Source organism: Roseovarius sp. MBR-79 (assembly GCF_053628555.1).
This window is the reverse complement of the sequence record NZ_JBRJGP010000011.1, coordinates 53754-146754: the sequence shown is the minus strand read 5'-3', so window position 1 is coordinate 146754 and position 93001 is coordinate 53754. Positions and strand designations below refer to the sequence as shown.

Annotated in this window: 103 protein-coding genes (1 of these 103 running past the window's edge); 45 read left to right on the top strand and 58 right to left on the bottom strand. The window is 65.4% G+C overall.

The window, feature by feature from the left end; all coding sequences use genetic code 11:
• The 4 genes from ACSSV8_RS13090 to rpsL all read right to left on the bottom strand — a co-directional run.
• A partial coding sequence (locus tag ACSSV8_RS13090) for a GTP-binding protein (protein ID WP_139229758.1) occupies nucleotides 1-95 on the bottom strand: 95 nt, incomplete at its 3' end.
• An 83-nt stretch (nucleotides 96-178) separates the two neighbouring features.
• Nucleotides 179-2302 carry an elongation factor G gene (gene fusA, locus ACSSV8_RS13085; RefSeq protein WP_354537564.1) on the bottom strand — a complete coding sequence of 708 codons (2124 nt, stop codon included), beginning with the start codon at nucleotides 2300-2302 and terminating at the stop codon, nucleotides 179-181.
• A 21-nt stretch (nucleotides 2303-2323) separates the two neighbouring features.
• Nucleotides 2324-2794, bottom strand: a complete 471-nt coding sequence (rpsG, locus tag ACSSV8_RS13080) for a 30S ribosomal protein S7 (protein ID WP_354537565.1) — start codon at nucleotides 2792-2794, stop codon at nucleotides 2324-2326.
• Nucleotides 2795-2886: 92 nt separating this feature from the next.
• Nucleotides 2887-3258 (bottom strand): 30S ribosomal protein S12, encoded by a 372-nt coding sequence (gene rpsL, locus ACSSV8_RS13075; RefSeq protein WP_210879839.1) that lies wholly within the window; start codon nucleotides 3256-3258, stop codon nucleotides 2887-2889.
• 297 nt (nucleotides 3259-3555) lie between these two features.
• Here rpsL and ACSSV8_RS13070 point away from each other — a divergent pair, with 297 nt between their 5' ends.
• Nucleotides 3556-4374 (top strand): glycosyltransferase, encoded by an 819-nt coding sequence (locus ACSSV8_RS13070; RefSeq protein ID WP_454282727.1) that lies wholly within the window; start codon nucleotides 3556-3558, stop codon nucleotides 4372-4374.
• Here ACSSV8_RS13070 and ACSSV8_RS13065 read toward each other — a convergent pair.
• From ACSSV8_RS13065 to ACSSV8_RS13050, 4 genes are all read right to left on the bottom strand, one after another.
• Nucleotides 4313-5233, bottom strand: coding sequence for a DMT family transporter (locus tag ACSSV8_RS13065; protein ID WP_354537567.1), 921 nt, complete (start codon nucleotides 5231-5233; stop codon nucleotides 4313-4315). The two genes, ACSSV8_RS13070 and ACSSV8_RS13065, sit on opposite strands and share 62 nt — an antisense overlap.
• 66 nt (nucleotides 5234-5299) lie before the next feature.
• Complete coding sequence (locus ACSSV8_RS13060; protein WP_454282726.1) at nucleotides 5300-6079, bottom strand: 3'(2'),5'-bisphosphate nucleotidase CysQ; 780 nt, start codon at nucleotides 6077-6079, stop codon at nucleotides 5300-5302.
• Nucleotides 6066-7412 carry a TldD/PmbA family protein gene (locus ACSSV8_RS13055; RefSeq protein WP_454282725.1) on the bottom strand — a complete coding sequence of 449 codons (1347 nt, stop codon included), beginning with the start codon at nucleotides 7410-7412 and terminating at the stop codon, nucleotides 6066-6068. Before ACSSV8_RS13055 ends, ACSSV8_RS13060 begins: the two co-directional genes overlap by 14 nt.
• 57 nt (nucleotides 7413-7469) lie before the next feature.
• Nucleotides 7470-8978 (bottom strand): DUF2125 domain-containing protein, encoded by a 1509-nt coding sequence (locus ACSSV8_RS13050; protein ID WP_454282724.1) that lies wholly within the window; start codon nucleotides 8976-8978, stop codon nucleotides 7470-7472.
• Between the two features lie 128 nt (nucleotides 8979-9106).
• Between ACSSV8_RS13050 and ACSSV8_RS13045 the strand changes: the two genes are divergently transcribed.
• Nucleotides 9107-9856, top strand: a complete 750-nt coding sequence (locus ACSSV8_RS13045) for an SDR family oxidoreductase (protein WP_454282723.1) — start codon at nucleotides 9107-9109, stop codon at nucleotides 9854-9856.
• A gap of 59 nt (nucleotides 9857-9915) precedes the next feature.
• Here the strand turns inward: ACSSV8_RS13045 and purD are convergent, their stop codons facing one another.
• On the bottom strand, nucleotides 9916-11178 hold the full coding sequence (gene purD, locus ACSSV8_RS13040) for a phosphoribosylamine--glycine ligase (RefSeq protein ID WP_454282722.1): 1263 nt from the start codon (nucleotides 11176-11178) through the stop codon (nucleotides 9916-9918).
• A 76-nt stretch (nucleotides 11179-11254) separates the two neighbouring features.
• Here purD and xseA point away from each other — a divergent pair, with 76 nt between their 5' ends.
• Nucleotides 11255-12748 (top strand): exodeoxyribonuclease VII large subunit, encoded by a 1494-nt coding sequence (gene xseA, locus ACSSV8_RS13035; protein WP_454282721.1) that lies wholly within the window; start codon nucleotides 11255-11257, stop codon nucleotides 12746-12748.
• Between the two features lie 80 nt (nucleotides 12749-12828).
• On the opposite strand, the gene ACSSV8_RS13030 is transcribed toward xseA, so the two are convergent.
• The 4 genes from ACSSV8_RS13030 to ilvD all read right to left on the bottom strand — a co-directional run bounded on the left by ACSSV8_RS13030 (nucleotide 12829) and on the right by ilvD (nucleotide 16395).
• On the bottom strand, nucleotides 12829-13197 hold the full coding sequence (locus ACSSV8_RS13030; RefSeq protein WP_354537574.1) for a hypothetical protein: 369 nt from the start codon (nucleotides 13195-13197) through the stop codon (nucleotides 12829-12831).
• A gap of 11 nt (nucleotides 13198-13208) precedes the next feature.
• Entirely contained in the window at nucleotides 13209-13967 is a 759-nt protein-coding gene (locus tag ACSSV8_RS13025) for a DUF6478 family protein (protein ID WP_354537820.1), read from the bottom strand.
• 72 nt (nucleotides 13968-14039) lie between these two features.
• A complete protein-coding gene (locus ACSSV8_RS13020) occupies nucleotides 14040-14657 on the bottom strand; it encodes a hypothetical protein (RefSeq protein WP_454282720.1) in 618 nt (205 codons plus the stop codon).
• Nucleotides 14638-16395, bottom strand: a complete 1758-nt coding sequence (gene ilvD / locus ACSSV8_RS13015; RefSeq protein ID WP_454282719.1) for a dihydroxy-acid dehydratase — start codon at nucleotides 16393-16395, stop codon at nucleotides 14638-14640. The genes ACSSV8_RS13020 and ilvD overlap by 20 nt, the downstream gene beginning before the upstream one ends.
• Before the next feature lie 98 nt (nucleotides 16396-16493).
• On the opposite strand from ilvD, the gene ACSSV8_RS13010 reads away from it, so the two are divergent.
• The 3 genes from ACSSV8_RS13010 to ACSSV8_RS13000 all read left to right on the top strand — a co-directional run bounded on the left by ACSSV8_RS13010 (nucleotide 16494) and on the right by ACSSV8_RS13000 (nucleotide 19631).
• Nucleotides 16494-17381, top strand: coding sequence for a CPBP family intramembrane glutamic endopeptidase (locus ACSSV8_RS13010; RefSeq protein ID WP_354537577.1), 888 nt, complete (start codon nucleotides 16494-16496; stop codon nucleotides 17379-17381).
• A 64-nt stretch (nucleotides 17382-17445) separates the two neighbouring features.
• Nucleotides 17446-18360 carry an acetyl-CoA carboxylase, carboxyltransferase subunit beta gene (gene accD / locus ACSSV8_RS13005; protein WP_354537578.1) on the top strand — a complete coding sequence of 305 codons (915 nt, stop codon included), beginning with the start codon at nucleotides 17446-17448 and terminating at the stop codon, nucleotides 18358-18360.
• The gene (locus tag ACSSV8_RS13000; RefSeq protein ID WP_454282718.1) at nucleotides 18357-19631 is read left to right on the top strand and encodes a bifunctional folylpolyglutamate synthase/dihydrofolate synthase; all 1275 of its coding nucleotides are present in this window, start codon (nucleotides 18357-18359) and stop codon (nucleotides 19629-19631) included. Before accD ends, ACSSV8_RS13000 begins: the two co-directional genes overlap by 4 nt.
• A gap of 279 nt (nucleotides 19632-19910) precedes the next feature.
• Here the strand turns inward: ACSSV8_RS13000 and ACSSV8_RS12995 are convergent, their stop codons facing one another.
• From ACSSV8_RS12995 to ACSSV8_RS12980, 4 genes are read right to left on the bottom strand one after another with little or no spacing between them, the layout of a single operon-like run.
• Nucleotides 19911-21407, bottom strand: a complete 1497-nt coding sequence (locus ACSSV8_RS12995; RefSeq protein WP_454282717.1) for a phosphomannomutase/phosphoglucomutase — start codon at nucleotides 21405-21407, stop codon at nucleotides 19911-19913.
• 15 nt (nucleotides 21408-21422) lie between these two features.
• Complete coding sequence (gene kdsA, locus ACSSV8_RS12990) at nucleotides 21423-22256, bottom strand: 3-deoxy-8-phosphooctulonate synthase (protein WP_454282733.1); 834 nt, start codon at nucleotides 22254-22256, stop codon at nucleotides 21423-21425.
• A 2-nt stretch (nucleotides 22257-22258) separates the two neighbouring features.
• Nucleotides 22259-23833 (bottom strand): capsule biosynthesis protein, encoded by a 1575-nt coding sequence (locus ACSSV8_RS12985; protein ID WP_454282716.1) that lies wholly within the window; start codon nucleotides 23831-23833, stop codon nucleotides 22259-22261.
• Complete coding sequence (locus tag ACSSV8_RS12980; RefSeq protein ID WP_354537582.1) at nucleotides 23811-24470, bottom strand: ABC transporter ATP-binding protein; 660 nt, start codon at nucleotides 24468-24470, stop codon at nucleotides 23811-23813. Before ACSSV8_RS12980 ends, ACSSV8_RS12985 begins: the two co-directional genes overlap by 23 nt.
• A 244-nt stretch (nucleotides 24471-24714) precedes the next feature.
• Between ACSSV8_RS12980 and ACSSV8_RS12975 the strand changes: the two genes are divergently transcribed.
• From ACSSV8_RS12975 to leuB, 11 genes are all read left to right on the top strand, one after another.
• Nucleotides 24715-25194: a UPF0262 family protein gene (locus tag ACSSV8_RS12975; protein ID WP_354537583.1), complete on the top strand. Its 480-nt coding sequence runs from the start codon at nucleotides 24715-24717 to the stop codon at nucleotides 25192-25194.
• 4 nt (nucleotides 25195-25198) lie between these two features.
• Nucleotides 25199-25660, top strand: coding sequence for an arsenate-mycothiol transferase ArsC (locus ACSSV8_RS12970; RefSeq protein ID WP_354537584.1), 462 nt, complete (start codon nucleotides 25199-25201; stop codon nucleotides 25658-25660).
• Nucleotides 25657-26052, top strand: a complete 396-nt coding sequence (locus ACSSV8_RS12965) for a ketosteroid isomerase-related protein (protein ID WP_454282715.1) — start codon at nucleotides 25657-25659, stop codon at nucleotides 26050-26052. The genes ACSSV8_RS12970 and ACSSV8_RS12965 overlap by 4 nt, the downstream gene beginning before the upstream one ends.
• Nucleotides 26049-26633 carry a GNAT family N-acetyltransferase gene (locus ACSSV8_RS12960; RefSeq protein WP_354537586.1) on the top strand — a complete coding sequence of 195 codons (585 nt, stop codon included), beginning with the start codon at nucleotides 26049-26051 and terminating at the stop codon, nucleotides 26631-26633. The genes ACSSV8_RS12965 and ACSSV8_RS12960 overlap by 4 nt, the downstream gene beginning before the upstream one ends.
• 97 nt (nucleotides 26634-26730) lie before the next feature.
• Nucleotides 26731-27645 carry a lipid A-modifier LpxR family protein gene (locus ACSSV8_RS12955; protein WP_354537587.1) on the top strand — a complete coding sequence of 305 codons (915 nt, stop codon included), beginning with the start codon at nucleotides 26731-26733 and terminating at the stop codon, nucleotides 27643-27645.
• An 87-nt stretch (nucleotides 27646-27732) separates the two neighbouring features.
• A complete protein-coding gene (locus ACSSV8_RS12950) occupies nucleotides 27733-28797 on the top strand; it encodes a Hint domain-containing protein (protein WP_354537588.1) in 1065 nt (354 codons plus the stop codon).
• A gap of 275 nt (nucleotides 28798-29072) precedes the next feature.
• Complete coding sequence (leuC, locus tag ACSSV8_RS12945) at nucleotides 29073-30476, top strand: 3-isopropylmalate dehydratase large subunit (RefSeq protein ID WP_354537589.1); 1404 nt, start codon at nucleotides 29073-29075, stop codon at nucleotides 30474-30476.
• A complete protein-coding gene (leuD, locus tag ACSSV8_RS12940; RefSeq protein ID WP_454282714.1) occupies nucleotides 30476-31081 on the top strand; it encodes a 3-isopropylmalate dehydratase small subunit in 606 nt (201 codons plus the stop codon). The genes leuC and leuD overlap by 1 nt, the downstream gene beginning before the upstream one ends.
• A 300-nt stretch (nucleotides 31082-31381) precedes the next feature.
• Nucleotides 31382-32221 (top strand): hypothetical protein, encoded by an 840-nt coding sequence (locus ACSSV8_RS12935; protein WP_354537591.1) that lies wholly within the window; start codon nucleotides 31382-31384, stop codon nucleotides 32219-32221.
• A gap of 62 nt (nucleotides 32222-32283) precedes the next feature.
• Nucleotides 32284-33219 carry an endonuclease/exonuclease/phosphatase family protein gene (locus tag ACSSV8_RS12930; protein ID WP_454282713.1) on the top strand — a complete coding sequence of 312 codons (936 nt, stop codon included), beginning with the start codon at nucleotides 32284-32286 and terminating at the stop codon, nucleotides 33217-33219.
• Nucleotides 33220-33294: 75 nt separating this feature from the next.
• Nucleotides 33295-34401: a 3-isopropylmalate dehydrogenase gene (gene leuB / locus ACSSV8_RS12925; protein ID WP_354537593.1), complete on the top strand. Its 1107-nt coding sequence runs from the start codon at nucleotides 33295-33297 to the stop codon at nucleotides 34399-34401.
• Between the two features lie 33 nt (nucleotides 34402-34434).
• Here leuB and ACSSV8_RS12920 read toward each other — a convergent pair whose 3' ends face one another.
• Together ACSSV8_RS12920 and ACSSV8_RS12915 are read right to left on the bottom strand one after the other, a co-directional pair.
• Nucleotides 34435-34836 (bottom strand): c-type cytochrome, encoded by a 402-nt coding sequence (locus tag ACSSV8_RS12920; protein ID WP_454282712.1) that lies wholly within the window; start codon nucleotides 34834-34836, stop codon nucleotides 34435-34437.
• A gap of 65 nt (nucleotides 34837-34901) precedes the next feature.
• A complete protein-coding gene (locus ACSSV8_RS12915; protein ID WP_454282711.1) occupies nucleotides 34902-36476 on the bottom strand; it encodes a lysine--tRNA ligase in 1575 nt (524 codons plus the stop codon).
• Nucleotides 36477-36593: 117 nt separating this feature from the next.
• On the opposite strand from ACSSV8_RS12915, the gene ACSSV8_RS12910 reads away from it, so the two are divergent.
• The 6 genes from ACSSV8_RS12910 to ACSSV8_RS12885 all read left to right on the top strand — a co-directional run bounded on the left by ACSSV8_RS12910 (nucleotide 36594) and on the right by ACSSV8_RS12885 (nucleotide 40698).
• Nucleotides 36594-37019 (top strand): tellurite resistance TerB family protein, encoded by a 426-nt coding sequence (locus tag ACSSV8_RS12910; RefSeq protein ID WP_454282710.1) that lies wholly within the window; start codon nucleotides 36594-36596, stop codon nucleotides 37017-37019.
• 70 nt (nucleotides 37020-37089) lie between these two features.
• Nucleotides 37090-37878: a ribose-5-phosphate isomerase RpiA gene (gene rpiA, locus ACSSV8_RS12905; protein WP_354537597.1), complete on the top strand. Its 789-nt coding sequence runs from the start codon at nucleotides 37090-37092 to the stop codon at nucleotides 37876-37878.
• A 46-nt stretch (nucleotides 37879-37924) separates the two neighbouring features.
• On the top strand, nucleotides 37925-38320 hold the full coding sequence (gene rbfA, locus ACSSV8_RS12900; RefSeq protein ID WP_354537598.1) for a 30S ribosome-binding factor RbfA: 396 nt from the start codon (nucleotides 37925-37927) through the stop codon (nucleotides 38318-38320).
• A 97-nt stretch (nucleotides 38321-38417) separates the two neighbouring features.
• Nucleotides 38418-39200, top strand: a complete 783-nt coding sequence (locus ACSSV8_RS12895) for a phosphodiester glycosidase family protein (protein ID WP_454282732.1) — start codon at nucleotides 38418-38420, stop codon at nucleotides 39198-39200.
• Between the two features lie 38 nt (nucleotides 39201-39238).
• The gene (truB, locus tag ACSSV8_RS12890; protein WP_454282709.1) at nucleotides 39239-40144 is read left to right on the top strand and encodes a tRNA pseudouridine(55) synthase TruB; all 906 of its coding nucleotides are present in this window, start codon (nucleotides 39239-39241) and stop codon (nucleotides 40142-40144) included.
• Nucleotides 40141-40698, top strand: a complete 558-nt coding sequence (locus ACSSV8_RS12885; RefSeq protein WP_454282708.1) for a DUF1643 domain-containing protein — start codon at nucleotides 40141-40143, stop codon at nucleotides 40696-40698. Before truB ends, ACSSV8_RS12885 begins: the two co-directional genes overlap by 4 nt.
• Nucleotides 40699-40783: 85 nt before the next feature.
• On the opposite strand, the gene ACSSV8_RS12880 is transcribed toward ACSSV8_RS12885, so the two are convergent.
• The 11 genes from ACSSV8_RS12880 to ACSSV8_RS12830 form a co-directional block, all read right to left on the bottom strand.
• Nucleotides 40784-42214, bottom strand: a complete 1431-nt coding sequence (locus ACSSV8_RS12880; protein ID WP_454282731.1) for a Do family serine endopeptidase — start codon at nucleotides 42212-42214, stop codon at nucleotides 40784-40786.
• A 169-nt stretch (nucleotides 42215-42383) separates the two neighbouring features.
• A complete protein-coding gene (locus ACSSV8_RS12875; protein ID WP_354537603.1) occupies nucleotides 42384-42581 on the bottom strand; it encodes a DUF2065 family protein in 198 nt (65 codons plus the stop codon).
• Nucleotides 42578-43456, bottom strand: coding sequence for a protease modulator HflC (hflC, locus tag ACSSV8_RS12870; RefSeq protein ID WP_354537604.1), 879 nt, complete (start codon nucleotides 43454-43456; stop codon nucleotides 42578-42580). Before hflC ends, ACSSV8_RS12875 begins: the two co-directional genes overlap by 4 nt.
• 2 nt (nucleotides 43457-43458) lie before the next feature.
• Nucleotides 43459-44619, bottom strand: coding sequence for an FtsH protease activity modulator HflK (gene hflK, locus ACSSV8_RS12865; protein ID WP_454282707.1), 1161 nt, complete (start codon nucleotides 44617-44619; stop codon nucleotides 43459-43461).
• A 69-nt stretch (nucleotides 44620-44688) separates the two neighbouring features.
• The gene (gor, locus tag ACSSV8_RS12860; protein ID WP_454282706.1) at nucleotides 44689-46044 is read right to left on the bottom strand and encodes a glutathione-disulfide reductase; all 1356 of its coding nucleotides are present in this window, start codon (nucleotides 46042-46044) and stop codon (nucleotides 44689-44691) included.
• A gap of 141 nt (nucleotides 46045-46185) precedes the next feature.
• Nucleotides 46186-46755 (bottom strand): F0F1 ATP synthase subunit B, encoded by a 570-nt coding sequence (locus ACSSV8_RS12855; RefSeq protein WP_454282705.1) that lies wholly within the window; start codon nucleotides 46753-46755, stop codon nucleotides 46186-46188.
• Nucleotides 46752-47273, bottom strand: a complete 522-nt coding sequence (locus ACSSV8_RS12850) for a F0F1 ATP synthase subunit B' (protein WP_454282704.1) — start codon at nucleotides 47271-47273, stop codon at nucleotides 46752-46754. Before ACSSV8_RS12850 ends, ACSSV8_RS12855 begins: the two co-directional genes overlap by 4 nt.
• An 86-nt stretch (nucleotides 47274-47359) precedes the next feature.
• The gene (locus tag ACSSV8_RS12845; RefSeq protein WP_354537609.1) at nucleotides 47360-47596 is read right to left on the bottom strand and encodes a F0F1 ATP synthase subunit C; all 237 of its coding nucleotides are present in this window, start codon (nucleotides 47594-47596) and stop codon (nucleotides 47360-47362) included.
• A 69-nt stretch (nucleotides 47597-47665) separates the two neighbouring features.
• Nucleotides 47666-48448, bottom strand: coding sequence for a F0F1 ATP synthase subunit A (locus tag ACSSV8_RS12840; RefSeq protein WP_454282703.1), 783 nt, complete (start codon nucleotides 48446-48448; stop codon nucleotides 47666-47668).
• Nucleotides 48438-48776, bottom strand: a complete 339-nt coding sequence (locus ACSSV8_RS12835) for an AtpZ/AtpI family protein (RefSeq protein WP_354537611.1) — start codon at nucleotides 48774-48776, stop codon at nucleotides 48438-48440. Before ACSSV8_RS12835 ends, ACSSV8_RS12840 begins: the two co-directional genes overlap by 11 nt.
• Nucleotides 48777-48977: 201 nt before the next feature.
• Nucleotides 48978-49391 (bottom strand): universal stress protein, encoded by a 414-nt coding sequence (locus ACSSV8_RS12830; protein ID WP_454282702.1) that lies wholly within the window; start codon nucleotides 49389-49391, stop codon nucleotides 48978-48980.
• Nucleotides 49392-49523: 132 nt separating this feature from the next.
• Between ACSSV8_RS12830 and ACSSV8_RS12825 the strand changes: the two genes are divergently transcribed.
• Together ACSSV8_RS12825 and ACSSV8_RS12820 are read left to right on the top strand one after the other, a co-directional pair.
• The gene (locus ACSSV8_RS12825; RefSeq protein ID WP_354537613.1) at nucleotides 49524-49859 is read left to right on the top strand and encodes an ArsR/SmtB family transcription factor; all 336 of its coding nucleotides are present in this window, start codon (nucleotides 49524-49526) and stop codon (nucleotides 49857-49859) included.
• Nucleotides 49849-50814 carry a glycosyltransferase family 61 protein gene (locus ACSSV8_RS12820; protein WP_454282701.1) on the top strand — a complete coding sequence of 322 codons (966 nt, stop codon included), beginning with the start codon at nucleotides 49849-49851 and terminating at the stop codon, nucleotides 50812-50814. The genes ACSSV8_RS12825 and ACSSV8_RS12820 overlap by 11 nt, the downstream gene beginning before the upstream one ends.
• On the opposite strand, the gene ACSSV8_RS12815 is transcribed toward ACSSV8_RS12820, so the two are convergent.
• On the bottom strand, nucleotides 50815-51693 hold the full coding sequence (locus tag ACSSV8_RS12815; RefSeq protein ID WP_454282730.1) for a LysR family transcriptional regulator: 879 nt from the start codon (nucleotides 51691-51693) through the stop codon (nucleotides 50815-50817).
• A gap of 91 nt (nucleotides 51694-51784) precedes the next feature.
• Between ACSSV8_RS12815 and ACSSV8_RS12810 the strand changes: the two genes are divergently transcribed.
• The 12 genes from ACSSV8_RS12810 (at nucleotide 51785) to rpmE (ending at nucleotide 59322) form a co-directional block, all read left to right on the top strand.
• Nucleotides 51785-52354: a hypothetical protein gene (locus ACSSV8_RS12810; RefSeq protein WP_354537615.1), complete on the top strand. Its 570-nt coding sequence runs from the start codon at nucleotides 51785-51787 to the stop codon at nucleotides 52352-52354.
• A gap of 174 nt (nucleotides 52355-52528) precedes the next feature.
• Nucleotides 52529-54022: a signal recognition particle protein gene (gene ffh / locus ACSSV8_RS12805; protein ID WP_454282700.1), complete on the top strand. Its 1494-nt coding sequence runs from the start codon at nucleotides 52529-52531 to the stop codon at nucleotides 54020-54022.
• Nucleotides 54022-54534, top strand: coding sequence for a GNAT family N-acetyltransferase (locus tag ACSSV8_RS12800; protein WP_354537617.1), 513 nt, complete (start codon nucleotides 54022-54024; stop codon nucleotides 54532-54534). The genes ffh and ACSSV8_RS12800 overlap by 1 nt, the downstream gene beginning before the upstream one ends.
• Complete coding sequence (locus ACSSV8_RS12795; protein WP_454282699.1) at nucleotides 54531-55076, top strand: GNAT family N-acetyltransferase; 546 nt, start codon at nucleotides 54531-54533, stop codon at nucleotides 55074-55076. Before ACSSV8_RS12800 ends, ACSSV8_RS12795 begins: the two co-directional genes overlap by 4 nt.
• Nucleotides 55073-55372 carry a chorismate mutase gene (locus ACSSV8_RS12790; protein ID WP_454282698.1) on the top strand — a complete coding sequence of 100 codons (300 nt, stop codon included), beginning with the start codon at nucleotides 55073-55075 and terminating at the stop codon, nucleotides 55370-55372. The genes ACSSV8_RS12795 and ACSSV8_RS12790 overlap by 4 nt, the downstream gene beginning before the upstream one ends.
• Nucleotides 55373-55420: 48 nt before the next feature.
• On the top strand, nucleotides 55421-55795 hold the full coding sequence (gene rpsP, locus ACSSV8_RS12785; protein ID WP_454282697.1) for a 30S ribosomal protein S16: 375 nt from the start codon (nucleotides 55421-55423) through the stop codon (nucleotides 55793-55795).
• A gap of 20 nt (nucleotides 55796-55815) precedes the next feature.
• Nucleotides 55816-56445 carry a 5,6-dimethylbenzimidazole synthase gene (gene bluB / locus ACSSV8_RS12780; protein ID WP_454282696.1) on the top strand — a complete coding sequence of 210 codons (630 nt, stop codon included), beginning with the start codon at nucleotides 55816-55818 and terminating at the stop codon, nucleotides 56443-56445.
• A gap of 22 nt (nucleotides 56446-56467) precedes the next feature.
• Nucleotides 56468-56971, top strand: coding sequence for a ribosome maturation factor RimM (gene rimM, locus ACSSV8_RS12775; protein WP_354537622.1), 504 nt, complete (start codon nucleotides 56468-56470; stop codon nucleotides 56969-56971).
• A 3-nt stretch (nucleotides 56972-56974) separates the two neighbouring features.
• Nucleotides 56975-57775: a tRNA (guanosine(37)-N1)-methyltransferase TrmD gene (gene trmD / locus ACSSV8_RS12770; protein ID WP_454282695.1), complete on the top strand. Its 801-nt coding sequence runs from the start codon at nucleotides 56975-56977 to the stop codon at nucleotides 57773-57775.
• Between the two features lie 62 nt (nucleotides 57776-57837).
• Complete coding sequence (gene cobO / locus ACSSV8_RS12765; RefSeq protein WP_454282694.1) at nucleotides 57838-58449, top strand: cob(I)yrinic acid a,c-diamide adenosyltransferase; 612 nt, start codon at nucleotides 57838-57840, stop codon at nucleotides 58447-58449.
• Nucleotides 58450-58705: 256 nt separating this feature from the next.
• A complete protein-coding gene (gene rplS, locus ACSSV8_RS12760) occupies nucleotides 58706-59089 on the top strand; it encodes a 50S ribosomal protein L19 (RefSeq protein ID WP_354537625.1) in 384 nt (127 codons plus the stop codon).
• An 11-nt stretch (nucleotides 59090-59100) separates the two neighbouring features.
• Complete coding sequence (rpmE, locus tag ACSSV8_RS12755; protein ID WP_210878371.1) at nucleotides 59101-59322, top strand: 50S ribosomal protein L31; 222 nt, start codon at nucleotides 59101-59103, stop codon at nucleotides 59320-59322.
• Nucleotides 59323-59381: 59 nt separating this feature from the next.
• Here rpmE and guaD read toward each other — a convergent pair whose 3' ends face one another.
• The 5 genes from guaD to xdhA are packed head-to-tail and all read right to left on the bottom strand — an operon-like array spanning nucleotide 59382 to nucleotide 67072.
• The gene (guaD, locus tag ACSSV8_RS12750) at nucleotides 59382-60683 is read right to left on the bottom strand and encodes a guanine deaminase (protein ID WP_454282693.1); all 1302 of its coding nucleotides are present in this window, start codon (nucleotides 60681-60683) and stop codon (nucleotides 59382-59384) included.
• Between the two features lie 58 nt (nucleotides 60684-60741).
• Complete coding sequence (locus tag ACSSV8_RS12745) at nucleotides 60742-62343, bottom strand: xanthine/uracil/vitamin C permease (RefSeq protein WP_454282692.1); 1602 nt, start codon at nucleotides 62341-62343, stop codon at nucleotides 60742-60744.
• Nucleotides 62344-62386: 43 nt separating this feature from the next.
• A complete protein-coding gene (gene xdhC, locus ACSSV8_RS12740; RefSeq protein ID WP_454282691.1) occupies nucleotides 62387-63268 on the bottom strand; it encodes a xanthine dehydrogenase accessory protein XdhC in 882 nt (293 codons plus the stop codon).
• A 3-nt stretch (nucleotides 63269-63271) separates the two neighbouring features.
• A complete protein-coding gene (gene xdhB / locus ACSSV8_RS12735) occupies nucleotides 63272-65587 on the bottom strand; it encodes a xanthine dehydrogenase molybdopterin binding subunit (RefSeq protein WP_454282690.1) in 2316 nt (771 codons plus the stop codon).
• 21 nt (nucleotides 65588-65608) lie between these two features.
• Nucleotides 65609-67072, bottom strand: coding sequence for a xanthine dehydrogenase small subunit (gene xdhA / locus ACSSV8_RS12730; RefSeq protein ID WP_454282689.1), 1464 nt, complete (start codon nucleotides 67070-67072; stop codon nucleotides 65609-65611).
• A 154-nt stretch (nucleotides 67073-67226) separates the two neighbouring features.
• Between xdhA and ACSSV8_RS12725 the strand changes: the two genes are divergently transcribed.
• Nucleotides 67227-68126: a LysR substrate-binding domain-containing protein gene (locus tag ACSSV8_RS12725; RefSeq protein ID WP_454282688.1), complete on the top strand. Its 900-nt coding sequence runs from the start codon at nucleotides 67227-67229 to the stop codon at nucleotides 68124-68126.
• A gap of 6 nt (nucleotides 68127-68132) precedes the next feature.
• Here ACSSV8_RS12725 and ACSSV8_RS12720 read toward each other — a convergent pair whose 3' ends face one another.
• From ACSSV8_RS12720 to puuE, 3 genes are read right to left on the bottom strand one after another with little or no spacing between them, the layout of a single operon-like run.
• A complete protein-coding gene (locus ACSSV8_RS12720) occupies nucleotides 68133-68972 on the bottom strand; it encodes a bifunctional allantoicase/(S)-ureidoglycine aminohydrolase (protein WP_454282687.1) in 840 nt (279 codons plus the stop codon).
• A gap of 54 nt (nucleotides 68973-69026) precedes the next feature.
• On the bottom strand, nucleotides 69027-69512 hold the full coding sequence (locus ACSSV8_RS12715; protein ID WP_354537633.1) for an ureidoglycolate lyase: 486 nt from the start codon (nucleotides 69510-69512) through the stop codon (nucleotides 69027-69029).
• Nucleotides 69509-70921, bottom strand: coding sequence for an allantoinase PuuE (gene puuE, locus ACSSV8_RS12710; RefSeq protein ID WP_454282686.1), 1413 nt, complete (start codon nucleotides 70919-70921; stop codon nucleotides 69509-69511). Before puuE ends, ACSSV8_RS12715 begins: the two co-directional genes overlap by 4 nt.
• A 148-nt stretch (nucleotides 70922-71069) precedes the next feature.
• Here puuE and uraH point away from each other — a divergent pair, with 148 nt between their 5' ends.
• On the top strand, nucleotides 71070-71423 hold the full coding sequence (gene uraH, locus ACSSV8_RS12705; RefSeq protein WP_454282685.1) for a hydroxyisourate hydrolase: 354 nt from the start codon (nucleotides 71070-71072) through the stop codon (nucleotides 71421-71423).
• Nucleotides 71424-71478: 55 nt separating this feature from the next.
• On the opposite strand, the gene ACSSV8_RS12700 is transcribed toward uraH, so the two are convergent.
• Complete coding sequence (locus tag ACSSV8_RS12700) at nucleotides 71479-72420, bottom strand: LysR family transcriptional regulator (protein WP_354537636.1); 942 nt, start codon at nucleotides 72418-72420, stop codon at nucleotides 71479-71481.
• A gap of 100 nt (nucleotides 72421-72520) precedes the next feature.
• On the opposite strand from ACSSV8_RS12700, the gene ACSSV8_RS12695 reads away from it, so the two are divergent.
• Nucleotides 72521-73756: a urate hydroxylase PuuD gene (locus ACSSV8_RS12695; protein WP_454282684.1), complete on the top strand. Its 1236-nt coding sequence runs from the start codon at nucleotides 72521-72523 to the stop codon at nucleotides 73754-73756.
• 41 nt (nucleotides 73757-73797) lie between these two features.
• Here the strand turns inward: ACSSV8_RS12695 and rnc are convergent, their stop codons facing one another.
• Both rnc and lepB read right to left on the bottom strand, forming a co-directional pair.
• Nucleotides 73798-74481 carry a ribonuclease III gene (gene rnc / locus ACSSV8_RS12690; RefSeq protein ID WP_454282683.1) on the bottom strand — a complete coding sequence of 228 codons (684 nt, stop codon included), beginning with the start codon at nucleotides 74479-74481 and terminating at the stop codon, nucleotides 73798-73800.
• A complete protein-coding gene (gene lepB / locus ACSSV8_RS12685) occupies nucleotides 74478-75308 on the bottom strand; it encodes a signal peptidase I (RefSeq protein ID WP_354537639.1) in 831 nt (276 codons plus the stop codon). Before lepB ends, rnc begins: the two co-directional genes overlap by 4 nt.
• Nucleotides 75309-75379: 71 nt before the next feature.
• Between lepB and ACSSV8_RS12680 the strand changes: the two genes are divergently transcribed.
• Nucleotides 75380-75508, top strand: coding sequence for a hypothetical protein (locus ACSSV8_RS12680; RefSeq protein ID WP_354537640.1), 129 nt, complete (start codon nucleotides 75380-75382; stop codon nucleotides 75506-75508).
• On the opposite strand, the gene acpS is transcribed toward ACSSV8_RS12680, so the two are convergent.
• On the bottom strand, nucleotides 75505-75915 hold the full coding sequence (gene acpS / locus ACSSV8_RS12675) for a holo-ACP synthase (protein ID WP_354537641.1): 411 nt from the start codon (nucleotides 75913-75915) through the stop codon (nucleotides 75505-75507). The genes ACSSV8_RS12680 and acpS overlap by 4 nt on opposite strands.
• Nucleotides 75916-76056: 141 nt before the next feature.
• On the opposite strand from acpS, the gene ACSSV8_RS12670 reads away from it, so the two are divergent.
• Nucleotides 76057-76221, top strand: a complete 165-nt coding sequence (locus ACSSV8_RS12670) for a hypothetical protein (RefSeq protein ID WP_354537642.1) — start codon at nucleotides 76057-76059, stop codon at nucleotides 76219-76221.
• A 36-nt stretch (nucleotides 76222-76257) separates the two neighbouring features.
• On the opposite strand, the gene ACSSV8_RS12665 is transcribed toward ACSSV8_RS12670, so the two are convergent.
• From ACSSV8_RS12665 to folK, 7 genes are all read right to left on the bottom strand, one after another.
• Nucleotides 76258-77739 carry an alpha/beta fold hydrolase gene (locus ACSSV8_RS12665; protein ID WP_454282682.1) on the bottom strand — a complete coding sequence of 494 codons (1482 nt, stop codon included), beginning with the start codon at nucleotides 77737-77739 and terminating at the stop codon, nucleotides 76258-76260.
• 150 nt (nucleotides 77740-77889) lie between these two features.
• Nucleotides 77890-78723 (bottom strand): 2OG-Fe(II) oxygenase, encoded by an 834-nt coding sequence (locus ACSSV8_RS12660; protein WP_354537644.1) that lies wholly within the window; start codon nucleotides 78721-78723, stop codon nucleotides 77890-77892.
• Nucleotides 78724-78798: 75 nt separating this feature from the next.
• Complete coding sequence (locus tag ACSSV8_RS12655; protein WP_454282681.1) at nucleotides 78799-79548, bottom strand: pyridoxine 5'-phosphate synthase; 750 nt, start codon at nucleotides 79546-79548, stop codon at nucleotides 78799-78801.
• 35 nt (nucleotides 79549-79583) lie between these two features.
• The gene (locus tag ACSSV8_RS12650; protein ID WP_454282680.1) at nucleotides 79584-80261 is read right to left on the bottom strand and encodes a DUF2062 domain-containing protein; all 678 of its coding nucleotides are present in this window, start codon (nucleotides 80259-80261) and stop codon (nucleotides 79584-79586) included.
• 3 nt (nucleotides 80262-80264) lie between these two features.
• Complete coding sequence (locus ACSSV8_RS12645; RefSeq protein ID WP_454282679.1) at nucleotides 80265-82403, bottom strand: RelA/SpoT family protein; 2139 nt, start codon at nucleotides 82401-82403, stop codon at nucleotides 80265-80267.
• Between the two features lie 41 nt (nucleotides 82404-82444).
• The gene (gene rpoZ / locus ACSSV8_RS12640; protein WP_354537648.1) at nucleotides 82445-82798 is read right to left on the bottom strand and encodes a DNA-directed RNA polymerase subunit omega; all 354 of its coding nucleotides are present in this window, start codon (nucleotides 82796-82798) and stop codon (nucleotides 82445-82447) included.
• 65 nt (nucleotides 82799-82863) lie between these two features.
• Nucleotides 82864-83442, bottom strand: a complete 579-nt coding sequence (folK, locus tag ACSSV8_RS12635) for a 2-amino-4-hydroxy-6-hydroxymethyldihydropteridine diphosphokinase (protein ID WP_454282678.1) — start codon at nucleotides 83440-83442, stop codon at nucleotides 82864-82866.
• A 147-nt stretch (nucleotides 83443-83589) separates the two neighbouring features.
• On the opposite strand from folK, the gene ACSSV8_RS12630 reads away from it, so the two are divergent.
• Nucleotides 83590-84171, top strand: a complete 582-nt coding sequence (locus ACSSV8_RS12630; protein ID WP_354537650.1) for a LabA-like NYN domain-containing protein — start codon at nucleotides 83590-83592, stop codon at nucleotides 84169-84171.
• A gap of 51 nt (nucleotides 84172-84222) precedes the next feature.
• Here ACSSV8_RS12630 and ACSSV8_RS12625 read toward each other — a convergent pair whose 3' ends face one another.
• The 5 genes from ACSSV8_RS12625 to ACSSV8_RS12605 all read right to left on the bottom strand — a co-directional run bounded on the left by ACSSV8_RS12625 (nucleotide 84223) and on the right by ACSSV8_RS12605 (nucleotide 88807).
• Nucleotides 84223-85761 carry a trimethylamine methyltransferase family protein gene (locus tag ACSSV8_RS12625; RefSeq protein WP_454282677.1) on the bottom strand — a complete coding sequence of 513 codons (1539 nt, stop codon included), beginning with the start codon at nucleotides 85759-85761 and terminating at the stop codon, nucleotides 84223-84225.
• Nucleotides 85762-86015: 254 nt separating this feature from the next.
• Nucleotides 86016-87035 carry a ribonuclease E/G gene (locus ACSSV8_RS12620; protein WP_454282676.1) on the bottom strand — a complete coding sequence of 340 codons (1020 nt, stop codon included), beginning with the start codon at nucleotides 87033-87035 and terminating at the stop codon, nucleotides 86016-86018.
• Entirely contained in the window at nucleotides 87032-87610 is a 579-nt protein-coding gene (locus tag ACSSV8_RS12615; protein WP_454282675.1) for a Maf family protein, read from the bottom strand. Before ACSSV8_RS12615 ends, ACSSV8_RS12620 begins: the two co-directional genes overlap by 4 nt.
• A 10-nt stretch (nucleotides 87611-87620) precedes the next feature.
• Nucleotides 87621-87839 carry a translation initiation factor IF-1 gene (gene infA / locus ACSSV8_RS12610; RefSeq protein ID WP_005978431.1) on the bottom strand — a complete coding sequence of 73 codons (219 nt, stop codon included), beginning with the start codon at nucleotides 87837-87839 and terminating at the stop codon, nucleotides 87621-87623.
• An 83-nt stretch (nucleotides 87840-87922) separates the two neighbouring features.
• Nucleotides 87923-88807: a carbon-nitrogen hydrolase family protein gene (locus tag ACSSV8_RS12605; RefSeq protein WP_354537654.1), complete on the bottom strand. Its 885-nt coding sequence runs from the start codon at nucleotides 88805-88807 to the stop codon at nucleotides 87923-87925.
• A gap of 111 nt (nucleotides 88808-88918) precedes the next feature.
• Between ACSSV8_RS12605 and ACSSV8_RS12600 the strand changes: the two genes are divergently transcribed.
• Complete coding sequence (locus ACSSV8_RS12600) at nucleotides 88919-89953, top strand: M48 family metalloprotease (protein ID WP_354537655.1); 1035 nt, start codon at nucleotides 88919-88921, stop codon at nucleotides 89951-89953.
• A gap of 21 nt (nucleotides 89954-89974) precedes the next feature.
• On the opposite strand, the gene ACSSV8_RS12595 is transcribed toward ACSSV8_RS12600, so the two are convergent.
• The 3 genes from ACSSV8_RS12595 to ACSSV8_RS12585 form a co-directional block, all read right to left on the bottom strand.
• Nucleotides 89975-91603 carry an AMP-binding protein gene (locus tag ACSSV8_RS12595; RefSeq protein WP_454282674.1) on the bottom strand — a complete coding sequence of 543 codons (1629 nt, stop codon included), beginning with the start codon at nucleotides 91601-91603 and terminating at the stop codon, nucleotides 89975-89977.
• A 73-nt stretch (nucleotides 91604-91676) separates the two neighbouring features.
• Complete coding sequence (locus tag ACSSV8_RS12590; RefSeq protein ID WP_454282729.1) at nucleotides 91677-92351, bottom strand: winged helix-turn-helix domain-containing protein; 675 nt, start codon at nucleotides 92349-92351, stop codon at nucleotides 91677-91679.
• 55 nt (nucleotides 92352-92406) lie between these two features.
• A complete protein-coding gene (locus ACSSV8_RS12585; protein ID WP_454282673.1) occupies nucleotides 92407-92640 on the bottom strand; it encodes a hypothetical protein in 234 nt (77 codons plus the stop codon).
• 195 nt (nucleotides 92641-92835) lie between these two features.
• Here ACSSV8_RS12585 and ACSSV8_RS12580 point away from each other — a divergent pair, with 195 nt between their 5' ends.
• Nucleotides 92836-93001 carry the beginning of a hypothetical protein gene (locus ACSSV8_RS12580; RefSeq protein WP_454282672.1) on the top strand. The gene runs 233 nt beyond the window's last position, so only the first 166 of its 399 coding nucleotides appear in the window; its start codon is at nucleotides 92836-92838; its stop codon lies beyond the right edge, outside the window.

Genomic DNA, 93001 nt, shown 5'->3' with positions numbered 1-93001 from the left:
ATCGCCGCCGTCAGCGTCGTCTTGCCGTGGTCAACGTGGCCGATCGTGCCGATGTTCACATGCGGCTTGTTACGTGCAAACTTTTCCTTTGCCATGGTCTTGGCTCCTTTTTCTTTGCGGATGGTGGGCCGTGGCCCACCCTACGGTTTGGGTAGGGCGGGGTTGCCCCGCCATCCCGTTATGCGAATTTCTTCTGGATCTCGTCCGAGATGTTCTGCGGCACCGGCTCGTAATGCGAGAACTGCATCGTGAACTGGGCGCGTCCCGAGGACATCGAGCGCAGCGTGTTGATATAGCCGAACATGTTGGCGAGCGGCACGTTGGCATTGATCGCGATGGCATTGCCGCGCGTATCCTGCCCCGAAACCTGCCCGCGCCGCGAGGTGAGATCGCCGATGATGCCGCCGGTATATTCCTCGGGCGTCACCACCTCCACCTTCATGATCGGCTCCAGGAGCTTGGCTCCGGCCTTGCGAAGGCCCTCGCGCATCCCCATCCGGCCGGCGATCTCGAACGCCATGACCGAAGAGTCAACGTCGTGGAACTTGCCGTCGATCAGTGCCACCTTGAAGTCGATCACCGGGAAGCCCGCGAGCGGGCCGCTGTCCATGACCGAGCGGATGCCCTTCTCGACGCCGGGAATGTATTCCTTGGGCACGGACCCGCCGACGATCCGGCTCTCGAAGGAGAACCCTTCGCCCGGCTCTGTCGGCGTGATGACAAGCTTGACCTCGGCGAACTGACCCGACCCGCCCGACTGTTTCTTGTGGGTGTAGGTATGCTCGACCTCGTGGCTGATGGTCTCGCGGTAAGCCACCTGCGGCGCACCGATATTGGCCTCCACCTTGAATTCGCGCTTCATGCGGTCGACGAGAATGTCGAGGTGCAATTCGCCCATGCCCTTCATGATCGTCTGGCCCGATTCGATATCGGTCTCGACACGGAAGGACGGGTCCTCGGCGGCCAGGCGCGCAAGGGCTGCGGACATCTTTTCCTGATCGTTCTTGGTCTTGGGTTCGACCGCGATCTCGATCACCGGCTCGGGGAAGGTCATGGTTTCGAGCACGACCGGCTTGGCCGTGTCGCACAGCGTGTCACCGGTCGTCGTCTCCTTGAGACCGGCAAGCGCGATGATGTCGCCGGCGAAGGCCTCGTCGATCTCTTCGCGGTTGATCGCGTGCATCATCATCATCCGGCCGACACGCTCTTTCTTGCCCTTGGTGGCATTGAGCATGGCGTCGCCCTTCTTCATCACGCCCGAATAGATGCGCGTGAAGGTGAGCGAGCCCACGAACGGGTCGTTCATGATCTTGAAGGCCAGAGCAGAGAACGGCTCGGAATCGTCCGCATGGCGGGCGATGTTGCGGGTCTCGGTCTCGTCATCGGGGGCAAAGCCCATATAGGGCGGCACGTCGAGCGGCGAGGGCAGAAAGTCGATCACCGCGTTGAGCAGCGGCTGAACGCCCTTGTTCTTGAACGCGGACCCGGCCAGCACCGGCACGAAGCTGAGCGACAGCGTGCCCTTGCGGATCAGCGACCGCAGCGTCGCCTCGTCGGGCTCCTCGCCTTCGAGATAGGCTTCCATCGCGGCGTCATCCATCTCGACGGCAACCTCAATGAGGTTGGCGCGCCACTCGTCGGCCAGATCCTTGAGATCGTCACGGATCGGTTGACGCACCCAGGACGCGCCCAGATCCTCGCCGATCCAGACCCATTCTTCCATCTTGATCAGGTCGATGATGCCCTCAAGCTTGTCCTCGGCCCCGATAGGCAGGGCGACGGGCGCGGGAATGGCCCCGGTGCGGTCCTTGATCATCTTGACGCAGTTGAAGAAATCCGCGCCGATCTTGTCCATCTTGTTGACGAACACCAGACGAGGCACCTTGTAGCGGTCGGCCTGACGCCACACCGTTTCGGTTTGCGGCTCGACACCGGCATTGCCGTCCAGCAGACAGATCGCGCCGTCGAGAACGGCAAGCGACCGCTCCACCTCGATGGTGAAATCGACGTGGCCGGGGGTGTCGATGATATTGAAGCGGAACTTGGTGTCCGAAATCCCATCGACGCTGGGGTCTTCCTGACGCTGCCAGAAGGTCGTGGTCGCGGCCGAGGTGATGGTGATGCCGCGCTCCTGCTCCTGCTCCATCCAGTCCATCGTGGCGGCGCCGTCATGGACTTCGCCGATCTTGTGGGACTTGCCGGTGTAGAACAGGATGCGCTCGGTCGTCGTGGTCTTGCCCGCGTCGATGTGGGCCATGATCCCGAAGTTGCGGTAGCGCTCAAGCGGATAATCGCGTGCCATGATGAAAGTGCCTCTCTCGGGTTACCAGCGGTAGTGGCTGAACGCTTTGTTGGCGTCGGCCATCTTGTGGGTGTCTTCGCGTTTCTTCACGGCCGATCCACGGCTCTGAACAGCATCGAGCAACTCGCCTGCGAGACGCTCTTCCATGGTCTTCTCATTACGGGCGCGGCTGGCGTTGATCAGCCAGCGGATCGCCAGCGCTTCGCGGCGTTCGACACGGACCTCGACGGGCACCTGATAGGTGGCCCCGCCGACACGGCGCGAGCGGACCTCGACCGAGGGCTTGATGTTGTCGAGCGCCTCATGGAACACCTCGACGGGCGCGCGCTTGATCTTGCTCTCCACGCGCTCGAGCGCGTTGTAGACGATGGTCTCGGCGACGGATTTCTTGCCGTCGACCATCAGGTTGTTCATGAATTTCGTCAGAACCCGGTCGCCATACTTGGCGTCGGGGAGAACTTCGCGTTTTTCTGCGGCGTGACGACGGGACATCTGTTTCTCTTTCCTCTTGTCATCCTCGGGCCATGCCCTCGGACCTCAAACCAATGCGTCCCCCGCCCATGCGGGGATGACGCCAGACGGCATCACTTGGGACGCTTGGCACCATATTTGGAGCGGCGCTGCTTGCGGTTCTTGACGCCCTGCGTATCGAGCACACCGCGCAGGATGTGATAACGCACGCCGGGAAGGTCTTTCACACGGCCGCCACGGATCAGGACCACCGAGTGTTCCTGAAGGTTGTGGCTCTCGCCGGGGATATAGCTGATGACCTCGAAGCCATTGGTCAGGCGCACCTTGGCAACCTTGCGCATGGCCGAGTTCGGCTTTTTCGGCGTCGTGGTATAGACGCGCGTGCAAACGCCACGCTTCTGCGGACAGCCCTGAAGGTGCTGCGACTTCGTGGTGCGGACTTTCGGCTGCCGCGGCTTGCGGATCAGCTGTTGGATCGTTGGCATTCCGGTTCTTTCCCCGTCTCTCAACACATGTGTCAGCAGGACCAGCCCTGCGGTTCATCAATCGCGAATCGCGCGTCCGCAATACGCAAATGCCGCACCCGCACCCCTGATTTCAGGTGCGACGCGGCGGGTTTCCAGAGGATCGGGGCAGATTGCCCGGATCTTGACCACTCAAGTTCTGGATCAGGCGCGAGGCGGACCCCGGCCATGGATGGGGCGCGTATAGGCAGAGTCGCGCGCCTTGTCAACAGCCGCTGCCGGTGCGAAGGTCGGCCCGCACAGCCCGAGGCCCGAGCCATGCGCGTGATCGGAATCTGCCGCTTTTCCTACCCCGCCCTCGGCGGATTCAAACGTATGCACGAGTCCGTTGAAGAGCGCGAGACCTATCTCTACGATCCCGCGCGGATGGCGCTGCGCTTTCGCCATTTCGAGGCGCTGACCCTGCCCTCCATCGCCGCGCAGAGCGATGGCGATTTCACATTCCTGATCGTTACCGGCGAGACCATGCCGCCGCAATGGCGCGACCGTTTGCTCGACATCACCGCCACCGTTCCGCAGGTGAGGATCCTGCCCTGCCCGCCGATGCGGCACCGCGTGGCCATGCAGGCCGCAATCAAGGAGGAACTGGGCGAGGACACGGTCGAGTCGCTGCAATTCCGGCTTGATGATGATGATGCGGTCGGGCTTGGCTTTGTGCAGGGGCTACGCTGGTTCGGTCGCGCCACGGCGAAGATGCGGCGCAAGTGGCGGTATGTGGCCTTTGACTACAATCGCGGCTATTCGGTGCGCCTCTCGGCACAGGGGATCGAGGCCGAAGAGGTGATCAGCCATTTCTGGGCCTGCGGGCTTGCGATGCTGTTTCGTCCCGGCGATCCGCGCACGGTGATGAATTTCGGCCATCACAAGCTGCATCACGAGATGCCCACGCTCATCAACCCCGCCCCGCCGATGTATCTGCGCGCCCATCACGGTGACAACGACACCGGCGAGGCGCAGACGCCCAAGGGCCTGAGGCCGCTCGACGACGCGCTGCGCGAGCGCTTCTTGCGCGACTTCAACGTGGACGAGGACCGAGTGAAAGCTCTCTTTGCCGCGCCATCCGTGCGCGCCGGTTGACCTGCGCCTCGCGGTAGAGGGTGAAAAGGCCCGACGCCACGACAATCGCCGCGCCCACGAGCGTGATGGTCTGCGGCCAGTCGCCGAACACCACCCAGCCGAGGATCAGCGCCCAGATCAGGCTGGTGTAGCGGAACGGCGCGACAAAGCTGATCTCGCCCACCCGCATCACCATGATTGAACAGAGATAACCGCCGATGATCATGACCGAGGCACCGAGGATCAGAAGCGCAGAGCGCCCGTCCACCGGCACCCATGGCTCGGTCAGGCTCGCCACGCCGAAGGCCGTCATGATCGAGGCCGAGGTGATCAGCGTGACCAGCATCGACGGCACGTCGCGCGACAGCCGCCGCGTCGCCAGATCGCGCAGCGTGACGAAGGCCACCGCCGCCAGACCGTAGACCGAGTAGATGGTAAACCCCTCGGTGCCCGGCCGCACGATCAGCATGACGCCGACAAAGCCGACGAGGATTGCCGCCATCCGCCGCCATCCCACCGGTTCGCGGAAGAAGAGCGCGGCAGCGAGCGTGATCGTCAGGGGCAGCGCCTGCATGATCGCGCTGATATTGGCGATCGGCATGTGAAAGAGTGCTGTGACAAAGAAATAGGCCGAACCGATCTCGCCCACCATGCGCCAGAAGACCGGCCCCCAATCCGCGCGCGGCAGGCGGCGCGAGAGCGCGCCCATCCACCACGCCACCGCCCCCACCATCAGCGTGGTCAGGATGCCGCGCAGGAACATCACCTGAAACACCGGCAGGCTGCCCGCCAGCCCCTTGATCATCGCATCGTTGAAGGTGAAGGCCGCCATCGACCCCATCATCAGGAGCGCGCCGGTCAGATTGTCGGAACGGGCCATGATCCGCCTTTTGATCAGATTGCGCCCTGACTTAGACGCGGATCACGCGCCGCCGCAAGGCGGATTTCAGTCGGCAAGTGCCGCGCGCATCGCGCCATGCAGCACCGGGTTGGCGGCGATCACGCCCGCCACCTGCGGATGCGGGTTGTTGAAACGCAAGAGACCGCCGCGCCGGTCCGAGGTCAGGGCACCCGCCTCGCGCAGGATCAGATCGCCCGCCGCCACGTCCCATTCCCATGTCGGGCGCAGCGTCAGCATCGCGTCATAGCGTCCTTCGGCCACGAGGCTGAGACGATAGGCCAGCGAGGGGCGAAAGCCGCGCCGCATCAGCGGCACGCGGCCATCGCGCCAGTGTTCGGGGTCAAGCGCCGGGCTTGCCGCGAGCAGCGTTGCGCCCACCAGCGCGCCGCGCGTGCCCGCCCGGATCGGCATCCCGTTGAGCGTGGCCCCCTGCCCCCTTGCTGCCGCATAAAGCTTGTCGCGCATGGGCAGGTAGACCACCGCCGCCGTCACCACACCACGCTCGGCCACGGCAAGCGCATGTGCCCAGAGGTCGGTCCCCTCGATCAGGCTGCGCGTGCCGTCGATGGGATCGACGATGAACACCCGCTCGGCCCCCAGCCGCGCGGCATCGTCCTCGGTCTCTTCCGAGAGCCAGCCATAACCGGTCCGCGCGCCGCGCAACCGCGCGGACAGATGGTCATTCACCGCCAGATCGACCGCCGTCACCGGCCCCGCACCGCCCGGCTTGTCCAGAATGTCGAGCGGGCGCGCGAGGGCGGCGCGCGCCACCTCTCCCGCCTCGCGCGCCGCTGCGATCAGAAGGGCAAGGTCACTCCCCGGCAAGCATCAGCCCCTCGACCAGCAGCGACGGCACCACCCGGCTCAGATGCGGGCGCGCGTCATTGGCCGGGATGATCCGGCGCAGCATGTCGGGCAGGCTGCCCGCAATGGTGCATTCATTGACGGGCCAGGCAATCTCGCCGCCCTCGATCCAGAACCCCGCCGCCCCGCGTGAATAATCGCCGGTGTTGGGGTTGATCGTGGACCCGATGAGCGACGTGACCAAAAGGCCCGTGCCCATCTCACGGACAAGATCGGCGCGGCTCTTGTCGCCTTGCGTCAGCGCCACATTCCAGACCGAAGGAGAGGGCGTGCCCCCGACCGACCGGGCGGCATTTGCCGTGGGGGTCATCCCCAGCTTGCGCGCATTCGCCAGATCGAGCGTATAGCTGCGCAGAACGCCGCGCTCCACGATGAGGCGCTTTGCTGTCGGCAGCCCCTCGGCGTCGAAGGGGCGCGATCCGGTGGCGCGCGGACGGTGCGGATCCTCATGCAGGTCGAGCGTTTCGGGAAGCACCGCCTTGCCCAGACTGTCGCGCAGCCACGAGGCACCGCGGGCCACGGCGCTGCCCGACGCCGCTGCCAGAAGGTGCCCGATCAGCGACGCGGCCACCCGCTCGTCGTAGAGCACCGGATATGTCCCCGTTGGCGGCTTGCGTGCGCCAAGGCGTTCCACGGCCCGCGCGCCCGCGCGCTGCCCGATCTCCCCGGGCGCGCGCAGATCGGCGGCATAGACGCGGGAATCGCCGTCGTAATCGCGTTCCATCCCCGTCCCGGTCCCGGCGATCGCCACGCAGGACATCCCCGTGTCAGAGCGCGCATAGCCCCCCGAAAACCCGTTCGTCGCCGCCAGATGCACCTCCCGCAGCGAATAGGAGGCCGAGGCCGATTGCACCTGTTGCACTCCCGCGACCGAGAGCGCCGCCGCCTCCGCCGTTTCGGCCATGGCCATCAGGGTCTCGGGGGCAGGCTCGGGCGCGGGGTCACAGAGTTCCAGCGCCGCCATATCCCAACCCCGCGCCAATTGCGACGGATCGGCCAGACCGGCATAGGGGTCCCCGGGGGCCTCGCGCGCCATGGCGACGGCCCTTTCGGCAAGGGTGGCGATGGTGTCGGGCGCGGTGTCTGAAGCCGAGACACTGGCCTGACGCCCGCCGATCAGCACGCGCAGCCCGATATCCACTCCCTCGGCGCGCTCGGCCTGCTCCAGCGTGCCGCCGCGCATGTCCACCATCACCGACCGGCCCCGCACGGCCATGGCATCGGCGTCCTCTGCCCCGGCGCGGCGCGCGGCGGCGATCAAGGCGGCGGTCAGGTCTTCAAGCGGTTGCGGCATCGGCCCCTCCTGCATACCGCAGTGCAGGTAGACCGCACCGCCCCCGCGCGCAAGGCGTCAGCGCAGCTTCTGCCCGTTCACCGTCAAAGAGCCGTCCTTCTTGACCTCCACCCGCGAGGTGAGCGTGTCCTCGCCCTCGGCGGCCTGCGCGAACATACCCGCCATCATCCCCACCATCATCGCCTGATCCTGCGACACAATTCCCATGGCCACGAGACGCTCGAGCAGCGCATTGCCTCCCTCGAGCCGCAGATCGACCGCACCCTCGGCGGGCGGCATCTCCATGCCCCCGGCGCTGTCGATATCCACACCGCCCGAGCCGGTCAGCTTGGCCCCCGCCGCCGAAATCAGCAGGCGGTTGAGGTCAAGCCGCTCGATCTCGCCGGGGGCCTCGCCAGAGGCCTCGATCGCGGCCATCTTTTCGGGGTCAAAAAGATCGACCGTCAGCCGCCCCTTGCCCGACAGGTCGATCAGGACATCCATCGGATCGCGCGGCAGGCTGGAACCGGGATCGAACAGCGCCCAGATCGACTCGGAGAGTTTGATCGCGCTCAAGTCAAACAGCAGACCGAAATCGCTCGGGGTCTCGCCGGGGGTCATCGGCATGGTGAACTTGCCCGCCATGCGCGCGGCCTCATAGGACAGCGGCATCGGCAGCATCGGCACCTCCATCTCGGTCTGCATCTCCGCGACCTCGCCGCCATAGGTCACACCCTCGGCGGACAGCGCGAAATCAAGCGTGGTGCGCGCGCTTTGCGAGGCCGCGCGCGTTGTCTCGCCCGCCTCGGTCACGAGGTATCTCCCCTCGCCCGCGCCAAGCCGCATCCGGCCCTCGATCTCGAGCCCGCTATTGAGCGCCTCCCCCATCCGCGCAATGTCGATCCCGTCGGGCAGGCGCATCCGCGTGTCATAGCTCATGGTCTCGGCATTGCCCGAGTAGTCGAACCCATTGCCCTCTTCGGGCAGATCGAAGCGCAGCGCATACCGCACCGGGCCCGAGGTCATATCCTGCACCAACTGCCGCGCCGTGCCGTCGGGCTGCATCACGCTCGTCCCTGCAATTCCGGTGAGGCCCAACAGGCCCTCAAGCGAGTCCTGCGGCTCGCCCCCGATGGTCACCTCACCCAGGGCAAGGCTCAGCTCATCGGCGACATAAACATAGCGCAGCGCCTCGGGCGTGCCCGAGGCCGTGATCTCCAGCCCCGTATGGGCAAGCGTCAGGACCGCCGTGATCGCCTCTTCCCCGTCGGGCATGAAGGCAAGCGCCATGGGCATGGTCTCGGGGTAGATCACCGCCACGGTGCCATCGCCGCGCTCGGCAAGCTCGATCCGGCCCATGCGGATCTCCATGCGCCCGCCCTCTTCGGGAATATCCTGCGCCAGACCAAGATCGGGAATGATCATGCGCCCGGCGCTACGCTGCGGTGTGCCCGTCACCTCATAGCCGAACCCCGTCAGATAGGTTTGCCAGTCGCGCCAGATGTCCTCGGCAGTGACATCGGCATGGGCACCCCCGGCCAGAAGGCCAAGGACGAGGGCGGAGGCGGACGTGGACAGACGGCGCATTGCGAAACCTTTCAGATAAAATCTCTGCTCCAACTTCGGGCCTGCATGTGGCGCGGTCAAGGCATGACACGGCTGGAATTTGCCGATCTTGCCGGTTAGGACTGGATCGGACAAGGGGAGGATGCAGCGTGAACATGACCGGGAAATGCGTTCTGATCACCGGCGCGAGCAAGGGAATCGGGGCCGAAGCGGCCCGCGTCTTTGCGGCGGCAGGCGCAAATGTGGCGCTTGTCGCGCGCAATGGCGAGGCCATCGCAGAGCTTGCAGGCGAGATCGGGCCAAGCGCCATTGCCATCCCCTGCGACGTCAGCCGATTCTGGGAAATGGCGGCGGCGGTCGAGGCCTGTCACACGGCCTTTGGCCAGCTTGACGTGCTGATCAACAACGCCGGTGTGATCGCCCCCATCGCCACGCTCTCCGAGGCCGATCCCGAGGCATGGGGCCACACCATCGACGTCAACCTCAAGGGCGTGTTCAACGGGATGCGCGCCGCCCTGCCGGGGATGATCGCGCGCGGATCGGGCACGATCCTGACGGTGAGTTCGGGGGCGGCCCATAACGCGCTCGACGGCTGGAGCGCCTATTGCGCCTCCAAGGCGGGCGCGGCGATGCTCACCCGCAGCGCCGATCTCGAGGCGCGGCCCGCAGGCCTGCGCGTCATGGGCCTCTCGCCCGGAACGGTCGCCACCGACATGCAGCGCGAGATCAAGGCCAGCGGCGTCAATGCCATCAGCCAGTTGGACTGGTCCGACCACATTCCGGCCGACTGGCCCGCGAAGGCGCTTTTGTGGATGTGCGGGCGGCAGGCGGATGCGTTTCTCGGGCAGGAAATTTCGCTGCGCGATCCGGCTATCCGCGCGCGGGTGGGTCTTGCATGATCCGGAGCGCGCGTGACGGGGGGCGATGCGCCGCAGGGCATCCCGCCTGAGCACGGCGTTCAGAGCGCGCGCCAGCCGATATCACGACGGCAGAAGCCATCGGGCCAGTCGATCCGGTCCACCATGCCATAGGCGCGGTCAGCCGCCTCGCGGAGCGACGCGCCGCGCGCCGTCACCCCCAGAACCCGCCCGCCATTGGCCACGAACCGCCCGTCGCGCCGTGCGGTGCCCGCGTGGAACACCTGATGGAAACTGTCCTCGGGGCACTCCTCGATCCCGCCAAGGATGCTGCCCTTCCGGTAATCGCCCGGATAGCCCGTCGCCGCCATCACCACGCAGATCGCATGATCCTCGGCCCAGTTGACCGTCATCTCGCCAAGCTGCCCCTCGGCGGTGGCTTGCAACAGGTCAAGCGCCTGACCGCCCAGCCGCATCATCAGCGCCTGACACTCCGGATCGCCGAAACGCACGTTGAATTCCACCAGACGGGGTGTCCCCCCCTCGATCATCAGCCCGACGAAAAGCACGCCGCTATAGGGCGTGCCGCGCCGCACCATCTCCGAGAGAACCGGGCGCACGATCTCGTCAAGCGCGCGCTGCGTGACCGCCTGCGTCATCACCGGGGCCGGGGAATAAGCCCCCATGCCACCCGTATTGGGGCCGGTATCGCCCTCGCCCACACGCTTGTGGTCCTGCGCCGTGCCGATGGGCAGGGCCGTCTCGCCATCGCAAAGGACGAAGAAAGACGCCTCCTCGCCGGTCATGAACTCCTCGATCACCACCTGTGTGCCCGCCGCGCCGAAGCTGCCGCCGAACATGTCGTCAATTGCGTCCAGCGCCTGCTCTTCGGTCTCTGCGACGATCACGCCCTTGCCGGCGGCCAGCCCGTCGGCCTTGACCACGATCGGTGCGCCCTGTGCGCGCACATGGTCCTGCGCGGCCTGCGCGTCGGTGAAATGCCGATACGCCGCCGTCGGGGCGCCCGCCGCGTCGCAAATCGCCTTGGTGAAACTCTTGGACGCCTCGAGCCGCGCGGCCTCCCGCGAGGGGCCGAAAACCGCGATGCCCGCCTCGCGCAACCGGTCCGCCACGCCCGCCGCAAGCGGGGCCTCCGGCCCAATGATCACGAAATCTATCGCCTCTTCCTCGCAGAAGCCCGCCACGGCACCGCCATCGAGGATGTCGAGTGCTGCACATTCGGCGATCTGTGCGATCCCGGCATTGCCCGGCGCGACGATCAGCCGGTCGCATTTCGGGTTCTGCAACACGGCCCAGGCCAGCGCATGTTCGCGCCCTCCCCCGCCCAGAATGAGGATGTTCATGGCACGCACTCCCTTGGCCCCGGCTCGCGCGCGTTCTAGGGTCAGGGGCCAGGGGACACAAGACGGAGACGCGCGCATGTCCGATCTGATCGACGACGAGGCCACGGGCGGCAACGCACCGGCGCTGTCGGTTTCGGAGATTTCCGGCGCGGTCAAGCGCGTGATCGAGGGCGAATTTGCCCGCGTGCGGGTGCGCGGCGAATTGGGGCGCATCTCTCGGCCCCGCTCGGGCCATGTCTATCTCGACCTCAAGGATGATCGTGCCGTGCTGTCGGGGATCGTCTGGAAAGGCGTGGCCACGCGCCTTGCGGTGCAGCCGGAAGAGGGGATGGAGGTGATCGTCACCGGGCGGCTCACGACCTTTCCGGGCCAGTCGCGCTATCAGATCATCATCGAGGACATGGTGCCAGCAGGCGCGGGCGCGCTCATGGCGATGCTGGAAAAGCGCAAGGCGCAGCTCGCCGCCGAGGGGCTCTTTGATGCGGCGCGCAAGAAGCCGCTGCCCTATCTGCCGGACGTGATCGGGGTGGTGACCTCGCCCTCGGGCGCGGTGATCCGCGACATCCTGCACCGGTTGCGCGAACGGTTTCCGCGCAAGGTGCTGGTGTGGCCTGTGGCGGTGCAGGGGCAGAGTTGCGCGGCGGAAGTGGCGCGCGCAATCCGCGGCTTCAACGCGCTCGGGCCGGGCGGCACGCTGCCGCGTCCCGACCTTCTCATCGTGGCGCGCGGCGGTGGCTCGGTCGAGGATCTGTGGGGGTTCAACGAGGAAATCGTCGTGCGCGCCGCCGCTGAAAGCGCGATTCCGCTGATTTCGGCGGTGGGTCACGAAACCGACACCACGCTCATCGACCATGCCGCCGACAAGCGCGCGCCGACCCCAACGGCGGCGGCGGAACTGGCCGTGCCGGTGCGGCTTGACCTGCTGGGCTGGCTCGAGGGGCAGGGCGCGCGGCTGGCACACGCGCAGGGGCAGGCCATCACGCTGCGCGGCCAGCGGCTGCGCGATCTGGCCCGCGCCCTGCCGCGCCCCGAAACCTTGCTCGACGGCGCGCGACAACGGCTCGATGCCTGGGGCGAGCGGCTTCCGGCCGCGCTGACGCGCTCGGTTCAGATCCGGCGGCTGCGCCTTTCGGAGAGTGCCGGCGCGCTGCGCCCGGCACTCTTGCGGCGCACGGTGGAGGGGGAGCGGCGGCGGCTGACGGCGACAGCGGCGCGGCTCAACACTCATGCGCTCGGGCGTGAGATCGCGCAGAAGCGGCGCGACCTTGACCGGCTCTCGCTGCGCTTTGCCGAGGCCGCAGAGCGCGATCTGGCCACGCGCCGCGACCGGCTGTCTGCGCTTGATCGGCTGCACGAGACGCTGGGCTATCGCGCCACGCTGGCGCGCGGCTATGCGGTGGTGCGCGCAGGCGGGACGCTGGTGACGACGCGCAGGGCGGCAGAAGCGGCAGAGGCGCTGGACATCGAGTTCGTCGATGGGGTATTGGCGCTCGGGGAGAAACCGGCTGTTCAGCCCAAGCCCCTGGCCCGCGCGAAAGAACCGCCAAAGGGACAGGGAAGCCTGTTTTGAGGAAAGGCCCCGGCGGGAGGCAGCGCCAAGAAAGTTGAAAACTTTCTTGATCGGAATTTTGAAAATTCCGGCACCCGGCCTCACATCGTATCGAGACAATGCCGCCGGAACGCGCGTTTGAGCAGGTCCAGTTCCTCGCGCAGAAGCGCCATTTCCGCGCGGATGTCAAAGCTGAGCGCATCGCCCGCCAGCAGGGTGAAGCTGTCGAGCGTGTCGCCGCTGCGGCGGTCGCGGATGACAAAGGTTTGCACCCCGTCCGAGATTTTCTCTGCCGGGACCGGCACGCGCACCACCCAATCACCTTCGGGGCGTGCGATCACCTCCACACCGGCGACCGGCTCTTGCAGATGCGTAACCTCGATCTCGGGCGCGCCCTCGGCCTCGCCCGACAGCACCCCCTCCCACACACCCTCGAAAAGCCGGGTCTTGACCAGTTTCAACTCGCTCATCCCATCCCCTCTCAGAGTGCCGCGCGCGGGCGGCGGCTCAAGGTCACGTCGCGCAGGATCACCTGGCTCATCTGCGGATTCTCGAAGATCAGATCAATCCAGCCCCGCTCGATCCGCTTTTCGTTGATGTTGGAATAGGCCAGATCGAACTCGACCATGATCTCCTCCTCGTTGAGCGGCAATTCGCGGACGATCTGTTCGGTGTTTGGCCCGTGACGCACGTTCAACCGCGCAAAGATCTCCAGCGGCTTCTCAAGCTCCACGATGGTATCGAGGCGGATGAGGTGCCGCCGGGTCAGCCCCTCGGTGGCCTCGCGCGGCAAGTCGATGACCAGCGACAGGAACGAGCCGTCGAAAGCGAACACATCCATCCTGACCCCATAGGGCGCAAGATCGGCCTCGCGGCTGTTGCGCACCTGCCGAAGCGACAATTCGGACCGGGCGCAATCGTGAAACAATGTCACCTCGCGCCCGAACATGGCCTTTGACGGCACCGACGCCATGCCCGGTGCGGGAAGCGGCAGCCGCCAGATCTCGGGGCGCCAGGCCCAATCGGTGCCATGGGGGCGCGGAAAGGCCGACGAGCCAACGACCGGCAGCGCCAACCGGTTTTCGGCCACGGCCAGCGCCTCACCAAGATAATGGTTGAGTTTGCGTCCCTGCGCACGCAAGTGCCGCAACTCGCTCAGCTTCATCGCCGGGGCATTGAGCGCCGCCTTGCGCCAGTTGCGCATCATCCGGCGATGCAGGGCCAGATCGAGTAGTTTCATGCAGAGCGCATCCTTGGCCAGATCCGCGCGCGCGGAGACCGGCACGTTACCATCACCTGCCTTGCCATAGCATTAATTCGAAACGGGAAACAATCCGGTGGGTGCTCCGCCCGCGCGATTGACAGGCGCACCCGTGCCCGCGCGCAGGCCCCCGGCCAGTTCCCGCAGCAAGCGGCGCCCGTCGGGGCCTGCAAGCGGACTGCCTTCGGGCGCATAGACGGCCAGCCCCGCCAGATGCCCCGCCACCCTGCGTGCGCCCCGCCAATGACGCGGATCGCCCCCCGGCAGCACCGCCTCGCCTCCGCTCATCACCTGCACATAGGCCAGCCCCGCCTCCGTGCCGCCGACGCTGGTGCGCGCGGGGGCCACGGCGCGGGCAAGCCCTTCGGGCGACGGCGCGGGCGCATCCCCTTGCGGCACGACCGAAACCGTCATCACCGCCGGGGCCACGGCGATACCCGGCGCGCCTGTCAGACGCTCGCAGGACGCGACAAGCGCCACGCGCCCCGACGAGCGCCGCATACTGTCCGGGTCCACGCAATACCCGCGTGGCGCGCTCAGGATGACCGCCCCGCCATCAAGCGCCACCTGCCGGATCGCCGGTTTCGGACCCTCCTCGATGGGGGCAAGGCACCCTGCCAGCAGCAAAAGTGCCAGCGCCGCCCTGACCTCAGAGGTCCATATAGACATGCCGCTCGGCCTTGGCCCCCGGATGGGTGACCGCGCCCTTGTAGGTCGGGCCGACAAGCTGCGCGTATTTCCACAAGGCGCCCGCAGCATAGAGCGTCTCACGCGGACCCGCCCACGCCTCGCGGCGCGTGGCCAGTTCCGCGTCGCTGAGATCCACCGACAGCGTGCCGTTCACCGCGTCGATGGTGATGATATCGCCGGACCGAATGAGCGCGATCGGCCCGCCCTGCGCCGCTTCGGGCCCGACATGGCCGACGCAGAAACCGCGCGTCGCCCCCGAGAACCGCCCGTCGGTGATCAGCGCGACCTTCTTGCCCATGCCCTGCCCCGACAGCGCCGCCGTGGTCGACAGCATCTCGCGCATGCCGGGGCCGCCTGCGGGGCCTTCATTGCGGATGACGATGACCTCGCCCTCCGCGTATTGCCGCGCCTTCACCGCCTCGAACGCATCCTCTTCGCATTCGAACACACGGGCGGGGCCGGTAAAGACCTGATGCTCGGGCGCGATGCCCGCCACCTTGACGATGGCCCCGTCGGGCGCAAGGTTGCCCTTGAGGCCGACGACACCGCCGGTCCTGGTGATCGGCGTCTCGATGGGATAGATGACCTTGCCATCGGCCTCGCGCTCGATGCGGTCCAGTTCCTCGCCGATGGCGCGGCCGCTCGCGGTCATGCAGTCCTCGTGGATAAGACCCGCCTTGCGCAATTCCTTCATCACCACCGGGATGCCGCCCGCGTCGTAGAGATCCTTGGCGACATAGGCCCCGCCCGGCTTGAGATCGACGAAATAGGGCGTCTCGCGGAAAATATCGCAGACATCCTCGAGGAAGAAATCGATCCCCGCCTCATGGGCAATCGCCGGCAGGTGCAGCCCGGCATTGGTGGAGCCGCCGGTGCAGGCCACGACGCGCGCGGCGTTCTGAAGGCTTTTGAGCGTGACCACGTCGCGGGCGCGGATGTTCTTCTCCAGAAGGTTCATGACCGCATGGCCAGAGGCCTCGGCAAACTGGTCGCGGCTCTCGTAAGGGGCGGGCATGCCCGACGAGTTCATCAGCGCCAGACCAATCGCCTCGGAGACACAGGCCATGGTATTGGCGGTGAACTGCCCGCCGCAGGCCCCCGCAGAGGGACAGGCCACGCGCTCCAGCGCATCGAGCGCCTTGTCGGACATGGTCCCGTTCTGGTTCCAGCCCACGGCCTCGAACATGTCCTGCACGGTCAGGTCACGGGCGCGGAATTCCTCGGGGATCTCGGCGATCTGCGGCGCCTTGCCCGGCAGGATCGAGCCGCCATAGATAAAGACCGACGGCACGTTCAAACGCACCATCGCCATCATCATCCCCGGCAGGGACTTGTCACAGCCCGCCAGCCCGACAAGCGCGTCATAGCAATGCCCGCGCATCGTCAGTTCCACCGAGTCGGCAATCGCCTCGCGGCTGGCCAGCGACGAGCGCATTCCCTCATGCCCCATGGCAATGCCGTCTGTCACGGTGATGGTGGTGAACTCGCGCGGGGTGCCATGCGCTTCCTTGACGCCCATCTTGACCGCCTGCGCCTGACGGTTGAGCGCGATGTTGCAGGGTGCCGCCTCGTTCCAGCAGGTCGCAACACCGACAAGTGGCTGATGGATCTCTTCCTCGGTCATGCCCATGGCATAGTAATAGGACCGGTGCGGGGCACGCTCCGGGCCTTCGGTGACGTAACGGCTGGGCAGTCTGGCTTTGTCGATCCTGGTCATGAGGGGCCTCCCGTAAAATGTTGAAATCGGTCTAGGACAGTGGGCCGCGCGGGGCAAGCCGATTGCATGCGCGGGCACAGGCAGCTAGCGTCGCGGCCATGCGATATGCCGCCCATGAGACCCTTGTTGCCCCGGCCCGCGCGACGGCCTCGCTGCGCCGCCTCGCGGCGGGCAGCCTGATGACCGTGGCGGTGTTTCTCGCGCTCAGCCTCGGCTATTCCCAGGTCTTGCCGGTGCTGTTCGGCCCCGAAGGCTGGGCCGCGGTCGCGCCGGGGATCGCCGCGGCGACGACGCCCGCGGGGGTGCTCATCAACCTTCTGACCTTCGCGCTGCTCATCGCCGCGCTCACGGTGAGCGTTCGGGCGGTGCACAGGCGCGGGTTTCTCACCATGATCGGCCCTCTGCCGCGCGCCCTGTCGCAATTCAAACGCGCATCGGTCGCGGTGGCACTGCTCTATGCGGTGCTGTTGATTCTGCCGCTGCCGGATACCTTTGCCCCGGTGCGCAACCTCGCCACCGGCACATGGCTTGCATTCCTTCCGCTGGCACTTGGCGCGCTTTTCATCCAGGTCCTCGCCGAGGAGGTGCTGTTTCGCGGCTATCTCCAGAGCCAGTTGGCCGCGCGCTTTTCCTCGCCGCTGGTCTGGATGGGCCTGCCCTCGCTCGGCTTCGGCATGCTGCATCTGGATTTTGCCACCCATGACGACATGGCCTGGGCGGTGGCGGGATGGGCCACGCTTTTCGGCCTTGCCGCCGCCGATCTGACCGCGCGCTTCGGCACGCTCGGCCCAGCCACGGCGCTGCATTTCCTCAACAATTTCGCGGCGATCCTTTTTGCTGCGCCCACGGGGCAATTCGACGGGCTGGCGCTCTATGCCTATCCGTTCGAGTTGAGCGACAGCGCGGCGCTCATGGCGATGATGCCCGCCGATCTGCTGATCCTGTTTTGCGGCTGGCTGGCGATACGGCTTGCCCTGCGCGGCTGATTGCATTTGCAGCGCGCCCCGCTTAAGTGACACCCAACGACCAAGCGACAGGGACCGGCCCGCGATGAACTGGATCACCAACTACGTGCGCCCGCGCATCAACTCGATCTTCTCGCGCCGCGAGATTCCCGAAAACCTCTGGTCCAAATGCGACGATTGCGGCACGATGCTGTTTCACCGGGAGTTGTCGGGCAATCTCAACGTCTGCACCCAATGCGGTCACCATATGGCGATCTCGCCCCGCGTGCGGTTCGAGGCGCTGTTCGACGGGGGCGTGTTCTCGGAAATCGAGGTGCCCGCGCCCACCCCCGATCCGCTGCATTTCCGCGACCAGAAGAAATATCCCGACCGGCTGCGCGCCGCACAGAAGGAAACCGGCGAGAAAGAGGCGATGCTTGTCGCCACTGGCGAGATGGGGCGCACACCCATCGTCGCCGCGGCGCAGGATTTCAGCTTCATGGCCGGCTCGATGGGCATGTATGTGGGCAATGCGATCATCGCTGCCGCCGAGACTGCCGTGCGGCTCAAGCGCCCGCTGATCCTGTTTTCGGCCGCCGGCGGCGCGCGGATGCAGGAGGGGATCCTGAGCCTGATGCAGATGCCGCGCACCACCGTCGCGGTGCAGATGCTGCGCGAGGCAGGGCTGCCCTATATCGTGGTGCTCACCCATCCCACCACCGGCGGCGTCACCGCGTCCTACGCGATGCTGGGCGACGTTCAGATTGCCGAACCCGGCGCGCTCATCTGCTTTGCCGGACCGCGCGTGATCGAACAGACCATCCGCGAGAAGCTGCCCGAGGGGTTTCAGCGCGCCGAATACCTTCTGGAGCACGGGATGCTTGACCGGGTGACGCCGCGGACGGCGCTGCGCGAGGAACTTGTCACCATCACACGGATGCTCATGGGCCTGCCGCCTGCGGTCAAGGGCGACCTGCCCGCGCCCGACGCGGGCGCAACGCGGGACGCGCCCGGGAAATGACCGCGCCCGGATCGGACGTCATCCTTGCGCGAATGATGGCGCTGCACCCCAAGATCATCGACCTCACGCTTGACCGGGTCTGGCGGCTTCTGCATGTGCTCGGCAATCCGCAGGACGCCTTGCCCCCCGTGATCCATATCGCGGGCACCAATGGCAAGGGAAGCACGCAGGCGATGATCCGCGCGGGGCTGGAGGCCGGGGGCGCGCGCGTGCACGCCTATACCTCGCCGCATCTGGCCCGCTTTCACGAGCGTATCCGGCTGGCGGGCGCGCTCATTGCCGAGGATCACCTGACCGCGCTGCTTGACGAATGCTATGCCGCCAATGGCGGCGCGCCCATCACCTATTTCGAGATCACCACCTGCGCGGCCCTTCTGGCGATGGCGCGCGTGCCCGCCGATTATACCCTGCTCGAGGTCGGGCTTGGCGGGCGGCTTGACGCGACCAACGTGATCGCGCGCCCCGCGCTCACGATCATCACGCCGGTGTCGATGGACCATGAGGGCTATCTTGGCGATACGCTGGCGAAAATCGCAGGCGAAAAGGCCGGGATCATCAAGCGCGGCGTTCCCTGCGTTGTCGGCCCGCAAGAAGACGCGGCGATGGCCGTGATCGAGGCAGAGGCCGCGCGGCTTGGTGCGCCGCTCATCGCGCAAGGCCAGCACTGGCATGTCTGGCAGGAACGCGGGCGGCTGGTCTTTCAGGACGAGAGCGGGCTTTGCGATCTGCCGCTTCCGAACCTGCCCGGCGCGCATCAGGTGGACAATGCCGGGGCCGCCATTGCCGCGCTGCGGGCGCTCGGGTGCGGCGAGGCGGCGCTTGAGGGCGCGGTCACGCGCGCCCATTGGCCCGCGCGGATGCAGCGCCTGCTCCGGGGTCCGATCCCCGAGGCCGCCCCCGAGGCTGAAATCTGGCTGGACGGGGGCCACAACCCCGCCGCCGGTCTGGCACTGGCGCAGCTTCTGGCCAGCCTGCCGCCCCGGCCCACCCATCTTGTCTGCGGGATGCTCAACACCAAGGATATCGCAGGCTATCTCGCACCGCTGGCGGCACAGGCCCTGAGCCTCACCGCCGTCTCCATCCCCGGCGAGGCCGCAACCCTGCCCGCCGAAGCGACGGCCCAAGCCGCCCGCGCTGTCGCGTTGGAGGCGCAGACCGCCGAAAGCGCCCTTGCCGCCGTGCGGCAGATTGCGGCGCATAGCCCGCGCGCGCGCATCCTGATCTGCGGCTCGCTCTACCTCGCGGGGGGGATATTGCGCAAGAACGGTTGAGCGGGCGCCAAAGGGCGTATTTGGCCTGTCGCTGCCGTTGCCGTCTTGCCCCCGCGTGGGACAAGGCGTGCTTGCACGCCGCCGCGCGAGCGCCCGACCGCCCCCTCGGGCGGGCGCTTATGCAACGGTGCAATCGTCACAATCGTTCAAGTATTTTGCGCCATAAAGCGCCTTCCACAACCGTTGCAGCGCCCACCCGGCGGTCGGGCACTCGCGCGGCTCGGCACATCATCTCGAATGTCCGCTTCAGGCCAAAATACCGCCTCGGTCACCTCTCGCTCAGATCGTCTGGTCGTAATCGCCCACGCCCGGCTCGGTGCGGATGACCGCGTCGAGATCGGCGAAGATGGCGCGCATTTCGGCCTCGCTTGCGCTGCTTTCGCAGACCACCACAAGATTGGGCGTGTTCGACGACGCCCGCACAAGGCCCCATGACCCGTTGTCGAGAATGACGCGGGCACCGTTGACCGTCACCACCTCCTTGATGGCGCGCCCGGCGAGAGGCTCGCCCGCGTCCCTCTTGGCCACCAGCCGCGCCACGATCCGCTCCAGCACCTGATATTTCTCGGTATCCGCACAGTAGGGCGACATCGTCGGCGTGCCCCAGGTCTGCGGCAGCGCGCGGCGCAGGTCGGACATCGACATAGCGGGGTTGCGGTCCATCAGCTTGCAAAGCTCCACCGCCACGCGCAGCCCGCAATCATAGCCGCGCCCGATGGGATGGGCGAGGAAGTAATGCCCCGATTTCTCGAACCCCGCCAGCGCGCCCAATTCCTTGACGCGGCGCTTCATGTGGCTGTGGCCGGTTTTCCAGTAGTCGGCCCTCGCGCCGTTTTTCTGCAACTCGGGGTCGGAGGCGAAAAGCCCGGTGGATTTCACATCCGCCACAAAGGTCGCATTGGGGTAAATCTTCGAGAGGTCGCGCGCCATGATGACGCCCACCTTGTCGGCGAAAATCTCCTCGCCCTCGTCATCCACGACGCCGCAGCGGTCGCCGTCACCGTCAAAGCCAAGCGCGAAATCCGCCCCCGTGGCGCGCACGGTCGCGGCCATGTCGTGCAGCATTTCCATGGCTTCGGGGTTGGGGTTGTAATGCGGGAAGGTGTAGTCAAGCCGGTTATGCGAGGGGATCACCTCGACGCCGATGCGCTCGAAGAGATCGGGCGCAAAGGCAGAGGCGGTGCCGTTGCCGGTGGCGCAGACCACGCGCAGCTTGCGCGTCATGCGGAAATCGCCCACGAGGTCATCGAGATAGGCCTCTCGCACGCCGGGGACAAACTCATACGATCCGCCCGCGCGCGCCACGCCGCGCCCCTCGAGCACGATGCCCTTCAACTCGGCCATCTCGTCAGGGCCATGCGTCAGCGGACGCTCGAACCCCATCTTGACCCCGGTCCAGCCATTGGGATTGTGCGAGGCCGTGACCATCGCCACGGCGGGCACATCAAGGTGAAACTGTGCGAAATAGGCCATCGGCGACAGCGCGGGGCCGATATCCTTGACCTGGATCCCCGCCTGCATCAGCCCGAGGATGAGGGCATTCTTGATGCTGAGCGAATAGTCGCGGTAATCATTGCCGACCGCGATCACCGGCGCGATCCCACGCGCATGGATCTGCGTGCCAAGGCCGAGGCCAAGCGCGGTGATCCCCGGCAGGTTGATCGCATCGGGATATTTCCAGCGCGCATCGTATTCGCGGAACCCCGTCGGCTCGATCATCGCGTCACGCAGGAATTCCCAGGTGTTGGGGATGACGGTCGAAAGCGGTTTGGTCATAAAAAATCTTTCGGGTCAGAGAATGATCGGATGGGCCTTGGCCAGACGGTCAAACTGCATCAGCGTGTCGATCAACGCGGGCATCTGCGACAGCGGGATCATGTTCGGCCCGTCCGAGGGGGCATTATCGGGGTCTTCATGCGTCTCGATGAACACGCAGGCCACGCCAAGCGCCACGGCGGCGCGCGCCATCACAGGGGCGAATTCGCGCTGCCCGCCGCTGCTGCCGCCGCGCCCGCCGGGCTGCTGCACCGAATGGGTGGCGTCCATCACCACCGGATAGCCGGTCGCGGCCATCTGCGGCAGCGAGCGCATGTCGGCAACCAGAGTATTGTAGCCAAAGGAGGTGCCGCGCTCGGTCAACAGGATACGGGTGTTGCCGGTCGATTCGATCTTGGAGATGACATTGGGCATGTCCCAAGGGGCAAGAAACTGCCCCTTCTTGACGTTGATCACAGCCCCCGTCTCGCCCGCCGCGATCAGAAGATCGGTCTGGCGGCAGAGAAAGGCGGGGATTTGCAGCACATCGGCCACCTCGGCCACCGGCGCGCATTGATCGGCGGTGTGAATGTCGGTCAGCACCGGAACCCCAAGCGCATCCTTGACCGATTGCAGCACCTTCAGCCCCTCGTCGAGCCCAAGCCCGCGCTTGCCCGAGAGCGAGGTGCGGTTCGCCTTGTCGAACGAGCCCTTGAAAACAAGCCCCGCACCATGGGCGGCACAGGCCTCTTGCAAGGTGCCCGCGATCATCTGGGCGTGATCCGCCGACTCAAGCTGGCAGGGTCCGGCGATGAGGGTGAGCGGGAGCGCGTTGCCGACGCGGAGGCCCGAAATGTCGATCTCGTGCATGGTCAAGAGGTTACCTGTTCTCTGAGGATGGAGGCGGTCAGGGACACGAGCAGGTAGATACCAGAAAAGATCAGAAAGGCCAGAACGGTGTTTTCGAACACCTTGGGATAGCTCGCCTCTTCGGGCAGGATGGGCCGCGCGCTCACCGTCAGGTAGCGGACCTGCTTGTTGGCCTCGGTCTCTGACATGCGCATGGATTCCAGCGCCGATTGCAGCACCATGTCGGCGGTTGCCAGATCGGCCTGAGCCATCTGGATCGCGGCTGTCTTCGAGGCAAGCGAGCTGTCGCCCAGACTGGCCTCGGTCAACCGCCGCTTCTGCCGCTCAAGCTCGGCGCGCAGCACGGTGATTTCCGATTGCAGCGCCTCGACGCGCGCGGCATTGGGGCGCGCGTTGTTCATCTGGATGTTGAGCGTCAGTTCCTTTTCCTGCAACTGCAACTCGACCGAATTGATGAGGCTGCGGATGCCCGCGATCTCGCCCTCGGGATCGAGGATCGTGCCCTCCTGCAACGCCACGAGGCGCTCTTGCGCCGCGCGCCGCTCGGCCTTGGCGTTCTCGAGGCTCTCGGCGGCGATCTTGACCGCGTCGTTGCGCTTGTCCCGGCTAAGCTCGTCGACCCGCTCCTCGGCATAAGCGATGAGTCGCTGGTTGAATTGCAGGCTGGTCTCGGGATCCGCGGCGATCACCTCCATGCGCATGACCCCCTCGGTGGGGTCATAACCGATCTTCACATGGCGGCGATAAAGCTTGTAGACAGCCTCGTTGCTGGCCTCCGGGTCGAGCCGCTGGATCGGATCGATCGCAGGGTCCGAGAAATGCGCGCGAAAGCCCCGCTCTTCGTCGAGGCGCAGCATGGCATCCTTGGATTCAAGATATTCCTGCGTTGCGATGGCGTCCTGCCCGGTGGCGAACTGGCTGGGGATAAGGCCCCCGAGACCACCCCGTCCGCCCCCGCCGCCACCATCGGCCGACAGGATCAGAAAGGCCGAGTTGGAGGCATACATCGGCGTCGCCATGGTGCTGAAATAATACCCGGCAAGGAAGGTGGGCACGATCACGAAGGCCATCAGCCGCGAGAACAGCAGCACCAGCTTGCGGCGGCGACGGCGGGAAATATCGCGCTGGATGGCAACGATCTCGGATGCGCGCCGGTCGGCGGGGTTCACATCCCGCGCGGGCAGGGTGTTGCGCGGCACGGGCACTGTCTGCGGCAACTGGATATGCGTCTCGTCCTTGGCTCTTCTGTCGGCACCGCCACCCGCCACAAGCTCCAGCATACCGGACCGTTGGAACGGGTCGATCCCGCGCGCCCGCAAAAGCCGCACCGCGTCGAAATCCGAGGTGGGGGCCAGCCCGTGCTTCTGCGCCACGCGCCGGGCCATGCGCAAGTCTCGTCCGGTCAGCCCCTCGCGGCGGATCTCGTCTATGTCCGTGCCGGGCGCGGCGGCGCGCACGGCGTCGATTTGTCCGTCGCGTGCAACCTTGGCCTGCGGTGCCTCGGCCTCGATCGCGGCGCTGCCCTGAACCGGGCTGCGTCTTATGCGGAATTTGCTAACCTTGGGTTTCGTAGTCATAAAGCTCTTTCGCCTCTTCCAAGGTATCGAACATATAGAGTTTACCGGCCGTCAACACAGCCGCCGAGCTTGCGAATTTCTCAAGGACCCTCGGGTCGTGCGACACAATGATGATCGTCGTGGTCTCAAGCCGCTCGCGCAGGATCTCGCCAGCCTTGCGGTTGAACTCCACATCGGTCGATCCAGGCATCCCCTCGTCGATCAGATACATGTCGAAATCAAGCGCCAGCATCAAGGCAAAGCTGAACCGCGCGCGCATCCCCGAAGAATAGGTGCCAAGCGGCTGGTCGAAATACTCGCCCAACCCGCAGAGCCAGCGGCAGTAGGATTCGATATAATCCGGGTCAAGCCCGTAGAGCCGTGCGATATAGCGCGCGTTTTCCTTGGCCGTGAGGCGCGTCACGACACCGCCCATGAACCCCAGCGGAAAGGAAATCCGGCAAGAGCGCCGGATCACGCCCTCGTCGGGCTTTTCCAGCCCGGCCATCATGTTGATGAGGGTGGTCTTGCCGGTGCCGTTTGGCGCGAGGATACCGAGGCTGCGCCCAAGCTCGACGCGAAACGACACGTCCTCAAGGATCACCTTGTGCTGGCTGCCGGTCCAGAAGGACTTGCTGACATTTTCAAACTCCAGCATGGTTGGTCCTGATTACCGCGTGTGCGTTACAAACGCTTTGCTCATTATCCTCGATCTGAGGACAATATGCCATTCGATCAAGGCAACAATATGCCTCATCGGACAAAAATTGCGTCATTGACAGGACGATCGCGAGGCAGGGCGTGGCACAAGGGTGACGCCTCTGCGCATTTCACCTCGCCCGATTGCCCGCAGCGCGCGGCTGGGCTAGGGACAGGCGCAAACAGCCCGGATAAATCTGCCCATGAGCCGCATCTGCCATATCGAACTTGACGACGCCAACCTGCCGCCGCCCACGCCCGAGATCGAGCAGGAACGCAAGGTGGCGATGTATGACCTGATCGAGCACAACAGCTTTGCCCTGCCCGCCCGCGACGGGCGTGAGGTGCCGACCGGTCCCTATCGCGTGGGCCTTGCGATCCGCGAAAAGCGCCTTGTGTTCGACATCCGCACCGAGAACGATGAACCGGCGGCCGAATTTCACCTCTCGCTGTCGCCCTTCCGGCAGGTGGTCAAGGATTACTGGGCGATCTGCGAAAGCTATTTCGACGCGGTCAAGAACATGCCGCCCAGCCAGATCGAGACCATCGACATGGCGCGGCGCGGCATCCATAACGAAGGCGCGCGCGTCCTCGAGGAACGCCTCGAAGGCAAGGCCGAGGTCGATACCGACACCGCGCGCCGTCTCTTTACCCTCATTTGCGTGCTGCATTTCGGGGGCTGAGCACATGCCGGAGCCGCTGCCGCAATCGGTGCTCTTTTGCTGCGATCACAACGCGGTGCGCTCGCCCATGGCCGAGGGCATCATGAAGAAATTCTACGGCACCGATACCTATGTTCAGTCGGCGGGCGTCAAGAGTGACATGGAGATCGACGGCTTTTCCATCGCCGTCTGCCGCGAGATCGGGGTCGAGCTTGACCGCCACCGCACGCGCAGTTTTGACGAGATGGAGGAGTGGGGTGATGACCTTTCGTCCTTCGATCTCATCGTTTCGCTCAGCCCTGCAAGCCAGCGCCGCGCGCTCGAACTGACGCGGTTCTATCACCTCGATGTCGTTTACTGGCCGATCATGGACCCCACCGGCCTTGCGCAGACGCGCGAGGCGCGGCTCGATGCGTATCGCCAGACCCGCGACCAGATCATCGGCCACCTGACCGCCCGTTGGGGCCCACCTGTGGAGGAAACATGACCGACACCATTCGCACCTATTTCGACGCCTTCAACCGGGGCGACACGGCCGGGATGCTTGCCTGCCTGAGCAACGATGTGCACCACCATGTCAATGAGGGGCAGGTGCGGATCGGCAAGGACGCGTTCCGCGCCTTTTGCGAGCATATGAGCCTCTGCTACCGCGAGACGCTGACCGACATGGTGATTTTCGAGGCCGAGGGCGGCACCCGCGCGGCGGCCGAATACATCGTCAACGGCACCTATCTCAAGACCGACGAGGGCCTGCCGGAGGCCAACGGTCAGAGCTATCGGCTGCCTGCCGGGTCGTTCTTCTCAGTGAAGGACGGGCGCATCACGCGGGTCGTGACCTATTACAACCTCGCGGACTGGATGGCCCAGGTCTCGGCATGATCCGGGTCGAGCGGCTGACCGGACCCGCGCTTGCCGCCGCCCTGCCCGATGTGGCGCGTCTGCGCATCGAGGTGTTCCGCGCCTTTCCCTATCTTTATGACGGCGATGCGGCCTATGAAGAGCGCTATCTTCAGGTCTACCGCGACAGCCCCGACGCAATCCTCGTGGGCGCGTTCGACGGCGCGCGGCTGGTCGGGGCCGCCACCGGCACCCCGATGGAGGATCACGCCGCCGATTTCGGCGCGGCGATGGCAGACTGCGGCGTGCCGCTCGATCATATTTTCTACTGCGCCGAGAGCGTGCTTTTGCCCGGCTATCGCGGTCGCGGCATCGGCCATCGCTTCTTCGACCTGCGCGAGGGCCACGCCCGCGCCATGGGCCGCAGCCACGCAGCCTTTTGCGGGGTGATCCGTCCGCCTGACCATCCCGCGCGCCCCGACGGCTATCGCCCGCTCGATCCGTTCTGGCGCGCGCGGGGCTATGCGCCCGTGCCGGGTGCCATCGCGCGGTTCCGCTGGAAAGAGGTAGGGCAGACTACCGAGACCCCGCACGCCCTGCAATTCTGGATGCGCGCGCTCTGAGAAGAATGCCCCGAAACCACCAAGGTTTTGCTGGCAAATCACCCCATGCTCCTGTTATTGAAAACTTGCCCGGGGGGGCACAAGAAAGGAGCGCGCGATGACGCGTCTTTTTGCTTTTGCCCTGGGCATGAGTGTGGCCCTTGCCGGTATGGCCGGGGCCGAGGGCCGGTCGCGCATCGGTTATGGCCTCATCTTCACCAATGATCTCATCGGCGATGGCGATGATCGCTGGCGCACCGGATCGGTCGCGTCGAGCCGCATCTATGCGCCCGGATGGGAAGGGCAGGCCCCGTCCCGCTTTGGCGAATTGCTCGAACTGCGCTTCAACGGCGAGATCATCGCGCCCGACGATCTCTCGTCCCCCGCGCCGGTGGACCGCCCCTTTGCCGGCGCGCTCAGCCTCGGGCTGCATACCCACCTCACACACGCACAGATGGAATATGCGATCGGCGCGGATCTGGTCGTGGTCGGCCCGCAAACGGGCCTCGACGATTTTCAGGACTGGCTGCATGATTTCGTCGGCGGCGACGAGATCAGCGGCACAGCAAAGCGTGGCCAGGTCGATGACGGCGTGTATCCCACGGCCGTGCTCGAAGCGGGCCGCAGCTTTGATCTTGGCGGGGCGCGCCTGCGCCCCTTCGCCGAGGCCCGCGTCGGCGTGGAAACGCTGGTGCGGGCCGGTGCCGATCTCAGCTTTGGCAGTCTCACGAGCGGCGAATTGCTGGTGCGCGAACCGGTGACCGGCCAGCGCTACCGCGCCGTGCGTCAGGATGTGCCGGGCGCGGCCTTCATCCTCGGGGCCGATATCGCCTGGGTCGAGGATAGCGAATTCTTTCCCGGCAGCGCGACCGTGACCGCCGAGGATTACCGCGCGCGCGTGCGCGGCGGCCTTCATTGGGAGGCACGCAATGGCGCGTCGATCTTCTACGGCCTGACCTGGCTCAGCGAGGAATTCGAGGAGCAGCGCGAGGGGCAGGTTGTGGGATCTTTGCAATTCAGACTGCGTTTTTGAAATAATTTCCCGTTCAGGGCTTTGCAGACCGAATCGGTTTTGCTAGCGTTCGGGTAATAAAAAAAGAACTGAGGCAGGCATCAGAGCATGGGAACGGGCTTTCGTGGCACGTTCGTCATCTCCTGGTCGCAAACGGAACTGGATGGTCAGGGCGCAGCACCGCCCGAGGCACTGTCTGTCGGGATCACCTGGTCCTGGCGGGGAGAGGTGGTGCGCGTGGACGGCCCTCCGGATCTCTTGCGGCTGGACATGGCGGAGGGGGATGCCGCGCAGCGCAAGCGCGCGGCAAAAATGGTCAGGCGGCTGGTGGGCGCGGCGCTCAGCGACCGGCGGGATCTGGATCGTATCGAGGTGGACGAGCCGCTCATGGATGCGGGCTTCGTCGTCACCGACGGGTTGCGCAGCTATACCGTCACGGTGATCGAGACGGGACCCGGCGCGCCGCCGCTCCTGATGTTTCTCGACGACATCCCGCCCCGCGAAACCGAGATGTGGGTGGTCCATCACAGCCTTGATGCGCTGCGCGGCACGGCCACCAGCCCGGCAAGCGGCGGCGTGATCTGCTTTACCCCCGGCACGCGGATCGAGACGCCCGAGGGGCCGCGCCTCATCGAGGAATTACGCGAAGGCGACCGGGTGCAGACCCGCGACAGCGGTGCGCAGGAAATCCACTGGATCGGCAGCCGCCGCATGACCGGCGCGCGGCTTTTCGCCATGCCGCGCCTGCGGCCCATCCGGCTCAACGCCGGGGCGCTTGGCCTTGACCGGCCAGATGCCACGCTTCTGGTCAGCCCCGAACACCGGGTGCTGGTGCGCGGCGACGTGGCGCGCGCGCTCTTCAACACGCCCGAAGTTCTGGTGATGGCGCGCGACCTGATCAACAACGACACGATCACTGTCGATCTCGGCTCGCGCGAGGTGACCTATATTCACCTTCTGCTGCCCAGCCATCAGGTGATCTGGGCCAACGGCGTCGAGACCGAAAGCTTTCACCCTGCAAGTGCCGCGCTCTCGACCCTGACCGAGGCGGACCGCACGCGGCTTCTGGCGCTCAACCCCAATCTGGAGGCGGAGCCGCACCTTTACGGCGGGCACGCGCGGCGGTGCCTGAACGGCTCGGAGGCGGCGATCCTGCGACACGAGGCGGCCTGAGGGAATCGGGGGCGCTGCCCCCGTCGCCGCAAGCGGCGACTCCCCCGGGATATTTCGGGCCAGAAGAAAACGGGCGCGGGGAGCCGCCGCCAAGCCCCTTGCGAGCGCCACGCCCGCGCGGTATTTGCAAGGGATGACACGGGTTTTCGACATGGATGATCGCGCGCGCCTGCCATGGCGGTTCTTCGGGGCGCAACGCTCCGTGCGCGCGCGTCTCTGAGGGCGCGCGCCGTTCACCCATCCGACCGCAGCCATTCAGCAACGGGAGAGGACGCATGTCCCCCAAGACACTCTATGACAAGATCTGGGATGCCCACGTGGCCCACGAGGCCGAGGACGGCACCTGCCTTCTCTATATCGACCGCCACCTTGTGCACGAGGTGACAAGCCCGCAAGCCTTTGAAGGGCTGCGGATGGCAGGCCGCAAGGTCCATGCCCCCGACAAGACCATTGCCGTGCCCGATCACAACGTGCCCACCACGCTTGACCGCGCCAATGCCGCCACCATGACCGAGGACAGCCGCATCCAGGTCGAGGCACTGGACACCAACGCGCGCGATTTCGGGATTCATTATTACCCCGTGTCGGATGTGCGACAGGGGATCGTGCATATTGTCGGCCCCGAACAGGGCTGGACCCTGCCCGGCATGACCGTGGTCTGCGGCGATAGTCATACGGCGACGCATGGGGCCTTCGGCGCGCTCGCGCATGGCATCGGCACATCTGAGGTCGAGCATGTGCTGGCCACGCAGACGCTCATTCAGCGCCGCGCCAAGAATATGAAGGTCGAGATCACCGGCAAGCTGCGCCCCGGCGTGACCGCCAAGGATATCACGCTTTCGGTGATCGGCGCGACCGGCACGGCGGGCGGCACCGGCCATGTCATCGAATATTGCGGCGAGGCCATTCGGGATCTGAGCATGGAGGGCCGCATGACGGTCTGCAACATGGCGATCGAGGGCGGCGCGCGCGCAGGGCTGATCGCGCCGGATGAAAAGACGTTTGAATACTGCAAGGGCCGGCCCCACGCGCCCAAGGGCGCGCAGTGGGAGGCGGCGCTCACCTGGTGGAAGACGCTCTATTCCGACGATGACGCGCATTGGGACAAGGTTGTGACGCTGCGGGCCGAGGACATTGCCCCCGTCGTGACCTGGGGCACCAGCCCCGAGGACGTGCTGCCGATCACTGCCAGCGTGCCTGATCCTTCGGATTTCAAGGGCGGCAAGGTCGAGGCGGCGCGCCGGTCGCTGGACTACATGGGCCTCAAGCCCGGCCAGAAACTCTCGGAGGTCGAGATCGACACGGTCTTTATCGGCTCCTGCACCAATGGCCGGATCGAGGATCTGCGCGCCGCCGCCGAAATCCTCAAGGGCAAGAAGATCGCCGTGAAACGGGCGATGGTCGTGCCCGGCTCGGGCCTTGTGCGCGCGCAGGCCGAGGAAGAGGGGCTGGCGGATATCTTCATCGAGGCCGGCTTTGAATGGCGGCTTGCGGGGTGCTCCATGTGCCTGGCGATGAACCCCGATCAACTTTCGCCCGGCGAGCGCTGCGCGGCCACATCGAACCGCAATTTCGAGGGCCGCCAGGGCCGCGGCGGGCGCACACATCTGATGTCGCCGGCCATGGCGGCGGCGGCGGCGGTGACCGGCAAATTGACCGATGTTCGGGAGATGATGTAATGGAAAAATTCACCAAACTCAGCGGCATCGCAGCACCCCTGCCCTTGATCAATGTCGATACCGACATGATCATCCCCAAGCAGTTCCTCAAGACGATCAAGCGCTCGGGGTTGGGGGTCAATCTCTTTGACGAGATGCGCTATGACGATGACGGCCAGGAAATCCCCGATTTCGTGCTCAACAGGCCGCAATATCGCGACGCGCAGATCCTTGTTGCGGGCGATAATTTCGGCTGCGGGTCGAGCCGCGAGCACGCGCCCTGGGCGATCCTCGATTTCGGCATTCGCTGCATCATCGCGCCGTCCTTCGCCGATATCTTCTACAACAACTGCTTCAAGAACGGCATCCTGCCGATTGCCCTGCCGCAGACCCAGGTCGATATGCTGATGCGCGAGGCCGAGAAGGGTGCCAATGCGCGCATCGAGGTCGATCTGGAGGCGCAGACCGTCTCGACCTCCGACGGCGAGGTGTTTTCCTTCGGGGTGGACGCGTTCAAGAAGCACTGCCTGCTCGAAGGGCTCGACGACATCGGCCTGACGCTGGAGAAGGCCGCCGCGATCGAGGCGTTCGAGACACAGGCGGCACAAGCGCGGCCCTGGGTGTAATGTCAACCGGAGGGCGCGGCCTGCGCCCTCCGCTCTTGTGGCACACCGCGCGACAGCCACAAAATACGCTATTTCATGAGGTTATGCCGGGGTTTTACCCGAAGGTTGATGCATTGCTGCACCAACTACGCCATGAAATTGCCCGATATCTTGCGTTCTCCTTACCGGGTTATTGCGTTGTGAGGTGAAAGAGGGCAAAAATTGGGCAGGATTGAGGCAGACCGCCATAATTGGCGGGATCATGACGGGACAAGGGGGCGGCACCGCATCGCACCCGACCGGTATCAGAAGGAACGGGCAGTGGGCGCGCAAACCCCGGCAGCAATTTCTCGTGCGATCCTTGTCGCCGTGCTGGTGATGGTGCCCGCGCTCCTGTTGCCATTCACCAAGTCTGACACGGCGCAGATGGTCATGATATTCGCTGTCCTGGCCTCGGTTCTGACCTTCATCGAGTATAATTCCCGCTACCCGTCGATCGTCGAGTTCCGCTTCGCCCCGCCCTACAACCGGCTCAGGTTCTTAACGCTCGCTGCGATCCTCATAACGCTGTCGCTCATCATCCGCGGAGAGGTGGCCCCGACCAAGGCGACGATCCTGCTGACAAGCCTCGCGGACGGCCTTGGGGCGGCAGTGGATTTCCCGTATTCGCCGGTCGGCCTGATGGTCGTGATGTTGCCGCCTGACGCCGACCCGGCCCTCTTCGCACAGGTGCGGCGCGCTGCGGGCGTCTCCTACATGGCCTCTCTGGTGATGGTCCTGATTTTCCTGACGCTGGTGCGGTTTCACGGCTGGCCAAACCGCGGGAGCGGCTTCAATGTCTGGGTGAACATGCCGCTCTTCGATCCCACGGGGGGCGGTGACGTGGTGCACCGGATCGGGCGGGATGCGGGCCTCAACATGGTTCTGGGTTTCTTGCTGCCTTTCATCATACCTGCCATGGTTACGCTGGCGTCCTCGATTCTCGACCCGGTAACCATAACCGATCCGCACACCCTGATCTGGACAACAACGGCATGGGCCTTTCTTCCCGCAAGCCTGCTGATGCGCGGCATCGCCATGAGCCGGATCGCGGCCATGATCGAAGACAAACGCAAACGCACCTATACCGCGAAGGGGCCGGGCACCACGCAAGGCGTCTGAGCGCGCTTTGGCTGCTGATCCTTGTGCTGATCTCTGCGCCGCTGCACGCCGGAAGCGTCCGGGTGGCCACGTGGAACGTGGCCCTTGCCCGGCCCGGCCCCGGCCTTCTGCTGCGCGACATCCGGAGCGACGCGGACCCGCGCATGGCCGCGCTCGCGGATATTCTGGCCAAGGTCGCGCCGGATATCCTGCTGCTGCAAGGCGTGGACCATGACCGCGATCTGATGGCGCTCACCGCCCTGCGCGACCGGATTGCGCGGGCGGGGCCGGTCTATCCCCATGTCTTTGCGCCGCGGCCCAACAGCGGCTGGCCCACCGGGCTTGACATGGATGGCGACGGGCGGCGCGGGGGTCCCGGGGATGCCCAGGGCTATGGCGCGTTTTCCGGTCAGGGAGGCATGGCGCTTCTGTCGCGCCACCCCATCGACACGGGGGCCGCGCGCGACTGGAGCGCGCTTCTCTGGCGCGACCTTCCCGGCGCGCTCTTGCCGGAGGTGGATGGGCGGCCTTTCCCGTCTGAGGAGACGCAAGCCGTGCAGAGGCTCTCGTCGGTCGGGCATTGGGAAGTGTCGGTCACGCTGCCCGAGGGGCGGCTGACGATCCTTGCCTTTCACGCCGCGCCGCCGGTCTTTGACGGGCCGGAGGACCGCAACGGGCGGCGCAATGCCGACGAAATCCGTCTCTGGCAGCACATCCTCGACGGCCGGTTCGGTCCCGCGCCGGAAGCGCCTTTCGTGATCGCGGGCGTGGCCAATCTTGACCCCGCGCGCGGCGAGGGACGGCACGAGGCGATCCGCGCGCTTCTGCGTGATCCGCGTGTGCAGGACCCGTTGCCGGACCTCGCGACAGCCCGATGGCCGCAGACCGGACCCTTGCGCGTGAGTTATCTCTTGCCCTCTGCGGGTCTCACCGTCACCGATGCGGGCCTGCACCTCACGCCCGAGGACGATCTGACCGGCCCGCACCGCCTTGTCTGGGTGGACCTCACGATCGACTGAGCGCACCCATTCTTGACCCCGCCGCGCGCGGGGGATAGGCCATCGGACAATCAAACACCCAAGAGGACAGACCCCATGCCCAACCCCTCGCTTCTCATCCTGCCCGGTGACGGAATCGGCCCCGAAGTCATGGCCGAGGTGCGCCGCATCATCGACTGGTTCGGCGCCAAACGCGGCATCGCCTTCGACGTGAGCGAGGATCTGGTCGGCGGTTGTGCCTATGACAAGCACGGCACGCCGCTGCACGACGACACCATGGCCCGCGCGCAAGAGGTGGACGCGGTGCTGCTCGGGGCCGTTGGCGGGCCGCAATATGACAGCCTCGATTTCAGCGTGAAGCCCGAGCGCGGCCTTCTGCGCCTGCGCAAGGAAATGGACCTCTATGCCAACCTGCGGCCTGCGCAATGCTTTGATGCGCTCGCCGATTTCTCCTCGCTCAAGCGCGACGTGGTGGCCGGTCTCGACATCATGATCGTGCGCGAACTGACGAGCGGCGTCTACTTCGGAGAGCCGCGCGGCGTGATCCGCGAGGGCAACGAGCGCGTCGGCATCAACACGCAACGCTATACCGAATCCGAGATCGCCCGCGTCGCGCGCTCGGCCTTCGAGTTGGCGCGCAAACGCTCGAACAAGGTCTGTTCGATGGAGAAGGCCAATGTGATGGAATCCGGCGTGCTCTGGCGCGAGGTGGTGACCGAGGTGCATCAGGCCGAGTATCCCGATGTGGAGCTCAGCCACATGTATGCCGACGCGGGCGCGATGCAGCTGACCCGCTGGCCCAAACAATTCGACGTGATCGTGACCGACAACCTCTTTGGCGATCTGCTGTCGGACCTTGCGGCGATGCTGACGGGCTCTCTGGGGATGCTGCCCTCGGCCTCGCTCGGGGCACCGATGGCCAATGGCCGGCCCAAGGCGCTTTACGAGCCGGTGCATGGCTCCGCCCCCGACATCGCAGGGCAAGGCAAAGCCAACCCCATTGCCTGCATCCTCAGCTTTGCCATGGCGCTGCGCTATTCCTTCGATCTGGGCGACGAGGCCGCGCGCGTGGAAGCGGCTGTGGAAAAGGTGCTGGCAGACGGCGTGCGCACCGGTGATCTGATGGGGCCGGACGGCGGCACGCCGGTCTCCACTGTCGAGATGGGCGACGCGATCCTCGCCGCACTCGACGCAAGCCTCTGAGGCAAAGGGGCGCTGGCCGCAGCGGTCGGCGCCCTACCCCTCCTGAATGCTCTCCAGATAGGCCAGAAGCGCGGCCAGCGGGCGCGGCGTCGGCGTGAGCACCCCGTCGCCCACATCCACCGGCACCGTATCCCCGCGCAAGAGCAGGCCGAATTCCGGCATCTCCTGCCCCGGCAGGCCGGTGCGGTCATAGCCGTCGATCACCGAGAGGACCCGCGCGCGCGGGAACGCCCCGTTGCCAAGCCGCGTCAGGTCAGAAGGCGGAGGGACCATCCCCTTGGCCCATGGCCCGTCGCCCCGGCCGCCCGCGCCGTGGCATTGCGCGCAGTTCGCGGCAAAGAGCGCCGCGCCCTCCGCAGGCTCGGGCATCGACACCGCCTGAACGCAGGCGGCAAGGCCAAGGGCGGCCATCAGGGTGACAAGGGGATACTGCATCGCGGGCCTCATGCTCTTTTGCACCGGAGGCTACCAAGCCCCCGGCGCGCGCGCAATGATCCGCGTCAAGCCATCTCGCCCGCCAGCGCCCGGTCAATGAGCGCCACGGTCTCTTCCACGCCGTAAAGGGCGATGAACCCGCCGAACCGTGGCCCCTGCGAGGCCCCCAGCAACACCTCGTAAAGCGCCGTGAACCAGTCGCGCAGCGGCTCGAACCGGTCGCGTCCGACGTCGTAGACGATGCCTTGCAGCGTCTCGTCGTCGCGCGCGCCCTCATGCGCAGCCAGCCGGTCGCGCAGATCGACGAGCGCCTCGCGCTCCAGATCGGTGGGCGCGCGATAAACCTTGTGCGGTGCCACGAAGTCCTCGTAATAGCGCACCGCACCGCCCGCCGCCGCGTCAAGATCGGGATGCGTCTCGGGGCTGGCGTCGGGCGCATAACGGCGGATGAAGCCCCAGAGCGTGGCCTTGTCCTGCGCGGCAGAGACCGACGCGAGGTTCAAAAGCATCGAGAAGGGCACGACCATACGGCTCTCGGGCACGTCGCCGTTGTGGATGTGATGCACCGGGTTGTTGAGGCGCTGCGTGATGTCCTGCCCGGCATAGGCGCGCAGTTGCTGGTGGTATTCGTCCAGCGCCTTGGGGATCACGTCGAAATAGAGCCGCTTGGCCGTCTTGGGCTTTTGATACATGAAATAGCTCAGGGATTCCGTCGCGGCATAGCGCAGCCATTCGTCGATGCTGATCCCATTCCCGCTCGACTTGGAAATCTTCTGCCCGGTCTCGTCGAGAAACAGCTCATAGGTGAAATGCTCCGGCGCGCGTTCCCCAAGCGCCCGGCAGATGCCGTCATAAATGGGCGTGTTGGTGGAATGGTCCTTGCCATACATCTCGAAATCGACGCCGAGCGCGGCCCAGCGCGCCCCGAAATCCGGCTTCCATTGCAGTTTGACGTTCCCGCCGGTGACGGGAAGCGTCCATTCGCGCCCCGTCTCGTCGTCAAAGGTGATCTCGCCCTTCGCACCATCGACATGCTTCATCGGCACGTAAAGGACGCGGCCCGTCTCGGGGTGGATCGGCAGGAAGATCGAATAGGTCTGCTGGCGCTCCTCGCGCAGGGATTTCAGCATGATCGCCATGATCGCGTCATAGCGTTCGGCGGCGCGGCGCAGCACCTCGTCGAACTGCCCCGAGCGGTAGAACTCGGTGGCGGAAATGAACTCATACTCGAAGCCGAACGTATCGAGAAACCGCCGCAGCATGGCGTTGTTGTGCGCGCCAAAGCTGTCATGGGTGCCGAACGGGTCGGGCACGCTTGTCAGCGGCTTTTGCAGGTGTTCGCGCAGCGCGCCCTGATTGGGCACGTTCCCCGGCACCTTGCGCATCCCGTCAAGATCGTCGGAAAAACAGATCATCCGCGTCGGAATATCGCTGATCACCTCGAAGGCACGGCGGATCATCGTGGTGCGCAGCACCTCGCCGAACGTGCCGATATGCGGCAGGCCAGAGGGGCCATAGCCCGTCTCGAAGAGCACATGGCCCTTCTCCGGCGGGGCCTTCTCATAGCGTTTGAGCACCCGGCGCGCTTCTTCAAAAGGCCAGGCTTTTGATTGCATTGCGGCGTCGCGCAGATCGGACATTGCTCAAACTCCAGATTTTCCGTGCGGGGACAGGACCGCGCGGCTTCGCGCTACCTATTGCCGGGAGGCGGGACAGTCAATATTCTGCGCCGCAACATCACCCCTGAAAGGCATCCCATGTCCGATCCCGTCCCCCATCCGCTCAGCCCCGAGGATTGCCTCGTGGCGGTGATGATTGCCGTCTCGGCCTCGGACGAGGACATGCGCACCGCCGAGCTTGTCAAGATCGAGAGCCAGATCAACAACCTGCCGGTTTTTGCCAATTACGATCTCGACCGGCTGCGGGTCATGTCGCAGACCGTGTTTGACCTCTTCGCGGTCGAGGACGGGCTTGACGCGCTTTTCGGGCTGATCCGTGCCAACCTGCCCGAACGCCTCTATGAGACGGCCTATGCGCTGGCCTGCGACGTGGCGGCCGCCGACGGCACGCTCAACGACCGCGAATTGCGCCTGCTCGAGGAAATGCGCTACGAGTTGAACATCGACCGGCTGCACGCAGCGGCCATCGAGCGGGGCGCGCGCGCGCGTCACATGACCGTCTGAGCGCGATTGCCCCTCGCACCGCGCGGCCATCGCGCCTATAAGACCGGGCAAAACCACGCGGAGATGTCCCATGACCGGAGAATTGTCCCCCATCGACAAGGCCAAGTTCGTCGCCGCCAAACGCTCGGTCGATTATATCGAGGACGGGATGCGCGTGGGTCTCGGCACCGGCTCCACCGCTGCGTGGATGGTGCGCTGTCTGGGCGAGCTGGTGCGCGAGGACGGTCTCAGGATCAAGGGTGTGCCCACCTCCACCCGCACCGCTGAACTGGCCCGCGAGGTCGGCATCGAGGTGATCAGCCTCGACGAGGCGAAATGGCTTGATGTGACGATCGACGGCGCGGACGAGTTCGACGTCAATCTCAACCTGATCAAGGGCGGCGGCGGCGCGCTATTGCAGGAAAAGATCGTCGCCACCGCCAGCGACCAGATGATCGTGATCGCCGATATCGGCAAGGAGGTCGAGACACTCGGCGCCTTTCCGCTCCCGGTCGAGATTATCCCATTCGGCTGGCAGACAACGAAATCGCTGGTCGAGGAACTCTTGATCAACATGGACGTGCTGGGCCGCGACGCCACGCTGCGCATGAACGGCGACCGGCCCTTCATCACCGATGAGGGAAATTACATCGTCGACCTGCATCTTGCCCGCATCGGCAACCCGCATCAGCTTGCCATGGCGCTCAACCAGATGCCCGGGGTGGTCGAGAACGGCCTGTTCCTCGATATATGCGACGTTGTGATCCTCGGCTTCGGCGACGGGCGGGTCGAGACGCGCGACATCAACGACGGCACCGTGTCCGAGGACCGGATCGACTTTGTCGAAAGCGAGAATCTTTTCACCGATCTCGGCGATTGAGCCTTGCCCGCTTGGCATGGCGTGTTCCAGGGATTAGATGCGCCTCATGGCACGACACCAGACACATGACGGCCCCGGCCCCTCGCAACGGCAGTTGCGCGTCGGAGAGCTGATCCGCCGCACCCTGTCGGAGGTGCTGATGCGGGGCGATATCCACGATCCCGAGTTGAACCGCCTGTCGATCACCGTGGGCGAAGTGCGCTGTTCGCCCGATCTCAAGATCGCCACCGCCTTTGTCATGCCGCTTGGCGGGCGGGGGGCGGAGGACGCGGTCACGCTGCTGGCGCGCAACAAATCCGAATTGCGCCGCATCATCGGGCGCAAGGCGGGGCTGAAATTCACCCCCGATCTGCGCTTTCGCCTCGATGAGACGTTTGACCAGATGGACGAGACGCGGCGGCTTTTCGCAGAGGACAAGGTGCGCCGGGATGTGGAGGGGTAAAGGCCCCGGCCTGCGGCAAGCGCGCGTCATTGTCCGGCTTGACCGGGCAATCTCGTGGGTCGGGCTGTGGCCGGAGATGCTCCGGTCAAGCCGGAGCATGACGGGCACAGGCGGGACAGGACCGCGCGCGCTTGCCTCTGCGCTTCTGGCCGCGCTTGTTCTGCTCGCCCCCCTCCCCGCCGCCGCCTTCTGCCGCGCCATCACCTTTGAGGGTGCAGGCTATACGCTCTGCGGGGCCGATGCCGCGCGCGACGATATCCGCCTCTTTCTCAATGACCCGACGCGCGATACGCCGCTTGGCAGTTTCGCCAATATCGACCGGCAGCTGAAACCCGAGGGCAAGCGCCTTGCCTTCGCCATGAACGGCGGCATGTATCACGCCGACAGACGCCCCGTCGGCCTTCATGTCGAGGCAGGACAGGAGATAGCGCCCCTCGTCACCTCCGCAGGGCCGGGCAACTTCGGGATGTTGCCCAACGGCGTGTTCTGCGTGACCGGCACCACCGCCCATGTCATTGAAACGCGCCGCTTCGCGCGTGAGGCCCCCACCTGCCGCTTTGCCACGCAATCGGGGCCGATGCTGGTGATCGACGGCGCGCTCCACCCCCGCTTCCTCGAGGAGAGCGGCAGCCGCCATATCCGCAACGGTGTCGGCACCTCGGCTGACGGGCGGCGCGTGTGGTTTCTCATCTCCGACGCGCCGGTGAATTTCCACCGCTTCGCCCGCGTTTTCCGCGACCACCTCGGCGCGCCACAGGCGCTCTATCTCGATGGCAAGGTGTCACGGCTCCACGCGCCGGGGCTTGCGCGCTCCGATCTCGGGTTTCCGCTCGGGCCGATGGTGGGCGTGGTGGTTGACGGCGGGACTGCACTCGACTAGGCGCTCGACCCTGATCTGAAGACAACAAGGGACCGGACATGGCACGAAAGCCAAAGGGGCGCGACCTTTCGGGATGGCTGGTGGTGGACAAGCCCGCGGGCCTCACCTCCACCGCCGTGGTCAACAAGGTCAAGTGGGCGCTTGAGGCGCGCAAGGCGGGCCATGCCGGCACGCTCGACCCGGAGGCGACCGGCGTTCTGGCCATCGCGCTCGGCGAGGCGACCAAGACCGTCCCCTACATCACCGAGGCGCTCAAGGCCTACCGTTTCACCGTCCGGCTTGGGCAGGCGACCAATACCGACGATGCCGAGGGCGAGGTGATGGCGACAAGCGACGCGCGCCCCGGCGATGATGCGATCAAGGCCGCACTCGGGGCCTTCGTGGGCGAGATCATGCAGGTTCCGCCGCGCTTTTCCGCCGTCAAGATCGACGGTGAACGCGCCTACAAGCGCGCCCGCGACGGCGAGGAATTCGAGGTCGCGGCCCGACCGCTCTGGGTCGAGGAACTGCTGCTTGTGGACCGGCCCGATGATGATACGGCCGTGCTCGACATGGTCTGCGGCAAGGGCGGATATGTCCGCGCCATCGCCCGCGATCTTGGCGAGGCGCTCGGCTGTTTCGGCCATGTGGTCACGCTGCGCCGTCTCTGGTCCGGGCCGTTCGACGCCGAGGACGGGGTGAGCCTCGAGACGATCGAGGCACTGGCCCGCACCGGCGATCTGGACACCTATATTCGTCCGCTGGAGGAGGGGCTTTCGGATCTGCCCATGGTCACCGCCACGCCCGAAGGCGCGGCGCGGCTGCGCAACGGCAATCCCGGCATGGTGATCGCAAGCGACGTGGACTATGGCGAGGAATGCTGGGCCGCATTGGACGGCCGCGCGCTTGCGGTGGGACACTACAAGGCAGGCGAATTGCACCCCGTGCGCGTCTTCAACCGATGAGCGCCCCCGAGGACCGGCACGACCCCGGCGGCAAGGTGCGGCTGCGCCTGCCCGACGGTGTCATCGGCGGGGCGACGTTTTCACCCTGCGGGCGCTACCGGCAGGCTCTGACCCGCGACTGGACACACGAGGGCGCGCAGCCCCGCGCCGTGCTCTTTGTGGGCATGAACCCCTCGGTGGCCAGCGCCGAGATCTCTGATCCCACCTGTCACCGCGAATTGGGCTTTGCGCGCGACTGGGGCTTTACCCGCTATCTCAAGGGCAATGTGCTGGACTGGCGCGCCACATCGCCGCGCGACCTGCCCGCACCCGATCTGGCGTGCAGCCCGGCCAATATCCCCGCGCTCCTCGCCATGGCCGAAGAGGCCGAGTTGATCGTCATGGCCTATGGCAAGCTGCACGCGCGCTATGGCGGGATCGTGCGCGCGGCCACACTCGCCCTGGCCGCAACAGGCCGCCCGCTACGGTGCTTCGGCCTCAACAAGGACGGCTCGGCCAGGCACCCGCTCTATCTGCGCAAGGATGCGGCGCTGGTGCCGTTTTCGATCGCATAGCCGATCGGCTCACCCGACACCACGTCCCCGGAACGCGAAAGGCCCCCGAACGGAGGGCCTTTCACAAGACTGGACGCGGTTGCGCCTATTCCTCGATCCCGAGCGCCACAAAGCGCGGATCGCCCGCCCGCCGCACCAAGAGCAGGAGGGACCGCCGCCCCGCCTCGCGCGCCTCGGCGATGCGGGCATCCATGTCGGCGATGCTTGCCACCTTCTGCTGGCCCGCTTCGGTGATCACGTCACCCGCGCGCAGGCCCTTCTCGAAGGCTTCGGAGGCCTCGTCGACGCCCGTCACGACCAGCCCGGTCACGCTGCTGTCAAGCTCAAGCTGCCCGCGCACCTCGTCATCGAGCGGTTGGAGCGTCACCCCAAAGACGGATTTCTCCTCGGGTGCCTCCGGCGCGCCGCCGGGCTGCACCACCGGGATCGCGCCTTCGGCTTCCTCACGACGGCCAAGCGTCACCCGCAGCGTCTGCGTCTTGCCCTCGCGGAACACGATCACGCGCACGGTCTTGCCCACCTCGGTATTGCCCACCTGCCGCACAAGGCTGCGGGTGTCGGCCACGTCACGCCCGTCAAAGGACGTGATCACGTCGCCCGAGAGCATCCCGGCCTCCGCCGCCGGCCCCTCGGGCACATCGGTCACAAGGGCGCCTGCGGCCTTTTCCAGCCCCATGGCCTCGGCCACGTCCGGGGTCACGTCCTGAATGCGCACACCCAGCCAGCCACGCCGCGTCTCGCCGAATTCCTGCAACTGCGCGACCACCTGCTTGACCACGTTCGCGGCCATGGAAAACCCGATCCCGATGGATCCGCCCGTGGGGCTCAGGATCGCGGTGTTGACGCCCACGACCTCGCCATCGAGGTTGAAGAGCGGCCCACCCGAATTGCCCCGATTGATCGCCGCATCGGTCTGGATGTAATCGTCATAGGTTCCCGACAGCGCGCGATTGCGCGCCGAGACAATCCCGGCGGAGAGCGAAAAGCCCTGCCCCAGCGGGTTGCCCATGGCGAGCACCCAATCGCCCACACGCGCGGTGTCGCTGTCGCCGAACGTCACGTAGGGCAACGGCGTGTCGCTCTCGACCTTCAAGACCGCGATGTCGGTCTTGGGGTCCGTGCCGATGACCTTGGCGGGCAGGGTCTTGCCCGAGAAGAACTCGATGTTGATCTCGTCCGCGCCCTCGATCACGTGGTTGTTCGTGACCACGAAACCGTCCTCGGAAATGACAAAGCCCGACCCAAGCGCCGAGGACCGCCGTGGCCGGTTGCCCTCCTCCATCTGGTCGCGGAACCGCTCGAAGAAATCCTCGAAGGGCGAGCCTTCGGGCACCAACGGGCTTGCACCGGCATCGCCCTCGACCATCGTCGAGGTGGTAATATTGACCACCGAGGGGCTGACCTTCTGCGCCAGATCGGCGAAACTGTCAGGGCGCGCCTGCGCGATCATCGCCTGAGCGATCAAGAGCCCGATGCTCAATGCCAGCAGCCACAGGGCGCGCATCGGACCCTGCATCGGTCGTGTTGCGCTAATTACAGATTTGCTCACTCCGAACTCTCCTTTGATCAATTCCGGCTCTCGCCGGTCTGACTCAGCGTGCATGAGGGAATGTAGGGTCGCACGGGTCAATCGCAAAGCCCCTGCCATCGTGTCACCCCTATGTGATCCTCATGACACGCGAAAATCAAGCGCCAAGCGCCTTGGCGACCCAGATGAGCGCCAACCCCGTCACCAGCGCCAACAGACCCAGAAGCCGCCGCGCCTCGGGTGGGATCGCCGCCAGCGCCACAAGCATCTGCTCTACAAGCGAAGGGGCCAGCGCATAGACCAGCCCCTCCACAAGCAGCACCAGCCCGAGGGCCAGAAGCGCCGTTTCGATCATTCGGTGCCGCTGCCCGACCGGAAGTAATCGAAAAACTCGCCGTCCGGGGTCATCACCAGCATCGAGTTTTCACCCCCGAGCGATTTTTCGTAGGCTTCCATCGAGCGGTAGAAGGCAAAGAACTCCGGGTCCGCGCCAAAGGCTTCGGCAAACACCGCGTTGCGCTCTGCATCGGCCTCGCCCCGGATCACCTGCGCCTGCCGTTCGGCATCCGACAGCGTCTCGGTCACGGTCCGGTCAGCCAGGGCGCGCACCCGCTGCGCGGCCTCGTTACCACGCGCGATCTCGTCGGCAGCCTCGCGTTCACGCTCGGCGCGCATCCGCGCGAAAGTGGCTTCAAGGTTCTGATCGGGCAGGTTGGTCTGCTTCAGGCGCACATCGACCACGTCAAGACCAAGACCCTCCGCGCTGCGCTGCGCCTGCTGCCGAATGCGCAGCATCAGGCTGCGCCGTTCCTCTGACAGAATCGTGTCCGACGTCACCTGATCGGCACCCAGCACTTCGCGGATCTGCGCATTGAGGATCGACGACAGCCGGTCTTCGGCCATGCGGATACCGCCGACGCCGACCGCCTGACGGAACTGGACCACGTCACGAATCCGGTAGCGCGCGAAGGCATCGACCACCAGACGGCGGTCATCCGAGGGCGTCACCTCGATCGTGTCGGTATCGAGCGACAGGATACGGGCGTCATAGCGCACGACTTCCTGAATGAACGGGATCTTGAAGTTCAGCCCCGGCTCTTCCTTCACGGACTTGATCTGGCCAAATTGCAGCACCAGCGCCTTTTCGCGCTCGTCCACGACGAAGATGGACGACAGCCCGAGGAAAATCGCGACGACAAAAAACGGAAGGATGAATTTACCCTTACCCATGATCAATTCCCCCCTGCATTCGGATTGCTGCGACGCAGCTCATTGAGCGGCAGATATGGCACGATGCCGCTGCCGCCAGTGCCGCCATCGCCACCCAGAACCGCATTGTCCAGAATCGTCTTGTCGATTCCACCCAGAACCCGCTCCATCGTTTCGATATAAAGACGGCGGCGCGTGACCTCGGGTGCCTTGGAATATTCCGTGAGAACCGACGTAAAGCGGCTCGCATCACCCTGTGCCTCGTTGACCACGCGGGCACGGTAGCCCTCGGAGTCCTCGAGGATCTGCGCGGCCTGACCACGCGCCTCGGCCAGCACACGGTTGGCATAGGCATCGGCCTGACGTTGCAGACGGTCGCGCTCCTGCTCGGCGGCCTGCACTTCGCGGAAGCTGTCGATCACCTCGCCGGGCGGATCGGCTCTGTCGAGGTTGAGGCGAACAATCCGAATGCCGCTATTATACTCGTCCATCGTTTCCTGAATGTTGGCCATCGCCGTATCGGCGATGATTCCGCGATCCCGGTTGAGGATCGGCGACAGGTTCGACGCGGCGATGATCTCGCGCATGACCGATTCGGACACCGCCTGCACCGTCAGCTGCGGGTCGCGGATATTGAACAGAACCTTGGACGGGTCGGAAATGTTCCAAACGACCTGAAAGTCGATATCGACGATATTGGCATCGGTGGTCAGCATCAGCCCCTCTTCGCGCCCGCCGACCCGCCGACCGATATCCTCGGTGCGCTCGGAGGTTACGTTCACGATCTCGGCCGAGACGATCGGCCACGGAGCAAAGTTCAGACCCGGATTGCCGGTCTTGTAGTATTTGCCAAGAAACAACTCGACGGATTGCTCTTCCGGCTTGACGGTGTAGAGGCTGGAAAACACCCAAAGCGCGACCGCGCCAAGCGCCGCAAGGCCAATCGTGCCCTTGCCGAATTTCGGTCCCTCTCCGCCGCCGCCTGCGCCGCCCCGGCCGCCGCCGCCGCGCCCGCCCATCAGCACGCGCAACTGGTCCTGACCCTTGCGCACCAGATCTTCGATCTCGGGGAGTTGCGAGCCGCCTTCGGGCGGTCGCCTGCCGCCACCGGGCGGGCGCCGGTCGTCATCGCCACCGCGATTGCCGCCTCCACCGCCCCACGGGCCACCATTGTTTCCAGCCATGAACATCTTCCCTTGTTGTATCTGCCGTTTCACGGGCTTGTGTCTAACCTGTGCAGGACGCCCGAGAAATCAAGCTGTCCGCACCGGTGTTTTCATCGTCACGATCTCTTCCGACATGGTCGGATGCACCGCGACGGTGCGGTCGAAATCCTCTTTGGTCGCGCCCATCTTGACCGCAATTCCGGCCAACTGGATCATCTCGCCCGCGCCGGGGGCGACGATATGACATCCCAGCACGCGGCGCGTCTCGGCGCAGACCACCAGCTTCATCAACACCCGCGTGGCGCGCCCGGCAAAGCTCTCGCGCATCGGCTTGAACGAGGTGGCGTAGATTTCCACCGGTCCACGCTCGCGCGCCTCTTCCTCCGAGAGGCCCACGGTGCCCATCTCGGGCTGGGTAAAGATCGCCGTCGGGATCAGGTCGTGATCAACCGGAGTCGGGTTGCCGCCAAACACCGTCTCGACAAAGGCCATGCCCTCGCGGATCGCCACCGGCGTCAGGTTGACCCGGTCGGTCACGTCGCCGATGGCATAGATCGAGGGCACGCTGGTCTGGCTATAGTCATCGACCACGATCTCGCCCTTGCGCCCCACCGTGACACCCGCCGCCTCCAGCCCCAGATCGCGCGTGTTGGGCGCACGGCCCGTGGCAAAGAGCACCTGCTCAAAGACCGCTTCCTGCCCGTTGGTCCCGCAGACACGGTAGCCGCCGTCAACCGGCTCCATCTCGGCGATATTCGTGCCCAGATGCAGGTTGACCCCGGACTGGATCATCTCGTCCGAGACAAGCCCGCGCGCCTCCTCGTCAAAGCCGCGCAACACCTGCGCGCCGCGATAGAATTGCGTGACCGCAACGCCCAGCCCGTTGAGGATGCAGGCAAACTCGCAGGCGATATAGCCGCCGCCGATGATCAGCATGGATTTCGGCAGCCGCTCCATCAGAAACAGATCGTCGCTCACCATCGCGTGCTCGGCCCCCGGCAGATCGGGCTTGACCGGATGGCCGCCGGTGGCAATCAGAATGTGCCGCGCGCTCAGCCGCGTGCCGTCCGCCAACTCGACCGTGTGCGGATCAGCGAGCCGCGCGCGCATGTCGAAGGTCTCGACGCCATTGTTGCGCAGGATGCCGCGATAGACGCCTTCCAGCCGGTCCAGCTCGGCATGAAGCTTGGTTCGGAACGCGCTCCAGTCGAACGCCCCTTGCGTCACCTCCCAACCATAGGCGCGCGCCTCGGCAATGGCGTCGGGGAATTCCGAGGCAAAGACCATGAGTTTTTTCGGCACGCAGCCCCGGATCACGCAGGTGCCGCCATAGCGGCTCTCCTCGGCCAAAGCGACCTTCGCGCCGCCCTGCGCGGCCACGCGCGCCGCGCGCACCCCGCCAGAGCCGCCGCCAATCACGAAAAGGTCGTAGTCGAATGCCATGCCAATCGGCTCCTTTTCCTGCCCTTGGCTGACATATCGCAGCCGGGGGGCAATGTGAAACCCTCAATCGACCCCTCGGATGCAACAAGGCCGCGCCCCTTTCGGAACACGGCCTTGCGAAATCATGTCTGGCGCGGCGGCTCAGTGGAGCTTGGCCTCGACCTCCTTGATACCCGCATCGATCAGGCTGTCGGCCTCGGCGGCGGTCATCTGCTTGGCGATCACATCGCGCGCAGCGGCGGTGGCCACGATGATCGCCTCGTTGCGCACATCGCGCACGGCGCGGGCCTCGGCGCTGGCGATCTGGTCTTCGGCAGCCTGAAGGCGGCGGGCGATGGAGGCCTTGATCTCGGCCTTGGCCTGCACGGCGGCCTCTTCGGCCTCGGCCTTGGCCTGTTTCACGATCCGGTCGGCCTGTGCCTGCACGTCCTTCTGCTGACGCTCGTATTGCGCCAAAAGGGTCTGCGCCTCCTCGCGCAGGCGCCGCGCCTCATCGAGATCGGCCTTGATTCCCGCGGCCCGCTCATCAAGCTTGCGGCCCAGAAGCCCCGGCACCTTGAGATAGACGAGCACGCCCACAAAGATGAGAAAGGCCAGCAACACCACGAAATCGGTGTTGCCCAGAGAAAAGAACGGGCCACCGGCGGCAAGCGCCGGGGTAGCGGCCAGTGTCGCGGCCAGTGTGACACTCAGCTTGCGCATCGGGCTCATCCTTTCATCCGGGCATTGACAGCCGCAGTCACGCTGCGCCCGTCCGCCTTGCCACCCATGACCGAGACCAGCTCGGCGGCGACATCCTTGGCCACGTCCCGGACGGCATCAAGCGCGCCATCGCGGATTTCGGCCAGCGCCTTCTCGCCCTCGGCGGTGCGGGCGGCGATCTCCTGATCGGCCTTCTCGTTGGCCTTGTCCAGGTCGGCCTTGATGGCCGCCTTGGTCTCGGCGACAATTTTCTGCGCCTCGGCGCGGGCATCGGCCAGCGCCTTCTTGTAGGCCTCTTCCGCCTCGACCGCCTTGGCCTTGAGGTCCTCGGCGGCGGCCAGATCGTTGGTGATGGTCCCCTGACGCTCGGCCAGAACGGCGGCGATGCGCGGCAGGGCCACGCGCGACAGGATGAAATAGATCACGACCAACGCCACCAGAAGCCAGAAGATCTGGTTTCCGAATGTCAAGAAATCGAGCTGCGGAAGACCCGTCGCGCTCTCGGCCGCTTTTGCTTCGCTCGCCATGTCAGCCTCCCTCGGGAAAGGTCCGAATACACCGGGAGGCGCGCAACTGCCGCCCCCCGACCGTAAGGATCAGATACCCGTAAGGATCATACGGCGAACATCAGCAGGAGCGCGACGAGGAACGAGAAAATCCCCAGCGCTTCGGCGAATGCGATGCCGATGAAGAGCGTCGCGGTCTGGCCGCCAGCGGCCGACGGGTTGCGCAGCGCGCCAGCAAGGAAGTTGCCGGCAACATTGCCCACACCGATCGCTGCCCCGCCCATGCCCATGCATGCGAGGCCCGCGCCGATATATGCACCCATTTGAACGATATCGCCTTCCATAGTCATGTCTCCTTACGTTGGAATTGGCAGTGGTTCGTAGCTCGTAGAGTGGGCGATGCCCACCGTAACTCAGTGATGAGGATGCAGCGCATCCTTGAGGTAAACGCAGGTCAGGATCGTGAACACGTAGGCCTGAATGAAGGCCACCAGCAGCTCGAGCGCATAGATCGTGGCAATGGCCAGGATCGACAGCGGCGTGACCAGAAGGCCGATGCCGGTGGAGAGAATGATCATCGGCGCGAAGGCCGCAAACACCTTCACCACCGCGTGCCCGGCCATCATGTTGCCGGCAAGACGGATGGAATGGCTGACGGGGCGCACGAAATAGGAAATCACCTCGATCAGCGCCAGCACGGGGCGCAGCGGCAAGGGTGCCGAACTGACCCAGAAAAGGCTCAGAAACCCGGCACCGTGACGCACGAAACCGACAATGGTCACGGTGAGGAACACCAGCATCGCCAGCACCGCCGTTACCGCGATATGCGAGGTGGTGGTGAAGGCCATCGGCAGAAGGCCCAGCATGTTCGCGAAGAGGATGAAGAGAAACAGCGTCATGATGTAGGGAAAGAACACCAGCCCGTCCTTGCCCGCCACATCCTCGACCATCTTGCGCACGAAATCATAGGCCAGCTCGGCAATGGATTGCGTCCGGCTCGGGATCGTGGCGCGACCGGCGGTGCCCAGGACCAGCAGCGCAAAGATCGCCGCCACGGTCAGCGCCATCCACAGCGTCACGTTGGTCAGCGTGAAGATGCCGACCACGCCCTCGCCGAAGAGCGGCTTGACCATGAACTGATCCATCGGGTGGAACACCAGACCGGGCTCTGCGGCCCCATGCGCTTCAGTCGCCATCCTTCGCCCTCTCATCCCCGCCCGTATCGGGCGTTTTCGTCTCCTGCATCTCGGCGGCAGAGCGCATCATCGTCTTGATGCCCGCCGCGAGACCCAGCAAAGTGAACACGACAAGGAAAACCGGCAGCGTGCCAAACAGCAGGTCAAGCCCGTATCCCATGCCGAAGCCGATCATCAGACCGGCCACAAGCTCGATCACCATCCGCCACGCGTGCTGCGCCTGCGAATAATGCTCCTCCCGGTGGGGACGCGGCGCATCCTTGCCGCGCAGCTTCGCGATCCGCGTTTCGATGTCTTTCAGACGCTCGTCACGATCCGGATCGGTCACACGCAACCCCCTTGGGAAGTTGACGTCTTGCTATGGCGGCAGGCTGCGCGAGTCAAGCGCGCGAAATGGCGACGTCACTCCTGTTCAAGCATCTGTTTTATTGAGTATTTTTGGAACGATGAAGCGGGGCGGTCATTCTGCCGCAACCGCCCCGGCGGGCCGTCGGGGTGGTTGCGGGATATTCAACCATGCGGTTGAGTTTCAGCGCACCACGAAGACCGAGACCGGCGCGTGCTGCGCGATATAGCCGCCATGCGAGCTGAAGATGTGCTCGAGGAACCCCGGCACATGGCTTGCCATGATCACCAGATCGGCACCGGTCTCGTCGATGGCCTGCATCAGCGCCGCCGTGGTCTCGACCGCCGGATCGTGGCTGATGATGGGCCGCGCCTCGACCTCGGCCCCGTGCGTGGCGCGCAACTCCTCGGCAAAAGCCCTGACCGTTGCGGCAAACTCGCCCGGCTTATGGCCAAGCGCGCCCGGCAATTCGCCGCCGACGCTGACCACAGTGATCTTTGCGCCGTGGCGCTTTGCCATGTCGCCCGCCACCGCGAGCGCCTTGGCCAGCCTGTCCTTGTGGACGAGATCGACGGGAACCATGATGTTCGAGAACATGTTCTTTCCTTTCCTGTTTCCTTGGATCGTCTGCGGACCCTAGCCGCCCTACCCTGCCAGCGCCTTGCCCTGAATCAAACCCGCTTGCATTAAGGCGTTGACGCCGCCCGTGCGCCTCGGGCTTATACCCGCATGTCCAAGGCGCAGGCTCTCGATACCGTCTTTGCCGCCCTCGCCGATCCGACGCGACGGGCGATCCTTGCCATGCTGCTCGAGGACGACATGGCGGTGACGGACGTGGCCGAGCCGTTCGCGATGAGCCTTGCCGCGATTTCCAAGCATCTTGGGATCCTCGGCCGTGCGGGCCTCATCACACAGGAGCGGCGCGGGCGCGTGGTCTGGTGCAAGCTGGAGCCCGACGCGCTGCGCGATGCCTCGATCTGGATGCAGGGGTTCGGTCAGTTCGAGGCGGTCAATCTCGACGCGTTCGAGCGGTTTCTGGCGCGGGAACTGCCGGATGACGCCTGACGCACGTCATCTCGCCCCGGCGCAGATCGAGACGGTGGCGCGCGCAGTGGTGATGCCGATGCACCCGGGCAGCCACGCCTGCGGCGTGCTGGACGAGGGAGGGGCACCCCTTCCCATGGCGCGCACGCTTCTTTCGGGAAGCCGCTTTACCCCCGATCCCGCCCCACCGGAGGCCACGCCCGCGCGGCTTGCCGGTCGCTGGCTCTTTGCCGGGGTCGGACGGCATCATTTCGGGCATTTCCTGCTCGAGGCCACGCCGCGGCTCTGGGCGCTCGACCATCTCGGGGCACGGCCGGACGGCATCCTGCTCTTGCCCATGGCGGGGCGCGACATCGCCGCCGTGCTGCGCCGCCGTCTGGGACCGCTTCTGGACCTGCTCGGACAGGGCCTGCCGGTGCATCTTGTGATGGAACCCACCGAGGTCGAGACCCTGATCGTCCCGTCGCAGGGCTTTGGCCACCTGGACTGGACCCATGGCACGCCCGAGGCGCGCGCCTATATGCGCCGCCATCTGTCGGCCATCGCGCCGGATGGTCCCGAACGGCTCTATATCTCGCGCCGCCGCCTCAAGAACCCGGCCCAGCAGGTGCCGTATGAACGGCAGATCGAAAAATGGCTCTCGAGCGCGGGGTTCACGATCTTCTATCCCGAGCGGCATTCCATCCCCGAGCAGATCGCCGCTTACCGCGCTGCGCGCGTGCTGCTCGGCCCGGACGGCTCGGCCTTTCATCTCGCGCCTTTCGTGGCCCATCCGGAGGCGCGTATCGGTCTCATTCAGCGGCGCACACGTCAGCCGGTTTTTGATGCCATCAAGCAACAGATCGGCGGGTTTGCCGGGATCACGCCCTGGACCAGTGCCGCGCTTGCCACCACCGCGCCCGACACCCGCGAAAGCGCCCTGCCGCCAGAACTGCACCGGCTGCGCGCCGATCTCGGTGCGGCCGGTTTTCTCTGATCAGCTCTGCCAGTCCTGCGCGCGCTCCTTGAGAAAGCGCAGGAAGGCCTGCACCTTGGTCGTGCGGTGCAGATCCATGTGTGTCACCAGCCAGAGCGGCGCGGCCCAGTCGGCACGCGGTGCCATGACCTGTAGCAGATCGGGATGATCGCGCGCCTGCGTCACCGCGACGAATCCGATCCCCGCCCCGGCAAGAATGGCGTTGCGCTGCGAATGCACGTCGCCTGCGCGGAACACGATCGCCTCGGGCGGCACCGTCTCGTTGAGCCAGCGGTGGAAGGGCGCGCGCGTCTTGGGATCGTCCGCGCCGACAAAGCGATGGCGCGCCAGATCGCCCTCGCCCTCGGGCACACCATGGCGCGCGACATAGTTCCCGGCGGCATAGAGCGCGAATTCCTGACGAAAGAACGGTTGCACCACGTTGTCGGGCTGATCGGGGGCGGTGCCTGCGCGCACCGCCACATGCGCTTCGCCATATTCCAGCCGGAACAGGCGGTCCCCGGTCAGGTAGCGCACGATCAATTCGGGATACCCGGCCTGGAACTCCGCGAGCGCCGGGGCAAGCAGATGGCTCAGCCCGCTGATCGAGGTCACGACCAGTTCGCCGCCCACCTCGTTGCCCTGGCCGCGCAGCCGGCCCGCCAGTTGATGAAACTGGTCGTCCGTCGCCTGTGCCACGCGCAACAGGTCGTCGCCCGCCTCGGTGGGCGTGTAGCCGCGCGCATGGCGCTGAAAAAGCCGCACGCCAAGCCGCTCTTCAAGCGCGTCGATATGGCGGATGACCGTGGCGTGATGCACGCCCAGCACCTCCGCCGCGCCGCTGACCGTGCCCACCCGCGCCACGTGAAAGGCGGTGCGCACCTCGTCCCAGTTGTCCATGGCCATGCCCGCCCTGCCCGCAATTTCACCCGCCCAACTATGAGGTGGTGACGAAAGAGTTGCAATCGGGCACGATGCCCCCAGCCTCGGAATGTCAGACGACCGCGAGGCCAAGAGCGAGACATGGCGGATGAAGATCACGCACGATACCCCCGGTCTACTGATCGCCGAAGACATGCCGTGGTTATTCGCGGTGATGCTCTCGCTCGGCCTGCTGCTCTTTGTCGGCGTCGGACTTCTGGTCAGTTCCCGGACGCTGATCGGTGCCTTCGTCATGGCAGGCATCGGCGGCGGCATGTGCTTTGCCGCAATCTGTGTCTTCGTCGAGCGCCTGCAAATCATTCTCGACGCACGCGCGGGCACCGCGACGCTACGCTCCCGCACCATCCTGCGCCACCGCGAGGAGGTGCTGCCTTTGGCGGACGTGCTGCGCGCCTCAGGCGAGACCACGCTCTCGGGCGGCGACACCGGTAGCGACCCCTCCCGCGTGCGCCGCCGGATGTATCGCCCCTCGCTCGTGCTCTCCGACGGGGCGGGCGGCGAGGTGCTGCGCCCGATCACCGAGATCTATGACAGCAGCCCCGCTTCGGGCGCGGTGGTGCGCGCCATCAACCTCTGGCTGGACCGGCATCGCACTACTGCCCCCACCTCCGGTGCTTGACTCGTCCCGCCTGCACGCGTAAACGCCAGCCCAAGTTCCCGGAGGCCAGACGCTTCCGGTCCCGGCCCGGTGCCGGGATCGCCCCCCACCAGCGCGTTGCGCCCGTGGGGGCGTTTATGTTTTGAGGCGTCACCCCGGCGCGGCATGGCGGTAACCGGCAAAGGAGGCCCGGCAATGTTCGAAAACCTGTCCGACCGCCTCTCCGGCGTTCTCGACCGTCTCACGCGGCAGGGCTCGCTCTCCGAAGAGGATGTCAAAACCGCCCTGCGCGAGGTCCGCGTGGCCCTGCTCGAGGCCGATGTCTCGCTTCCCGTCGCACGCGACTTCATCAAGCGGGTGGAGACCGAGGCCACCGGTCAGGCCGTCACCAAATCCGTCACCCCCGGCCAGCAGGTCGTCAAGATCGTCCATGACGCGCTCATCGCCACCCTGCGCGGCGAGGGCGACCCGGGCGCGCTCAAGATCGACAATCCGCCCGCGCCCATTCTCATGGTCGGCCTGCAAGGTTCGGGCAAGACCACCACCACCGCCAAGCTCGCCAAGCGGCTCAAGGACCGCGAGGGCAAGCGCGTTCTGATGGCCTCGCTCGACACCAACCGCCCCGCCGCGATGGAACAGCTTGCCATTCTGGGCCGCCAGATCGGCGTCGATACCCTGCCCATCGTCAAGGGCGAGGACCCCGTCGCCATCGCCAAACGCGCCAAGACGCAGGCCGCGCTTGGCGGCTACGACGTCTACATGCTCGACACCGCCGGCCGGCTGCATATCGACGCCGAGCTGATCGCACAGGCCGCCGCCGTGCGCGACGTGGCCAACCCGCGCGAGACGCTGCTCGTGGTCGATGGCCTCACCGGTCAGGATGCGGTGAACGTCGCCACCGAATTTGACGACAAGATCGGCGTGACCGGCGTCGTCCTCACCCGGATGGACGGCGACGGGCGCGGCGGTGCGGCCCTCTCGATGCGCGCCATCACCGGCAAGCCCATCCGCTTCGTGGGCTTGGGCGAAAAGCTCGACGCGCTTGAGACCTTCGAGCCAGAGCGCATCGCCGGCCGCATCCTCGGCATGGGCGACATCGTCGCGCTGGTGGAAAAGGCGCAGGAGACCATCGAGGCCGAGCAGGCCGAGAAGATGATGCGCCGGATGCAGAAGGGTCAGTTCAACATGAACGACCTGCGTGGCCAGCTCGAGCAGATGCAGAAGATGGGCGGCATGGAAGGGCTGATGGGCATGATGCCCGGCATGGGCAAGATGGCCAAACAGGTGCAGGAGGCAGGCTTTGACGACAAGGTGATCACACGCCAGATCGCTCTCATCCAGTCGATGACGAAAAAGGAACGCGCCAACCCCGCCCTGTTGCAGGCCAGCCGCAAGAAGCGGATCGCGGCAGGCGCGGGTCAGGATGTGTCCGAGTTGAACAAGCTTCTGAAAATGCACCGCCAGATGGCCGACATGATGAAGAAACTCGGCCGCAACAAGGGCGGGATGCTCAAGCAGGCGATGAAGGGCATGTTCGGCAAGGGCGGGATGCCCGACATGAACGACCCACGCGCGATGGAAGAGGCCGCCCGCGCCATGGGCGGCAAGCTGCCGGGCGGTCTGGGCGGCTTGGGCGGTGGTGGCCTGTCGCTCCCCCCCGGCCTCTCGGGCCTTGGCAAGAAGAAATAATGTCCAGCGCGCCCACCCTCACCACCGAGCGTCTGATCCTGCGGGCCCCGCGCCTGTCGGATTTCGAGGCTTGGGCCGACTATTACACCAGCCCCCGTGCTGCGCACGAAGGCGGACCGTTCGACCGCGCGCAGGCTTATCGTATTTGGGCGTCAGACGTGGCGCTTTGGGGACTGCGTGGCTATGGGCCTTTTGGCATAGATGACCGCGCCACCGGCACCTATCTGGGCGATGTGGGCATCTATCAATCCGCGGAGTATCCCGCTCCGGAACTCGGCTGGTTCGTCGTGCCTGAGGCCGAAGGCCAAGGCATTGCTTTTGAGGCCGCAGCCGCCGTGCTCGATTGGTTGCGCGCCACCACCGACTGGCCGCATGTCACCAGTATCATAGACCCGGCCAATGCACGGTCGGTGGCATTGGGGCTGCGTCTGAACGGCGTGATTGACCCAAGCTTGCCCGGCATCGATCCCGGCGATGTGGTGATCCGCCATGATTTGCGGGGGGCCGCATGACCCTCGTCCAAGCGCCCGTATTGGAAACGCCCCGCCTTGTCTTGCGCGGGCCTGAGGTGCGCGACATCGAGCCGATGATCGCCTTCCTCCTCGACCGCGAGCGCGCCGAGGGCTTTGGTGCGTCCCCGAACCGGGGCGATGCGTGGCGCTGGTTCGCGCTCAATGTGGGCCACTGGCATATCCACGGCTACGGCTATTTCACGATAGAGGACAAGGCCAGCGGGCAGCCCGCTGGTATCACCGGCATCTGGAACCCCGAAGGCTGGCCAGAGCCGGAACTGGGCTGGGTCGTGTTCGACGGCTTCGAGGGGCGCGGCATCGCGCATGAGGCCGCCTTGCGCGCCCGCCGCTATGCCTATGAGGATCTGGGCTTCACCACCCTCACCTCCAATATCAAACCCGGTAATACCCGCTCCATCGCGCTCGCCGAACGCCTCGGCGCATGGTTCGAGCGGGAATATGACAATATCCACATGGGCCGCGATTTCCTCTATCGCCATCCCGGCCCTGACGACGACGGCTCGGTGGAGGCTTACGCATGACCGATGACGCCATCATCCGCGCCGCCCGGCTTCTGGCCGAGCACCGCAAGAGCATCGACCGGCTCGACGCGATCCTCGTCTTTACCCTGGCCGAACGGTTCAAGCACACCCAGGCCGTGGGCAAGCTCAAGGCCGAACACGACCTTCCCCCGTCCGATCCGGCGCGCGAAGCCGCGCAGATCGAGCGGCTCGAAGAATTGGCGAAAGCGGCCGATCTCGACCCCGCCTTCGCCAAGGAGTTTTTGAACTTCATCATCGCCGAGGTGATCCGGCATCACCAGAAGCACCAATCGTAGGGTGGGGTTCAACCCCACCAAACCCCCGCCATTAAAGGAGAATATCAAATGGCCATGAAAATCCGTCTTGCCCGTGGTGGCTCGAAAAAGCGCCCCTTCTACCGCATCGTCGCGGCCGACAGCCGTATGCCGCGCGATGGCCGCTTCATCGAGAAGCTGGGCACCTACAACCCGCTGCTGCCCAAGGATAGCGAGGATCGCGTGAAGATGGATATCGAGCGCATCCAGCACTGGCTGGCGCAGGGCGCACAGCCGACCGACCGCATCAGCCGGATGCTCGAAGCCGCAGGCGTCATCGACACGAAGCAGCGCGCCAACCTGAAAAAGGCCGAGCCGGGCAAGAAAGCCCAGGAACGCGCCGCCGCCAAGGCCGAGAAGGCCGCCGCTGCCGCCGCCGCCGCCGAAGAGGCCGCCGCCGAGTGAGCACAAGGTAAGGCGCTGGAATGTCGCAGTTTTCCGAGGACTTCCAGACCGGCCTGCGCGATCTCATGCGCTGGCGGCGCGACGTGCGCCGCTTTCGCCCTGATCCTGTGGACGAGGCGCTCTTGCAAGAGTGCCTCGCGACCTTTGCTCTTGCGCCCTCGGTCGGGCTGAGCGAGCCGTGGCGCATCGTGCAGGTCTCAAGCCCCGCCGCCCGCGCCGCCGCTCTGGCCAATTTCGAGACGGCAAATGCGCACGCGCTTGACGGATATGACGGCGAAAAAGCCCGCGTTTACAGCGGGCTGAAGCTGACGGGGATGCGCGAGGCCCCGGTCCAGCTTGCGGTTTTCTGCGACGAGGCGACCGACAAGGGCGCGGGCCTCGGGGCTGCCACCATGCCCGAGATGCGGCGCTATTCCGTGGTGGCCGCCATCACCCAATTCTGGCTTTATGCCCGGGCGCGCGGCCTCGGCCTCGGCTGGGTGTCGATCCTCGATCCCGCGCGCCTGTGTCAGGACCTCGAGATCCCGGACACCTGGGCACTTGTGGCCTATCTCTGCATCGGCTGGCCCGAAGAGGAAAGCGCCGCGCCGGAACTGGAGCTTGCCGGGTGGGAGCAGCGTCGTCATCATGTGCCGATGGAAAGCCGATGACCCCCTGCGAAAGGACATAGTGATGAGCGATACGGTTTGTCTGGGCGCGATTGCCGGGGCCTTCGGCGTCAAGGGAGAGGTCCGGCTCAAGACGTTCACCGCGACGCCAGAGGACATCGCCGCCTATGGCCCGCTCAGCTCTGAGGATGGCAAACGCAGCTTCGAGATCACGCTGACGGGGCAGACCTCGGGCGCGCTTACCGCGCGGCTGTCGGGCATCGCCACCAAGGAACAGGCCGACGCCCTGCGCGGCATCCGCCTGCATGTGCCGCGCGCGCGCCTGCCCGCCCTGCCCGATGACGAGTTCTACCATGCCGATCTGATCGGGCTCGAGGTGTTCGATACCGGCGGCGCAGCCCTTGGCCGCGTCAAGGCGGTGCTCAATCACGGCGCGGCGGACCTGCTGGAAATCGAGGGGCCGGGCGTCACCTCGACCGTGCTGTTGCCCTTCACCCGCGAGGCGGTGCCGACGGTTGATCTCGCCTCTGGCCGGATCGTGGCCGACCCGCCCGATGGGCTCTTCTAGACCATGGCCGACACGCCCCGCTCCCATGGCAGCAAGAGTATCCGCCCCTCGCTTGCACCGCGCGACCTGATGGCAGAGGCGGCACCGCGCCCCGGTGTCTGGGGCGCGCGCATCATCACCCTTCTGCCACAGGCCTTTCCCGGCGTGCTTGGCGAGAGCCTGACGGGGCGCGCCCTGCGCGACGGGCTATGGTCGCTCCGGACAATCGACCTGCGCGCCTTTGGCGAGGGGCGGCACCGCAATGTCGATGACACGCCCGCAGGCGGCGGCGCGGGCATGGTGCTGCGCGCCGATGTGATGGGCCGCGCGATTGACGAGGCGATGGCCGCCACCCCGCCCGACTGGCCGCTGGTCTATCTCAGCCCGCGCGGCGCGCCGTTTTCGCAGGCGCGCGCACAATCTCTGGCCGCCGGTCCCGGTGTCACGCTGATCTGTGGCCGGTTCGAGGGGCTGGATGAACGGGTGATCGCGCATTACGGCATCGAGGAAATCAGCCTTGGCGATTTCGTCATGACCGGCGGCGAGATTGCGGCACAGGCGATAATCGACGCGTGCGTGCGGCTTTTGCCCGGTGTGCTCGGCAACGAGACCTCCACCGAGGAAGAGAGCTTTGCCGAGGGTCTGCTGGAGCATCCGCACTACACCCGCCCGCCCGAATGGCGCGGGCTGACCATCCCCGAGGTGCTGACCTCGGGCGATCACGGCAAGGTGGCGGCGTGGCGGCGCGAGATGTCCGAGCGCATCACGCAGGACCGCCGCCCCGACCTCTGGCAGGCGCATCTTGAGCGCGGCAAGGGCGGCTGATCTTGCGGCGCGCGGCGCAAACGGGCTAGGTGATCCGCAACGCGCCAGAGCAGGAGCCCGAGATGACCAAAGACCCCAAGGCCCATACCGAAAAGATGAAGCGGATCAAGGCTGCCCGTGACAAGCTCATGGAGCACAAGACCGGCGAGAAGGGCCTCATCATCGTCCATACGGGTAACGGCAAAGGCAAGAGCAGTTCCGGCTTCGGGATGATCCTTCGCTGCATCGGTCACGGCTTTCCCTGCGCGGTGGTGCAGTTCATCAAGGGGTCGATGCCGAGCGGCGAGCGTGACCTGCTCAAGGAGCGGTTCGCCGATATCTGCGCGTTTCACGTGATGGGCGAGGGTTTCACCTGGGAGACGCAGGACCGCGAACGCGACACCGTCATGGCGCAAGCGGCCTGGGACAAGGCCAAGGAACTGATCCGGGACGAGAAAAACCGCATGGTGCTTCTGGACGAGATCAACATCGCACTGCGTTATGATTATCTCGACATCAACGATGTGGTGACGTTTCTGGCCGAGGAAAAGCCACCGATGACCCATGTCGTCCTGACCGGGCGCGACGCCAAGCCCGCGTTGATCGACATCGCCGATCTGGTCAGCGAGATGAAAGAGATCAAGCACCCGTTCCGCGAGCAGAACATCAAGGCACAGGCCGGCGTGGAATTCTGACGCCAAGGCTTGATCGCCCGACCGTTCCCGCCTATACCCCGGTGGTCTGGAATCGCTTTGGCGGCTCCGGGCCGTTTTCTTCTGGCATCTCCCGCAGCTTTCTTCGGCCCTACGCGGCAGCCACGGAAAACAGTGTGACAGACAAGGACGACCTGATCTCTGGCGGGCGCATCTGCGGACCCGGAAGAAGACCAAGAGCTCTGAGGACGCGAGACATCTTTGCGGGCATAACCGCAGGCAAATCAGGAGAGAAGCGATGGACATTATCGCTCAGTTGGAGGCGGAACAGATCGCCTCGCTCGGGAAGACCATTCCCGATTTCAAGGCCGGCGACACGATCCGCGTCGGCTACAAGGTGACCGAGGGCACCCGCAGCCGCGTGCAGAATTTCGAAGGCGTCTGCATCAGCCGCAAGAACGGCAAGGGGATCGCCGGATCGTTCACCGTCCGCAAGATTTCGTTTGGCGAAGGCGTGGAACGGATGTTCCCGCTCTATTCGACCAATATCGACAGTATCGAGGTTGTGCGCCGGGGCCGCGTCCGCCGGGCCAAGCTCTACTACCTGCGCGCGCGTCGCGGCAAATCCGCCCGCATCTCCGAGGACGCCAATTACAAGCCCCTCTCGGGCAAATCCGCATAAGGACCGGCACGATGAAAAAGGACATCCACCCCGATTATCACGTCATCGACGTCAAGATGACCGACGGCACCATCGTGCAGATGCGCTCGACCTGGGGCAAGGAGGGCGACACGCTCTCGCTCGATATCGACCCCTCGGTGCACCCCGCCTGGACCGGTGGCGGCACCCGCCTCACCGATGCCGGTGGCCGCGTGTCGAAGTTCAAGAACAAATACGCCGGTCTCGGGTTCTGATTTCCAGACCGGTTGCGATGGCTGCGCCGCCCCATCGGGGCGGCGTTTGCGTTTCGGCCTCAGAGGATCGAGGATTTGACGGGCATTCCGGCAACATAGACCTCCGCAATCGCGCGGTCATCGCCCATGATCTGTAACACGAAGAGTTCCTCGGCCAACGTGGTCGCACGCGCCATGCGCAGCGCCATGGCCGGGGTGGCCTCTGCGTTCAGCACGACGATATCCGCCTCGCTTCCCGCCTCCAGGGTGCCGATTCTGTCCACCATCCCGAGCACAGCGGCATTGCCCCGCGTGATCCAGTCGAAGGCCTGCAACGGATGCAGTGACTGGCCGCGCAGTTGCAGCACCTTGTAACCCTCGTTGAGCGTCTGAAGCATGGAATAACTGGTGCCGCCGCCGACATCGGTGGCGATGCCAGACAATATCCCGCGCGCGCGCAGCCCGGCCTCGTCAAAGAGGCCACTGCCCAGAAAGAGGTTCGAGGTCGGGCAGAAGACGGGATGTGCGCGGGTCTCGGCCAGTGTTGCTATCTCGCGTTCTGACAGGTAGATGGCATGGCCAAGCAGCGCCTTTGGCCCAAGCAACCCGTAGGTTTCATAGACATCAAGATAGTCGCGCGCCATTGGATAAAGCTGCGCGGTATAGGCGATTTCATCCTTGTTCTCGGATAGATGCGTCTGGATGTGACAGCTCGGGTTCTCGCGTGCCAGCACCTGCGCCATTGCCATCTGGTCTGGCGTCGAGGTGATGGCAAAGCGCGGCGAGATGACATAGCCGTTGCGCCCCTTGCCGTGCCAGTCGGCGATCAGCGCGGTGCTGTCGTCATAGCCGCTCTGGGGCGTGTCGCGCAGCCCCTCGGGCGCGTTGCGGTCCATCAGCACCTTGCCGCCCAGCATCCGCATGTTGCGCCGCGTGGCCTCGGCGAAATAGGCCTCGACCGATGTCTTGTGCACCGAGCAGAAGGCGACGGCAGTGGTCGTGCCATGGACGATGATCTGGTCGAAGAAGGCCCGCGCCATCGCCGCGCTGTGCGCCTCCGAGGCAAAGCGGGTTTCCTCGGGGAATGTGTAAGTGTTCAGCCAATCCAGAAGCTGCGCGCCCCAGGAGGCGATCACCTGCACCTGCGGGAAATGGATATGCGTGTCGATGAACCCGGCCATGATCAGATGCGGGCGATGATCGGTCACCGGCACATCGCCCGCCTTTGCGCGAAGATCGGCGAATGGCCCGATCTCGCGGATCAGGCCGCCGCCAATGAGCAGGCCGCCATCCTCGATATAGGTATAGGCGCCGGTATCCTCGCCGCTTTCAGGCGCGCGATGAAAGGTCAGAAGGCGACCGCGAAGCAGGGTTTGTGTCATTATAGGTCTCAAATCCGTCATTGGGGGAAGGGGCGGCGCGTCGGCCGCCCGCTCCGGTTCACGCCTGTCTGGCGGGGGTGTCGTCGTCGATCATGTCGGGCTCGTCCGGGACGATGATGCGATGCAGCAGGTCCTCTTTCGGGGCAAACGCCGGATAGATCGTCAGGAACGCGCCGATGATGAGATAGCCGATGGTGATCCCGTCAAACTGCGGCATCTGCAAGGTGAAGGAATGGATCACCCCCACCGACGACAGCACCGCCGCCGCGATGGCAAAGCCCCCGGCCATGCGAAACCGCCCGTCGATCACATCGGCCACGATCGCGCCCCAGATCAACCCGGTGATGATCGCCCCCTGGCTCAGCGCCAGATGCCCCTCGAAATGTGCCCCCTCGCGCAGCAGCGCCGCCGTCAACGCATCGTCGCCAAGCGCGGGCAGTCCCTCGACGCCCGAGGCGCGCAAGGCGTTCATGAGCGAGCCCCATTTCACCATCAAAAACCCCGAGATATGCGGCAGGATCGCGAAGGATACGGCGGCCATGTGCATCGGTTTGACCGCCCAGGCGGTGTTGGTGATGAGGCTGACCGAGACAAAGACCAGCACCGGCGCAGCAGCGGCAAGCGGGATCAGCCCGGCCAGAAAGGACAGAAAGCCAAAGAAGGCCGCCGCCCCGATCACCACGGCCACGCCGATGATATACCCGGCATGGGCATCCAGCCGCTTGTAGGCGGGATGGCCGATATAGACCGTGGTCGGAAAGGGCGAGCCGAACACCGCGCCCAGCATCGTGCCCGCCCCGTCGGTGACTTGGCACAGGCCCACCGGATAGCTGTCACCGGCGGCCTCGGCGGATTCGACATTGTTCATCGTCTCGATGAAATTGTAGATCTGCACCGGGATCAGCACGAGGAAAAGCTCGGGATTGGCGAAAAGATACTGCACGCCAACGACCAGATCGCCGAAATAGGGCACCGGCGGGTAAAAGCCCACGCCGCTCAGATCGATGCGCGACTGGCCAAGGAACACCCCGATCACCGTGCCCACGCCGATGGCCACCAGCCCCGCAGGCACGTTGCCCGGCAGCCGAAACCGCCCGATCAGCCCCCAGAGGATAAAGAGAAGCGCGGCAAAGCCGATCACCGGGTTCTCGAAAATCTCCGCCAGCGGCACCGAGCCGATGAACACCAGCGCGATCCCGCAGAGCGTGCCCAGCATCCCGGCGCGCGGTGTGATCCGCTTGAGGAACGGGCCGACAATCGCCCCGAGGGCGGCAACGATCCCGCCGATAAAGCCCGCGCCGATCCCCACCTGCCACGCCAGAAGCGGGTCTTGCGTCGCCCAGTAGATCGGCCCGATCACCCCGAAAAGATAGACAAACATCACCGGTGTCGAGATGCCGTAAGGCAGCGCGGTCACGTCGCGGCCCTGTTTCTGGGCGGCCCATTTCGCCAGATAGGTATAGACCGCGACACCGGCCAGAATGGCGATGGCCGCGCCCGGAACGATCCGGCCAAAGACGATCTCGGCGGGCATCTGGAACACGAATTGACAGATCCCCGACAGGATCAGCAGGTTGACAAGGTTGTCGGTAAAGAGCGCCCAAAAGGCGCTGAAATCGCTGCGTGTGAACAGCGTGTAGCTGTAACTCCTCCCGTCCATGACGGTCTCCTCCTCTGACAGAACCGGCCCGGCGTGACGGATGTCAGGCCGATTTCCCCTCCCGGTCGTTCCCGTGCCCCGACAGGGGCGCGTCCTGTGCCCCATGCGGGGCGATTGCGGCAGTTTCAGAGGTCAATTCGGCCATCACCTCGGCCACCACGAAGGCAGCGATGACGCCGGGCCGCTTGTCGCGGCTACCGCTTGCCCCGATGGGGCATGTGAGAGTGTCGATAGTCTGCGCGCCCGCGTGCCGTTTGGCCCAGGCGCGGAACTTGGCGCGTTTGCTGGCAGAGCCAATCATGCCGACATAGGCCGCATCGCCCCGGTCGAGGGCGGCCGCGGTCAGCAGGAAATCAAGCCCGTGATCATGGGTCAGGATGATGAAGGCGCTGCGCGGCGGCGCGGCCATGATCTCGGCCTCGGGCAGCACGCTCACGCGCCGCTCCACCGCCGCCGTGCATAGCGCCAATTCGTAGGGGCGGGTGTCGATCAGGATGCAGCGCACCGGCAGATGCTGAAACAGATCGGCCAGCGCGCGCCCGACATGACCCGCCCCCATGACATGGACATGCGGCAGCGCCGCGTCGTTCTGTGCCGCGCGCGTCTCGGCGTCTCGCCGATCAGAGGCGCGCAGCCGCGTCAATGACAGTTCCACCCGCCCGCCGCAGCATTGCCCGATTTCGGGACCAAGCGGCAGATCGAGCGTGCGCGCCAGCACGCCGTCGCGCAGCATCGCGCGGGCCGCATCAATGGCGATATATTCCAACTGCCCGCCGCCGATCGTGCCCCAGAGCGCGCCCGCGCCCACGAACATCTCGGTGCCCGCATCCCGCGGCGAGGAGCCGCGCACGCGCGTCAACGCCACCCGGATCACCGACGGCTCTGACGCGAAAAACGCGCGCAGCGAGGGGGTGGAAAGCGCCATGGCTCAGCGCCCCGCTTGCAGGCGGGTGACCGCCATCAGCACGCGCTCGGGCGTGGCGGGTGCATCAAGGCGCGGGCATTCGCGGTAATCGGCCACCGACGCCACCGCCATCGACAGCGCCTCGAACACCGAAATGCCCAGCATGAAGGGCGGCTCTCCCACGGCCTTGGAGCGTTTGATCGTCAATTCGCGGTTCTCGGACCAGTCGGCCAAGGCCACGTTGAACACGCGCGGGCGGTCCGAGGCGAGCGGGATCTTGTAGGTCGAGGGCGCATGCGTGCGCAAACGCCCGCCCTTGTCCCACCAGAGTTCCTCGGTCGTGAGCCACCCCATGCCCTGAATGAACGCGCCTTCCACCTGCCCACGGTCGAGCGCGGGGTTGAGCGAGCGGCCCACGTCATGCAGAATATCGGTGCGATCGACCCGGTATTCGCCGGTCAGGGTGTCGATCGTTACCTCGGAACAGGCCGCGCCATAAGCGAAGTAGTAAAACGGGCGGCCCTGCCCCTTGGCGCGGTCCCAGTGGATTTTCGGCGTCTTGTAAAACCCCGCCGCCGACAATTGCACCCGCGCCATATAGGCCGCGCGAATGAAATCATCAAAGCTTAGCACCTCGGCGCCCACATGCACCTGATTGGGCCGGAACAGAACCGCATCGGGGGCCACGCCCCATTTCTCGGCAGCAAAAGCGACAAGCCGCGCCTTGATCTGGTTCACGGCATCAAGCGCCGCCATGCCGTTCAGATCAGACCCCGATGAGGCCGCCGTGGCGGAGGTGTTGGGCACTTTTTCGGTGGTGGTTCTGGTGATCCTGATCCGCTCGAAATCGACCTGGAACGCCTCGGCCACCACCTGCGCCACCTTGGTGTTCAGGCCCTGCCCCATCTCGGTGCCGCCGTGGTTAAGATGGATCGAGCCGTCATTATAGACATGCACCAAGGCACCCGCCTGATTGTACCATGTCGCGGTGAAGGAAATGCCGAACTTGACGGGGGTTAATGCGATACCCTTCTTCAGCACCGGCGAGGTTTGGTTGAAGGCGATGATCCGGGCCCGCCGCTGGCGATAATCGGCGCTTTCCTCCAACTCGCCCACAAGCCGCTCAAGGATATTATCCTGAACCTCTTGGTGATAAGGCGTCACGTCGCGCCCCGGCCCATAGAAATTCGCCTTGCGGATATCCAGCGGATCGCGGCCCAAAGCATAGGCAATTTCCTCGATCATCCGCTCGGCGGCGATCACGCCCTGCGGGCCACCAAAGCCACGAAACGCCGTGTTAGAGACTGTGTTGGTTTTCATCGGATGGCTTTGCAGCCGCACATGGGGATAGAAATAGGCGTTGTCGGCGTGAAACAGCGCCCGGTCCGTCACCGGCCCCGAGAGGTCGGCGGAAAAGCCGCAGCGCGCGGCGAAATCGCCCTCCACCGCCAGAATCCGCCCCGCCTCGTCAAAGGCCACGTCATAGTCGATCACGAAATCATGCCGCTTGCCGGTCGCGGTCATGTCCTGATCGCGGTCGGGGCGGATCTTGACGGCGCGGCCCCATTTCTTGGCCGCCAGCGCGGCAACCACGCAAAAGAGGTTCATCTGGCTTTCCTTGCCACCGAACCCGCCGCCCATCCGGCGCACATTCACCACCACCGCGTTCGAGGGCACACCAAGCACATGGGCGACCATATGCTGAGCCTCCGAGGGGTGCTGCGTCGAGCAATGCACGCTCACCTCGTCATCCTCGCCGGGGATGGCAAAGGCGATCTGGCCTTCGAGATACATGTGATCCTGCCCGCCGACCTGCATCCGCCCCTTGATGCGGTGCGGGGCCTCGGCCAGCGCGGGGGCGACATCGCCGCGCTTGAGCGTCAGCGGCGCGGTGACGTAAGGATAGCCCGCTTCACGCGCCGTTATGGGATCAAGCGCGTGGGGCAGCGGATCATAGCGCACCTGCGCCAATTCCGCGGCACGGCGCGCCTGATCGCGGGTTTCGGCGATGACCGCAAAGAGAGGCTGGCCGAAAAACTGAATGGTCTCGGTCGGGAACACCGGCTCGTCATTCAGGCCGGTGGGGCTGATATCGTTCGCGCCGGGAATATCGGCGGCGGTCAGCACGCCGACCACGCCGGGCGCGGCAAGGACTTGCGAAAGGTCCATCCCGGTGAGCCGGGCATGGGCCACGTCCGACAGCCCTAGATAGGCATGCAGCGCGCCTTCGGGCAGGGCGACATCGTCGGTGTAATCGGCGCGCCCGGTGACATGCTTGGCCGCGCTGTCATGGATGCGGTCGGTATGGGCCAAGCCGGTAATGGAAACGGCGTCTTTCATGGTCTCGTCTCCTTGTCTCGCTCAGAAGGCTTCAAGGCGCACAGGGGTCGCCGTGGCGACATCGTGTTCCATGTGGAACCGGCGCAGAAGGTTCTGGGCGGCCTGCATCCGGTAGGCGGATGAGGCACGCCAGTCGCTCAGCGGCGTGAAATCCCCGGTCAGCGCGCGGGCTGCGGTCTCGAAACTCTCGCGCGTCCAGGGCTGGCCATTCAGCGCCGCCTCTGCCGCCGTCGCGCGTTTGGGTGTCGCCGCCATGCCACCAAAGGCGATGCGCGCGTTGCCGATCATGCCCCCGGTCACGCGCATGTGGATGCCGACCGCAACCGAGGAAATATCCTCGTCGCGCCGCTTGGAAATCTTGTAGGCGGCGTTGCGATCCTCCGGCCCCGGCAGGGGCACGTGAATGCTTTCGACAAATTCGCCCGGCGCGCGGTCCTGCTTGCCGTAGTCGATGAAGAACGCCTCCAGCGGCTGGGTGCGGCGCGCATCCCCCCGGCGCAGGGTGATCGTCGCGCCAAGCGCGATCAGCACCGGCGGCGTATCCCCGATGGGCGAGCCATTGGCGATATTGCCGCCCACCGTGCCCATGCTGCGCACCTGCCAGCCGCCGATCCGGTCCCAATAGGCGGCAAGGTGGGGCAGGTGCCGCGACAGCATCGCCTGACACTCGCTATAGCTGGCCCCCGCACCGATCCGCAGGCTGTTGCCGTCCTGCACGACGGTTTTCATCTCATCGAGATGGCCGGTAAAGATCGCAGGCCCAATCGGGCGCAGGAATTTCGTAACCCAAAGGCCCACATCGGTCGCCCCGGCGACGATCGTCGCACCCGGATGCTCCAGAAGACATTCGGCCAGATCATCGACATCGGCGGGCAGGACGGCGCGATTGTCCTTTGGCCCGGCCACCACGCGCCGGTGATCCCTGAGCGCCGCCAGCCGCGCGGTGATTGCCGCGCGCTCGACAATGAGATGATCGGCGGCGGGGGTGCCATAGCGGCTGATCGCCTGCGCGGCGCGGATGATCGGCGCATAACCGGTGCAGCGGCAGAGATTGCCCTGAAGCGCGGTTTCCACCTGCGTTTCGGTCGGCTCGGGCACCTGCATCCAGAGCGCATAGAGCGACATGACGAAACCGGGCGTGCAAAAGCCGCATTGGCTGCCGTGGTGATCGACCATCGCCTGTTGCACCGGGTGCAGGCGCCCGTCGCGCCCGGCCAGATGCTCGACCGTGACCACATGACAGCCATCGACCGAGGCCAGAAACCGGATACAGGCATTGACCGGCGCATAGCCGAGGCCCTGCGGCCCAAGCCGCCCCACCAGAACGGTGCAGGCCCCGCAATCGCCCTCGGCACAGCCCTCCTTGGTGCCGGTAAGGCGCTGATCGAGGCGCAGGAAATCAAGCAGGGTCTGGCTTGCCCCCACCTCGGGCAGGCAGATGTCGCGCCCGTTGAGGATAAAGCGGATGGTGCTGCGATGTGTCATGGTGCCCTCCCGTCCGGCGGGCCATGCCGCCGATGAACAGGAAAACCTTACAGGCGATAATTGAGTCTGGAAATCATCGGAAGCGGCAAACACTTTCAACAGATTATTGAAAGTTGCGATGGAACAGGGCAGGTTGATTTTCGGGAGGGGCACCATGTCCTATATCGAAAGCCTGCGGGTGTTTGTCCGGGTGATGGAACTGGGCAGCATCACATCTGGGGGGCGCGATCTGCGGCTGACCCCGGCGGTGGCAAGCAAGCGGCTGAAGGAGCTGGAAAAACGGCTTGGCGTGCGGCTTTTCAATCGCACCACCCGCTCCATGACCCCGACAGAGGTGGGCACCGTGTTCTACGAGGAGGCGCGCGCCGTTCTGCTTGCGCTCGACCATGCCGAGGCGCGCGTAGCCAGCTTTTCCGAGGTGCCGCGCGGTGCTGTGCGCATCACCGCGCCGCTGGGTGTGGGGCGCCGGATCGTGGCACCGCTGGTGCCAGACTTCACCGACCGCTATCCCGAAACCGAGGTGCGGATGCGGCTGTCGGATCGGCGGATCGACATTCTGGCCGATGGTCAGGACGTGGCGTTCTTTGTCGGGGATCCGGGCGATTCGACCCTGAAACTGCGCAAATTCGCCGATTGCGACCGCGTGCTCTGTGCCGCGCCGGATTACCTGTCACGCGCGGGCGTGCCGCGCACGCCCGATGACCTCTTGCGCGGCCATAACTGCCTGTTGCTGCGCTATCCGCGCTCGCCGGAATATTTCTGGACGCTGCGCACCGCGATGGGGCCGCGCAAGCTCGACGTAACTGGCCGGTTTGACGCCGATGATGGCGACGTGCTGACCGATTGGGCGCTGATGGGGCGCGGCATTGTCAACAAGCCCCGCTTTGATGTGCGCGAGCATCTGGCCAGCGGGCGGCTGGTCGAGGTGCTGCCCGACACCCCGCCGATGCCGACGATCTTCGGCTGTCTCTATCCGCACAAGAAATTGCAGGACCCCAAGGTGCGGCTCTTCGTCGAGCATATCGCACGGCACTGCAAACGCTTCTTTGCCTGACCCGGCTCAGCGGCGGCCGGTCCCCGATGGGTAAAGCGGCATGTGCCGGTTCACATCCTTGTAAAGCAGATAGCGGAACCGCCCCGGCCCTCCGGCATAGCACGCCTGCGGGCAGAACGCGCGCAGCCACATGTAATCGCCTGCCTCGACCTCAACCCAGTCCCGGTTGAGGCGATAAACCGCCTTGCCTTCAAGGACGTAAAGCCCGTGTTCCATCACATGCGTCTCGAGAAAGGGAATGACCGCGCCCGGCTCCAGCGTGACGATGGTCACATGCATGTCATGGCGCAGGTCGGCAGGATCGACAAAGCGGGTGGTGGCCCATTTCCCTTCGGTTCCCGGCATCGACGTGGGGGCGATGTCGATTTCGTTCAGGACCAGAGGCGCGGGTGCGTCCAGCCCCTCGACCGGCGCGTAAGCCTTGCGGATCCAGTGAAACCGCAGCGGCGCGGTGCCGTGATTGCGCAGAGTCCAGCCGCTTTCGGGGGGCAGATAGGCATAGCCGCCGGGGGCGAGCACATGCGCCGCGCCTGCGATGGTCAACGTGGCCTCGCCCTCGACCACGAAAAGAACGGCTTGGGCGCGGGCCTCGCTTTCAGGGCGGTCAGAGCCGCCGCCGGGCTGCACCTCCATGATGTAATGCGAGAAGGTCTCGGCAAAGCCGCTCATCGGCCGCGCGATCACCCAGAGCCGAGTTCCCTCCCAGAAGGGCAGAAAGCTGGTCACGATATCGCGCATCGTGCCTTTGGGGATCACCGCATAGGCCTCGGTGAACACGGCGCGGTCGGTCAAAAGCTGATCCTGTCCGGGGTGGCCGCCCTGCGGGGCATAGTAGCTGTTGGTCATGGTCTGATCCGATGATGTGTGGTGGTCCGTTGCGGAATGCGACGCGCCCGGAGGCTAATCTGTCACGATGATCTCGTGCTCGAAGTGGTGTTCCTCGAGGTTCGCGCCCGCGCCGATACGGTCGATCACGGCGAACAGGCCCGGCGCGCTCAGCGGGGCAAGCACCCCGTGCCAGACCCCGCGATGATAGTTCACGCCCTGGCCCGGCGCGGTCAGGAATGCCAGCGGCTGCCCCGGTCTGCCGCCCATATCGGAGGCGACGACGACAAGAAAGGGCGCTTGGGTCATGGGCAGGAATGCCTGACTGCCCTCGGGGTGCCGCTCGACCAGATCGAGCCGCAGGGGCAGGCGGCGCGGCTCTGCCAAGAACAGGCTGATCCCGGCGCGGCCATCCGCGAAATCGAGCTTTGCGCGGTCGTGATAACGCCCGCAGAGCCCCGCATTGATCAGGCGATCCGGCGCGCCGCTGGTATCAAGCACATCGCCGAAAGGCGCGAAGGCCTCTGCCGTCAGGGGCCGGATTTTGACGACCCCGGTCATCGCGCAAAGATCTCGCGCAGGCGCAGTTCCGCAATCCGCTCGACCTGTCGGCAGGCCTCGGCAAACTCGGTGGCGCGGTCATTGTCGAGGCGGCGCTGAAAGGCGGCAAGGATCGCGGGCTTGTCATGGTCGCGCACGGCGATGATGAAGGGAAAACCGAATGTCGCGGTATAGGCGTCATTCAGCGCGGTGAATGTCGCCCGCTCATCATCGGTCAGCATGTCGAGCCCCGCGCCCGCCTGTTCCATCGTGCTTTCCTGCGTCAGCCGCCCCGCCGCCGCCAGCTTGCCCGCCAGATCGGGATGCGCGGTCAGCACGCCAAGGCGGCGGTCCTCCGGCGCGGTGCGAAACACGCGGGCCAGTGCCAGATGCACGCCTGCCGCGGTGTCATGGGTCGGCCCAAGCTCACCATCAAAGGCCGCCTCGGCGATCCACGGACTATGCTCGAACACGCCCCCGAAAGCGGCGACAAACGCGGCCCGGTCCATTTCCGACGGGCGCAGGCGTGGCACGGGCGGATGTTCGCGCGCCCAATGTTCGGCAATCTGCAGCCGGGTGGCGAACCACACACCGTCCTGCGCGCGCATGTGATCGAGCGCCCGCCTGAGCGCCATGGCCCGGCCCGGACGCCCCACAAGGCGGCAATGCAGCCCGATCGAGAGCATTTTCGGCGCGCCCGCCTGCCCCTCGGCATAGAGCATGTCGAATGTGTCCTTCAGATAGCTCTCGAACTGCGCGCCATGGGTGAAACCTGCCTGAATGGCAAAGCGCATGTCGTTGCAATCCAGCGTATAGGGCACGATCAACTGATCCTTGCCACCTGCGCGCAACCAATAGGGCAGATCGTCGGCATAGCTGTCGGCGATATAGGCAAAATCGCCCTCCTCAGTGGCCAGTTGAACCGTGTTCATCGAGCAGCGGCCCGTATACCAGCCGCGCGGCGGCGTGCCGACGACCTCGGTGTGCAGGCGGATCGCCTCGCGGATCTGCGCGCGTTCCTCCTCGGGCGGCATGTCCTTGTGTTCGATCCATTTCAGCCCGTGGCTGGCAATCTCCCAGCCCGCCGCCTTCATCGCGGCCAGTTGTTCGGGCGCCCGCGCGAGCGCCGTGGCAACACCGTAGACCGTCACTGGCAGACCCGCGAGCAGCCGATGCACCCGCCAGAACCCGGCGCGGCTGCCATATTCATAGATCGATTCCATGTTCCAGTGCCGTTGCCCCGGCCAGGGGGCGGCGCCGGTGATCTCGGATAAAAACGCCTCGGATGCGGCATCGCCGTGAAGGATATTGTTCTCGCCGCCCTCCTCGTAGTTGAGCACGATCTGGACGGCGATCTTCGCGCCATCGGGCCAGTTGGCCACGGGCGGGGTTGCGCCATGGCCGGTCATGTCTCGGGGATAACGTGTCACGCCTTGATCCTCCTGTTCCACCCCATGCATAAACCGAAAAATCCGACGTGTTTTTCAAAAAAGATGCGAAGCTGTCTTTCGTCAGAGCGGATTTGCCGGACGGGTGCGAACCGGGCTAGAAAGGCGAAAGGCCACGGGAGGCACGACAATGACCGGATACCTGACAACACATGTGCTCGACACCGCGCGGGGCTGCCCCGCCGAAGGGCTGCGGATCGAGCTTTACCGGATCGAGGACGAGCGGCGCACCCATCTCAGGACGCTCATGACCAATGCGGACGGGCGCACCGATGGGCAGATCCTGCCCGCAGAGGAATTCGCCACCGGTGTCTACGAACTTGTGTTCCACGCCGGGGCCTATCTCGATGCCTGCGGCACGCCGCCCGAAACCCCGCGCTTTCTTGATGTGATCCCGATCCGCTTTGGCATGTCAGAGGCGTCGCATTACCATGTGCCGTTGCTGCTGTCGCCGTTTGGCTATGCGACCTATCGCGGTTCATAGGGAACGGTTTCGCGATAGGACCCGGACTCTTTAAAAGAGTCCGGTCCAGAAAGTTTCAAACTTTCTGGGTTCCGCCTGGCCGCACCGCTTCGGTCGCCTTGATCGCGGCGCTGATCCTCTCGACCATGAAATCCATGAAACGCCGCGTTTTCGGGTCTTGCCAGCGGCGATGCGTAAAGAGGCACGCCATTTGAATCGGCTCTGGCGGGGTGCGGGTGGCGACCGGCACAAGGGTGCCCGCGCGCAGATGCTCGGCAATCTCGAACACTGGTTTAAGCGCGACACCCTGCCCCGCCAGCGCCCAATCGGTCAGCACGTCGCCATCATCGCATTCACAGCGCCCGGCGACGCGAAACCGCTTCGGCCCCTCCGATGTCGATAGCAGCCACTGAAACTCGGTCGCGCCGGGAAAGCGCAGGTTGAGGCAGTCATGCCCCTGGGCGATCAGGTCATCGCCGCTCTCGGGCATGCCGCGCCGTGCCACATAGTCAGGCGAGGCGCAGAGGATACGCGCCACATCGGCGATCTTGCGGATCCGCAGGGTGCTGTCCTCGGGCTGACCGAGGAAGAACGCCAGATCGAGCCCCTCTGTGGTCAGGTCCACCCGACGGTCGGTCAACCGCAGGCGCACGTTCACCTCCGGGTAAGCGTCCAGAAACTCCGGCACCTTGGGCGCGATCAAGCGACGCCCGACACCAAGCGGCGCGGCGACATAGAGCGTGCCACGCAGGTTTTCGGTCATGGTGACGATCTGCGCCTCGGCGGTCTCGACGGCCTCAAGTATCCCGCTCGCCCCGCGATAGAAGGACTGCCCCTGTTCGGTCGGTGTCAGACTGCGCGTGGTGCGCTGAAACAGGCGCACGCCGAGATGCTCCTCAAGCTGCGAAATCCGCGACGACGTGACCGCCGGCGAAATCCGCAGGTCGCGCCCGGCGGCGGACATGCTGCCCAGCTCGTAGACACGGACAAAGGTGCGGATATTGTCGAGATAGGACATTCTTCGTGATTTTTTGAGACTGCTTGGGTTTTTCCAGCAATACCAGATGAATTCGATCTCGCCTAGAGTGTCGAAGAGTTCGACATTCGGGAGGGTGGCCATGTATGACCTTGCAATTCTTTGGGACTGGATCGCCTTTTCGGTGCGCTGGCTGCATGTGATAACGGCGATGGCGTGGATCGGGGCGTCGTTCTATTTCATCGCGCTCGATTTGATGCTGAAACCCAATCCCGCCCTGCCCGAAGGTGCCTACGGCGAGGAATGGGAGGTGCATGGCGGCGGGTTTTACCACACCGTCAAATATCTCGTGGCCCCGTCGCGGATGCCCGAGCACCTGACCTGGCACAAATGGCAGAGCTACGCGACATGGCTTTCGGGGGCGGCACTTCTGATGATGCTCTACTGGGTCGGGGGCGCGCTCTACCTGCTCGATCCCACCAAGGCGGACCTCACGCTATGGCAGGGGATCGCCATTTCGGGCGGTTCTCTGACGGTCGGTTGGCTCGCCTATGACGCGCTTTGCAAATCGCCGCTCGGGGCGCGGCCCACGGTGCTGATGCTGCTGCTCTTCGTCATCCTCGTGGCGATGTCCTGGGGCTATCACCAGATCTTCACCGGGCGCGCCGCGCTTTTGCATCTGGGAGCCTTCACGGCGACGATCATGACCGCCAACGTGTTCTTTCAGATCATGCCCAACCAGCGCATCGTCGTGGCCGATCTCAAGGCGGGCCGCACGCCGGACGCCAAATACGGCCAGATCGCCAAGCTGCGCTCGACCCATAACAACTATCTGACGCTGCCGGTCGTGTTCCTGATGCTGTCGAACCACTACCCGCTGGCCTTCGCCACAGACTATGCCTGGATCATCGCATCGCTGATCTTTCTCACCGGTGTCACCATCCGGCACTATTTCAACACGCTTCACCGCACCGGGACTGGGCCGCACTGGACCTGGGCCGTCACCGTGCTGATCATGGTGCTGATCGCCTGGCTTTCGACCTTCTCGGGCACCGAGAGCCTTGACGAGGCCGAGGCGCGCACCCTCACACCGCATGAGGCAAGATACGCCGCGGCCCCGGGCTTCGAAGAGGCCTATTTCGCGGTGGTGGGCAATTGTTCCATGTGCCATGCGCGAGAGCCCTCCTGGGACGGGATGCACTGGGCCCCGCGCGGCGTCTATCTCGAAACCGAGGCCGATGTGGCCCGTCACGCCAGTCAGATCTACCTTCAGGCCGGCCGAAGCCACGCCATGCCGCCCCCCAATGCGTTTCCGATGCCCCCCGAGGCCCGCGCCACCATCACCGCCTGGGTGCAAGAGGTGCGCAGGTCCGATTGAGCGTCGCGCCCGCATCTTGCACGCAACAGGTTAGCAACAGGTTAATGGTTGTCCAGCCGGTCGAGAAGCGCGCGCGCGGCGGCCTGCTCTGCCTGCCGTTTGGAGCCCGCCGTTGCCTCGGCGCTCTCGCCGGAGGAAAGTCGCGCCACGATGGTGAATACCGGCGCATGATCGGGGCCGGAACGGGCGGTCTCCACGTAATCCGGCGGGGCCAGACCGCGCGCCTGCGCCCATTCCTGAAGGCTTGTCTTGGCGTCGCGGGCATCGGTCTCGACGGCGGCGATGCGCCCACCCCAGAGCCGCAGCACCATGGCGCGCGCCGCCGCAAACCCGCCATCAAGATAGACAGCGGCGATCACCGCCTCCATCGCGTCGCCCAGAAGCGCCTGCTTGCGCCGCCCGCCCGAGAGCATCTCCGAGCGCCCCAGCTTGAGCACCGCGCCAAGATCAAGCTCTCGGGCCACCTCGGCGCAGGCCTCCTTGCGCACCAGCGCGTTGAAGCGCGGTGCAAGCAGGCCTTCGGCGGCGGCGCGGTCCTGCTCCAGAAGCGCCTCGGCCATCACGAGGCCGAGCACACGGTCACCGAGGAATTCAAGCCGCTGGTTGTCGCTGCGCGAGGGCGAGGACATCGAGGAATGGGTAAGCGCCTCGACCAGAAGCTCGGGCTGCTCGAAATCATGCCCGAGCCGGGCCTGAAACGCATGCAATTCGGCAGAAAGCTTCACTCAAGCCTCTCGAAGAACCTGTCCCCCCGCCATGTCCAGAAGGCCAGCATCGAGGCCCCGGCAGACGAGAATATGACCCGGTTCGCGCGCCCGATGAGGTTTTCATAGGGCACGAAACCGACGCCCCCCACCGCCTGCGGAAAGCGCGAATCGGTAGAATTGTCGCGGTTGTCGCCCATGAAGAAATAATGCCCCTCCGGCACCGTGAACACGCCGGTATTGTCAGACCGCTGGGGGCCGATATCAAGGGTCATGTAGGAACGCCCCTCGGGCAGCGTTTCGCGCCAGCGCGACTTGAGGCAATCGGCCCCAAGCCCCACAGCGCCATTCTCGCAGCGCGGGCGAATACGCATCGGCCCCTGCGGCGCGAATTCCTCGACGAACTGTCCGGCGGGCGCGCGCTCGACCGGCTGATCGTTGATGTGGAGCACGCCATCGCGCATCTGCACCCGGTCCCCCGGCATACCGATCACGCGCTTGATGAAATCGGTGCCGTCCACGGGATGCCGGAAAACGATGATGTCGCCACGATCAGGCTCGGAGCCCAGGATGCGCGTATTGTCACCATCAAGCCAGCCGCAGATATCCTGCGCATCGATGTTGAGGCCCCCGAACCGGATCGACGGGCAGGAGGCATAGGAATAGCCATAGGCCATCTTGTTGACGAAGAGAAAATCGCCGATCAGCAGCGTGTCCTTCATCGAGCCCGAAGGGATCCAGAACGGCTGAAAGAACATCGTGCGGAAGATCCCCGCGATCACCAGCGCCCAGAACACGGTCTTGACGGTCTCCCAGATGGAAGACCCTTTGCTGGAATCCGATGCCATGACTGTCCCTGCCTCTGCGCGGTTGCGCCCGCTTCATGCGGCGCGCGTGGCAGGGTGTCAAGCCGCGAGGCATGGAAGGGCGCTGCCTCGCCTGTCTGCCGGGGGCACGAGTGGCCGATCTCGACCTGAGTCCGCTCAAGGACACGGCCGAGATGGAGCGGTTTCGTGACGCCCTGCGCCGCACAGGGCTGCCGGACTAGCCCTGCGCGTTCCTGGGCCGCGCCTCGATCACCACGAAGGCCTGCGCCCAGGGGTGATCGTCGGTGAGCGTGACATGGATGATCGCCTCATGACCCTCGGGCGTCATCGCCGCCAGCCGCTCGGCGGCCCAGCCCGTGACCTGCATGACCGGCTGGCCGGTGGACAGATTCGACACCGCCATGTCCTTCCACGCGATCCCCATGCGCAGGCCCGTGCCCAGCGCCTTGGAACACGCCTCCTTGGCCGCCCAGCGTTTCGCATAGGTGCCCGCCACATCGGCGCGGCGCTCGGCCTTGGCCTGCTCCACCTCGGTGAAAACTCGGTTGCGGAACCGGTCGCCATAGCGCTCCAGAACGCCCGCGATCCGCTCGATATTCGCCAGATCGGTGCCGATTCCAAGGATCATGGGGCGGGGTCCAAAGGGGCTGTGTCCAGCGTCATTATCCTGTAGATATGCACTGGTGCCCACCGGTCCAAACGGACAGGCGGCGCGACAGGCATAGCCGACACCTTGGCTACAGGATAGAGACCACAAGGACAACAGACCATGAAGATCGCAAAAGCCAATCCCAAAAACGCCAAGGGTGCCCCCCGCCACGCCGAGCAAAACGCCAAGGGCGGCAAGGCCAACCCCTTTGGCCAACGCCCGGTCAAGGCCGACCTCGTGGCGCGGATGAAGGCCGCAGCCGAAGAGTCAAAGAAAAACGACTGATAGAGGGGGGGGCGGGCGCGTCACGCTGCCCGCTCCTTACCCCGGCGTGAACAGCGGAAAGCTCACGCCCAGCGCCCAGGCCAGGATCAGCCCCAGCGCGACCCCGGCCGACGCCGCCCCCGCCCGCGCCGCGACCCACCGGCCCATCAGTCCGAAAATCAGGAAGAAGAGCAGGATTACCGGCGCGATCATGGCGAGAAAGAACAGCCGTTCGGTATCGAGCAGCACGGCAAGCGCGAGAGAGCCGAGAAAGCCCGCGCGCGCCGCGATTCTCTGCCAAAGGGCCGCACCTTGCGCAAGCAGCGCATCCCCCAGCATGAAGGGCAGCGCCCCAAGGCTGAGCGCCGCGATGATCACGAGCCGCTCAGGCGTCGGCCAGAAATTCGCGCCATAGCGATCCAGCGCAAAGCCGAACACGCCCAGACCCCAGACCAGAAGCGCCAGCACCGCGAGCGGTCGCAGCGCCTCGGGCCGTCGCCCGCACCACCACAGCAAGGCCAGTTGGCAAAGGCCGTAAATCGCCAGATGCAGCGCGAGGTAATCCGCCACCAGCACCGGCAGAAGCCGGGTCTCGACCTGCACCGCCAGAAGCGGCGCAAGGAGCGCGGGCAACCCCACGGCCAGCGCAAACCGCCGCAGGGAAAGCGCCCCCGGCACAGGCAGTTCACGTTCCGGCAGGAGGCGCGAAAGCGGCGCCGCCAGCGCCACGATGGCGACCATCAGCGCCAGGAACCAAGGCCCCGTCACGCGCACGGTCACATCACTCGCACGGTCGTATGCGGCATCAAGCCAGTCAATCGCCTCGGCCCGGCCCTTGCGGCTATGAAGCACCGCCACATGCTCGGCCCAGGGTGCTACGACCGCCCGGCGGATCACATCGCCCGCGCGCGCCGTCTCGCCCTCGCCCAGCCCCGGCTCCACCATGGCCACCGCATCGCGGGCAAAGCCGCGCAGCCCCGGCTCCCACGCACCGGTGATCAGCAGCAGGTTTTCAGGCACCCGCGCTGTCACCGCCTTGGAAAAGGCCGAGATCGCCACCACCGGGCCGATGCGGAGATCCTCGATTGCGGTGCGGATGATGATATCGGAGGCCATGGAATGCCCCAGGAGCGCGACCTCCCCCTGCCAGCCTTCCGCCGCCACGGCCGCCGACACCACGGCGCGCGTCTGTTCGACCAGCAGGCGCGTCGTGCCGTCGATGCGCTCCACATCGCCCGACATGGGCCGAGGGTGCCGCCCGTGCCCCTCGAAATCGAAGGCCCAGACCCGGTAGCCCGCCCGCGCCAGATCAAGGCTATAGGCCTGCATCATCTGCCGCGACCCGGCAAAGCCGTGCGCGACCACGACGACCGGCCCATCGGCCCCCGGCTCTGCGCTGCGCGTCACCGGCGTCTCATCAACGCTCAAAGTCGTGATTTCCAGCCCCGCGCGCTGCGCCTCAAGCTGCCAGAGCGCAAGGACCGCGAGAAGGCCCCCCAGCAGCAGCCCGATCAGGCTTGCCCGGTTCCGTTCCGCCATCACCGCAAAAGGACCGGCGCAAGTGTGCCCGTGGCCCGTAAGAGCGCCCCGCAAAACGGTCTAGTCACGAAATCCAACCCCCGTATCGCTTTGCAAGATCATGACCATCGTGCCAGTCAAGCGGCTGCGTCCATCTGGTCAAGCCGCCCCTCAGAAGCCAAACCGCTGCAACCGGTGGATCACGCGCCGGAAGAGGAAGGGTGGCAGCACCTCTTGCAGCATCTGCGCGCGTTGCACCTGCCGGTCTGCCTGATCACGGGTGCCGGGGCGCGGCTTGAAAAGGGTGGTATGCGACACCCGCGTCGCGGTCCATGTGGCGGTGTAGTAATAAAGCGCCAGCGACATGCGCGGCGTGCCATCGGGATGATTGACCGTCTCGGGATTGCCATGCCAGGTGTCCGACCCGGTATTGAAACAGCACATGCGGTTGAAGAGCGGCACAAAGCTCTCGACCTGCGCGGTCATGTCCTTGTTCCAGATCTCGAAGGACCCGCCATAGTCCTTTTTCCAGTCTTTATTGAGGTAGATCAGGACGTTGAGACGACGTTCAAGGTTCAGCTTTCCGTTGTGGTTGAAATCCGCGTGGATATCGAGATGGCCGCCATTGGCCACCACGTGCACCCCCCCGCCCGAGAAATAGGGATCGGGGATCAGCCCGTCGATGCCGGTCATCTCCTCCAGAAAGCGCAGGAACGGGCGGGAGTTGAGCGCGTAAAAGAGGTTGCGCGTATAGGTCGGCAGCCGTTCGGGCAGATAGCTTGCCTTGAGCTTCTCCTGCGGCCGGTCGAACATCATCTCGGCCTCGGGCAATTGCCGCAGATCCGCGACCACCCGATCAAGCACCTCTGGCGGCAGAAAATCGTCGAAGGCACCGTAGGGATAGGGCTCGCGGGCCTGATACGTCGCCGCGGCCGCGCGCCCGGCCTCTTTCGCCTGTGCGGCGTCAAAGGCCAGCGTGTCGGGATCAAGGTGCAGGACCGCCATCAGATATCTCCCTGTTTCGTCACACGGAGACTATACCGGGAAATCCGCCGAGTCTTGGGCCGTTTGTTGACGTGATCAGGCCCGCGCCTCATCCATGAGGCGGCGCATCTCGGCAATCGCGGGCTGCAACCCGCGAAAGATCGCCTCGCCGATGAGGAAATGCCCTATATTGAGTTCGCGCACCTCGGGAAAGGCGGCGACGGGCTTTACGGTATCATAGGTCAACCCGTGCCCGGCGTGGACCTCGAGCCCGAGCGCATGGGCAAAGGCCGACATCTCGCGCAAGGACTCCAACTCTCGGTCACGGGTGGCGAAATCGCCCTCGGCATGGGCGTCGCAATAGGCACCGGTGTGCAACTCGATCACCTCCGCGCCGATGCGGTGCGCGGCCTCGATCTGGCGGCGGTCGGCGGCGATGAAGATCGACACCCGGCAGCCCGCTTCGCGCAGGGGGGCGATGTAATGCGCCAGCCGGTTTTCCTCGCGCGCGACCTCAAGCCCGCCCTCGGTGGTGCGTTCCTCGCGTTTCTCGGGCACAAGGCAGACGGCGTGGGGTTTGTGGCGCAGGGCGATGCGCTGCATCTCCCCGGTCGCCGCCATCTCGAAATTGAGCGGCACCGTGAGCACCTCCATCAATCCGTCGATATCGGCATCCGAGATATGCCGCCGATCTTCGCGCAGATGCGCGGTGATGCCGTCGGCCCCCGCCTCCTCGGCCAGTTTCGCGGCGCGCAAGGGATCCGGGTAGGCCCCGCCCCGTGCATTGCGCACGGTCGCCACGTGGTCGATATTCACACCAAGGCGCAATTTGTGCTCTGTCGACATGGGCGGTCCCCTTCGCTCGCGATTCGTCGATCAACCTAGTCCGCTTTGGGACGCTCGTCAGCCTCGCGCGCCAGCTTTTCGCGCACCTTCTTTTCCTTGAGCGCGTCCCATTTGGCCTTGAGCGCGCCGCGGCGGCGCTTCTGATAGGCGGTGATGACCGGCAGGCTGATGTAATAGGCAGCCAGTCCGACGATCACCCCCGGAACGATCCCGCCGATCAGGTAAGGCAGAAATACCTCGTGATAGAAGATCCCCAGCCCGTGCCAATCCGGCGACCGGTCGGTGAAGAGCGCCAGGAAATTGTTCTTGAGATCGGTCCCCGCGTCGAGAAACTTGCCCCCCAGCGAACGGCTGATCTCATCCTCGTGCAGCGTGGGCCGCCCCATGATGGCGTGCCCGGTCTGAAGCGACACGACGCCGATCGGCAGATAGGTCAGGGGATTGCCGAAGAACGTGCCCAGAAGGGCGGCGGGAATGTTGCCGCGCAGGATCCAGGCAATCGTGCCCGCGACGATGAAATGCATCCCGTAGAACGGCGTGAACGTGGTGAAAACACCGGCGAAGATGCCCCGCGCGATCCGGTCGGGCGGGTCAGGAAGCCTGTGCAGGCGGTGCTTGACATAGGTGAACGCCCGCCCCCAGCCGCCACGCGGCCAGATGAACTCGACGACGATCCGCCACCATGGCCGCTTGTCTCGACGCCGGAAAATCACGGCTCAGGCTTCCTCGCGCTTGTCCCCGGAACGGGATGGGTCACGATAGCGTTCCACGGCTGCCACGTCCGCTTCGGCGTCAAGCGCCGACAGAACGCTGTGCAGATGCTCGGCATCGCGCAATTCGACATCAATCAGAAGGCGGTAAAAATCGGGTTTCCGATCCACGAACATCAGGTCGGAGATATTGGCCTTCTGCTCGCCGATCAAGGTGCAAATACGTCCCAGAACACCGGCATCGTTGCCGATGGTCAGGTCGAGCGTGACATCATAGGCCGCCGGATGCTTGCCGGTGTGCCAGTTCAGGTCCAGCCAGCGCTCGGGTTGGCTGTCGTAGCGCGACAATGTTTCGCAGTCGATGGCATGGATCACCACGCCCTGACCGCGAAAAGTAATGCCGACGATGCGCTCGCCCGGCAGGGGCTGGCAACAGCGCGCCCGGTCAAAGCCCTGATCCGCGCCAAGGCCGATCACCGCCCGCTCGCGGGCCACCTCGGCCCCCTCGCTCGGGGTCAGATCGGGATAGACCGCGCGCAAGACCTGCTGCGCGGTCAATTCGGCACTGCCAAGACGCGCACGAACCTCATCGGCGCTGCGCAGCCGCAACGTGCGCGCGGCCGTCTCCAGCGCCTTGTCGGTGGCCTTCTTGCCAACATGCTCGAAAGCCGAGCGCGCCAGCTCGCGCCCCAGCTTGATATAGCGGTCGCGATCCAGCTCGCGCAGCGCGCGGCGAATGGCCGAACGCGCCTTGCCTGTGGTGGCGATATCAAGCCATGTGGCCTGCGGCGTCTGCCCGTCGGCGACGATGACCTCGACCGACTGCCCGTTCTTGACCCGCGTCCACAGCGGCACGCGCATCCCATCCACCTTGGCACCCACGCAGGCATGGCCGATCCGCGTGTGGATGGCATAGGCGAAGTCAATCGGCGTCGCCCCGCGCGGCAGCTTGACCACGTCGCCCTTGGGTGTGAAGCAAAAGACCTGGTCGGCATACATCTCGAGCTTGACCGCCTCGAGGAAATCTTCGTGATCCTCCTCGGCGTCGAACTGCTCGCTCATCGACGAAATCCAGCGCGCCGGATCGACAGCAAAGGGGTTCTCGGAGCGCACCCCGTCGCGGTAGGACCAATGCGCCGCCACGCCCGTCTCGGCCACATCGTGCATGGCGCGGGTGCGGATCTGCACCTCGACCCGCTTGCCGTCACGCCCCGAAACCGTGGTGTGGATCGAGCGATAGCCGTTCGATTTCGGCTGGCTGATATAATCCTTGAACCGCCCCGGCACCGCGCGCCAGCGCTGATGGATCACGCCCAGCGCGGCGTAGCAATCGGCCTCTGACCGGGTGATGATGCGAAAGCCGTAGATGTCGGAGAGACGGGAAAATCCCATCTCCTTTTCCTGCATCTTGCGCCAGATCGAATAGGGCTTCTTGGCGCGCCCGAACACCTCGGCCTCCAGCCCTGCCCGGTCAAGCTCGGCGCGCATGTCGCTGGTGATCCGCTCGACCACATCCCCGGTTTCGCGTTGCAGGGTGATGAAGCGGCGGATGATGCTGGCCCGCGCCTCGGGGTTGAGCACGCGAAAGGCCAGATCCTCCAGCTCTTCGCGCATCCATTGCATCCCCATGCGCCCGGCCAGCGGTGCATAGATATCCATCGTCTCGCGCGCCTTCTGCGCCTGCTTCTCGGGGCGCATCGCCTTGATCGTGCGCATGTTGTGCAGCCGGTCCGCCAGCTTGACGAGAATCACCCGCAGATCGCGCGACATCGCCATGAAGAGCTTGCGGAAATTCTCGGCCTGCTTGGTCTCGGAACTGCCGAGTTGCAGATTGGTGAGCTTGGTCACGCCATCGACAAGTTCGGCGATGTCATGGCCGAACTTCTCCTCGACCATGGCATAGGAGGCCTTGGTGTCCTCCACCGTGTCATGCAAGAGCGCGGTCACGATGGTGGCATCGTCCAGCCGCTGCTCGGTCAGAATCGCGGCCACCGCGACGGGATGGGTGAAATACGGCTCGCCGGAATGGCGCATCTGGCCTTCGTGCATGGCACTGCCGAACGCGTAGGCGGCGCGAATAAGGGACTCGTCCGTTTTCGGATTGTAATGGCGCACCAGAGTGATGAGGTCGTCAACGGCGATCATCGGTCAGAGGCGCCCCGCCTTGCGCTGAACGGGCCGGGGCCTCAGCCCTGACCTTGCGCTTCCATGAGGGCACGCAGAAGCTTTTCCTCGGACATGTCATCGGCTTCCGGGCGATCCGGCTCGGACCCCATCAGAAGCGCCATGGAATCATCCTCGGGCTCGTCCACCTCGATCTGGGTCTGATTGGATTCGATCAGACGTTCGCGCAGGTCATCCGCCGATTGTGTCTCGTCCGCGATCTCCCGCAGGGCCACAACCGGGTTCTTGTCATTGTCGCGGTCCACGGTCAGCGCGGCACCGGCGGCAATCTCTCGCGCCCGATGAGCGGCCAGCATCACCAGTTCAAAGCGGTTCGGCACCTTGTCGACGCAGTCTTCTGTGGTTACGCGGGCCATGCGACCTCCGGGCAGTTTACGGGCTTTGGATCGGAAGCCCTCCACTTAGGGCCTTGGCAGGGAATTTACAAGCGCGGAATCGCGCGGCGCACCACCTCTTTGCGCGCGCTCTCGGGCAGCGCCGCCAGCATCTCGCGCACCGTGCGCCCGGACACGGGATGCCGCCAGTCCGGCGCGATATCCGCCAGCGGCACGAGAACAAAGGCGCGATCCTCCAGCCGCGGATGCGGCAGGATCAGCCGCTCGGGCGCGCGCGCCTGTTGTTCCGTGACATCGAGTGCCCGCCACTTCGCATGGGTGGCCGCGTCGGGCAAAACCCGGTCGCCGATGGCAAGAAGATCGAGATCGAGCGTGCGCGGTCCCCACCGTGTCTCGCGGTCGCGTCCAAAGGCGGCCTCGGTCGCGTGCAAAAGCGCCAGCACCGCCTCGGGCGTCCCGTCCACCCGCATCGCGGCGGCGGCGTTGACAAACCCGGGTCCCGATCCGGGCGGAAATGCCGGTGTGCTGTAAAATCCGCTCACCGCCCCGACCATCGCGCCCGCCGCCTCCAGATGCCGCAACGCGGCACAAAGCGTCTCCTCGGGCCCACCCACCCCCGACGGCAGATTTCCACCGAGCGCTATCAAGCAGAGTTGATCGGCCATGCCGTGCAACCTATCCTTTTGTGACCATTCATGGTCTTGCATGAAATTTGCCATCATCTTACCTCTGGCACCCAGCCTTTCGGTGCGACCCACTCACACCACTCATGCACCCAAGGCGAGGCAGACCTATTTGAAAGGACATTTCCGATGTTTTACAAGGACGACCGTCTGGCATTGTTTATCGACGGCTCAAACCTCTACGCCGCTGGCAAGGCTCTCGGCTTCGACATCGACTACAAGCTTCTGCGCAGCGAGTTCATGCGCCGGGGCAAGCTGTTGCGCGCGTTCTACTATACAGCGCTGCTGGACAATGAAGAGTATTCGCCCATCCGCCCGCTCGTGGACTGGCTGCACTACAACGGCTACACCATGGTGACCAAACCCGCCAAGGAATACACCGACAGCCAGGGCCGCCGCAAGGTCAAGGGCAACATGGATATCGAGCTTGCGGTCGACGCGATGGAGCTTGCCCCGCGCGTGGATCATATCGTGCTCTTCTCCGGCGATGGCGATTTCAAGCCGCTTGTCGAGAGCCTTCAGCGGCAAGGCGTGCGCGTCTCCGTGGTCTCCACAATCCGCAGCCAGCCGCCGATGATCTCGGACGAGCTGCGCCGTCAGGCCGACAACTTCATCGAGCTGGACGACCTGAAAGAGGTGATCGGCCGACCGCCGCGCGAACCGCGCGACTATGCCGACCGCGAAGCCGCCTACGCCGCCGCGCAGGAATAGCCACGTTGGCGCTCTGCCGCGCCCCGGTTCACAGGGCGCGGCAAACGGCGGTCATGCCCCCAGATGGATCCTGAACCGCGCGCGGATCGCCGCATCGGTGTCCGGGTCAAACCGGGCGGGCGCACGGGTGGCAAGGATGCGCTCTTTTTTCGCCGTGGCGGTGGCGATCAGGTCGGGCTGACCCTGTTCGACCCATTCCTTGGGCGAGGCGCGATTGGCGCAGACAGGGTAGAGGTAATCGCTCTGCATCCGCGCCAGCGTCTGCGGCGCGCCGAGATAATGGCCAGGGCCCCCGATGCAGGCGGCGCGGATCACCTCGAGGCTGAGCGTGTCCTCGTCCACCTCGATTCCGCGCGCGCATCGGAGCGCCTGCCCGATCAGATCGTCGCCCAGAATGAGCGATTCGAGGCAGAAGCCCAAGAGCGAGGCGTGCATCCCTGCGGCCTCATAGACCATGTTGAGCCCCGACAGCCCCGCCATCACGTTCGAGGTGGCCTGTTCCCATCCCGCCTGCATGTCCGGCAGCTTGGCATCGGCGATCCCCGCCGCCGCGCCGCCGGGCAGCCCGTAATAGTGATGCATCTGCGCGCAACCCGCCGTCAGCAGCGCCTGCTCGCCCGACCCGCCCGACATCGCGCCGGTGCGCAGGTCGCTGACAAAGGGCCAGGTGCCGAAGATTGCCGGATGGCCGGGCTTGACCGCGTTGACATAGACCAGCCCGGCCAGACATTCGGCGGTGGCCTGCACGATGGCGCCCGCGATGGGGGCAGGGGCGGTGGCGCCCGCCTGACCCGCCGAAAGCAGCAGGATGGGCATCCCGCCCGCGATACAGGCCTCCATCACCAGACAGGATTCCGTGGCGAACTTCATCGGCGGCACAACGAAACAGTTGGAATTGCTGACGAAAGGCCGCTCGCGCCACTTGTCCTCGCCGCCTGCGATCAGGTGCAGCATCTCGAAGGCGTCGGCGACAAAGCCCACCTCGGTGAAGGAGGTGCCGACATGCTTGGTCGTGCCCGCGCAGCACGCATAGAGCGTGTTGAGGTCCATCTCGCGGTTGTCGGGAATGTCGCGGCAGACCATGGGCCGCTGCACGAAATGGATATTGTCGAGCGTGTCGGCGATGCGCGCGGCGTCGTGCAGGTCCTGCACGGTGCTTTCGCGATAGCTGCCGGTGGCCACATCCACCAGATGCACCGCCGCTCCCGCCGTGCCGTAATGCACGCGGCTGCCCGAGAGGGTCATGTCGTGGCCCGGATCGCGTCCGAAAAGCGTGATCTCGCGGTTGGCGCGGGCGATCGTGTCCTCGATCAGCGCGCGCGGAAAGCGGATGCGCCCGTCCGCGCCCTGCACGGCGCCCGCGCCGGTCAGGTAAGCAACCCCGGAGGGCGGCGCGTCGGCAAGGCCGATCTGTTCGAGCGCGTCGAGAACGGCAGCATGGATGCGGTCCATCTGCGCCTGGGAAAGCGGGCGATAGAGACCGCCCTCAAGGCCGGGGCGCACCGGGCGCAGAATGTCGGCAAGCGGATTGGCACGGGCTTCGCGCCGGGCGGCGCGGCCGCCGGTGCGGCGCGGGGCAGGGGCTGTCATGGTCTGGAAAATCCTGTGAGAGACGAGGAAAGGGCAACGCAATCAGGCGGGCACAGGCCGCCCCCGCGCGGCGCGGCCCCGCTCCGCCCCTATGGTGCGGATCACAAGTGCGATCTTGCTGCGTGGGTCCATCATGCTCTCCTCGCCGCTGAGGAAAGCCGAATCGCGCATCGCTGTCTGTCGTGTTTGCGACCGGTGTCGTTTTCTGGCCGCTCACCCCGAAATGGGGGCGGGCGACGCCCTTTCCTGATCGGTCAGCCCATAACGTCCGTCAGCGGCACACGTGCCCGCTTGCGCTGCAATTCGTAATGGCCAAGCGGGGTCCAGCCCGCCAGCACCGTCTCGATCTCGTCGCGGCGGAAGGCGGCGCGCAGCGCGTCCTCGAACACGCGCCGGTCCTTCTTGGGCATGGGTGCCAGATCGAGCACGACTTGCCCGCCAAGGCCGCGCAGGCGCAATTGCCGGGGCAATTCGCGCGCCAGCGCGATATTGGCCTTGAGCCCGGCGGCGGGGCTCGTATCGGGGCCGGTGTTCACATCCACCGCCACCAGCGCGCGCGTCGGCTCGATATAGGCCAAGGCCCCGCCGGAGAGTCGCACCTCCGGTCCCCGCAGTGCGTCCAGCGCATCGAGCACGCCATGCGCGGCGAAACTGCCCTGCGCCTCGGCCAGCTCATTCGGCTCCGGCCAGTCGCGCCACGCAAGCGCGTGCGGACCGTCGCCCTCGACCAGTTTTTCCGGCTCACGCCCGCCCGCATCGGCCAGAACCGCCTGCGCCAGATCGCGCATGGCGCGGATATCCTCGGCGATGGCCTCATCGGCCGCCCCCTCGCAGGCCGAGCGCAGAATGAGGCCCATGGCCCCCTCCCCCATCTCGTCATGGGCGATCTCGTGCAGGCGCAGACGCTCTTCCTCGTCCTTGATGGCGCGCGAGATGTTGAGGCCGGGCGCGTCGGGGGTGACGATGGCATAGCGGCTCTTGAAGAGCACGCGCGCCGTGACCGGGATCGCCTTGCCCGGTTCGGCATGGCCGGTGATCTGCACCAGAAGCGCCTGACCGGGGGCGAGGCCCTTGACCTGCCGCAGAAAGGCCGAGCCGTCGGGCGTGCGCAGGAACATGCCGCCCTGCCCCTTCACCGGGCGGTCGGCGATGGCGCGATAGATCGTGCCGGGGCGCGGCGTGTCACTGTCGATCAGGAGATCATCCAGCCTGCCGCCAATCAGCAGCGCCGCCGCCTCGCGGCCATTCAGATGATCGAGGGCTATGGTGGTCATGACCGGTCCTTCCAGAGCGGATAGCCTGCGGCAGTCAGAAGGCCCGCCGTCTCGGCAAGCGGCAGGCCGACAATACCTGTGAAAGAGCCCGAAATCCATGGCACGAACGCCCCGGCAAGGCCCTGAATACCGTAACCGCCTGCCTTGCCCTGCCATTCGCCAGAGGCAAGATAGGCGTTGATTTCCTCGTCAGAGAGGCGCTTGAGCTTCACGGCACTCAGCACGTCGCGCTCCCACAGGCGCGCGCCCCGTCGAATGGCAACGGCGGTAATGACGCGGTGACGGCGCCCCGACAGGGCATGAAGAAACTGCGCCGCCTCGCCCGCGCTCTCGGGCTTGCCGAGGATACGGCGGCCCATGGCGACGGTGGTATCGGCAGCGAGCACGATGTCATCCGGCCCCGCCTCGGTCGCCTGCGCCTTCTCAAACGCCATGCGCACACAATAGGGGCGGGGCAACTCGCCTTTGCGCGGGGTCTCGTCGATCTCGGGCGGGCGGATCGCGTCCGGGATCACGCCCAATTGCGCCAGCAAATCGCGGCGGCGCGGGCTGCCCGAACCGAGGATCAGTTGCATGAGTCCGCGCTTACTTGAAGCGATAGTTGATCCGGCCCTTGGTCAGATCGTAGGGGGTCATTTCCACCTGAACCTTGTCGCCCGCCAGAACGCGGATCCGGTTCTTGCGCATTTTTCCTGCCGTATGTGCGATGATCTCATGGCCGTTCTCAAGCTCGACCCTGAATGTCGCGTTCGGCAGGAGTTCCTTGACGACACCGGGAAATTCGAGCGTGTCTTCCTTGGCCATGGTCTCTCCTTGCAATCGCAGCCCGCCATGATTGCGGACCGCGCCAGTAAATGCGCCTCTTCCCCGCGATTTTCAAGGTCTAATCAGCGCAAGCGCTCAACTATGGCCGCACCGTCACGACCCTGTTGATCGGCCCAGTGGCGGCGATTGAGCACGACCCCATCGGCGCGCACATGGGCAACGCGGCCAAGGTCCACCTCCGCCACGGTCCAGCCGGGGCGGTTGAGCACGCCCTCGGCCAGAACGCCCGTGGGCGGAAAGCCGGTATCGGGCGGCCCGAATATGCCGCCCATGCCGGTATTGGTATCGACGGCAGGCGACCAGTGGGCCTCACCCACGGTCGAGGCCATGACGCTTATGCACTGCGCCTCAAGCGCGCGGGCCATCGCCCCGATGCGCACCCGCCAATAGCCCGTCAGCGCCTCGGTGCAGGACGGCACAAGCAGGAGGTCCGCCTCGGCAAGTGCGCGTCCCAGAAGCGGGAATTCGCTGTCATAGCAGATCAGGATGCCGATGGTGCCAAGCGCGGTGTCGAACAGGCGCAGCGGCCCGCCGGGGGCGACAAACCATTCCTCGCGCTCGAAGCGGGTCATGATCTGCTTGTCCTGATGGGCACGCGCCCCCGAGGGCGCATAGAGCGTGGCGCGGTTGACGGGGCGCGGCCCGATGGCCGCATCAAAGACCGGGGCCGAGGCCCCGAGAATGTGCAGGCGGTGGCGCGTGGCAAGCTCGGCATGGAGATCGCCCACATCGCCCATCACCGAGGAGACCGCATGCAGCGAGCGCTCCAGATCCGCCGCCACCTCCGGCCCCTGAAGCGTGGCCAGTTCCATCGCGCCATATTCGGGAAACACCGCCAGATCCGCGCCTTGTGCTGCGGCATCCGCCACCCAGGCGGAGAGTTTCGCGGTATAATCGGCCCAAGTGCCCAGAACATCGAGCGGATAGGCGGCAGTGGCGATCTTCATGGTGGCGCTCCTTTTCTGCGCCCTTTCTAGCCGCGCTGCCGCCCCGCGTCGAGCGATTGCCGCCCCGCGCGCAACCGTGCTATCGTCACGGGCAACGAGGCAGGGCAGCCCATGGCAAAAACGGCACTCAGCAAATATCAGCGGCTCGAGGCATCAGGTCTCTGGCGGGCTGACGCCGAGGCGCAGCGCATCGACGTGGTCGTGTCCGTGGGCGAGGCAACGCTGACCATCACCGACATGCGCGACCGGGTCAAGGCGCACTGGTCGCTGGCCGCCATTGCCCGCGCCAATCCCGGCACGCTGCCCGCGCTCTACCATCCGGACGGCGATCCCGACGAGGTGCTGGAACTTGCCGGCGACGAAGCCGAGATGATCACCGCCATCGAGAAACTGCGCGCCGCCATCGACCGGCAGCGGCCCCGCCCCGGACGTTTGCGGCTTTACGGTGTGCTGGCAAGCCTCGTGACGGTCATGCTCGTGGTGGGGCTTTGGCTCCCCGGTGCGGCGCGGGAGCATGCGCTTCGCGTGGTGCCAGCGGTCAAACGCGCCGAGATCGGGCAGGCCTTGATGGGTCATATTCAGAGCGTCACCGGTCCCCCCTGCCGTGCGCAGGGCGGTGCGGCGGCGCTTGCCGCTCTGGAACGCCGCCTGCCGCCCCGCAACGGGCGCGCACGGCTTGCGGTGGTGCGAAGCGGTGTGGCGGATGCGCTGCGCCTGCCCGGCGGGACGATCCTTATCCGTGCCCCGCTGGTTGAAGATCATGACACGGCGGATGTGGTGGCAGGCCATATCATCGCCGCACATCTGCGCGCCGAGAGGCGCGACCCGCTTGACCGCCTGTTGTCGGAGGCGGGGTTTCGGGAAGTGCTGCGCCTGATGGCAACCGGGCAGATCAGCGACGCAAGCCTTGCCGCCTATGCTGAAAACCTGCTGAAATCGGCGCCCGCGCCCCTGCCGGATGCGGTGCTGCTCGAAGGATTTGCCCGCTGGCAGGTGCCTGCCGCCCCCTATGCCTATGCGCGCGACATGACCGGCGAGACGGTTCTCGGCCTGATCGAGGCCGACCCCTACCCGACGGGCACGACCCCGCCGGCCGTGCTGAGCGATGCCGACTGGATCCGGCTTCAGGGGATCTGCGGCGGATAGGCATGGCGGCCGCCCGCGCGGTCACATGTCCCGCGCGGTCTGACGAAGTTCGAATTTCTGGATCTTGCCGGTCGAGGTCTTGGGCAGGTCCTGAAACACCACCGCCTTGGGCGTCTTGAACCCGGCAAGGCGTTCGCGGGCAAAGGCGATGATCTCGGCCTCGGTTGCCTCGGCCCCGTCCTTCAACTCGACAAAGGCGCAGGGCACCTCGCCCCATTTCTCATCCGGTTTGGCCACCACGGCACAGAGCAGAACGGCTGGGTGACGCATCAGCACGCCCTCCACCTCGACCGAGGAAATATTCTCGCCGCCCGAGATGATGATGTCCTTGGCGCGGTCGGCGATCTTGAGATAGCCGTCGGGATGCTGAAACGCGATATCGCCGGAATGGAACCAGCCGCCGCGAAACGCCTCCTGGGTGGCCGTCGGGTTTTTGAGATAGCCTTTCATCACCGAATTGCCCCGGATCATGATCTCGCCAAGGGTTTCCCCGTCCATCGGGATCTGCTCCATCGTCTCGGGGTCGAGCGCGGTGATCTCTTCCATCATCGGCATGAGGATGCCGGTCCGCGCCTTGATGGCATAGCGGTCGTCATCGGGCAGCGCATCCCACTCGGCGTTCCACAGGCATTCGGTGACATGGCCATAGGTTTCGGTCAGGCCGTAGACTTGTGTGACCTTGAAACCCAGGGGCTCGATCGCGGCGAGGGTGGCGGCGGGGGGCGGGGCCCCTGCGGTGAACACATCGACAATGTGATCGAAGGCGCGGCGGTCCTCGTCGCGCGCATTGACGATCATGTTGAGCACGATGGGCGCGCCGCCGAAATGCGTCACCCCCTCATCGGCGATGGCGTCATAGATCGCGCGCGCCGTGATGTCGCGGCAGCACACGACAGTGCCGCCCACAACCGGCATCAGCCAGACATGGTTCCAGTTGTTGCAGTGAAAGAGCGGAACGATGGTGAGGTATTTGGGATAGCGCGGCAATTCCCAGCTGACCACGGTGCCCATGGTCATCAGATAGGCGCCACGATGGTGATAGACCACGCCCTTGGGCCGCCCCGTGGTGCCGGAGGTATAGTTGAGCGCAAGGCTCTCCCACTCATCCTCGGGCAGGATCCAGTCGAATTCGGGATCTCCGGTGGCAAGAAAATCCTCGTAGGTCATATACTCGGAATGGGCGTGAACGCCCGCCTCGTCATCGGGAACCTCGATGATCGCGGGCGGGGGGTTCTCCATCAGCCCGAGGGCTGCATCGAGCACGGGCAGGAATTGAGTATCGCAGAGCACCACGCGCGCCTCGCCATGGTCGAGGATATAGGCGATGGTGTCGGCCTCGAGCCGCGTATTGATGGCATTGAGCACCGCGCCAGCAGCGGGCACCCCGAAATGCGCCTCGCAATGCGCGGGGATGTTGGGCAGGATCGTGGCCACCACATCGCCCGGCTGAATGCCGATACCCACCAGCGCCGAGGCCAGTTGCGAGACCCGCGCGTGATACTCGGCATAGGTCTTGCGGTGGCCGTGATAGGCAATGGCAAGCCGGTCGGGATAGACATGCGCCGCGCGCCGCAGATGCGACAGCGGCGTGAGGGCAACATGGTTGGCCGCGCATTTCTCCAGCCCGGTTTCGTCCTTCATCCAGCCCATGATCTTCTCCCCGATTCATCTCCTGCGTCTGCGGAGAGTAGGCGAAAGCACGTCTCATGCAATTGCTAAGGGCCTATTCCACCCGGATCGTGCCCTTGTCGACCGCCAGCACATAGCCGCGCCGGGCGATGTTCTTGACCAGCAATTCGGTGACAAGCTGATTGCCGAGCGCGTCGCGCAACCGCTTGATGCGCGTGGCGCCTGCGGCCTCTTCGCAATCCTCGGGGCGGCGTCCCGATATCATCGCCTCGATTTCGGCCCCGCTCAGCACATCGTCGTCAAGCCGTGCCTCGGCCAGAACGCTCAGCGTCTCGATGGCGGCCTCGGTCAGCCGAAAGGCCATGTCGTTGAGATAGACGGTCTTTTCCTCGCGGCTGATGTGCAATGAGGCAACCTGAATACCCGCGCGCTCGATCTGCGCCATACGGCGGTTGAGTGCCACCAGCATCACCAGAAACACCAACGAGGCGACCAGAAGCGCCGTGGCGAAGATCAGCAGCACGAACATGACCATCCGGTAACTGACAAGTGTTTCAGAGAACGCCGTGCCCGAAAGCGCGAGGATTTCCAGAAGCTTGATCTCGCCTTCGCCGGTCAGCGCGTCGTTCTCGATGAATATCCGCTCCACCCGCGCGTTGAAGGCGTTGCCGTCAGGCAGGGTCAGGAACAGGAACACCGCAGCAAGGCCGAGGATCGCGACAATCGAGATGACGCCGATCACCACGAGGCGATTGCCGGAACGGCGCATTTCGGCGGCTGTGGCTGTCAGACCGCGCACCGCTCACCCTCCGTTATAGCCACGCTTATTTTTCCTTTTTCGACATGATCTTGAGCAGGGTCAACCCCTGCCGCGCCAGTTGCGCGCGCAAGGCACCCTCAGCCGCCGAACAGGGCGCGTTGACCGTGGTCACGTTATAGAAAAGCTCGAACGGCTTGTCGCGCTTGGCCTTGTATTCGACCTGACAGGCGGCATGGGCTGCCTGTGCGGTGAGCGAGAGAGCCAGAACCAGGGCGAGGGGGCGAAGGATGCGTGTCATGGCTGCAAGATGCGCGATGGCCCACGGCTATTCAATATCCCGTGACACGATATGACCCCGAAGTGCGGCGTTATCCGATATCATGGGGGCGATATTGCCTGTCCCGGCGGCGGCACCCAGCTTGATCGGGACAGCGCCGACACGGATCGGACAGGCGCTGCTCAGGAGACTGCTCGCAACCCGAAAGGACAACACATGACACGCAAACTCATCGCCCTCGTCGCCGCCGCCGCACTGGCCGCGACCGGCTTTTCCGCCCCCGCCCAGGCCCGTGATCGCGGTGAAACGGCAGCCATCGTCGCCGGTGTTGCGGCGCTCGCCATCGTCGGGGCCACGCTCGCCTCGGATCGCAACAAGAACC

Bases quoted from the DNA above. Each gene is read 5' to 3' on its own strand.
- ACSSV8_RS12920 (WP_454282712.1), bottom strand. From the start codon at position 34,836: ATGCAGTATCCCCTTGTCACCCTGATGGCCGCCCTTGGCCTTGCCGCC.
- xdhB (WP_454282690.1), bottom strand. From the start codon at position 65,587: ATGAAAGACGCCGTTTCCATTACCGGCTTGGCCCATACCGACCGCATC.
- ACSSV8_RS12670 (WP_354537642.1), top strand. From the start codon at position 76,057: ATGAAGATCGCAAAAGCCAATCCCAAAAACGCCAAGGGTGCCCCCCGC.
- infA (WP_005978431.1), bottom strand. From the start codon at position 87,839: ATGGCCAAGGAAGACACGCTCGAATTTCCCGGTGTCGTCAAGGAACTC.
- leuB (WP_354537593.1), top strand. From the start codon at position 33,295: ATGCCCAACCCCTCGCTTCTCATCCTGCCCGGTGACGGAATCGGCCCC.
- ACSSV8_RS12910 (WP_454282710.1), top strand. From the start codon at position 36,594: ATGTCCGATCCCGTCCCCCATCCGCTCAGCCCCGAGGATTGCCTCGTG.
- ACSSV8_RS12615 (WP_454282675.1), bottom strand. From the start codon at position 87,610: ATGCAACTGATCCTCGGTTCGGGCAGCCCGCGCCGCCGCGATTTGCTG.
- ACSSV8_RS12960 (WP_354537586.1), top strand. From the start codon at position 26,049: ATGATCCGGGTCGAGCGGCTGACCGGACCCGCGCTTGCCGCCGCCCTG.
- accD (WP_354537578.1), top strand. From the start codon at position 17,446: ATGAACTGGATCACCAACTACGTGCGCCCGCGCATCAACTCGATCTTC.
- xdhC (WP_454282691.1), bottom strand. From the start codon at position 63,268: ATGGCGCTTTCCACCCCCTCGCTGCGCGCGTTTTTCGCGTCAGAGCCG.
- trmD (WP_454282695.1), top strand. From the start codon at position 56,975: ATGGCCGACACGCCCCGCTCCCATGGCAGCAAGAGTATCCGCCCCTCG.
- rimM (WP_354537622.1), top strand. From the start codon at position 56,468: ATGAGCGATACGGTTTGTCTGGGCGCGATTGCCGGGGCCTTCGGCGTC.
- ACSSV8_RS12595 (WP_454282674.1), bottom strand. From the start codon at position 91,603: ATGGGCTGGATGAAGGACGAAACCGGGCTGGAGAAATGCGCGGCCAAC.
- ACSSV8_RS12605 (WP_354537654.1), bottom strand. From the start codon at position 88,807: ATGAAGATCGCCACTGCCGCCTATCCGCTCGATGTTCTGGGCACTTGG.
- ACSSV8_RS12625 (WP_454282677.1), bottom strand. From the start codon at position 85,761: ATGACAGCCCCTGCCCCGCGCCGCACCGGCGGCCGCGCCGCCCGGCGC.
- ACSSV8_RS12975 (WP_354537583.1), top strand. From the start codon at position 24,715: ATGAGCCGCATCTGCCATATCGAACTTGACGACGCCAACCTGCCGCCG.
- ACSSV8_RS12825 (WP_354537613.1), top strand. From the start codon at position 49,524: ATGTCCAAGGCGCAGGCTCTCGATACCGTCTTTGCCGCCCTCGCCGAT.
- ACSSV8_RS13025 (WP_354537820.1), bottom strand. From the start codon at position 13,967: ATGAAACTACTCGATCTGGCCCTGCATCGCCGGATGATGCGCAACTGG.
- xseA (WP_454282721.1), top strand. From the start codon at position 11,255: ATGTCCGATCTGATCGACGACGAGGCCACGGGCGGCAACGCACCGGCG.
- ACSSV8_RS12655 (WP_454282681.1), bottom strand. From the start codon at position 79,548: ATGTCGACAGAGCACAAATTGCGCCTTGGTGTGAATATCGACCACGTG.
- ACSSV8_RS13070 (WP_454282727.1), top strand. From the start codon at position 3,556: ATGCGCGTGATCGGAATCTGCCGCTTTTCCTACCCCGCCCTCGGCGGA.
- ACSSV8_RS12795 (WP_454282699.1), top strand. From the start codon at position 54,531: ATGACCCTCGTCCAAGCGCCCGTATTGGAAACGCCCCGCCTTGTCTTG.
- ACSSV8_RS12585 (WP_454282673.1), bottom strand. From the start codon at position 92,640: ATGACACGCATCCTTCGCCCCCTCGCCCTGGTTCTGGCTCTCTCGCTC.
- ACSSV8_RS13050 (WP_454282724.1), bottom strand. From the start codon at position 8,978: ATGCGCCGTCTGTCCACGTCCGCCTCCGCCCTCGTCCTTGGCCTTCTG.
- truB (WP_454282709.1), top strand. From the start codon at position 39,239: ATGGCACGAAAGCCAAAGGGGCGCGACCTTTCGGGATGGCTGGTGGTG.
- ACSSV8_RS12720 (WP_454282687.1), bottom strand. From the start codon at position 68,972: ATGACCAACAGCTACTATGCCCCGCAGGGCGGCCACCCCGGACAGGAT.
- purD (WP_454282722.1), bottom strand. From the start codon at position 11,178: ATGAACATCCTCATTCTGGGCGGGGGAGGGCGCGAACATGCGCTGGCC.
- ilvD (WP_454282719.1), bottom strand. From the start codon at position 16,395: ATGACCAGGATCGACAAAGCCAGACTGCCCAGCCGTTACGTCACCGAA.
- rpiA (WP_354537597.1), top strand. From the start codon at position 37,090: ATGACCGGAGAATTGTCCCCCATCGACAAGGCCAAGTTCGTCGCCGCC.
- ACSSV8_RS12820 (WP_454282701.1), top strand. From the start codon at position 49,849: ATGACGCCTGACGCACGTCATCTCGCCCCGGCGCAGATCGAGACGGTG.
- ACSSV8_RS12695 (WP_454282684.1), top strand. From the start codon at position 72,521: ATGTATGACCTTGCAATTCTTTGGGACTGGATCGCCTTTTCGGTGCGC.
- ACSSV8_RS12715 (WP_354537633.1), bottom strand. From the start codon at position 69,512: ATGACCGGGGTCGTCAAAATCCGGCCCCTGACGGCAGAGGCCTTCGCG.
- ACSSV8_RS13010 (WP_354537577.1), top strand. From the start codon at position 16,494: ATGCGATATGCCGCCCATGAGACCCTTGTTGCCCCGGCCCGCGCGACG.
- rbfA (WP_354537598.1), top strand. From the start codon at position 37,925: ATGGCACGACACCAGACACATGACGGCCCCGGCCCCTCGCAACGGCAG.
- guaD (WP_454282693.1), bottom strand. From the start codon at position 60,683: ATGACACAAACCCTGCTTCGCGGTCGCCTTCTGACCTTTCATCGCGCG.
- ACSSV8_RS13030 (WP_354537574.1), bottom strand. From the start codon at position 13,197: ATGAGCGAGTTGAAACTGGTCAAGACCCGGCTTTTCGAGGGTGTGTGG.
- ACSSV8_RS12885 (WP_454282708.1), top strand. From the start codon at position 40,141: ATGAGCGCCCCCGAGGACCGGCACGACCCCGGCGGCAAGGTGCGGCTG.
- rpsL (WP_210879839.1), bottom strand. From the start codon at position 3,258: ATGCCAACGATCCAACAGCTGATCCGCAAGCCGCGGCAGCCGAAAGTC.
- hflC (WP_354537604.1), bottom strand. From the start codon at position 43,456: ATGGGTAAGGGTAAATTCATCCTTCCGTTTTTTGTCGTCGCGATTTTC.
- ACSSV8_RS12830 (WP_454282702.1), bottom strand. From the start codon at position 49,391: ATGTTCTCGAACATCATGGTTCCCGTCGATCTCGTCCACAAGGACAGG.
- folK (WP_454282678.1), bottom strand. From the start codon at position 83,442: ATGGCCGATCAACTCTGCTTGATAGCGCTCGGTGGAAATCTGCCGTCG.
- ACSSV8_RS12725 (WP_454282688.1), top strand. From the start codon at position 67,227: ATGTCCTATATCGAAAGCCTGCGGGTGTTTGTCCGGGTGATGGAACTG.
- rpoZ (WP_354537648.1), bottom strand. From the start codon at position 82,798: ATGGCCCGCGTAACCACAGAAGACTGCGTCGACAAGGTGCCGAACCGC.
- leuC (WP_354537589.1), top strand. From the start codon at position 29,073: ATGTCCCCCAAGACACTCTATGACAAGATCTGGGATGCCCACGTGGCC.
- ffh (WP_454282700.1), top strand. From the start codon at position 52,529: ATGTTCGAAAACCTGTCCGACCGCCTCTCCGGCGTTCTCGACCGTCTC.
- rpsG (WP_354537565.1), bottom strand. From the start codon at position 2,794: ATGTCCCGTCGTCACGCCGCAGAAAAACGCGAAGTTCTCCCCGACGCC.
- ACSSV8_RS12955 (WP_354537587.1), top strand. From the start codon at position 26,731: ATGACGCGTCTTTTTGCTTTTGCCCTGGGCATGAGTGTGGCCCTTGCC.
- ACSSV8_RS12700 (WP_354537636.1), bottom strand. From the start codon at position 72,420: ATGTCCTATCTCGACAATATCCGCACCTTTGTCCGTGTCTACGAGCTG.
- ACSSV8_RS12875 (WP_354537603.1), bottom strand. From the start codon at position 42,581: ATGATCGAAACGGCGCTTCTGGCCCTCGGGCTGGTGCTGCTTGTGGAG.
- ACSSV8_RS12745 (WP_454282692.1), bottom strand. From the start codon at position 62,343: ATGGACGGGAGGAGTTACAGCTACACGCTGTTCACACGCAGCGATTTC.
- uraH (WP_454282685.1), top strand. From the start codon at position 71,070: ATGACCGGATACCTGACAACACATGTGCTCGACACCGCGCGGGGCTGC.
- fusA (WP_354537564.1), bottom strand. From the start codon at position 2,302: ATGGCACGCGATTATCCGCTTGAGCGCTACCGCAACTTCGGGATCATG.
- ACSSV8_RS12895 (WP_454282732.1), top strand. From the start codon at position 38,418: ATGACGGGCACAGGCGGGACAGGACCGCGCGCGCTTGCCTCTGCGCTT.
- ACSSV8_RS12980 (WP_354537582.1), bottom strand. From the start codon at position 24,470: ATGCTGGAGTTTGAAAATGTCAGCAAGTCCTTCTGGACCGGCAGCCAG.
- ACSSV8_RS12815 (WP_454282730.1), bottom strand. From the start codon at position 51,693: ATGGACAACTGGGACGAGGTGCGCACCGCCTTTCACGTGGCGCGGGTG.
- ACSSV8_RS12620 (WP_454282676.1), bottom strand. From the start codon at position 87,035: ATGACCACCATAGCCCTCGATCATCTGAATGGCCGCGAGGCGGCGGCG.
- ACSSV8_RS12590 (WP_454282729.1), bottom strand. From the start codon at position 92,351: ATGCGCCGTTCCGGCAATCGCCTCGTGGTGATCGGCGTCATCTCGATT.
- ACSSV8_RS12680 (WP_354537640.1), top strand. From the start codon at position 75,380: ATGGAAGGGCGCTGCCTCGCCTGTCTGCCGGGGGCACGAGTGGCCGAT.
- ACSSV8_RS12645 (WP_454282679.1), bottom strand. From the start codon at position 82,403: ATGATCGCCGTTGACGACCTCATCACTCTGGTGCGCCATTACAATCCG.
- leuD (WP_454282714.1), top strand. From the start codon at position 30,476: ATGGAAAAATTCACCAAACTCAGCGGCATCGCAGCACCCCTGCCCTTG.
- ACSSV8_RS12800 (WP_354537617.1), top strand. From the start codon at position 54,022: ATGTCCAGCGCGCCCACCCTCACCACCGAGCGTCTGATCCTGCGGGCC.
- acpS (WP_354537641.1), bottom strand. From the start codon at position 75,915: ATGATCCTTGGAATCGGCACCGATCTGGCGAATATCGAGCGGATCGCG.
- ACSSV8_RS12790 (WP_454282698.1), top strand. From the start codon at position 55,073: ATGACCGATGACGCCATCATCCGCGCCGCCCGGCTTCTGGCCGAGCAC.
- ACSSV8_RS13065 (WP_354537567.1), bottom strand. From the start codon at position 5,233: ATGGCCCGTTCCGACAATCTGACCGGCGCGCTCCTGATGATGGGGTCG.
- ACSSV8_RS12880 (WP_454282731.1), bottom strand. From the start codon at position 42,214: ATGCAGGGTCCGATGCGCGCCCTGTGGCTGCTGGCATTGAGCATCGGG.
- hflK (WP_454282707.1), bottom strand. From the start codon at position 44,619: ATGGCTGGAAACAATGGTGGCCCGTGGGGCGGTGGAGGCGGCAATCGC.
- ACSSV8_RS12985 (WP_454282716.1), bottom strand. From the start codon at position 23,833: ATGACTACGAAACCCAAGGTTAGCAAATTCCGCATAAGACGCAGCCCG.
- ACSSV8_RS13055 (WP_454282725.1), bottom strand. From the start codon at position 7,412: ATGCCGCAACCGCTTGAAGACCTGACCGCCGCCTTGATCGCCGCCGCG.
- ACSSV8_RS12665 (WP_454282682.1), bottom strand. From the start codon at position 77,739: ATGGCGGAACGGAACCGGGCAAGCCTGATCGGGCTGCTGCTGGGGGGC.
- ACSSV8_RS12600 (WP_354537655.1), top strand. From the start codon at position 88,919: ATGGCAAAAACGGCACTCAGCAAATATCAGCGGCTCGAGGCATCAGGT.
- ACSSV8_RS12995 (WP_454282717.1), bottom strand. From the start codon at position 21,407: ATGACCAAACCGCTTTCGACCGTCATCCCCAACACCTGGGAATTCCTG.
- ACSSV8_RS13000 (WP_454282718.1), top strand. From the start codon at position 18,357: ATGACCGCGCCCGGATCGGACGTCATCCTTGCGCGAATGATGGCGCTG.
- ACSSV8_RS12855 (WP_454282705.1), bottom strand. From the start codon at position 46,755: ATGAGCCCGATGCGCAAGCTGAGTGTCACACTGGCCGCGACACTGGCC.
- lepB (WP_354537639.1), bottom strand. From the start codon at position 75,308: ATGGCATCGGATTCCAGCAAAGGGTCTTCCATCTGGGAGACCGTCAAG.
- ACSSV8_RS12810 (WP_354537615.1), top strand. From the start codon at position 51,785: ATGTCAGACGACCGCGAGGCCAAGAGCGAGACATGGCGGATGAAGATC.
- kdsA (WP_454282733.1), bottom strand. From the start codon at position 22,256: ATGCACGAGATCGACATTTCGGGCCTCCGCGTCGGCAACGCGCTCCCG.
- ACSSV8_RS12970 (WP_354537584.1), top strand. From the start codon at position 25,199: ATGCCGGAGCCGCTGCCGCAATCGGTGCTCTTTTGCTGCGATCACAAC.
- rplS (WP_354537625.1), top strand. From the start codon at position 58,706: ATGGACATTATCGCTCAGTTGGAGGCGGAACAGATCGCCTCGCTCGGG.
- ACSSV8_RS12630 (WP_354537650.1), top strand. From the start codon at position 83,590: ATGTTTTACAAGGACGACCGTCTGGCATTGTTTATCGACGGCTCAAAC.
- ACSSV8_RS13020 (WP_454282720.1), bottom strand. From the start codon at position 14,657: ATGTCTATATGGACCTCTGAGGTCAGGGCGGCGCTGGCACTTTTGCTG.
- gor (WP_454282706.1), bottom strand. From the start codon at position 46,044: ATGGCATTCGACTACGACCTTTTCGTGATTGGCGGCGGCTCTGGCGGG.
- ACSSV8_RS12950 (WP_354537588.1), top strand. From the start codon at position 27,733: ATGGGAACGGGCTTTCGTGGCACGTTCGTCATCTCCTGGTCGCAAACG.
- bluB (WP_454282696.1), top strand. From the start codon at position 55,816: ATGTCGCAGTTTTCCGAGGACTTCCAGACCGGCCTGCGCGATCTCATG.
- ACSSV8_RS12915 (WP_454282711.1), bottom strand. From the start codon at position 36,476: ATGTCCGATCTGCGCGACGCCGCAATGCAATCAAAAGCCTGGCCTTTT.
- ACSSV8_RS12850 (WP_454282704.1), bottom strand. From the start codon at position 47,273: ATGGCGAGCGAAGCAAAAGCGGCCGAGAGCGCGACGGGTCTTCCGCAG.
- ACSSV8_RS12845 (WP_354537609.1), bottom strand. From the start codon at position 47,596: ATGGAAGGCGATATCGTTCAAATGGGTGCATATATCGGCGCGGGCCTC.
- xdhA (WP_454282689.1), bottom strand. From the start codon at position 67,072: ATGACACATCGCAGCACCATCCGCTTTATCCTCAACGGGCGCGACATC.
- ACSSV8_RS12965 (WP_454282715.1), top strand. From the start codon at position 25,657: ATGACCGACACCATTCGCACCTATTTCGACGCCTTCAACCGGGGCGAC.
- ACSSV8_RS12660 (WP_354537644.1), bottom strand. From the start codon at position 78,723: ATGGCGGTCCTGCACCTTGATCCCGACACGCTGGCCTTTGACGCCGCA.
- cobO (WP_454282694.1), top strand. From the start codon at position 57,838: ATGACCAAAGACCCCAAGGCCCATACCGAAAAGATGAAGCGGATCAAG.
- rpsP (WP_454282697.1), top strand. From the start codon at position 55,421: ATGGCCATGAAAATCCGTCTTGCCCGTGGTGGCTCGAAAAAGCGCCCC.
- rpmE (WP_210878371.1), top strand. From the start codon at position 59,101: ATGAAAAAGGACATCCACCCCGATTATCACGTCATCGACGTCAAGATG.
- ACSSV8_RS12840 (WP_454282703.1), bottom strand. From the start codon at position 48,448: ATGGCGACTGAAGCGCATGGGGCCGCAGAGCCCGGTCTGGTGTTCCAC.